The sequence below is a fragment of the Marinifilum sp. RC60d5 genome (assembly GCF_052400665.1).
Taxonomy (GTDB): Bacteria; Bacteroidota; Bacteroidia; order Bacteroidales; family Marinifilaceae; genus JBQTGK01.
The window spans coordinates 57672-173014 of record NZ_JBQTGK010000005.1; the positions used below are offsets into that span (position 1 = coordinate 57672).

At 34.7% G+C, this 115343-nt stretch carries 111 protein-coding genes, 1 tRNA gene and 1 riboswitch (2 of these 113 cut by a window edge); of the genes, 52 read left to right on the forward strand and 60 right to left on the reverse strand.

Going from position 1 to position 115343, the window contains the following annotated elements; genetic code table 11:
* From ACT3CE_RS12945 to atpG, 11 genes are all read left to right on the forward strand, one after another.
* A protein-coding gene (locus ACT3CE_RS12945) for a YceD family protein (protein ID WP_444710189.1) crosses the window boundary here: on the forward strand, nucleotides 1–383 show its 3' portion. The gene continues 145 nt to the left of window position 1, outside the view; 383 of the gene's 528 nt are visible here — the last part of the coding sequence; its start codon lies off the left edge, out of view; its stop codon occupies nucleotides 381–383.
* 17 nt (nucleotides 384–400) lie between these two features.
* On the forward strand, nucleotides 401–586 hold the full coding sequence (gene rpmF, locus ACT3CE_RS12950; RefSeq protein ID WP_127343203.1) for a 50S ribosomal protein L32: 186 nt from the start codon (nucleotides 401–403) through the stop codon (nucleotides 584–586).
* Nucleotides 587–758: 172 nt separating this feature from the next.
* Nucleotides 759–1757, forward strand: coding sequence for a beta-ketoacyl-ACP synthase III (locus ACT3CE_RS12955; protein ID WP_444710190.1), 999 nt, complete (start codon nucleotides 759–761; stop codon nucleotides 1755–1757).
* Between the two features lie 360 nt (nucleotides 1758–2117).
* Nucleotides 2118–2489 (forward strand): bactofilin family protein, encoded by a 372-nt coding sequence (locus tag ACT3CE_RS12960; protein WP_444710191.1) that lies wholly within the window; start codon nucleotides 2118–2120, stop codon nucleotides 2487–2489.
* Complete coding sequence (locus ACT3CE_RS12965; RefSeq protein WP_444710192.1) at nucleotides 2473–2709, forward strand: AtpZ/AtpI family protein; 237 nt, start codon at nucleotides 2473–2475, stop codon at nucleotides 2707–2709. Before ACT3CE_RS12960 ends, ACT3CE_RS12965 begins: the two co-directional genes overlap by 17 nt.
* A gap of 601 nt (nucleotides 2710–3310) precedes the next feature.
* A complete protein-coding gene (atpB, locus tag ACT3CE_RS12970) occupies nucleotides 3311–4390 on the forward strand; it encodes a F0F1 ATP synthase subunit A (protein WP_444710193.1) in 1080 nt (359 codons plus the stop codon).
* Between the two features lie 63 nt (nucleotides 4391–4453).
* Nucleotides 4454–4711, forward strand: a complete 258-nt coding sequence (gene atpE, locus ACT3CE_RS12975; RefSeq protein WP_444710194.1) for an ATP synthase F0 subunit C — start codon at nucleotides 4454–4456, stop codon at nucleotides 4709–4711.
* Nucleotides 4712–4876: 165 nt separating this feature from the next.
* A complete protein-coding gene (locus ACT3CE_RS12980) occupies nucleotides 4877–5371 on the forward strand; it encodes a F0F1 ATP synthase subunit B (protein ID WP_444710195.1) in 495 nt (164 codons plus the stop codon).
* A gap of 87 nt (nucleotides 5372–5458) precedes the next feature.
* A complete protein-coding gene (atpH, locus tag ACT3CE_RS12985; RefSeq protein WP_444710196.1) occupies nucleotides 5459–6007 on the forward strand; it encodes an ATP synthase F1 subunit delta in 549 nt (182 codons plus the stop codon).
* Between the two features lie 80 nt (nucleotides 6008–6087).
* Nucleotides 6088–7695 carry a F0F1 ATP synthase subunit alpha gene (atpA, locus tag ACT3CE_RS12990; protein ID WP_444710197.1) on the forward strand — a complete coding sequence of 536 codons (1608 nt, stop codon included), beginning with the start codon at nucleotides 6088–6090 and terminating at the stop codon, nucleotides 7693–7695.
* Between the two features lie 88 nt (nucleotides 7696–7783).
* Nucleotides 7784–8656, forward strand: a complete 873-nt coding sequence (gene atpG / locus ACT3CE_RS12995; RefSeq protein WP_444710198.1) for an ATP synthase F1 subunit gamma — start codon at nucleotides 7784–7786, stop codon at nucleotides 8654–8656.
* A gap of 187 nt (nucleotides 8657–8843) precedes the next feature.
* Here atpG and ACT3CE_RS13000 read toward each other — a convergent pair whose 3' ends face one another.
* Nucleotides 8844–10538, reverse strand: a complete 1695-nt coding sequence (locus tag ACT3CE_RS13000; RefSeq protein WP_444710199.1) for a Na/Pi cotransporter family protein — start codon at nucleotides 10536–10538, stop codon at nucleotides 8844–8846.
* A 434-nt stretch (nucleotides 10539–10972) separates the two neighbouring features.
* On the opposite strand from ACT3CE_RS13000, the gene ACT3CE_RS13005 reads away from it, so the two are divergent.
* From ACT3CE_RS13005 to ACT3CE_RS13030, 6 genes are all read left to right on the forward strand, one after another.
* On the forward strand, nucleotides 10973–13393 hold the full coding sequence (locus ACT3CE_RS13005) for an efflux RND transporter permease subunit (RefSeq protein WP_444710200.1): 2421 nt from the start codon (nucleotides 10973–10975) through the stop codon (nucleotides 13391–13393).
* 183 nt (nucleotides 13394–13576) lie between these two features.
* Nucleotides 13577–14551, forward strand: coding sequence for a polyprenyl synthetase family protein (locus tag ACT3CE_RS13010; protein WP_444710201.1), 975 nt, complete (start codon nucleotides 13577–13579; stop codon nucleotides 14549–14551).
* A gap of 92 nt (nucleotides 14552–14643) precedes the next feature.
* Nucleotides 14644–16155 (forward strand): F0F1 ATP synthase subunit beta, encoded by a 1512-nt coding sequence (gene atpD / locus ACT3CE_RS13015; protein ID WP_444710202.1) that lies wholly within the window; start codon nucleotides 14644–14646, stop codon nucleotides 16153–16155.
* A 59-nt stretch (nucleotides 16156–16214) separates the two neighbouring features.
* Nucleotides 16215–16454, forward strand: coding sequence for an ATP synthase F1 subunit epsilon (atpC, locus tag ACT3CE_RS13020; protein WP_444710203.1), 240 nt, complete (start codon nucleotides 16215–16217; stop codon nucleotides 16452–16454).
* Nucleotides 16455–16629: 175 nt separating this feature from the next.
* The gene (locus ACT3CE_RS13025) at nucleotides 16630–17667 is read left to right on the forward strand and encodes a glycosyltransferase family 9 protein (protein ID WP_444710204.1); all 1038 of its coding nucleotides are present in this window, start codon (nucleotides 16630–16632) and stop codon (nucleotides 17665–17667) included.
* Between the two features lie 151 nt (nucleotides 17668–17818).
* Nucleotides 17819–18451 carry a glutathione peroxidase gene (locus ACT3CE_RS13030; RefSeq protein WP_444710205.1) on the forward strand — a complete coding sequence of 211 codons (633 nt, stop codon included), beginning with the start codon at nucleotides 17819–17821 and terminating at the stop codon, nucleotides 18449–18451.
* A 28-nt stretch (nucleotides 18452–18479) separates the two neighbouring features.
* Here the strand turns inward: ACT3CE_RS13030 and ACT3CE_RS13035 are convergent, their stop codons facing one another.
* The 8 genes from ACT3CE_RS13035 to ACT3CE_RS13070 form a co-directional block, all read right to left on the reverse strand.
* Complete coding sequence (locus ACT3CE_RS13035) at nucleotides 18480–19376, reverse strand: diacylglycerol/lipid kinase family protein (RefSeq protein WP_444710206.1); 897 nt, start codon at nucleotides 19374–19376, stop codon at nucleotides 18480–18482.
* Nucleotides 19377–19425: 49 nt separating this feature from the next.
* The gene (locus ACT3CE_RS13040) at nucleotides 19426–20910 is read right to left on the reverse strand and encodes an LTA synthase family protein (RefSeq protein ID WP_444710207.1); all 1485 of its coding nucleotides are present in this window, start codon (nucleotides 20908–20910) and stop codon (nucleotides 19426–19428) included.
* A 485-nt stretch (nucleotides 20911–21395) separates the two neighbouring features.
* The gene (locus ACT3CE_RS13045; protein ID WP_444710208.1) at nucleotides 21396–22400 is read right to left on the reverse strand and encodes a GDP-mannose 4,6-dehydratase; all 1005 of its coding nucleotides are present in this window, start codon (nucleotides 22398–22400) and stop codon (nucleotides 21396–21398) included.
* Nucleotides 22401–22413: 13 nt separating this feature from the next.
* A complete protein-coding gene (locus ACT3CE_RS13050; RefSeq protein ID WP_444710209.1) occupies nucleotides 22414–23994 on the reverse strand; it encodes an ArnT family glycosyltransferase in 1581 nt (526 codons plus the stop codon).
* Nucleotides 23995–24094: 100 nt separating this feature from the next.
* A complete protein-coding gene (locus tag ACT3CE_RS13055; RefSeq protein WP_444710210.1) occupies nucleotides 24095–24751 on the reverse strand; it encodes a lipid-A-disaccharide synthase N-terminal domain-containing protein in 657 nt (218 codons plus the stop codon).
* Nucleotides 24751–25479: a glycosyltransferase gene (locus ACT3CE_RS13060; protein ID WP_444710211.1), complete on the reverse strand. Its 729-nt coding sequence runs from the start codon at nucleotides 25477–25479 to the stop codon at nucleotides 24751–24753. The genes ACT3CE_RS13055 and ACT3CE_RS13060 overlap by 1 nt, the downstream gene beginning before the upstream one ends.
* A gap of 72 nt (nucleotides 25480–25551) precedes the next feature.
* The gene (locus ACT3CE_RS13065) at nucleotides 25552–26808 is read right to left on the reverse strand and encodes a sensor histidine kinase (protein ID WP_444710212.1); all 1257 of its coding nucleotides are present in this window, start codon (nucleotides 26806–26808) and stop codon (nucleotides 25552–25554) included.
* A 1-nt stretch (nucleotide 26809) separates the two neighbouring features.
* Nucleotides 26810–27493 (reverse strand): response regulator transcription factor, encoded by a 684-nt coding sequence (locus ACT3CE_RS13070; RefSeq protein WP_444710213.1) that lies wholly within the window; start codon nucleotides 27491–27493, stop codon nucleotides 26810–26812.
* 128 nt (nucleotides 27494–27621) lie between these two features.
* Between ACT3CE_RS13070 and ACT3CE_RS13075 the strand changes: the two genes are divergently transcribed.
* Together ACT3CE_RS13075 and ACT3CE_RS13080 are read left to right on the forward strand one after the other, a co-directional pair.
* Entirely contained in the window at nucleotides 27622–28959 is a 1338-nt protein-coding gene (locus tag ACT3CE_RS13075) for a YihY/virulence factor BrkB family protein (RefSeq protein ID WP_444710214.1), read from the forward strand.
* A gap of 79 nt (nucleotides 28960–29038) precedes the next feature.
* Nucleotides 29039–29272 carry a zinc-ribbon domain-containing protein gene (locus tag ACT3CE_RS13080; protein WP_320117847.1) on the forward strand — a complete coding sequence of 78 codons (234 nt, stop codon included), beginning with the start codon at nucleotides 29039–29041 and terminating at the stop codon, nucleotides 29270–29272.
* Nucleotides 29273–29521: 249 nt separating this feature from the next.
* Here the strand turns inward: ACT3CE_RS13080 and ACT3CE_RS13085 are convergent, their stop codons facing one another.
* Nucleotides 29522–30796, reverse strand: a complete 1275-nt coding sequence (locus tag ACT3CE_RS13085; protein WP_444710215.1) for a KamA family radical SAM protein — start codon at nucleotides 30794–30796, stop codon at nucleotides 29522–29524.
* 484 nt (nucleotides 30797–31280) lie between these two features.
* Between ACT3CE_RS13085 and ACT3CE_RS13090 the strand changes: the two genes are divergently transcribed.
* The 4 genes from ACT3CE_RS13090 to ACT3CE_RS13105 all read left to right on the forward strand — a co-directional run bounded on the left by ACT3CE_RS13090 (nucleotide 31281) and on the right by ACT3CE_RS13105 (nucleotide 35017).
* Entirely contained in the window at nucleotides 31281–32537 is a 1257-nt protein-coding gene (locus ACT3CE_RS13090; RefSeq protein ID WP_444710216.1) for a peptidase U32 family protein, read from the forward strand.
* A gap of 45 nt (nucleotides 32538–32582) precedes the next feature.
* On the forward strand, nucleotides 32583–33086 hold the full coding sequence (locus ACT3CE_RS13095; protein WP_444710217.1) for a TlpA disulfide reductase family protein: 504 nt from the start codon (nucleotides 32583–32585) through the stop codon (nucleotides 33084–33086).
* Nucleotides 33087–33096: 10 nt separating this feature from the next.
* On the forward strand, nucleotides 33097–33891 hold the full coding sequence (locus tag ACT3CE_RS13100; RefSeq protein ID WP_444710218.1) for a DUF2797 domain-containing protein: 795 nt from the start codon (nucleotides 33097–33099) through the stop codon (nucleotides 33889–33891).
* A gap of 109 nt (nucleotides 33892–34000) precedes the next feature.
* A complete protein-coding gene (locus ACT3CE_RS13105) occupies nucleotides 34001–35017 on the forward strand; it encodes a branched-chain amino acid aminotransferase (protein ID WP_444710219.1) in 1017 nt (338 codons plus the stop codon).
* A gap of 119 nt (nucleotides 35018–35136) precedes the next feature.
* On the opposite strand, the gene ahpF is transcribed toward ACT3CE_RS13105, so the two are convergent.
* From ahpF to ACT3CE_RS13125, 4 genes are all read right to left on the reverse strand, one after another.
* Nucleotides 35137–36696, reverse strand: coding sequence for an alkyl hydroperoxide reductase subunit F (gene ahpF, locus ACT3CE_RS13110; protein ID WP_444710220.1), 1560 nt, complete (start codon nucleotides 36694–36696; stop codon nucleotides 35137–35139).
* A 65-nt stretch (nucleotides 36697–36761) separates the two neighbouring features.
* A complete protein-coding gene (ahpC, locus tag ACT3CE_RS13115; RefSeq protein WP_444710221.1) occupies nucleotides 36762–37325 on the reverse strand; it encodes an alkyl hydroperoxide reductase subunit C in 564 nt (187 codons plus the stop codon).
* 279 nt (nucleotides 37326–37604) lie between these two features.
* Nucleotides 37605–38828, reverse strand: coding sequence for an aminotransferase-like domain-containing protein (locus tag ACT3CE_RS13120; protein ID WP_444710222.1), 1224 nt, complete (start codon nucleotides 38826–38828; stop codon nucleotides 37605–37607).
* Nucleotides 38829–38984: 156 nt separating this feature from the next.
* On the reverse strand, nucleotides 38985–40478 hold the full coding sequence (locus ACT3CE_RS13125; RefSeq protein ID WP_444710223.1) for an adenylate/guanylate cyclase domain-containing protein: 1494 nt from the start codon (nucleotides 40476–40478) through the stop codon (nucleotides 38985–38987).
* 193 nt (nucleotides 40479–40671) lie between these two features.
* Between ACT3CE_RS13125 and ACT3CE_RS13130 the strand changes: the two genes are divergently transcribed.
* The 9 genes from ACT3CE_RS13130 to ACT3CE_RS13170 all read left to right on the forward strand — a co-directional run bounded on the left by ACT3CE_RS13130 (nucleotide 40672) and on the right by ACT3CE_RS13170 (nucleotide 49420).
* Nucleotides 40672–41499 carry a universal stress protein gene (locus tag ACT3CE_RS13130; RefSeq protein WP_444710224.1) on the forward strand — a complete coding sequence of 276 codons (828 nt, stop codon included), beginning with the start codon at nucleotides 40672–40674 and terminating at the stop codon, nucleotides 41497–41499.
* 83 nt (nucleotides 41500–41582) lie between these two features.
* Complete coding sequence (locus ACT3CE_RS13135; RefSeq protein ID WP_444710225.1) at nucleotides 41583–42164, forward strand: non-canonical purine NTP diphosphatase; 582 nt, start codon at nucleotides 41583–41585, stop codon at nucleotides 42162–42164.
* A 16-nt stretch (nucleotides 42165–42180) separates the two neighbouring features.
* Nucleotides 42181–44451: a type IX secretion system anionic LPS delivery protein PorZ gene (porZ, locus tag ACT3CE_RS13140; RefSeq protein WP_444710226.1), complete on the forward strand. Its 2271-nt coding sequence runs from the start codon at nucleotides 42181–42183 to the stop codon at nucleotides 44449–44451.
* Between the two features lie 2 nt (nucleotides 44452–44453).
* Nucleotides 44454–45182: a DNA repair protein RecO gene (recO, locus tag ACT3CE_RS13145; RefSeq protein WP_444710227.1), complete on the forward strand. Its 729-nt coding sequence runs from the start codon at nucleotides 44454–44456 to the stop codon at nucleotides 45180–45182.
* Nucleotides 45183–45271: 89 nt separating this feature from the next.
* Nucleotides 45272–45343 (forward strand) — tRNA-Arg (locus ACT3CE_RS13150).
* 249 nt (nucleotides 45344–45592) lie between these two features.
* Nucleotides 45593–46102: a MarR family winged helix-turn-helix transcriptional regulator gene (locus ACT3CE_RS13155; RefSeq protein WP_444710228.1), complete on the forward strand. Its 510-nt coding sequence runs from the start codon at nucleotides 45593–45595 to the stop codon at nucleotides 46100–46102.
* A gap of 591 nt (nucleotides 46103–46693) precedes the next feature.
* On the forward strand, nucleotides 46694–46828 hold the full coding sequence (locus ACT3CE_RS13160) for a BCCT family transporter (protein WP_444710322.1): 135 nt from the start codon (nucleotides 46694–46696) through the stop codon (nucleotides 46826–46828).
* Between the two features lie 149 nt (nucleotides 46829–46977).
* Nucleotides 46978–47163 (forward strand): BCCT family transporter, encoded by a 186-nt coding sequence (locus ACT3CE_RS13165; protein ID WP_444710229.1) that lies wholly within the window; start codon nucleotides 46978–46980, stop codon nucleotides 47161–47163.
* 466 nt (nucleotides 47164–47629) lie between these two features.
* Nucleotides 47630–49420 (forward strand): ATP-binding protein, encoded by a 1791-nt coding sequence (locus ACT3CE_RS13170; protein ID WP_444710230.1) that lies wholly within the window; start codon nucleotides 47630–47632, stop codon nucleotides 49418–49420.
* A gap of 24 nt (nucleotides 49421–49444) precedes the next feature.
* Here the strand turns inward: ACT3CE_RS13170 and ACT3CE_RS13175 are convergent, their stop codons facing one another.
* From ACT3CE_RS13175 to ACT3CE_RS13240, 14 genes are all read right to left on the reverse strand, one after another.
* On the reverse strand, nucleotides 49445–50533 hold the full coding sequence (locus ACT3CE_RS13175; RefSeq protein ID WP_444710231.1) for a PAS domain-containing sensor histidine kinase: 1089 nt from the start codon (nucleotides 50531–50533) through the stop codon (nucleotides 49445–49447).
* A 149-nt stretch (nucleotides 50534–50682) separates the two neighbouring features.
* Nucleotides 50683–51591: a helix-turn-helix domain-containing protein gene (locus ACT3CE_RS13180; RefSeq protein ID WP_444710232.1), complete on the reverse strand. Its 909-nt coding sequence runs from the start codon at nucleotides 51589–51591 to the stop codon at nucleotides 50683–50685.
* Nucleotides 51592–51639: 48 nt separating this feature from the next.
* Nucleotides 51640–52194: an EFR1 family ferrodoxin gene (locus tag ACT3CE_RS13185; RefSeq protein ID WP_444710233.1), complete on the reverse strand. Its 555-nt coding sequence runs from the start codon at nucleotides 52192–52194 to the stop codon at nucleotides 51640–51642.
* Nucleotides 52195–52212: 18 nt separating this feature from the next.
* On the reverse strand, nucleotides 52213–52410 hold the full coding sequence (locus ACT3CE_RS13190; protein ID WP_444710234.1) for a hypothetical protein: 198 nt from the start codon (nucleotides 52408–52410) through the stop codon (nucleotides 52213–52215).
* 141 nt (nucleotides 52411–52551) lie between these two features.
* The gene (locus ACT3CE_RS13195; RefSeq protein WP_444710235.1) at nucleotides 52552–52998 is read right to left on the reverse strand and encodes a nuclear transport factor 2 family protein; all 447 of its coding nucleotides are present in this window, start codon (nucleotides 52996–52998) and stop codon (nucleotides 52552–52554) included.
* Nucleotides 52999–53013: 15 nt separating this feature from the next.
* The gene (locus ACT3CE_RS13200; protein WP_444710236.1) at nucleotides 53014–53802 is read right to left on the reverse strand and encodes an EFR1 family ferrodoxin; all 789 of its coding nucleotides are present in this window, start codon (nucleotides 53800–53802) and stop codon (nucleotides 53014–53016) included.
* A 19-nt stretch (nucleotides 53803–53821) separates the two neighbouring features.
* Nucleotides 53822–54733, reverse strand: a complete 912-nt coding sequence (locus tag ACT3CE_RS13205) for an oxidoreductase (RefSeq protein ID WP_444710237.1) — start codon at nucleotides 54731–54733, stop codon at nucleotides 53822–53824.
* A gap of 45 nt (nucleotides 54734–54778) precedes the next feature.
* Entirely contained in the window at nucleotides 54779–55426 is a 648-nt protein-coding gene (locus ACT3CE_RS13210; RefSeq protein ID WP_444710238.1) for an SDR family oxidoreductase, read from the reverse strand.
* 9 nt (nucleotides 55427–55435) lie between these two features.
* Nucleotides 55436–56173 (reverse strand): SDR family oxidoreductase, encoded by a 738-nt coding sequence (locus tag ACT3CE_RS13215; protein ID WP_444710239.1) that lies wholly within the window; start codon nucleotides 56171–56173, stop codon nucleotides 55436–55438.
* A 131-nt stretch (nucleotides 56174–56304) separates the two neighbouring features.
* Entirely contained in the window at nucleotides 56305–57141 is an 837-nt protein-coding gene (locus ACT3CE_RS13220; RefSeq protein WP_444710240.1) for a nitroreductase family protein, read from the reverse strand.
* Nucleotides 57142–57447: 306 nt separating this feature from the next.
* Complete coding sequence (locus tag ACT3CE_RS13225; protein ID WP_444710241.1) at nucleotides 57448–58575, reverse strand: NADH:flavin oxidoreductase; 1128 nt, start codon at nucleotides 58573–58575, stop codon at nucleotides 57448–57450.
* Between the two features lie 11 nt (nucleotides 58576–58586).
* Nucleotides 58587–59402 (reverse strand): SDR family oxidoreductase, encoded by an 816-nt coding sequence (locus ACT3CE_RS13230; RefSeq protein ID WP_444710242.1) that lies wholly within the window; start codon nucleotides 59400–59402, stop codon nucleotides 58587–58589.
* Nucleotides 59403–59612: 210 nt separating this feature from the next.
* Nucleotides 59613–60023 (reverse strand): hypothetical protein, encoded by a 411-nt coding sequence (locus tag ACT3CE_RS13235; RefSeq protein WP_444710243.1) that lies wholly within the window; start codon nucleotides 60021–60023, stop codon nucleotides 59613–59615.
* A gap of 163 nt (nucleotides 60024–60186) precedes the next feature.
* Nucleotides 60187–61344, reverse strand: a complete 1158-nt coding sequence (locus ACT3CE_RS13240; RefSeq protein ID WP_444710244.1) for a metallophosphoesterase — start codon at nucleotides 61342–61344, stop codon at nucleotides 60187–60189.
* Nucleotides 61345–61609: 265 nt separating this feature from the next.
* On the opposite strand from ACT3CE_RS13240, the gene ACT3CE_RS13245 reads away from it, so the two are divergent.
* The 3 genes from ACT3CE_RS13245 (at nucleotide 61610) to ACT3CE_RS13255 (ending at nucleotide 67470) form a co-directional block, all read left to right on the forward strand.
* Complete coding sequence (locus ACT3CE_RS13245; RefSeq protein WP_444710245.1) at nucleotides 61610–62608, forward strand: LacI family DNA-binding transcriptional regulator; 999 nt, start codon at nucleotides 61610–61612, stop codon at nucleotides 62606–62608.
* Nucleotides 62609–62874: 266 nt separating this feature from the next.
* Nucleotides 62875–65061 (forward strand): glycoside hydrolase family 36 protein, encoded by a 2187-nt coding sequence (locus tag ACT3CE_RS13250; RefSeq protein WP_444710246.1) that lies wholly within the window; start codon nucleotides 62875–62877, stop codon nucleotides 65059–65061.
* 3 nt (nucleotides 65062–65064) lie between these two features.
* Nucleotides 65065–67470, forward strand: coding sequence for a glycoside hydrolase family 2 TIM barrel-domain containing protein (locus tag ACT3CE_RS13255; RefSeq protein ID WP_444710247.1), 2406 nt, complete (start codon nucleotides 65065–65067; stop codon nucleotides 67468–67470).
* Nucleotides 67471–67622: 152 nt separating this feature from the next.
* Here ACT3CE_RS13255 and ACT3CE_RS13260 read toward each other — a convergent pair whose 3' ends face one another.
* From ACT3CE_RS13260 to ACT3CE_RS13285, 6 genes are all read right to left on the reverse strand, one after another.
* Entirely contained in the window at nucleotides 67623–67808 is a 186-nt protein-coding gene (locus ACT3CE_RS13260) for a hypothetical protein (RefSeq protein WP_444710248.1), read from the reverse strand.
* Between the two features lie 53 nt (nucleotides 67809–67861).
* The gene (locus ACT3CE_RS13265) at nucleotides 67862–68302 is read right to left on the reverse strand and encodes a DUF3795 domain-containing protein (protein ID WP_444710249.1); all 441 of its coding nucleotides are present in this window, start codon (nucleotides 68300–68302) and stop codon (nucleotides 67862–67864) included.
* 9 nt (nucleotides 68303–68311) lie between these two features.
* Nucleotides 68312–68644 carry a DsrE family protein gene (locus tag ACT3CE_RS13270; RefSeq protein ID WP_444710250.1) on the reverse strand — a complete coding sequence of 111 codons (333 nt, stop codon included), beginning with the start codon at nucleotides 68642–68644 and terminating at the stop codon, nucleotides 68312–68314.
* 4 nt (nucleotides 68645–68648) lie between these two features.
* Entirely contained in the window at nucleotides 68649–68984 is a 336-nt protein-coding gene (locus tag ACT3CE_RS13275) for a TfoX/Sxy family protein (RefSeq protein WP_444710251.1), read from the reverse strand.
* A gap of 80 nt (nucleotides 68985–69064) precedes the next feature.
* Nucleotides 69065–69511, reverse strand: coding sequence for a hypothetical protein (locus tag ACT3CE_RS13280; RefSeq protein WP_444710252.1), 447 nt, complete (start codon nucleotides 69509–69511; stop codon nucleotides 69065–69067).
* 161 nt (nucleotides 69512–69672) lie between these two features.
* A complete protein-coding gene (locus ACT3CE_RS13285; protein WP_444710253.1) occupies nucleotides 69673–70479 on the reverse strand; it encodes an RNA polymerase sigma factor in 807 nt (268 codons plus the stop codon).
* Between the two features lie 322 nt (nucleotides 70480–70801).
* Between ACT3CE_RS13285 and ACT3CE_RS13290 the strand changes: the two genes are divergently transcribed.
* A complete protein-coding gene (locus ACT3CE_RS13290; RefSeq protein ID WP_444710254.1) occupies nucleotides 70802–71818 on the forward strand; it encodes a zinc-binding alcohol dehydrogenase family protein in 1017 nt (338 codons plus the stop codon).
* 106 nt (nucleotides 71819–71924) lie between these two features.
* Here ACT3CE_RS13290 and ACT3CE_RS13295 read toward each other — a convergent pair whose 3' ends face one another.
* Nucleotides 71925–72782, reverse strand: a complete 858-nt coding sequence (locus tag ACT3CE_RS13295; protein WP_444710255.1) for an AraC family transcriptional regulator — start codon at nucleotides 72780–72782, stop codon at nucleotides 71925–71927.
* Nucleotides 72783–72995: 213 nt separating this feature from the next.
* Here ACT3CE_RS13295 and ACT3CE_RS13300 point away from each other — a divergent pair, with 213 nt between their 5' ends.
* The 4 genes from ACT3CE_RS13300 (at nucleotide 72996) to ACT3CE_RS13315 (ending at nucleotide 75716) form a co-directional block, all read left to right on the forward strand.
* Complete coding sequence (locus ACT3CE_RS13300) at nucleotides 72996–73292, forward strand: putative quinol monooxygenase (protein ID WP_444710256.1); 297 nt, start codon at nucleotides 72996–72998, stop codon at nucleotides 73290–73292.
* A 34-nt stretch (nucleotides 73293–73326) separates the two neighbouring features.
* Nucleotides 73327–73887, forward strand: coding sequence for a nitroreductase family protein (locus ACT3CE_RS13305; RefSeq protein ID WP_444710257.1), 561 nt, complete (start codon nucleotides 73327–73329; stop codon nucleotides 73885–73887).
* Between the two features lie 56 nt (nucleotides 73888–73943).
* Nucleotides 73944–74741, forward strand: a complete 798-nt coding sequence (locus ACT3CE_RS13310; protein ID WP_444710258.1) for an SDR family NAD(P)-dependent oxidoreductase — start codon at nucleotides 73944–73946, stop codon at nucleotides 74739–74741.
* Between the two features lie 99 nt (nucleotides 74742–74840).
* On the forward strand, nucleotides 74841–75716 hold the full coding sequence (locus tag ACT3CE_RS13315) for a radical SAM protein (protein ID WP_444710259.1): 876 nt from the start codon (nucleotides 74841–74843) through the stop codon (nucleotides 75714–75716).
* A 200-nt stretch (nucleotides 75717–75916) separates the two neighbouring features.
* Here the strand turns inward: ACT3CE_RS13315 and ACT3CE_RS13320 are convergent, their stop codons facing one another.
* Nucleotides 75917–77125, reverse strand: a complete 1209-nt coding sequence (locus ACT3CE_RS13320) for a flavin reductase (RefSeq protein ID WP_444710260.1) — start codon at nucleotides 77123–77125, stop codon at nucleotides 75917–75919.
* A gap of 46 nt (nucleotides 77126–77171) precedes the next feature.
* A complete protein-coding gene (locus ACT3CE_RS13325) occupies nucleotides 77172–78344 on the reverse strand; it encodes a 4Fe-4S binding protein (protein ID WP_444710261.1) in 1173 nt (390 codons plus the stop codon).
* Between the two features lie 709 nt (nucleotides 78345–79053).
* A riboswitch (cobalamin riboswitch) is annotated at nucleotides 79054–79264 on the forward strand.
* A 136-nt stretch (nucleotides 79265–79400) separates the two neighbouring features.
* Here ACT3CE_RS13325 and ACT3CE_RS13330 point away from each other — a divergent pair.
* From ACT3CE_RS13330 to ACT3CE_RS13360, 7 genes are all read left to right on the forward strand, one after another.
* Nucleotides 79401–81608, forward strand: coding sequence for a TonB-dependent receptor (locus ACT3CE_RS13330; RefSeq protein WP_444710262.1), 2208 nt, complete (start codon nucleotides 79401–79403; stop codon nucleotides 81606–81608).
* Between the two features lie 98 nt (nucleotides 81609–81706).
* Nucleotides 81707–83197, forward strand: coding sequence for a PepSY domain-containing protein (locus ACT3CE_RS13335; RefSeq protein WP_444710263.1), 1491 nt, complete (start codon nucleotides 81707–81709; stop codon nucleotides 83195–83197).
* 5 nt (nucleotides 83198–83202) lie between these two features.
* Complete coding sequence (locus ACT3CE_RS13340; protein WP_444710264.1) at nucleotides 83203–84105, forward strand: sirohydrochlorin cobaltochelatase; 903 nt, start codon at nucleotides 83203–83205, stop codon at nucleotides 84103–84105.
* Between the two features lie 2 nt (nucleotides 84106–84107).
* Nucleotides 84108–84812: a hypothetical protein gene (locus ACT3CE_RS13345; protein ID WP_444710265.1), complete on the forward strand. Its 705-nt coding sequence runs from the start codon at nucleotides 84108–84110 to the stop codon at nucleotides 84810–84812.
* An 11-nt stretch (nucleotides 84813–84823) separates the two neighbouring features.
* Nucleotides 84824–85939: an ABC transporter substrate-binding protein gene (locus ACT3CE_RS13350; protein WP_444710266.1), complete on the forward strand. Its 1116-nt coding sequence runs from the start codon at nucleotides 84824–84826 to the stop codon at nucleotides 85937–85939.
* Between the two features lie 2 nt (nucleotides 85940–85941).
* Nucleotides 85942–86982, forward strand: coding sequence for a FecCD family ABC transporter permease (locus ACT3CE_RS13355; protein ID WP_444710267.1), 1041 nt, complete (start codon nucleotides 85942–85944; stop codon nucleotides 86980–86982).
* Nucleotides 86983–86991: 9 nt separating this feature from the next.
* Nucleotides 86992–88044, forward strand: a complete 1053-nt coding sequence (locus tag ACT3CE_RS13360) for an ABC transporter ATP-binding protein (protein ID WP_444710268.1) — start codon at nucleotides 86992–86994, stop codon at nucleotides 88042–88044.
* 3 nt (nucleotides 88045–88047) lie between these two features.
* Here ACT3CE_RS13360 and ACT3CE_RS13365 read toward each other — a convergent pair whose 3' ends face one another.
* A complete protein-coding gene (locus tag ACT3CE_RS13365) occupies nucleotides 88048–89286 on the reverse strand; it encodes a hypothetical protein (RefSeq protein ID WP_444710269.1) in 1239 nt (412 codons plus the stop codon).
* A 202-nt stretch (nucleotides 89287–89488) separates the two neighbouring features.
* Here ACT3CE_RS13365 and ACT3CE_RS13370 point away from each other — a divergent pair, with 202 nt between their 5' ends.
* Nucleotides 89489–90433 carry an NAD(P)-dependent oxidoreductase gene (locus ACT3CE_RS13370; RefSeq protein WP_444710270.1) on the forward strand — a complete coding sequence of 315 codons (945 nt, stop codon included), beginning with the start codon at nucleotides 89489–89491 and terminating at the stop codon, nucleotides 90431–90433.
* Between the two features lie 78 nt (nucleotides 90434–90511).
* Here the strand turns inward: ACT3CE_RS13370 and ACT3CE_RS13375 are convergent, their stop codons facing one another.
* The 6 genes from ACT3CE_RS13375 to ACT3CE_RS13400 all read right to left on the reverse strand — a co-directional run bounded on the left by ACT3CE_RS13375 (nucleotide 90512) and on the right by ACT3CE_RS13400 (nucleotide 94270).
* On the reverse strand, nucleotides 90512–91201 hold the full coding sequence (locus ACT3CE_RS13375) for a TapB family protein (protein ID WP_444710271.1): 690 nt from the start codon (nucleotides 91199–91201) through the stop codon (nucleotides 90512–90514).
* A 211-nt stretch (nucleotides 91202–91412) separates the two neighbouring features.
* Nucleotides 91413–91877 (reverse strand): DUF1847 domain-containing protein, encoded by a 465-nt coding sequence (locus tag ACT3CE_RS13380; RefSeq protein ID WP_444710272.1) that lies wholly within the window; start codon nucleotides 91875–91877, stop codon nucleotides 91413–91415.
* A 64-nt stretch (nucleotides 91878–91941) separates the two neighbouring features.
* Entirely contained in the window at nucleotides 91942–92445 is a 504-nt protein-coding gene (locus ACT3CE_RS13385; RefSeq protein ID WP_444710273.1) for a DUF302 domain-containing protein, read from the reverse strand.
* A gap of 11 nt (nucleotides 92446–92456) precedes the next feature.
* Nucleotides 92457–93407 (reverse strand): SLAC1 anion channel family protein, encoded by a 951-nt coding sequence (locus ACT3CE_RS13390; RefSeq protein WP_444710274.1) that lies wholly within the window; start codon nucleotides 93405–93407, stop codon nucleotides 92457–92459.
* 39 nt (nucleotides 93408–93446) lie between these two features.
* On the reverse strand, nucleotides 93447–93809 hold the full coding sequence (locus tag ACT3CE_RS13395; protein WP_444710275.1) for a CoA-binding protein: 363 nt from the start codon (nucleotides 93807–93809) through the stop codon (nucleotides 93447–93449).
* Between the two features lie 23 nt (nucleotides 93810–93832).
* A complete protein-coding gene (locus tag ACT3CE_RS13400; RefSeq protein ID WP_444710276.1) occupies nucleotides 93833–94270 on the reverse strand; it encodes a NifB/NifX family molybdenum-iron cluster-binding protein in 438 nt (145 codons plus the stop codon).
* A gap of 225 nt (nucleotides 94271–94495) precedes the next feature.
* On the opposite strand from ACT3CE_RS13400, the gene ACT3CE_RS13405 reads away from it, so the two are divergent.
* Nucleotides 94496–95185 carry a Crp/Fnr family transcriptional regulator gene (locus ACT3CE_RS13405; protein WP_444710277.1) on the forward strand — a complete coding sequence of 230 codons (690 nt, stop codon included), beginning with the start codon at nucleotides 94496–94498 and terminating at the stop codon, nucleotides 95183–95185.
* 120 nt (nucleotides 95186–95305) lie between these two features.
* Entirely contained in the window at nucleotides 95306–95737 is a 432-nt protein-coding gene (locus tag ACT3CE_RS13410) for a globin domain-containing protein (protein ID WP_444710278.1), read from the forward strand.
* A 99-nt stretch (nucleotides 95738–95836) separates the two neighbouring features.
* Here ACT3CE_RS13410 and ACT3CE_RS13415 read toward each other — a convergent pair whose 3' ends face one another.
* The 6 genes from ACT3CE_RS13415 to ACT3CE_RS13440 form a co-directional block, all read right to left on the reverse strand.
* Nucleotides 95837–96061, reverse strand: coding sequence for a TM2 domain-containing protein (locus ACT3CE_RS13415; RefSeq protein ID WP_444710279.1), 225 nt, complete (start codon nucleotides 96059–96061; stop codon nucleotides 95837–95839).
* A gap of 127 nt (nucleotides 96062–96188) precedes the next feature.
* On the reverse strand, nucleotides 96189–97238 hold the full coding sequence (queA, locus tag ACT3CE_RS13420; protein ID WP_444710280.1) for a tRNA preQ1(34) S-adenosylmethionine ribosyltransferase-isomerase QueA: 1050 nt from the start codon (nucleotides 97236–97238) through the stop codon (nucleotides 96189–96191).
* A gap of 82 nt (nucleotides 97239–97320) precedes the next feature.
* Nucleotides 97321–98025 (reverse strand): tRNA pseudouridine(55) synthase TruB, encoded by a 705-nt coding sequence (truB, locus tag ACT3CE_RS13425; protein WP_444710281.1) that lies wholly within the window; start codon nucleotides 98023–98025, stop codon nucleotides 97321–97323.
* Between the two features lie 39 nt (nucleotides 98026–98064).
* Entirely contained in the window at nucleotides 98065–98853 is a 789-nt protein-coding gene (locus ACT3CE_RS13430) for an undecaprenyl-diphosphate phosphatase (RefSeq protein WP_444710282.1), read from the reverse strand.
* 107 nt (nucleotides 98854–98960) lie between these two features.
* On the reverse strand, nucleotides 98961–99206 hold the full coding sequence (locus ACT3CE_RS13435) for a DUF3098 domain-containing protein (RefSeq protein ID WP_444710283.1): 246 nt from the start codon (nucleotides 99204–99206) through the stop codon (nucleotides 98961–98963).
* Between the two features lie 128 nt (nucleotides 99207–99334).
* Complete coding sequence (locus ACT3CE_RS13440) at nucleotides 99335–100207, reverse strand: cell division protein FtsX (RefSeq protein ID WP_444710284.1); 873 nt, start codon at nucleotides 100205–100207, stop codon at nucleotides 99335–99337.
* A gap of 197 nt (nucleotides 100208–100404) precedes the next feature.
* Here ACT3CE_RS13440 and ACT3CE_RS13445 point away from each other — a divergent pair, with 197 nt between their 5' ends.
* Nucleotides 100405–101904, forward strand: coding sequence for a lipopolysaccharide biosynthesis protein (locus tag ACT3CE_RS13445; protein WP_444710285.1), 1500 nt, complete (start codon nucleotides 100405–100407; stop codon nucleotides 101902–101904).
* A gap of 74 nt (nucleotides 101905–101978) precedes the next feature.
* Here ACT3CE_RS13445 and ACT3CE_RS13450 read toward each other — a convergent pair whose 3' ends face one another.
* The 10 genes from ACT3CE_RS13450 to ACT3CE_RS13495 all read right to left on the reverse strand — a co-directional run bounded on the left by ACT3CE_RS13450 (nucleotide 101979) and on the right by ACT3CE_RS13495 (nucleotide 114898).
* Entirely contained in the window at nucleotides 101979–102944 is a 966-nt protein-coding gene (locus tag ACT3CE_RS13450) for a polysaccharide pyruvyl transferase family protein (RefSeq protein ID WP_444710286.1), read from the reverse strand.
* Nucleotides 102945–102963: 19 nt separating this feature from the next.
* Nucleotides 102964–104343 (reverse strand): D-ribitol-5-phosphate cytidylyltransferase, encoded by a 1380-nt coding sequence (locus ACT3CE_RS13455; RefSeq protein ID WP_444710287.1) that lies wholly within the window; start codon nucleotides 104341–104343, stop codon nucleotides 102964–102966.
* A gap of 101 nt (nucleotides 104344–104444) precedes the next feature.
* Nucleotides 104445–105665 carry a CDP-glycerol glycerophosphotransferase family protein gene (locus tag ACT3CE_RS13460; RefSeq protein ID WP_444710288.1) on the reverse strand — a complete coding sequence of 407 codons (1221 nt, stop codon included), beginning with the start codon at nucleotides 105663–105665 and terminating at the stop codon, nucleotides 104445–104447.
* On the reverse strand, nucleotides 105662–106885 hold the full coding sequence (locus tag ACT3CE_RS13465) for a CDP-glycerol glycerophosphotransferase family protein (RefSeq protein WP_444710289.1): 1224 nt from the start codon (nucleotides 106883–106885) through the stop codon (nucleotides 105662–105664). The genes ACT3CE_RS13460 and ACT3CE_RS13465 overlap by 4 nt, the downstream gene beginning before the upstream one ends.
* Nucleotide 106886: 1 nt before the next feature.
* Nucleotides 106887–109496: a YfhO family protein gene (locus ACT3CE_RS13470; RefSeq protein ID WP_444710290.1), complete on the reverse strand. Its 2610-nt coding sequence runs from the start codon at nucleotides 109494–109496 to the stop codon at nucleotides 106887–106889.
* Nucleotides 109497–109700: 204 nt separating this feature from the next.
* Complete coding sequence (locus ACT3CE_RS13475; protein WP_444710291.1) at nucleotides 109701–110930, reverse strand: hypothetical protein; 1230 nt, start codon at nucleotides 110928–110930, stop codon at nucleotides 109701–109703.
* Between the two features lie 110 nt (nucleotides 110931–111040).
* Entirely contained in the window at nucleotides 111041–112432 is a 1392-nt protein-coding gene (locus tag ACT3CE_RS13480; protein WP_444710292.1) for a PQQ-dependent sugar dehydrogenase, read from the reverse strand.
* 145 nt (nucleotides 112433–112577) lie between these two features.
* Nucleotides 112578–112913, reverse strand: coding sequence for a hypothetical protein (locus tag ACT3CE_RS13485; protein WP_444710293.1), 336 nt, complete (start codon nucleotides 112911–112913; stop codon nucleotides 112578–112580).
* A gap of 21 nt (nucleotides 112914–112934) precedes the next feature.
* Nucleotides 112935–114488: a glycine--tRNA ligase gene (locus ACT3CE_RS13490; protein ID WP_444710294.1), complete on the reverse strand. Its 1554-nt coding sequence runs from the start codon at nucleotides 114486–114488 to the stop codon at nucleotides 112935–112937.
* 164 nt (nucleotides 114489–114652) lie between these two features.
* Complete coding sequence (locus ACT3CE_RS13495) at nucleotides 114653–114898, reverse strand: hypothetical protein (RefSeq protein WP_444710295.1); 246 nt, start codon at nucleotides 114896–114898, stop codon at nucleotides 114653–114655.
* 316 nt (nucleotides 114899–115214) lie between these two features.
* On the opposite strand from ACT3CE_RS13495, the gene ACT3CE_RS13500 reads away from it, so the two are divergent.
* Nucleotides 115215–115343 carry the beginning of a hypothetical protein gene (locus ACT3CE_RS13500; protein WP_444710296.1) on the forward strand. 882 nt of this gene lie beyond the right edge of the window, so 129 of the gene's 1011 nt are visible here — the first part of the coding sequence; the start codon lies at nucleotides 115215–115217; its stop codon lies beyond the right edge, outside the window.

The window sequence follows — 115343 nt, forward strand, 5'->3', positions numbered from 1 at the left end:
TCGAAAAAAAGACCTTGGTAACAAGCTTACGGTTCGAGTTGAAAGGAAAATTAACAGTGGCCTGCGACAGATGTCTCGAAGAGCTTATTCTTGATGTGGAAGGTGAAAACTTTCTATATCTTAAGTTTGGAGAAGAACATGAAGATTTGGCTGAAGATGTTATTGTGTTGGCAGAATCTGAAAATGAGATTAACGTGGCACAATACATTTATGAGTTGTTTACCTTAAGCTTACCATTAAGCTTTGTTCATCCTGATGATGAAGAGGGAAACAGCACTTGTAACGAGGAAATGATTCAAAAATTGAATGACCTCTCGGTAAATGAAGAAGATAAAATTGACCCGAGATGGAATGATTTAAGAAAATTGATTGATAATAACTAGTTAAATAGGTTAGAAAAATGGCACATCCAAAACACAGAACGTCGAAGCAGAGAAGAAATAAGAGAAGAACTCATCTTAAAACAACTCCTGCTACTTTAGCATCTTGCTCAAATTGTGGAGCAACTGTTAAATATCATACTGTTTGCCCTGAGTGCGGTTATTACAGAGGCAAATTAGCAATCGAAAAAGAAGTTACAGCATAATCTGAGTAAATTAATTCAGATTTGAAGCTATACAATTTGCTCCTTAGATATTTCTCAGGGGCAAATTTTGGTTATACATGACTGAGCAAAGATTATTTTTAAAAATAATCTTGTTTGGAATATACATAATTGTATAGGCTTTAATCTGAAATAAACAAAGTAAGATTAAACAATGTCAAAAATTAATGCAGTTATAACAGGAGTTGGGTCTTATGTTCCCGACTATATTCTTACCAATGATGAATTGAGTACCATGGTTGACACTAACGATGAGTGGATCATGACTCGTATTGGTATCAAGGAAAGAAGAATATTAAAAGGTGAAGGAAAAGGATCTTCCGATTTGGGAGCAAAAGCTGTTCAACAGCTTTTAGAAAAAACTGGTACATCGCCTGATGAAGTTGATTTGTTGATTTGTGCAACAGTAACTCCAGATATGCAATTCCCAGCTACAGCTAATATTATTAGTGATAAAGTAGGAATTAATAGTGCATTTAGTTTTGATATAAATGCTGGATGTTCAGGGTTTTTATTTTCCCTGGCAACGGGTGCAAAATACATTCAATCGGGAATGTATAAAAAGGTAATTGTTGTAGGAGCAGAAAAAATGTCTTCTATTGTTGATTATAGCGATCGTTCAACATGTCCTATTTTTGGTGATGGTTCGGCAGCAGTTCTTCTTGAGCCAACAAACGAAAATGTTGGTATTATTGATGAGATGCTGCATACTGCAGGTTTCGGTCGTAAGCACTTACATCAAAAAGCTGGTGGTTCTTGTAAACCTGCAAGTCACGAAACAGTGGATGCAAAAGAACATTTCATTTACCAGGAAGGAAATCATGTATTTAAACATGCAGTTTCGAATATGGCAGATGTTTCTGTTGAAATGATGGAGAAACACAACATTACATCAGAAGATTTGGCATGGCTGGTTCCACATCAGGCAAACAATCGTATTATCGAAGCTACCGCCAAACGTATGGGCTTAGTGAAAGAAAAAGTAATGATTAACATTGAAAAATATGGTAACACTACGTCAGCAACTATTCCTTTGTGTTTATGCGAGTGGGAAAATCAATTAAGAAAAGGTGATGATTTAATCTTATCAGGTTTTGGTGCCGGGTTTACCTGGGGAGCCATTCTGGTAAAATGGGGTTACGATCCAAAATAAGAATTAGATCTTAAGATATTTAAAGAGGCTTCCGAATGGTAGCCTCTTTTTTGTTCTGAATCATTTCGTTTATGTGGGTATTATATGAGCAATTTTTTATATTTGTAGTGTTCCCTAATTAAAAAGGTAAGTGAGGATTAATTAAATGTGAAGATCTGGATAATTTTTTTAAAAATTATAAGTTGATTTAGAGGATTGATTCATAATTTTAGGAAATAATAAACATATAGAATATTAATAATTTAGCAGGATAAATTTATCCTGCCATTTATCATTCTAATTGCAATTCCGATTTTATTCCTTTAAATCAGATTTGTAATCATCAATACGATTTCAAACATGTTTAGTAAAAAAAATAAAATGAGCAGAAACAACGAAGTACAGCCAACAGCAGTAAACCTTATTTGTGATGGAACCTCAATTAAAGGGGACGTTCAGGCATCCAGAGATATTCGTATTGATGGATATTTGAATGGGAAAATGCAGGTTAATGGTAAAGTTGTAGTTGGTAATACAGGAAAAATTGAAGGAGATGTGAATTGTAAAACTATTGATGTTTCTGGTAAAGTAGAAGGAAATATAGTTGCTTCAGAAATGGTGAATCTGAAATCAACGGCATTGATATTGGGAAACATTGCAACAGAAAAAATCTCTGTTGAGCCTGGTGCCAAATTTACCGGAACCTGCAAAATGGGTGAAGCAGCCCCTAAAAAGGATGAAAAGAAAAAATAATCCCAATAAAAAAAAGGCCAAGAAGCAAGTTGACGGAATTATAAAATATTCCGGTTTGGCCTTTCAAATGATTGTAATTATTCTCATGGTTTTATATGCAGGTTTTAAACTAGATGAGTATTTGCAAAATGAATTTCCGTTATTTACAATTATTGGTGCTTTTTTAGGCGTAATATTATCTTTATACTTCGCTTTAAAGGATCTAATTCGTATGAAGTAATAATCTTACAAAAGATATGGAAAAAAAATACAAGAACTATATATATAAGTTAGGCTTACTCTCATTTATCTTGCTGGCTATTTCAGTAATTTTATTTTTAACAGCTTTTAAACCGTGGTTTAATTATATTTTTCCTTTCGTAATATTATATTTCTTTCTTATTAATTCCTTTCAGCACTTTAAATTGTTAAAATCAGCAGAAGGAAAACCTCAAACTTTCCTTACAAATTACATGGCTTGGTTTGGAATTAAGTTATTTCTAAATTTAAGTTTTGTGATTGTTTACGTACTTCTTAATAGAGCGCAGGCACTGAGTTTTGTCTTGTTTTTTGCAGTCTGTTATTTAGTATATACCACCTTTGAAGTAATGGCTCTAACCAAGACATTAAGGTCGGGGAATGTTAAATGATCTTAAAAAGTTCTGCAGAGTACTTTTTTTATTAAATTTGAGTGACCAAATCAGAATTTAATATTTGAAAAAATAATAGATTCTTAGAAATTAATGACCGATAAACAGAAGTAGAATTCGGTTAAAAAAAATAAACAAATAGAACAAGTCAAATATAAATTTGAACAACTATTTAAAGCATGTGATTTACGTATGAAAAACATTCATCGATTACTGTTAATTTTCTTCTTATTAGCAGCCGTAACACCGGCTATTGCTTCCGACGAACATGATACTCATGCTCAGGATACACACAAGCAGGAAAAATTTGCCCCCGGAAACTTTATCATGGATCATATTGCCGATGCTTACGATTGGCATGTGTTTTCTATTGGAGAATTTCATGCAACAGTTCCGCTTCCGGTAATTGTTATTTCAGAGCAAACAGGTTTTCACATGTTTATGTCTAGTAAATTTCATCATGGACATTCTTCCTATAAAGGATTTTCAATAGCTAGCGAAGGCGACTATAGAGGAAAAGTTGTTGAAATGATAGACGGACATCAGGTTCGTCCTTTTGATATATCAATGACAAAGAATGTGGTTGCAATGCTTATAAGTATGGCTTTTTTGCTTTGGATATTTATATCCGTAGCGAGAGCATATACTCATAGAAAAGGGCAGGCACCTAAGGGAATACAGTCGGCAATGGAACCTCTAATACTTTTTGTACGCGATGAGATTGCAAAGCCTGCCATTGGAGAAAAAAAATACGAAAAATACATGCCCTTTCTTTTAACCATCTTTTTCTTTATCTGGTTAAACAATTTAATGGGATTGGTACCATTTATTCCCGGAGGAGCTAACGTAACTGGAAATATAACCATTACAATGGTATTGGCTGTATTTACCTTTATTATTACAACATTTAGTGGTAATAAAAATTACTGGCTTCATATTTTTAACACCCCAGGTGTACCTTGGTGGCTAAAATTTCCTGTGCCATTAATGCCTTTGGTTGAACTAATGGGAGTATTTACAAAACCATTTGTTCTTATGGTCCGACTTTTTGCTAATATAACAGCAGGTCACATGATTGTACTGGCATTTGTAAGTTTGATTTTTATTTTTGGACAAATTAGTCCAATGTTAGGATACGGAACCTCTGTGGTTTCGGTTTTATTCGTAATTTTCATGGATATGCTTGAGCTTTTGGTTGCATTAATTCAAGCTTATGTATTTACACTTCTTTCGGCGCTGTATTTTGGTATGGCAACAGAAGAACATCATTAAGAATTTATCAACTCCCCAAAAGGGAGCTATAATAGTTTTTATTCATATTTAACTAAAAACGCTATGATTACATTATCAATTATTCTTCAGGCTGCAGCTAGTATGGCAGTTGCTAAAATGGGTGCTGCTTTTGGAGCTGGTTTAGCTGCTATCGGTGCTGGTATCGGTATTGGTAAAATTGGTGGTTCTGCTCTTGAGAGTATTGCTCGCCAGCCAGAAGCATCTGGAGATATTCGTTCAAACATGATTGTTGCTGCTGCACTTATCGAGGGTGCTGCTTTCTTTGCAATTATTATTTGTTTGTTGGCGATCGTACTGTAACACCTGCACGATTAAATTTAATCGTATTGGTGTTATACTGGTGCATATAAATTATGCATTGGTATGTAGCATTATCCACAATTTGCCATAAGAGGTTGTCTGCGGCAAATTGTGGACACTATTAAATGTAAAATCTCACCTTAGGTGAAATAAAATAAGAATACTATGGGCTTGGTAACACCTGAATTAGGAACCTTTATATGGATGTTTTTTTCTTTCTTGGTTGTATTGCTTATTCTTGCAAAATATGCTTGGAAACCAATACTTAACGCATTAAAAGAAAGAGAAGATTCAATCGAGGATGCGCTTAATTCTGCCGAACGTGCAAAAGAAGAAATGGCCAAATTACAGGCCGATAATGAAAAAATTCTTCAGGAGGCTAGAAAAGAGCGTGAAGCGATGTTAAAGGAAGCAAAAGAAATGGGAGCTAAGTTGGTTAACGAAGCGAAGCAAAAAGCAACTATTGAGGCTGATAAAGTTATAGAATCCGCTCGTATTAATATTGAAGGTGAAAAAGCAGCTGCTTTAGGTGAAATTAAAGCTCAGGTTGCAAACCTTTCGGTCGATATTGCCGAGAAAGTTCTTCGTCAGCAATTTGCCGATGATCAACAACAGAAAGATTACTTTAAAAAGTTGATGGACGAAGTAAAACTTAATTAGTGAATAGTAAATGAGTAAATGAGTGAATGAGGATTTCGCTGTAAATCATATTGATACTTACTACTCATATCTAATATCTAGAGAAATATGAACGAAAGTAAAATCTCGGTTCGATATGCGAAAGCTCTTTTCGAATTAGGAAAAGAGAAAAAACTAATTGATACTGTAATTAAAGATATTCAGCTGATTGATGAAGTTTGCAAAAATATTGCAGATTTTTGGCTAATGGTCGAAAGTCCGGTGGTTAAAACTTCGCAAAAGCGTGCTTCGGTAAAGCAAATATTTGAAGATAGAATCAATGAAATGACTCTTAATTTTTTAGATTTAGTTGTAAAAAATAGAAGAGAAATTTACCTGAAAGATATTGCACGAAATTTTTTAGCCTTGTGTCGCAAAGATCAGGGAATTTTATCAGCTACTTTAACTTCAGCTTCGGCTATGGAAGAAAGTAGTAAGAAAAATTTGAGTCAGCTTTTATCAAAATCTTTCGATTCAAAAATTGATTTGGAAGAAGTTGTTGATAAAGATATAATTGGAGGTTTTGTACTTCGAATTGAAGATCAGCAATTGGATGCAAGTGTGAGTACACAGTTGAATCAAATTAAAAGAGAATTGCTCTCAAATCAGCTAAAATAAAGTTTTTACTGGTAATTTTCTTTAATCATAATAAAATAGATATTACTTAAGGCACTATAAATTGTTTAAATAGTATAAATATGGCAAGTATAAAACCTGCAGAAGTTTCGGAAATCCTAAAGCAGCAACTAGAAGGATTAAAAACCGAAGCAGAACTGGAAGAAGTCGGAACCGTATTACAAGTAGGGGATGGTATCGCCCGAATTTACGGTTTATCACACGTTGAGTCCAACGAGTTAATTGAATTTCAAAATGGCGTTTTAGGTATTGTATTGAACCTCGAAGAGGACAATGTGGGTGCCGTTCTTTTGGGTGAATCTCAGGGAATAAAAGAAGGTGACGTTGTAAAACGTACCAAGCGTATTGCTTCCATTAATGTTGGTGAAGGTATGTTAGGACGTGTAATCAACACCATTGGTGAGCCAATTGATGGGAAAGGTGAAATTACAGGTATTACTTACGAAATGCCATTGGAACGCAAAGCACCAGGAGTGCTTTATCGTCAGCCAGTAAATGAACCTTTACAAACAGGTTTAAAATCGGTTGATGCAATGATTCCTATTGGTCGTGGACAGCGTGAGTTGATCATTGGTGACCGTCAGACTGGTAAAACAGCAATTGCTATTGATACAATTATCAATCAGAAAGAATTTTACGATAATGGGGAACCTGTTTACTGTATCTATGTTGCAATAGGGCAGAAAGGATCTACCGTTGCAAATATTGCCAGAACTCTCGAAGAACATGGAGCTATGGCTTATACAACTATTGTATCTGCTACTGCAGCCGATCCTGCAGCATTGCAATTTTATGCACCATTTGCGGGAGCATCCATTGGAGAGTTTTTCCGCGATACAGGACGTCCAGCATTGATTATTTTTGATGATTTATCGAAGCAGGCAGTTTCTTACCGTGAGGTTTCTCTTCTACTTCGTCGTCCACCAGGACGTGAGGCTTACCCAGGTGATGTATTTTACTTGCATTCAAGATTATTAGAGCGTGCTGCTAAGATAATTAACTCCGATGAAATTGCTCGTCAGATGAATGATTTACCTGAAAGTTTGAAGAATGTGAAGGATGAAAATGGAGAATCAATTATTAAAGGAGGTGGTTCATTAACTGCACTTCCAATTATTGAAACTCAGGCAGGTGATGTATCTGCTTACATTCCAACCAATGTAATTTCAATTACTGATGGTCAGATTTTCCTCGAATCAGATCTTTTTAATGCTGGTATTCGTCCTGCAATTAACGTAGGTATCTCGGTATCTCGTGTGGGTGGTAATGCTCAGATTAAGCCAATGAAAAAAGTGGCAGGTACATTGAAATTAGATCAGGCTCAATATCGTGAATTGGAGGCATTTGCTAAGTTCGGGTCGGATATGGATGCAGCTACTCTTTCTGTATTGAATAAAGGTGCTAAAAACGTTGAGATTTTAAAGCAAGGTCAGTATTCTCCTGTAACTGTTGATAAGCAAGTTGCTATTCTTTACTGTGGTTCCCAAGGTTTATTAAAAGATGTTCCTGTAGACAAAGTAAAAGAATTTGAGACAGATTTTCTTGACTTTATGGATTTGAAACACAAAGATGTTTTGAAGGAAATAGGATCAGGAAAGTATACGAAGGAAGCACAGGATGTAATGAAATCTGTTGCTGCTGAAGTATCTGCAAAATATAAAAATAATTAACAGTTAGTAGTTAATAATGAGTAATTTTGATAATGCTTAATTGCTCATTAATTATTAATTGATTATTGCTAATTATTAATAAAAGTAAATGGCTAATTTAAAAGAAATTCGTACTCGTATTTCGTCGGTTCAGAAAACCAAACAGGTTACTGCAGCGATGAAAATGGTTTCTGCTGCTAAATTAAAAAAGGCGCAGGATGCTATTGTGCAAATTCGACCTTTTGCCGATAAATTACATGAGATATTGTCGAACTTAACGGCAAGTTTGAATGATGTTGATGATAATTTATATGGAAAAGAAAGAAAGCCTGAGAAGGTTTTGCTGGTGGCAATTACTTCGAATAAAGGCTTATGTGGAGCTTTTAATGCGAATGTAATTAAGCAGGTTACTGTTTTGGCAGGGACAAGCTATGCCGAACAAAATCAAAAAGGTTCATTGCATATATTAGCAATTGGTAAACAAGGATATGAAATTCTTCGCAAAAGCTATAATGTGATTGGAGAATACAATCATGTTTACAACGAGTTGAATTTTGAAAATGTATCTGCAATAGCATCTTCGGTAATGGCTGAATTTGTGGCAGGGAAGTACGATAAAGTAGAATTGGTTTACAATCAATTTAAAAATGCTGGTGTTCAGATCTTAACAACAGAGCAATTTTTACCAATAATTCAGTCTGAGGAGGAAAATAAGATACAAACAGAGTATATTTTTGAACCGAATCAGGAAGATATTCTAGAAGATTTAATTCCTAAATCCTTACGAACACAGTTCTTTAAAGCAATGTTAGATTCGTTTGCTTCGGAACATGGAGCACGTATGACCGCAATGCATAAAGCTACCGACAATGCTTCGGATTTGATTCAGGACCTTAATTTAACTTATAACAAGGCTCGTCAGTCTGCAATTACTAACGAAATATTGGAGATTGTGTCTGGAGCGAATGCTTTGGCTCAATAGAGCGTGTTTTTAAGACCATATTTAAACAAATAATATTGCTGCAAAGCTCACCTTCGGGTGGGTTTTTTTTATAATCCGATTTTAAGTTCTTGTATTTTAAAAATACTGAGTAGATAAAAAATCCCCATCTGTAAGGATGAGGATTTTTTTATACCTGAAAGCTATCGGCTTCTAGCCGATAGCTAATCTATTCTTTTATCTCGTTGATTGCTTCACTTACATTGATACAGTAATCACCAATTTTTTCGCATTCTGAGAACATGTCGTTGTAGATAATACCAGCTTGATACTTGTATTTATTTTCTTCAACATTAGCTAAATGCTCTGTTTTAAGAGCAGTACGGTAATCGTTAATTTCACGCTCAATTTCGTATGCTTTTTTAATGCGAACTTCAGAGAATTCCAGTTTGGTATTTTCCAGCATTACATCGAGGGCATCGTCAACATATTCGAACATTTTATTGATATTGTCTCTTAGTTCCTGAGGGAACCAGGCCTTTTGTTCGCGCTTTCTTTTCATTGCTTTGGCAAGATTTAAGGTCGAATCACCAACACTCTCGATATCACTTACCATTTTAAAATAGGCACGTACACGAGCCGAATTTTCAGTACTTAAGCGAGTTTCAGAAACAGAGGTAAGGAAATTTGCAATTTCTATTTCCATATCATCACTTTCATCTTCGCGCTGAGAAATTTTATCGAATAGTTTATTGAAAGATTTATCGTTGGTTTCGTTGAAGGCTTTCTTGGTATAGCCAAACATCTTTTTGGTACTTTTTACGTATGTACTAATTTCTTGTTTAGCAAGAAAAAGAGAAGCTTCAGGAGTAGAAAGAGTTCCCGTTTTAATATGCTGAAGTTTAAATTCTTCTTCGGCATCTTCTCTAACAGGTACCAATTTGGTTACAACTTTAACGATAAGTTTCGCAAACCAAATCATAAATAGTACATTAAGAATATTAAATCCTGTGTGGAATAAAGATAGAGTTACCGGTACAGCGGCTGCATCAGTAAATGCATCTCCTTGTCCAAAAAAGTGCTGACTTACCCAAGCTGTTGATTCTAAGAAATAAGGCAATACCAAGAGCATCCAAATTACACCTATCGAGTTAAAAATAAGGTGAGCACGTGCAGCACGTTTTGCCGATGTATTGGCAATCATTGCAGCAAGGTTAGCTGTTATGGTTGTCCCGATATTTTCTCCTAAAACCATCGCTGCAGCAATTTCAAAGCTAACCCAGCCCGAGTTACACATTACTAAAGTAAGTGCCATGGTTGCCGATGACGATTGAATTAAAATGGTTAATAAAGTTCCAATTCCCATAAAAAGAAGGGTAGAACCAAATCCCATATCAGTATAGTTGGCTAAGAAGTTAAGAATTTCATGATTATTTTTAATATCAGGCATCGATGTTTTCAGGAATTGTAATCCGATAAACAATAATGCAAATCCCATGATTAGTTCACCCCAGTTTTTCTTGCTTCTGTTTTGCGAGAACAGGAATGGTAATCCAAGACCAATTAAGGGCAGAGAGATAGCACTCATACTTACTTTAAATCCCAAAATTGAGATTAACCAGGCGGTAACAGTAGTTCCAACATTAGCACCCATAATAACACCTACCGATTCAACCAGCGAAAGCAATCCTGCATTCACGAAGCTTACTACCATTACAGTAGTTGCCGATGATGATTGAATTAAAGCTGTAATTAAGACTCCAGTCATAACACCTTTTACTCTGTTAGATGTCATTGCTGCCAGAATAGAGCGCATTTTGTCTCCTGCAACTTTCTGAAGAGCCTCACTCATTAGTTTCATTCCGTAAAGAAATAAACCTAAAGAGCCAATAAGCCTTAAAATATCGGCTATCCCATAATCCATAATTGACTAATTTAGTTTGTTTTCAATCGATTAGTTTGATTGGTGGCAAAAATAGAATTTTTTAAATGTAAATTCAATGTTAATAGAAATAAAAGTAAATCTTAATGTCTTAATTAGATTCTTTCGTTTTAATGATTTTTAACACTGTATTTACAGGTTGAAAATCAGTAGATTAAAACAACTTAAAATTATAAAATACAATTGAAAATTCGTTTAATTTAACCATAAAATGGAATAAAATTATATTTACAGGAATTATTTTATTAAAAGTCAGATGCTTTGACTGTTTTTCCGTATTTTTAATATTCGGTGTAATTCATTTAGGATAAAGAATCAAGTAGCTAGTCTTGTATCCTTTGAAAAAAAGATTTTAAGTCGTATTTTCGCCGGAATCTAGATAAAAACGATACCTATCTTTAGCAGGAAAATAAAATATGTGGAACAGGATTGCAGGATTAATTCTTAGAAATAGAATTTTACTTTTAATTATAATTGGACTGGTTACAGCTTTTATGGGGTATAAGGCGCAATTTGTAGAAATGTCGTACCAGTATGCCGCTCTTCTTCCCGACGATGATCCAGCTTCAATTGAATATGAGAAATTTAGAAGTACTTTCGGACAAGAGGGAAATGTAATGTTCTTTGCTGTTCAGGATTCTGATTTCTATGAACTTGAAAAGTTTAACGATTGGATTGCCTTAGGAAATGACCTTCATGATTTGGATGGTATTGATGCTGTTGTTTCTTTGGCGCATACTTGGAATATTAAAAAGAATAAAACAGCTAAAAAGTTCGAGTTTGAACCTATATTTCCACAGAAGCTTAGTTCTCAGCATCAGCTTGATAGTTTAGCAAGAATAGCGGAATCTTTGCCATTTTATCACGGAAGTTTAATTAATCAGGAAACAAACACCTTTTTAATGGCTATTACCGTGAATGCCAAAATTATTAACTCTAAGGCACGTGAGCCAATGGTGGCTAAAGTGCGCGAAATTACCGATAAATTTACAGCAAAGCATAGTCTGGATATGCGATACTCAGGCTTACCATACATACGTGTTGTAACAGCACAAATGATAAAAGGAGAGATGAACATGTTCATTTACCTTTCTCTTTTGGTTACAGCAATTATTCTTTTTATGTTTTTCCGATCATTCAAGGTGGTATTTTTTAGCATGCTTGTAGTGGGATTAAGTGTGATATGGGCCGTAGGTTCTATGGTGCTGTTCGATTATAAAATTACTTTGCTTACAGCCATGCTGCCGCCTTTACTAGTTGTAATAGGAATTCCCAATTCGGTGTTTCTAATTAATAAATATCATGGAGAATATATTCGCCACAATAATAAAATAAAGGCATTACAACGTGTTGTGGCAAAAATTGGAAATGCAACTTTCCTCACCAATTTAACCACAGCATCGGGTTTCGCTACTTTTATTGTGACTTCAAGTCAGATTTTGAAAGAGTTTGGTGTAATTGCATCTTTAAATATTATGGTGGTATTTATGCTTTCGCTTCTTTTAATCCCAATTATATTTAGTTTTTTAAATCCGCCAGATCAGCATGCAACTAAGCATTTAGATAATAAGCTCACGGTGTGGTTCGTTGGCCGATTAGAAAAAATAGTGTTGAATCATCGTAGTATAGTTTACGGTGTAGCTATTTCTCTGGTTGTTTTAGGTGGTTTTGGTATTTGTAAAATGAAAAGTACTGGTTACATGGTGGATGATCTTCCACATGACAATGTGATTTTTCAAGATTTAAAGTTTTTCGAGAAAAATATGGATGGAATTATGCCATTGGAAGTAATGGTAGAAACCAAAAAGAAAGCTTCGGTTCTAAAATCATCAACTTTAAAGCGCTTAAATAAGCTAAACGATTCATTGAGTGCTTATCCCGAAATTTCATCTTCTGTCTCGGTTGTCGAAGCCGCAAAATTTGCCAATCAGGCTTATTTTAATGGAAAAGAAAAATATTATAAACTACCAAGTAGTCAAACTCAAAATGTAATTCTATCCTATCTGGCTAAAGCCGATACAGGTGAGGATTCAAAAGTTATTGAAACTTTTGTTGATTCTACTCAAAGTTTAACTCGTATGAGTTTTAGAATGAAGGATATTGGAACAACACGGATGGCAGAAATGGAGCAAACAATTTTAGATCATGTTCACAATATTTTTCCCGAAAACAAATACAATGTTCATGTAACAGGATCGAGTATTGTCTTTTTTAAAGGAACTCAATACCTAATTAAAAATCTGTTTTTAAGTTTAGCTCTGGCCATTTTTCTAATTGCCTCTTTCATGGCCTGGATGTTTTCATCGAAACGAATGGTTATGGTAGCCCTTATTCCAAACTTATTGCCATTAATAGTTACAGCAGCGCTAATGGGATACTTCGGAATTCCAATTAAAGCCTCAACCATTTTGGTTTTTAGTATTGCATTTGGTATTTCGGTTGATGATACTATTCACTATTTGGCAAAATACCGACAGGAACTAAAAGTTACCAATTGGAGTATTCGATCTTCGGTTGTGCTGGCTCTTCGCGAAACAGGCCAAAGTATGATGTACACTTCTATTATTCTGTTCTTTGGGTTCAGTATTTTTGCATTGTCAGAGTTTGGAGGAACTGTTTCCCTCGGAGTTCTGGTTTCTATAACCCTTTTATCAGCAATGCTTTCAAATCTTGTTTTACTACCATCTTTACTGCTTACTCTCGAAAAATTAATTACCAATCGTTCGTTTAAAGAACCATTGTTGCAAATATTTGACGAAGAGGAAGATATAGAAATTGATGATTTGAAAATTGCAAGGATTGAAAAAGATGGGGAAAAGGAAACTTCTGCAAGCTAATTTTTTATAATTTAGTGAGCTGTTTCGAGAAGCTATTAAATACTGGAATTCGTAAATTGCAATGTTCAATGTGTATTATAAAGTATCGGAATGTATTTTGAGATTTATTTTAAGTTCATACAAATAAGTGTCAGATTTATTGTCTCATCCCGATACTATCGGGACTAAAATTTAAAATAGAACATGTATAGTTTTAAAGAACTTCAGGAAATAGTTCAAAAGGAAATTGAAGGATTAGAGTTTTCTACACCACCCGAAGGGCTTTTTGAACCCATGAAATATATTTTGGGAATTGGAGGCAAGCGACTTCGTCCTATTTTGGTACTTTTAAGTGCCAATTTATTTAAAGAAGATTTAGCAAAAATTTATTTGCCGGCAATTGGAATAGAGGTTTTTCATAACTTTACATTATTGCACGATGATGTTATGGACAATGCTCCAATCAGGCGAACAAAAGCAACTGTCCACGAAAAATGGAATAGTAATGTTGCCATTCTTTCTGGTGATGCCATGTCTATTAAAGCTTATCAGTACATTGGTAGTTGCGAAGATCATCACTTACGAGATGTGCTAACTGTATTTAATCAAACAGCATTAGAAGTTTGTGAAGGTCAGCAATACGACATGGAATTCGAAGATCGAAAGAATGTACAAGTAGAAGAGTATCTGGAGATGATTCGCTTAAAAACAGCTGTGCTTTTAGCAGGAAGTCTTAAGATGGGTGCCATTATGGGCGATGCCAATTCAAAAGATGCTGATTTATTATATTACTTTGGAGTGAATTTAGGAATGGCATTTCAATTACAAGACGATTTATTGGATGTGTTTGGTGATGAGGCAATCTTCGGAAAGAAAATTGGTGGAGATATCATATCTAACAAAAAAACATTCTTGTTAATAAAAGCTTTAGAGTTAGCTACAGGAAAAGAAAAAGAAGAATTAAATTCCTGGATTGAAGCAGAGAATTTTGATCCCAAAGAAAAAATTGAGAGAGTAAAAGCTATTTATAAGAAACTAGATGTTCAAAACTATTCTCAAAAAATGATTGACGACTATTTCTCTTTGTGTCTTGAATATCTCGATAAAGTGAACGTTCAGGCAGAAAAAAAGAAAGAACTTTACTCTTTGGTAAAGGGCTTGGTAAATCGATCTGTTTAAGAATGTTAAAATTAATGATAAGATATCCTTTATTGACAAAAAATTTTAAATTTGTCTTTACGCTATATTAATGATCCAAAAAATTAATGTAAATGTCACAAAATACAGGCAAAATAGTACAGGTTATCGGACCTGTGATCGACGTAAGTTTTGAGAAGGAAGGTTCTAAACTTCCAGAGATTTACGATTCTCTAGAGGTCGTGATGGAAAACGGTAAAAATTTGGTGGTTGAGTGTCAGCAGCACATTGGTGAGAATACAGTTCGTGCCATTGCTATGGATTCTACCGACGGATTGCGCCGTGGTATGGATGTAATATCAACCGGATCTCCTATCATTATGCCTGCCGGCGATAAAATTAAAGGTAGACTTTTGAATGTGGTGGGTGAAACTATCGATGGAATTGGATCTGTGGAAAAAGAGGGAGGATATCCTATTCACAGAACTCCACCAGCCTTTGATCAGTTAAGAACAGAATCGGAAGTGTTTTTTACGGGTATTAAAGTAATCGACCTTATTGAACCTTATGCAAAAGGTGGTAAAATTGGTTTGTTTGGTGGTGCCGGAGTAGGTAAAACAGTACTAATTCAGGAGTTAATCAATAATATTGCAATTGGTCAGGACGGATTGTCGGTATTTGCCGGCGTAGGTGAGCGTACTCGTGAGGGGAACGATTTACTTCGTGAAATGATCGAATCGAAAGTTATTCGTTACGGCGATGAGTTTGAAGAAGACATGGAAAAAGGTGGATGGGATCTTTCTAAAGTAGACAAAGATGCTTTAGATAAATCGCAGGTATCACTGGTTTTTGGTCAGATGAATGAACCACCAGGAGCACGTGCTCGTGTGGCATTATCAGGATTAACAGTAGCAGAAAGTTTACGCGATGGAGATGAGAAATCGGGCGGTCGTGACATTCTTTTCTTTGTAGATAATATTTTCCGTTTTACACAAGCGGGATCGGAGGTATCGGCACTATTAGGTCGTATGCCATCGGCAGTAGGTTATCAGCCAACCCTATCAACCGAGATGGGAACCATGCAGGAGCGTATTACCTCAACAAAACGAGGTTCTATTACATCGGTACAGGCTGTTTATGTACCAGCCGATGACTTAACAGACCCTGCGCCGGCAACAACATTTGCTCACCTGGATGCAACAACTGTACTAAACCGTAAAATTGCAGAGTTAGGTATTTATCCTGCGGTAGATCCATTGGATTCTACTTCTCGTATTCTAACTCCGGATGTAGTTGGAGATGCACACTACAAATGTGCACAGGATGTAAAAGAGATTCTTCAGCGTTATAAAGAATTGCAGGATATTATTGCAATTTTGGGTATGGAAGAACTTTCTGAGGAAGATAAGTTGGTTGTGCACCGCGCACGTCGTGTTCAGCGTTTCTTATCTCAGCCTTTCCACGTAGCAGAGCAGTTTACCGGATTAAAAGGATGTTTAGTTTCTATTGAAGATACCATTAAAGGATTTAATATGATTATGGATGGCGAAGTGGATAAATATCCCGAAGCTGCCTTTAACCTTGTTGGAACCATTGAAGAAGCTATTGAGAAAGGTGAAAAATTATTGGCTGAATCTGAAGCTTAATCAAGTATAAAGATGTAGGTTAAAAAGTAAAAGGTATTTTTTACTGATAATTGATAAATATGCATTTAGAAATAGTAACACCGGAAAAGAAACTTTATTCAGGAGAAGTTGTATTGGTTCAATTACCTGGTAAAGATGGATCTTTTGAAATACTGAAAAATCACGCTCCTATAGTTTCAGCTTTACAAAAAGGAACAATAAAAGTAAAATCAGAAAGTGGCGAAGAGATTCTTTTTGAAGTCAACGGAGGTGTTGTTGAATGTAAGAAAAATGTAATTTCGGTATTAGCAGATAGCTAAAAAATAAGTTTGATTTAAAATTAATATAGGAGAGCCTGGAATATTAATTCCGGGCTTTTTTATTCTGGATTTGAGACCTTAGATCCATGAAGTTGCCTGAATTAATTATTTTTGTGAATTGTTTAAGTAAATATTATCTCAAATCTAGTATTTAACATCTTATATCTAAAAAGAAATGCCTAAAAAATTCCTAATCATACGTTTTAGTTCCATTGGTGATATAATTCAATGCATGACTACTATTGATGGTATCCTAAATCATTATCCTGATGCTGAGATACATTGGATTGCGAGAAAAGATATGTCTTCGTTTCTGGCCATGGATCAGCGAATTCATAAAGTGTGGGGATTTGATCGTAAAAAAGGATTTAAAGGTTTACTGGCACAGGCAAAACAGCTTAAAGCAGAAAGGTTTGATTATGTGTATGATGCTCATAGTAATATCCGATCTATTGTTTTAAAATCCGTATTGGTGCCACGATGGAAGCGCTGGTTTGGCATTGGACCAAAATTTACCATGCGTAGCAAAGATCGTATCAAAAGAATATTACTTTTTAAATTTGGAATCGATCGTTTTCCAATGCCATTTAAAGGAATGTTATCTTTCCGAAAACCACTCGAAAAGTGGGGAATAACTGACTATTCTAAAGTAAACACAAACTGGTACTTTCCTGCCGATTTAAAAGATAAAATGAATGACAATGTATTTTCTAAGATTAAGGGAGATGCATCTAAATTGGTAACATTGGTGCCATCGGCAGCCTGGCAAATGAAACGCTGGCCGGTTTCACACTGGCAAAAACTGGTAAGCATTTTGCCGGAGTATAATTTTATGATTTTGGCCGGACCAGATGATGTGTTCTGCAAAGAAATTGAAGCCGAAGCAGCTCATAGAATATTAAATTTATCGGGTAAAACCAATCTTTTGGAATCCTGTTATCTGGTTCAGAAATCGAATCTTGTGATATCTGGGGATACAGGATTTTTACATGCTGCCGATAAGTTTAATGTTAAAGCTTTGTCTTTAATGGGACCTACTGCATTTGGTTTCACTACGGGGAATCATATCAAGACATTAGAGGTGGATATGAAATGTCGTCCTTGTACGAAAGATGGATCTGGTAAATGCAAAATGAGTATTTATCAGCAATGTATGATCGATATAACTCCTGAATGGGTGGCCCGGGAAGTAAAAATGGTAATGAATTCGTAAAAAAGACTATTAAGTATTTTATTTCTTCATTCTTTATCATTTTTATGATATCTTAGATAGGTTTTAAGTTAGAGACATAAGATTCGAGAATTTTTTAGATTTTATATTTTCAATCTGGTAGCTAACATTTCATATCTAAAAATTAAAAAGGATGAAAAAATTAGCATTGCTACTAATTGTTTTAGTAGGATTTTATACCGGTCAGTCAATTGCTCAGAATAAAGAAAAGAAATGTTGCAGTAAAAGCTTATATAGCTATAAAATGAGCTCGTTACAAGGCGATGAGGTAAATTTGGACCAGTATAAGGGAAAAGTAGTTTTAGTGGTTAATACGGCCAGTAAATGTGGTTTAACGCCACAATACAAAGGTTTGGAAGCCATGTATAAAAAATATAAAGATCAGGGATTTGTAATTTTAGGTTTCCCAAGTAATCAATTTGCGAAACAGGAACCTGGTTCATCGAAGGAAATTGCAGATTTTTGCCAAAAAAATTATGGTGTAAGCTTTCCAATGTTCGAAAAAATTGAGGTGAGAGGGGAGAATGCTCATCCGCTTTATAAAATGCTAACAAGTGAAAAACCATTTTTAGGTTTCGATAATTCGGAATCGGGACAAAAATTTAAGGGTTTTATAAGCAAAAAATTTCCGGAGATATATGAAGGAGAAGGAATTAAATGGAACTTTACAAAATTCCTGATTGATAGAAATGGGAAAGTGGTTCAGCGAATTGAACCCAATATAACTCCTGAGAGTTTTGAGGAAGATGTAAAGAAATTATTGTAATTAAAAAGAGCTCCTTATGGAGCTTTTTTTATGAATTAAATTGGGTAAATATTTTCAAACTTTTAGGATCTATCTTTAGGTTAATTGTATTTCCAAAGATTACTGGTTCTCCATCAACATGTCCTAAGTCTGATTTTTGATAGATTTTTATATGATCAACAATAAGTTCTTTAAAAAGCGATGATGAATTTATCCGTTTCGAAAATAAATTCATCACTAAAGCAGGAACTTGATACCATTTAGGTTTTTTAAGAAGACAAAGATTTATTTTTCCGTCATCAATTTTTGCTTTTGGAGCAATGAATGCATTATTGCCAAACTGTGAGGAGTTACAAAAGCTCAGCATCATACCTTTTTCTATTCTTGCAATAGAATTGTTTTTAAGCTCAAACTCCTGTGTTTTAAAGGTCCTGAAACACTTTAAACTCGCTCTTATATAAGTAATCAAGCCTCTGGAATTCATTTTCTCAAATTCATGAGAAATTTTTGCATCAAAACCAATACCTGCAACATTTACAAGTCTATATTCGTTAGCTGAGATTGTATCCATTTCCTGGATATTAGCTTTGTTTATCCATTGAATAGCCTTTTTGGGATTCATAGGAATTCCAAGATGACGAGCCAAGCCATTTCCCGATCCACAAGGGATTATACCTAATGCAGTAGCAGAAAAAGCAAGAGCTCTCGAAATTTCATTTATTGTTCCATCTCCGCCAACTGCTATTATTGCCTTATATCCATTTTTAACAGCATCTTTAGCCAGTTCATATCCATGTCCGGCATATTTAGTTAGTTTGTAATCTGCCTTAAATTTTTTTTGGTTCAGATATTTTTTTAAAACAGAGGTAATCTGTTTTTGTTTTCCTGTTCCTGAAACGGGATTAATGATAATGAGTGTTTTATAAGCTTTATCCATTGTATGCATAAGGTAAGATATTCAGGAATATGGATCATTCATATTCCTGAAAATTCAATTATTGAGCAAAATTCAATTTCTTATTCTGAAATAGATAACTTGCTGTTTGATAGTAGGTAATAGCATCGTAAAGTTCTGTCTTATCTACCAGGGAAGCTTCTTGTTCCATATCAGATACTTTAAATGCTTCGGTTCGTTTGGTTGGCAGTTGAACGGTTAATTTATGGTTTTCTAATAAACCAATTTTTTGATATGTCCCAATTAAGGCTCTGTTTGGATTATTTAGTAATATGTCCTTTCCAAAGAATTTTGAGGTATAATCCATATTTAAGAGTCCCATAATAGTAGGAGCAAAATCAATTTGAGAACACAAAGTATTAATCTCTTTAGGCTCAATAATAGTAGGAGCATAAATTAGTAAAGGAATATGATATTTTTTAACTGGCAGTGATGTTTTACCAGCGCTAGAAGCGCAATGATCTGCAACTATTACAAAAAGGGTATTATCGAACCATTCGTGTTTTTTTGCCTCACGTAAAAATTTTGCAATGGCAAAATCGGTATATTTTACAGCTCCTTTTCTTCCAGTATGCGAAGGAATATCAATTTTACCTTTAGGATAAGTATAAGGGCGATGGTTAGAAGTAGTCATGATGAAATTATGAAATGCTTTGCCTTCAGAATAAGCCTTGTCGGCAACTTGTGCTGCTATTGCAAATAAATCTTCATCACAAACACCCCAGGCATTTTCAAAGGTGATTTCATTCTTTTCAAAATTCTTCTTATCAACAATATTATAACCACTATTACCAAAAAAGTAATTCATATTGTCGAAATAACCATTACCGGCATATATGAAATTGGTATTGTAACCTTTAGATTTTAAGATACTTCCCAATGTAAACATATTTTCATTGTTGGGACGTTTTACAATTGAATATCCAGGTGTTGGTGGTAAAGAAAGGCTTAAGGCTTCCATAGCACGAACCGTTCTGGTTCCGGTTGCATAGAAATTGGTAAAAAACATAGATTGCTGAGCAATGGTATCCAAATTGGGAGTAATCTTATCCTTAGAACCAAATTTAGTGAAAAATGAACCACTCAGACTTTCTACTGTAATCATCATTACATTATACTTTTTGGCATTTCCATCATAGGTAATTTTTCTTTTTATATCGAAAATGTCATCGCTAATAAATTCGCTATTGGATGTTTTAAGAAGCTTTCGCAGATTGGTAAAAGCTTTTTTATCATCAATAGATTGATAAAACGATTTATAGTCTAATTCGTTATTTCTAAAAGCAGAGAAAATTTGGTAAATACCATTGTGAGCCAATTCATTTGAGTAGGTATTATCTTGAATTTCAGCCGTTGTTTTATCTATGGTAAAAAAGGCCAGCATGGGCAGTGTCAAAAGAATTATACTGGTTGTAAATCGGGATACAAAGCGCGATTTAGAGTTGATACTTGTATCGAAATGCTTTTTTACAAGAGTAAATATTCCTGCTGATAGAAGGAGCATTCCCATAATTATAATTGGCATTGGATACGATTCTTTAATATTTGAGATTACCTCGTGGGTATAAACCAGATAATCAACTGCAATAAAATTGTAGCGGGCACAACAAGTAAGTATAAGACAAATGGAATGATAAAATAGGAGATGGCAACTAAATCGTAAAATAAACCAAATGTGTATATCTGTATAAATCGAACAAAATTCAAATCAACATTTTGAATTTCAGTAACAAGAAGAATGGTTCGTACTAAAAAAGAAAGGGCTAGGAAAATAAAACTAAACAGTACCAGACCTCCATAGCGACTTTGTAGGATGCTTTTAAATTTCATATTTTTTTAATTGTTGGCTTTGATAAATGCCTCAAAGAAAGGAGTGAGTTCTAACAAAAACCTAACAATTAGATTCATTGCACGTTAATTGAAGTTAAAAGAATAAAAAGTCCATAAAATGGGTTTTAGTTGCGCAATTGAAAAAGAAATACAATATGCCTGATCCTATCTTTCCATTTATTAATTATGCAATACTACGAGTTGATTTTTCTGAGTAAACCATTTTACAAATCTTACAATTCCTTCATCAAAGGAAACTTTTGGATTGTAGCCAATTAAACCTCTAGCTTTGGATATATCAGCATAAGTCTGCTCAACATCACCAGCTTGCATTGGCAATTGTTTAATGATCGGAATAACAGCACAATTTTTTGCAATTACCTCAATCATTGTGCTCAGTTTAATTGGATAACTGTTGCCAAGATTAATGGTGTTAAATACTGAATGATTTGCAAATAGATATTCACAAGTTTTTACAATTCCATCAACAGTATCATCTACAAAGGTGTAATCTCGAGCGGTTGAACCATCTCCAAACATTGGAATCGGTTCGTTGTTATAAATGAGTTTTACGAATTTATTAATCGCCAAATCGGGACGTTGACGAGGACCAAAAACAGTAAAAAATCTCATGTTAATTATATCCAAATCGTAGAGGTGATGATAACTGTGATTCAAAATTTCACAAGATTTTTTTGAAAAGGCATAAGGGGAAATAACATTGTCTACATTTTGATCTTCGGTAAAAGGTACAATAGGATTGTTGCCATATACTGATGAGGAAGAGGCGAATGCAAGTTTCTGTATTCCTTTTTTCTGCATAAAATCAAGAATGTTTCTAGTTGCACTAATATTACTATCAATATAACTTTGCGGATCTAGAATGGAAGGACGAACACCAGCCTTTCCAGCCAAATGTGCTATTAAAGAAATTTCTTCTTGTATTAGATTTAAACTACCACTTTGACATAGATCTAATTGGTAGAATTTAAAAGCTTTGTTTCTTTTAAAACCCTCCATATTTTCCATTTTTAAATCAATGGAATAGAAGGGATCAAAATTATCAACCCCAATAACCTTGTATCCTAAACTTAAAAGTTTTTCACTAAGATGCGAACCAATAAAACCAGCACATCCTGTAACTAAAATTGTCTTACCCTTCATGTCATTCAGTTCAACTTTCATAAGGCTATGTTTTTTATTTTGAGGCGATGTTTTGATCATTATTAAGCGGTGTTACAATGCTGACATACTTTTTGAAATGCTCTTTATTTCTTCTTTTTCCAGTTCTTTGTTTATTGTTATCAAAATGATCGATAATTGTAAGCTTCATATTTTTTTTTTGATCTTCTGAGAATAAATCTTCAGGATTTTCTGTCGAAATCACGACAAAGGAATTTTCCTCAGGAAAGTTTTTCTGGGTTTTCAGATTCCATTCACGAACTTCTTTACCTATTTCATAAATCAGTTCGATTCGCAATTCATACGCTCCAATTGTATAATAATTTAAACTTGAAATTTCAGGATGATTTTGAACTTCGGCTATGTTTTTAAAATTTGAATTTCTATTCAGAATTCCTCCAGTATGTGGAATTATAAACACAACAACGACAAGTAAAAGTGTTGTTGTTCCTAAAAGCATTCCTTTGATACTTTTATTCATCCAACAAAGCATTAGAGAAACGGAAATAAGCTCGGCAAATATGGAGAAAAGAGCAAAAGCTCGAACCGACATTAATTTGTGTTGATGGAACATTAAAAAGACTGCAATTGGCAAAGCAAATGCGACTAAAGCAACGGTCCAGATATTAATTCCAAAGAGAATACGATCTATTTTTTTAGAATTGTTGTTTTTAAAAACCAGGTATAAATGATGAAAGAAATGTCCTGCTAATATTGCACTTGGTATTAAAACGGGTAATAAGTAACGATCTTTTTTCTCAGGTAAAAGGGAAAGTAATACAACCGATGAGATGGTCCAAATTAACGCAAATTTGTATTCCTTTTTTGCTTGAAAATTTTTCAATGCATAAGGAACCAGAAGGCTTGTGAATATTGCAAGAGTCCAAATTCCAGATTGAATGGGGAAATTCCAATAATAGTAAAATGGCCGCACATGTCGGTTCATCCAAGAACCTGATTCTAATTTAGCAACAGCCGCTGCTTCAGGAGCATGGGCAATGGCAATATAAATTGGCCACCAAAAACTAATTCCAGCAAAAATTACTAAAGAAAGAAGTAAAGGCTGCCATTTTTTAAAAATAATTTTACCTCCGTAAATCCAGCAATAGGCTATTAAAAAGGGAATAAGTAAGGCAAAAAAGGCAACGGGCCCTTTGCTTAAAAAAGAGAGGCCCAGTAAAATTCCTGCACCGATGAAAAAACCATAAGCTTTTGTATTCTTGCTCCATGCTTTATGCAAAAGCCAAATGGCTCCTAGCATAAAACTATGGCAATAGATATCCCATGTTCCAGTTCGGCTCATGTATAGAACATAGAAGCTAGTGGTAAGAATTAAGCTATTAATTAATGCTTTGTTTTTGTTTCCATTTAAGCTAATGGTAAACCGATACATGAACAGAACCAAAAGAGAGCCCATTAACCCTGCTGGAAATCGCAACAAACTAAGGTTTTCCATTCCAAACCATGTACCAAATAATGCTGTAATCCATGTTGGTAAAGGAGGTTTCGCTAATCGTAATTCTCCATTCATAGTTGGTACTAACCAGTTCCCTTTCTCAATAATTTCACGAGCAGTAACAAAATTTCGTGCCTCCATGATATTTACGAAGAATTCGCTATTGAAAAGAAAAAAAGAGATGTAACAGGCTACAATAAGAATAAATGCATGGCTGTATCGATTGTTATCTAAAATTGAATCAAGCTTCATTTTGATTCCCTCCAACTTCTAGTTTCATATTGTGTTTTCTAATGAGCATGATGTTGCGGATATAAACCAGTAAACCAAATCCTTGCCCAATTAATAGAACAGGATCGCTACGATAAATTGCATAAGATAAGATCATACAAGATCCTACAATACTAATGAGCCAAAATCCCATTGGAAGGCAAGATTCTCCCTTACGTTCGGAGTAAATCCATTGATAAATGAACCGGAATGTGAATGTAATTTGTCCAGCAATTCCCCAAAATACAAGCCAAAGGGGAATGTATTTGTTCTGAAACAACTGTTGGTAATAATGATCCCAATGATGTAATATGCTTACAACAGCAATAAAAGGCGTTGTTAGGGCGATTATGCGAGTTGCCAAAGGAAGTTTTTTCCACTGATTTTGCAGCTGAAGGTTCCTAATGTAGATAGTGTAGGCAATAATTTGTCCGAGAATAATGGCAAAATCATCCCTTAATAAACCGTAAATAAAAAGTAGCCAGGATGCAAGGATACTCAATTGCCAAAAGATTGTTGGCGAAAGGGAATCACCAGCTTTTTCAGACTTAATCCACTGCATAATTAAACGTGCTGAAAACAAAGCCTGAGAAAGGAATCCGATTAAGTAAATGTATAGGTTCTCCATTATCCCTGATTTGTAATTTCGTAATTGATGTAACGTTTTTTCATCCATCGGTAAGCAAAACAATCTTTAAAAGGACCAATCATTCGGTTGAACAAATGGTATTTTGCTTCACCAGCAATTCGCGGAAAATGTTGAACGGGAACTTGCTTTATCGCTCCATCTTGTAGCATAATCAATGCAGGGATAAATCGGTGCATTCCTGTGAAAAATGGGATTTTTTTTGCGTATTCACTTTTCATTATTTTAAGTGGGCAACCAGTATCTTCGGCAGTATCTTTGGTCATGTATCGGCGAAAACCGTTGGCAATTTTAGAACTCATGTTTTTTACAAAACTGTCTTTTCGGTTTTGGCGAACACCAGTAACTAAGGCATAATCGTGACGGTATTCCATTAATAAATCAAAATCGAAAGGAGTGGTCTGTAAATCAGAATCGATATAGCCAATAAAAGGAGTGTCGGAAGCATCAATTCCAGCCTTTATTGCGGCACTTAAGCCCATGTTTTTGCTAAGTTGTAAATAGTTGTATTGCTTGGAATACTTGCAAATAGATTCAATTAGCATCTGACTGCAATCCGAGGAACCATCGTTAACAAATAAAACTTTTGATTGATATGAAGATTTGGATAAGTAGGAGTCAAATTCTTGTTTTACTCGTTCTAAATTTTCTTCCTCGTTAAAAACAGGGACAATAATCGTTAATTCAAATGTGGAGGCGTTGCTGTTCATTTTTAGATCAGTTAAATACTCTATTCCAATAAAAATCATGGAACAAAGCAAAATAACAGATCTAACAAAAAGCTAACAAATGGGCAATTTGAAAGTGAATAAGTGTTTAAAATTCTTAAAAGAATAGTGAATGGTCATGCCATAATGGTCGGCAATCTTTTTAACGAGAGCGAGGCCTATTCCAGTAGATTTACTGCTTTCACTTTCTTTGTAAAATCGATTGAATATTGATTCGGGGTTTTTTATTGGACTTTCTCCAAAATTAGAAATGCTGAATTGATTTTGAGTTATTTTTATTTCAATAATCTTACTACTCGGACTGTAATTTATAGCATTGGTTGTAATGTTCTGAATTAGAAGGTTTGCCAATCGCATGTCCATTTTTACCAAGCAATCTTGTGGAGCATTAATATCTACAATTAGGTTGCGATCGTAAAGAATATCTTCCAGATTTTCAATTCGCAATTTAATGAGCTGATGTAGAGATACTTCCTCCGTTTCGTTGAATTGTCCATGATCTATTTTTGCCAAAAGTAGTAGTGCTTTTGTAATTCCTGATAATCGATCGGCGGAAAGGTAAATTTCTCGGATGGATTGAATTGTTTCAATTTTTAAATCTTTCTCAGAAAAGAGATTTTCGCATTTATTTCTAATAATTGCAAGTGGTGTTTGTAATTCATGAGCTGCATTGGCTGAGAATTCTTTTGAGGCATGATAATCTTTTTCCAATCGATTAGACATGTTGGTGACAACTTGATTCAGATCATCAAATTCATCTATGCCAGTTGTATTCAATTGTAATTTTTCATTAGAACGGAACGAATAATTCTTTAATAAATCCACATTTTTATTAAATGTTTCCCAAAGAATTGCATTCATTTTATGAGTAAACAATAGAACTAATACAAATATTAATCCTAATACTGTTGAAATTAAAGCGGTATACAAGGAAAAAATATCATCAAACTCCATTAGCATTTGCCGGGTAATGATCTTATAATGTTTCCCATTAATTGTTTTGTAAGCAGTGAATTCTCTATAGGGAAGTAGTTCGTCTTCATTTGCTTCGTAGATTAATGTATCTTTGGACGATTCAATTCCTATTTCAGAATACAAAATTTCTTTGGCAATGTCTGTTGGATAAGCACTGTGAAAATTGCCTTCTCTTGCTATTGTTTCAGCAATTACCTCTGTTTCCAGTTTTAATTGTTGATCCATTTCATCTTTTAAAATGTAGTTGCTCATTAGAATGATAACTACATCAGCTATTAAAAAAATGAATATTCCATATTTGAAATAGGTTCTGTTTATTTTAGAGAGTAGCTTCATTTTAATGGATTTCTAGTTTATAGCCAAAGCCATGAACTGTTTTAATGTAATTTTCGCCAGTATGTGTTTTAATTTTTTTTCTTAGTCGGTTAATGTGAGTGTAAATAAAATCAGAATTATCCATAAAAACAGAATTTTCGCCCCAAACATGTTCAAATAAACTTTCTTTCGTTAAAACGCGACTTTCATTTTCTATAAAATAAAGTATTAAATCATATTCTTTTTTACTAAAATCCACATGTTCTCCCGATATTTTTACCGTTCGGTCTGTAGTTTCAATCTCAATTTCTTCGTACCTAACATTGGTTTTATCAGTATGGAAATTTCTACGTAGGAGAGCATTAATTCGAGCAATTAATTCGGATAAATGAAATGGTTTTACCAAATAATCATCAGCACCTAAGTTTAAACCATCAATACGGTCTTCCAATTTTTCACGTGCCGAAATAATAATCACACCAGTGTTTTCCCAAATAGATTTTATAAAAGAGATACAATCTAAGCCATCGCCATCGGGTAGGCCCAAATCGAGCAGAATTATAGGATAAAATTTTTTATCAAAAATTTTTTTTGCCTTAGTAATTGTGGTTGCTTGGGTACAATTAAAACCAGATTTTTCAAGAAATTCAACAATGGTTTTCAATAAACTTATATCATCTTCAATTATTAAGATTTCTTTTTTCATATCTTATTTTCCATTTCAGATTGCACTTAACAAACTTACGAAAAGCAAAGAATATTTTAGGTATGGAGAATTATTTTCCAATTTTCTTTAAATTTACCTTGAGAAACCAATCATAAAAACCTTTACGGATGAATAAAATTCGCTATTATTTTGATTTTATAATGAACTTCTTAAGTAGGGGTGTTTGGAATATGCGTTTGAAAGAATTATCGGGACACCGGTATTTTCTTATACGTCAATTGCGAATTTACCTGTTGGCTATTAAAGGGTTTTACGAGGATAAATGTCAGTTAAGAGCTTCGGCATTAACCTTTTACTCTGTATTGTCGGTGGTTCCTGTTTTAGCAATGGCATTTGGTATTGCTAAAGGTTTTGGCTTGGGCGAAAAGCTCGAGAAGGAATTGGTAACCAATTTATCAGGGCAGCAAGAAGTCTTAAGGTTTTTAATGGATTTTGCCAATAAAATGCTGGTAAATACCGAAGGTTCGTTAATTGCTGGATTGGGATTTGTGATTTTATTTTGGTCGGTTATTAAAATGTTGAGCAATATCGAAGAATCGTTTAACGATGTTTGGCAAATTAAAAAAGCTCGAACCTGGGGACGAAGATTTAGCGATTATACGGCGATTATGATATTTGCACCCATTCTTTTAATTGGTTCGAGTGCAGGAACAGTAGTTCTTAAAACAATGATTCAGGAGTTTACTAAGGGAAATACACTATTAGAAGCTGTTGGTCCTTACCTTACCTTTCTTATTAATTTGGCACCTTTCTTTCTGGTTTGGGTTTTGTTTACTTTGCTATACACTTTTATGCCCAATACACATGTTAAATTTAAGTCGGGCTTGATAGCAGGAATTATAGCCGGAACAATTTATCAGGTTTTTCAGGTTTTGTACATCGAATTTCAGGGAATGGTAACTACCTACAATGCTGTTTATGGTAGTTTCGCAGCTTTACCATTGTTTTTAATGTGGTTGCAATTAAGTTGGTTAATTGTTCTTTTTGGGGCCGAAATATCATTTGCAGAACAAAATGTTGAAAATTATGAATATGAAGCTGAATCGACCGAAATATCTTATGACTATAAACGCTTGCTAAGTTTATATGTATTACATATTATTGTTAATAATTTTGAGAGAAATGAATCTCCTTTGCTTTCGCAAGATATATCGCATAAGTTGGAAATGCCTATTCGTTTGGTGCGTGAAATTCTCTTTGATTTAAATAATTCGGGTTTAATTTCAGAACTAGTTACCGATACCGACAAGCAAATGGCTTATCAGCCGGCATTCGATATTAATAAAATGACAATAAATAAAGTAACTGATGTTTTAGAAAAAGCAGGTTCAGATAATATACCCGTATTAGAAACAGATAGTTATTCTCAGCTTAAAAATTTAATGGACGAATATCGACAATCGGTTTCACTCGATCAAAAAGAGACTTTATTGAAGGATATATAAATAATTAGCAATTAAGAATGATTAATTAGTAATTTCTTTATTTTCAAATTTTATATCTCACATTTCATATCTAGTTAACATGATTTTTATTTTTGGAGCAAACGATAAAGTCCTTGAAAGACAACAGCAATACGCACAAGAGCATTGTAGTAATTGCAACAATACCACCAATTGGATATTGGAAAAGAATGCAACTTATGCAAGTCTTTTTTTTATCTCGGTTTTACCGATAAAAACACGTTATATTTACTATTGCCCGATTTGTAAAAATGGACGCAAACTCGAAAAAGAGGAGTATGAAAGAATGAGGTAAGATTAATTTAAATAGTTCATTAATAATACTTCAAATCGAGTGTAAGGTTTCGGTAATGAATAGATTAGTAATATGATAATAATTAACGTACCTTACCTTGTTTTTCGTGTTTAACAATTTAGTATAATCAGTTTATACCTACTTAATGTAGGATCTTTCTACAGAAAATATCTTCAGATTAAAAAATACCTGTCAGTTTTTTTTAATCTGACAGGTCTAATTATAATATTTTAATTCTGCATAAACAGATTACTCTTCGTAGAAAAATTTATCAGCGAAAGCTGGTTTTAAATCATCTAACCAAAGCGCTTTAGCATCGTATTTTGCAAAGAATGGTTTGCCTACCCAGTCGGAGTTTCTTCCCTGAATAAAGTTAAGGACAAATACCTTTTCACCATTAATTTCGGTAACACCAGCAACTTGTACTTTACCAGGATGAGCCGACATACTTGGTCCGCGAACGGTACGGCAGACTCCGCTAACCTGAGTGTAAGCTTTTCGGTAAATATTATAAGCTTCCTCAAGACTTACAGCAAAATATTCCTGAGCACCTGTTTCGCGCGCAATAAACATGTAATAAGGAATCATTCCCCAGTCTACCTGTTTTCTCCACATGCGGGCCCACATATCACCATCGTTGTTAATGTGTTTCATTATTGGCGACTGAGTACGGATAACAGCACCAGTAGCACGAATTTTTTTAACCGCTTCGGCAACTGCTTCGGTACTCATTTCGTTAATGTGATTAAAATGTGCCATTATAGACAAATTCAATCCATTATCGCTAATTTTTTTGAATACATCTAGTAATTGCTGTGCATCCTCGTCGGTAGTATATCGGTATGGCCAGTATCCCAGAGTTTTTGTTCCAATTCTTATGGTTCTAAGGTTTGGAATATCGGCTGCAAGAATCGAATCGATATAATTCTCAAACATTTTCGATTTCATTATCATAGGATCTCCTCCGGTAAATAGTAAATCGGTTATTTGAGGATTTGTCCGTAGGTATTCGATAACCAAATCAACCTGTTTCATGGCAAATTTAAGCTCATCAATACCGGTGAATTGTGGCCAGCGAAAACAAAAAGTACAGTAGGCATGACATGTTTGTCCCTGCGAAGGAAAAAACAACATGGTTTCCTGATATTTGTGCTGAATACCAACTAGTTTAACACCATTTAATTCTGGAACATTATGAACCTGTCCGGCAGGATTAGGGTTCAGCTCCATTCTTATTTGATTGGCTGCTTTTGTAATCTCGGGCCGAGAAGCACCACTTCTAATTAATTCGGCCATACGATTATAATGTTTGGCCGATAACATATCTTTCTGAGGAAAAGTAAGGATGAAAATAGGATCTTTTTCGAAATTATTCCAATCAATTAATTCATCAATTACATAGTTATTTACTTTAAATGGAAGAACCTCTCCAACCACCTCAATATCAAAAATCTGTTCTTCACTCAAATTACAAATCTGAGGAATTTTCTTAAAGGTCTTCAGTGTGAAAGCTCTATACTTCATAGGCTAATATCCGGTTTTGATGTTTTAACAAGCAATCGTGTTGTGAAACGATTGCATTAGCTGCAATATGTAATTCAAAATCAAGCTATTGGGATATGGTAGCGCCGTAATGTCGTTAACTCAAATAGAGTTAATGGCTGCAATTGAGATTCCCAAATCATTAAGATAGGGAAAAATGAGATATATTCCATGTAAACTGTTCACCATCAGCCGTAATAGGAAGACTATAACCTCAGTGTATCAAATAGCTGTGGCACAAAAGTATATTAATTAAAAGTCTTAAACAAGTGCGTTTTGTTCTTCTAAAGTTAGCAAACTTAAGGATTTAACTTTTTTTGCAGGCTTTAATTTGTTTTGCAGGAATCACTCATAAAGATTACTTTTGCTGAGAATCAGGAGGAAGGTGCATGAATTTAGAAATGCTTATTTAACAGGCGATTCGTGTATTCTAAATAGTAATTTTCTGATAATAGATATAATTTTAATGAAAAGAAGCGAAATAGAGTTAATGGCACCAGTAGGTTCGTACGAATCTTTAATGGCTGCTATTCAAGGGGGAGCCAATTCGATATATTTTGGCATTGAGCAATTAAATATGCGGGCACGATCTTCAAATAATTTTACAATTGAGGATTTGCACAAAATTGCCGCATTGTGTACCGAAAAAGGACTTAAATCATATCTTACGGTAAATACAGTTTTATTCGATCATGATATCAGGTTAATGTATAAGATTGTAGATGCCGCTAAAGAAGCTGGTATTACCGCAATTATTGCATCAGATGTGTCGGCCATTATGTATGCACGATCAATTGATGTGGAAGTTCATATTTCTACTCAGTGCAATATAACCAATACAGAGGCAGTTAAATTTTATTCTCAATTTGCCGATGTAGTTGTTTTGGCTCGCGAATTAAACCTGAATCAGGTAAAAGGAATTTATGAGCAAATTATAGCTCAGGATATACGCGGACCCAAAGGTGAATTAATTCAAATTGAGATGTTTGCTCACGGGGCACTTTGTATGGCTGTTTCTGGGAAGTGCTATTTAAGTTTGCACGAGAAAAATTCCTCGGCAAACAGGGGAGCCTGCATGCAAACCTGTCGAAAAGCCTATACCGTTACCGAAAAGGAATCGGGAAATCAGCTCGAAATAGATAATGAGTACATTATGTCGCCAAAAGATTTGTGTACCATTGGTTTTATAAATAAAATGCTTGATGCAGGAGTTCGAGTTCTTAAATTTGAAGGTAGAGCCCGATCTCCCGAATATGTAAAAACAGTTGTTAGCTGCTATAACGAAGCTGTTGATGCTTATTTGGATAAATCGTACGGAACAGAGAAAATTAATGAGTGGATGGAGCGTTTATCTACTGTTTTTAATCGTGGATTCTGGAATGGTTACTATTTAGGACAAAAGCTGGGCGAGTGGAGTAATGAATATGGTAATCGGGCAACTAAACGTAAAATGTTAATTGGTAAGGGAACCAACTATTTTACCAAGATTAAGGTTGCTGAGTTTTTGCTTGAATCGAACGAACTTAAAGTAGGAGATGAGATCCTGATTACCGGACCAACAACAGGAGTAGTGGAAACTACAATTAAAGAAATTCGTGTAGATCTAAAATCGGTAGAAAAAGCTGTAAAAGGTGACAGTTTTTCAATTGCTTTGGATACAATGATTCGACGTTCGGATAAGCTATACAAAGTAGTTGAAGTTACTAATGATTTGATTCAGTAAAGAAATGTATAGACGCACGGTTGTGAGTCTCTAGCACAAATAAATATGAAAAAATTACTTTTTACATTCGTTGCACTGCTTGCAGTATCAACTTTATTTGCCGATAATTATCAGGGCTCATTGCTAAAAAAAGGAGATCGGGTTCCTGATTTTACAATTAGCACGATTAATGGAAAAAAAATTGCCATAAGTGAATTAAAAGGCAAAGTTGTGTTACTTAACTTTTTTGCAACCTGGTGTGGACCGTGCATGAAAGAGTTACCCGAGGTGGAAAAACAATTGTATCCTAAATTTAAAAATGAAAATTTTGCCATGATTTCTATTGGCAGAGAGCATACAAAAGCAGAGCTTTTAAGCTGGAACAAGAAGAAAGGTTTTAGTTTTCCCATCGCAGCAGATCCAAAACGAGAGGTTTATGCAAAATTTGCAAGTCAATACATTCCTCGTAACTTTATTGTCGATAAAAAAGGTAAAATTATTTGGCAGGGAGTAGGCTTTAGCCAGAAGGAATTAGACCAGATGATAAAAATCATTAAGAATAACTTGTAAAAAAGTAAACATGCAAGGGAATATAAGAAAAATGCATACCAAATTAGGAGAGACAGTTAGTTATAAATTACCAATTGGTAATGAGTTGATTGATATGAACTCTTTAATTGGTAAAAAAATAAGCTTAAGCTATTTGGGTCAGATAAACTGTATTCATTGTGGAAAGAGAACAAAAACCTCCTTTGCACAGGGATATTGTTATTCTTGTTTTACCACATTGCCACAAACCGATCCGAGTATTGTTCGTCCCGAGCTGGATTTATCATATCTGGGAATATCCAGAGATATGGAATGGGCAAAAGAGAATTCCCTTAAGCCTCATTACGTATATTTGGCTTATTCCGGAAACTTAAAAGTAGGAGTAACCCGCGAGAGTCAGGTACCTACCCGATGGATGGATCAGGGAGCTACCAAAGCCATAAAATTGGCAAAAACACCCAACAGGCATATTGCCGGAGTAATAGAGGTAGCTTTAAAGGAGCATTTTTCTGATAAAACCAACTGGCGTAAAATGTTAAAGCAGGAAAATTATACTGATATAGATTTACTTGCCGAGAAGAAAAAAGCAGCAGGTTTTCTTCATGCTGAACTAAAACAATATGTTTGCAACGAGGATGAAATATATGATATCGCATATCCGGTAAGAGAAACTCCTGATAAAATTACAAGTATTGGTTTTGAGAAACTTAAAGATTATTCGGGAATTCTGAAAGGAATTAAAGGACAGTATCTTATTTTTGAAACTGGTAAAGTTATAAATATTCGTAAACACAACGGTTATCTTGTCGAATTGAAAGTAGAATAGTTATAAATGTAAGAAATTGTAGGTAAAAAGATGAAATTTCTTAATACATTTGCATAACAAATAATACTTAAATATTACAAAACAATAATCGCAAAATTCATATCTCAAAATGGAAAACATAAACTGGAAAGAATTTGGTTTTGGATATACTAAAACCGACTACAATGTTCGTTGTAACTACCGCGATGGAAAATGGGGAGAACTGGAAGTTTCATCTTCAGATCAGGTTAACGTGCACATTGCTGCTACCGGATTACATTACGGACAGCAAGCATTCGAAGGTTTAAAAGCATTTAAAGGTCCTGATGGAAAAGTTAGAGTATTCCGTATCGAAGAAAATGCAAAACGAATGCAATCTTCTTCTCATGGAATTATGATGGCCGAAATGCCTATTGATTTGTTCGAAGAGGCAGTTATTAAGACTATTAAACTAAACGAAAGATGGATTCCTCCTTATGAGTCGGGGGCATCTCTTTATATTCGTCCTGTTCTTTTTGGTAATGGCGCTCAGGTGGGAGTTAACCCTGCACCAGAGTATACATTTGCAGTATTTGTAATGCCGGTAGGTCCTTATTTTAAAGAAGGATTTAAACCAACCGATTACGTAATTTATCGCGAATACGATCGTGCAGCTCCTCAGGGGACAGGTACAATTAAAGTGGGTGGTAACTATGCTTCTTCATTGCGTGGAGGTACTCGTGCTCACGAAGAGGGATTTTCGGCAGTATTATTCTTAGATGCAAAAGAAAAAAAATACATCGACGAATGTGGTCCTGCTAACTTCTTTGGAATTAAAGGAAACTCATACGTAACACCAAAATCGAACTCAATTTTGCCTTCTATCACAAACAAAAGTTTGTGTCAGATTGCCAAAGATATGGGTATGACTGTTGAGCGTAGAAAAATCGAAGTTGAAGAATTAGCTGATTTTACCGAGGCAGGAGCTTGTGGTACTGCAGCTGTTATTTCTCCTATTCGTAAAATTGTTGATGCCGATAAAAAAGTAGATTACGTTTATGGCGATGAGGCTGGTAAAACTAGTTTTAAACTATACGAAACACTTCGTGGTATCCAGTATGGAACTGTTGAAGATAAGCACAACTGGAATACAATTATTGAGTTTTAATCGATAAAAGTATCATTCCATTAGTAAGATAAAGAAAGAGCATCTGGAGTTTCCTGATGCTCTTTTTGCTTGTTGTTTTTATGCTGTAGTGCCTAAAGGCGAAAAGATTTTTTAAGTTATTAGTTTGCCAATAGTAAGCCTTTTATTTTGTCATCGAAAGCAGAAAGAGCAGCTTTTGAACCTTCTCCCATTGCAATTACAATTTGCTTGTAAGGAACAACTGATACATCGCCAGCAGCATATATTCCTGCCTGATTAGTTCTGCAATGAGCATCAATTTCAATTTCACCAATTCGGTTGGTTTTTACAGTATCTGCGAATACTTTACTATTGGCAGTTAATCCTATCTGAACAAAAACACCATCGGTTGATACAATTTCTACTTTTCCTGATTCTCTGTCTTTGTAGGTAAGAGAAGTTACTTTGTTCCCATCACCATCAATACTTAAAGTTTCGGCATTAGGAGTGATACTTACATTCGATAATTCTTTAATCTTATCCTGAAGAACTTGGTCGCCTTTTACTTCATTCATAAACTCAAGGACTTGTACTTCTGTGGCGATTGCCGATAGATCAATTGCAGCTTCTAAACCAGAGTTTCCTCCACCAATAACGACAACTTTTTTTCCTTTGTAGAAAGGACCATCGCAATGGGTACAAAAAGCGACTCCAGCACCAATGTAATCACTCTCCCCAGGAATATTTAATTTTCTCCAACTTGCACCAGTTGCAATAATAAGAGCAGGTGTTGTAAGTGTTTCGTTTAAAGATGTTGTGAGTATTTTTACACCGTCTACGACTTCTAAATTTTCTACCATACGATTGTCTAAAATATCAATAGGGTAGTCGTTAAGGTGCTTCATTAGGTTGCCAGACAGTTCAGAACCTGTTGTTTTAGGAATAGAAATCATATTTTCGATAGAAACCGTTTCGGTTACCTGTCCGCCAATTTTTTCAGCTACAATAGCAACCGAAAAACCTTTACGTGCAGAGTATATTGCCGCAGAAACACCAGCTGGTCCGCCACCGGCAACAATTACGTCATATTCTTTATTTTCCTGTGCTTGTGGATTGTAGTCACTTCCAAATTCTTCTTCAATTTTCCCCAATAGTTCTCCTAAAGATGAACGGCCAACATGTAGTTGTTTGCCGTTGGCATACACACTAGGTACTGCCTGAATATTTAATTCATCAGCTTCTTGCTGGTTAATTGCTCCATCGATAATTTCGTGAGAAATATTTTTATTGAGGAATGCCATAATGTTTAATGCTTGAACAACATCAGGACAATTGGTGCAGGAGAGTGAAATAAAACTTTTTATTTCAATTTTTTGTGAAATACCTTGAATTCTTTTGGTAAGCATTTCATCAGGTAGGTTTTTGCCAATTCCATCCAAATTTAAAACAGCTAAAAGTAAGGTGGTAAATTCGTGTCCGTTAGGAACTGCTTTGAATGTTACATTGGTGTTTTTGTTGTTTTTTAAGATGGAAAAAGAGAGTCCTGATTCTTCTTGTACATCTAAATTTACTTTGTCTGTACAAGATGCAACATCGGTTAAAAGGGATATCAGTTCTTCTCTATTGGGATGAGAAGAAGCTACTTTTATTTGAAAAATATATTGATTTTTGAGGGATGCAAATAAATCAGTAACCTGAGTTTTTATGGATTGTTCGAGCATTGTTTTTTGATTTTGAAAAAACTGCCTCTAAAAATAAAGATTAGAGGCAGTTTTAAAGGTTATTCTTATATTTTACCAACAAGGTCAATATTAGGCTTTAAAGTTTCATTTCCTTCTTTCCATTTTGCAGGACATACTTCCGAAGGATTTTTAGCAACAAATTGTAGTGCTTTTAGTCTTCTAAGTAACTCTTCAGCATTTCTACCAACATTACCTGCAACAACTTCGTAAGCAACAATTTCCCCTTCAGGATTTACAATGAAAGTACCTCGCTCGGCCAATCCAGCTTCTTCAATCATTACATCGAATCCACGAGAAAGAACTCCTGTTGGGTCTGCAAGCATAGGATACTGAATTTTTTTAATGGTATCAGAAGTATCGTGCCATGCTTTATGAACAAAGTGAGTATCCGTTGATACAGAGTAAATTTCGGTACCTGTAGCCTTAAATTCGGGATAAAGATTAGCAAGATCTTCTAATTCAGTAGGACATACGAAAGTAAAATCTGCAGGATAAAAGAAAAATACGGACCATTTACCTAGTAAATCTGATTTTTTAACGCTTTTAAAATCGTTGTTTGCAAATGCTTGAACTTCAAAATCTACGACTTGTTTTCCAATTTGTGACATGCTATTATTTTTTTAATATGATTATTTACTGTTTTTATTTGTAACAAATGTACAAGGATTTGCCATATAAATCAAATAGATAATAAATACAAAACGATAGATAATATCAATAACATACAACCAAAGGTCTAATTGTCAAGACAATGTGGCTATTTAAAATTTGAAATGGCTGTAAAAATAAACGGGCACAAAGTAAATTGTGCCCGTTTCTCTCATTGTAAGGTGAGAATTAGGATTTATAAAAAATGTTTGTGATTCGATTGGTATCGAAAACAAACGTTAAACTTCAACATTGTTTTGCAATAGCAATTTAATAGATTCTGCAATACGTTGTACTCCAATTCTGTTATTTTTTTCATCCATAAATGAGAAATTTATTCTCATGGTATTTTTTCCGCTGCCATCGCAATGGAAAACAGATCCTAATACAAAAGCTACTTTTTTTTCAATTGCAATTTTAAAAAGATCTTCGGCATCCATATCTTTAGGTAAACTAAGGAACAAAAACAAACCACCTTCGGGATGAGTCCAGCTAACACCATCAGGCATAAAATCTTTAAAAGCCTGAATCATTACGTCTCTTTTTTTACGATACATGTCGATTATAAGTTTTAGATTTTTATCAAAGTATCCTTTCTCGATGTATTTAGCGGTAATTTTTTGAGTGAAGGATGCAGTACACAAATCGGTACTTTGTTTTGCTTTTACAAATTTATCAATCACCTTCTGATGAGCCATAAGCCAACCAATTCTAAAGCCTGGGACGAATATTTTCGAGAAAGTTCCAAGTGTAATAACATGTCCGGTAGTATCAAGGTCGTACATCATTTTTTGCGGTTCTCCTTCGAAACGAAGCTCCCGATACGGGCTGTCTTCAACAATTAGGACATTGTATTTTTTTGCGATCTCTATAATTTCCAGTCGGCGAAATTCGGGCATGGTAATACCTGCGGGGTTTTGGAAATCGGGAATAACATATATGAACTTGGCTGTTTCCTGCTTGTTTTGCATTTCTATTAAACTTTTTTCCAGCAAATCGGAACGCATTCCATATTTATCGAACTCTATTCCAACAGGAATTCCTCCATAGCTCGAAAAAGCACTTAAACCACCTAAATAGCTTGGGAGTCCGCAAATAAATTTATCGCCTCTGTTTAATAATATTTTACCAGTAAGATCAAGTCCCTGTTGCGACGAGCTAAGAATAATTAAGTTGTCGCTTGTAATTTCTAATCCTTGCTGCACATATCTTTCGGTTAGTATTTCGCGAAGTTTATGATCTCCTTCTGTAGCGCCATATTGCAAAGCACATTTTCCATCTTCATCTAAAACTTCGCAGGAAATTTCTTTTAATTCCTCAATTGGAAAAGAGTCAGGAGCAGGTAAGCCTCCGGCAAAAGAGATGATGTCTTCGCGTTGTGTAAGTTTTAGTAATTCTCTGATTACTGATCGTTTCATTCCTTTGGCGCTATCGGAAATGCTTTCTTCGAAATTTGTAATCATTGTTTCCCCCTTTTTTCGTTAGTGTGGTGATATTAAACTAAAAATGTGGTAATTCCAGTAGTAATAAATTTACGATTTAGATCTGTAAAAACCATAAATTTGTAAACAAAATACTTTAGGGAAAGGGATTTAAAATGAAATGCCTGTATGTTTATCTTAAATAAGTTCTCTTAGTTTATCGAGTTGCTTAAATTTATTTACATCGCGCATGTTTTGAGCCGTTTGAGTAAAATAAGTATGGTTCTCGATAAATTTAATCTGTAGCTGATTCCACTCGTCGATACTCTTAATTTTACCATTTTCCTTTAACTCACGATACAAGTTGCCGGATACAGGAATAAAATCTGTTCTTCCCAGGTAATCCAAATCGGCATCACACATAATTTTTTCAAGCAGTTTTTTGGGTTTAGGAGGATGCTTTGTGTGCATAATTAGGTTTGCAATTTCATTAATCTGATTTTCGCTGTATTTGAACTGGGGAAGAATATGGCGTGCTAATTTTACGCTGTATTCCTCATGATCACTATACGAAAGAATAAAACCAGAGTCGTGAAATAGGGCAGCCGTTTTTAATAGTAACATTTCGGCTTCAGTAATTCCTTCTTTGCGGCCAATAATTTCTACTTCGGTAATTACATCTATGGTATGTTTTAAATTGTGGTAGTAAAGATTTTTAGGCAATTCATTTTCCATTTTCGTAAGAATTTCTTCTTCTAAATCATCATAACGAAGCATCTGAAATTTAGTAATGAAATATTCATTGGGAAGCAGTCCTTTTAAATCGGTCGACATATTGGGCAAAAATCCTTTTACAAAGTACATGTCGATATTGCCTTTGTATTTTACCGGCATTCTGCCTCGGTATTCGCATAGGAAAAATTCACGTACCAGCATATAAGTCATTCCCGAAATATTAATTTCTCCAACGGCACCAGACGATTCCATTCTGCTAGCAGTGTTTACAGTATCTCCCCAAATATCGTAACTGATTTTTTTTGAACCTACAACACCCGCAATTACAGGTCCGGTATGTACACCAACTCTTAATCCCCAAATTGCTTTTCGTTCATCTATCGAGTTGTTTTTCATTTCGTTCATGTAATGCTGTATTTCCATGGCGGCCAGAATTACTTCAATAGGGTTGGTTCGATTTTTATTGGGAATACCACCAGCGCACATATATGCATCACCAACGGTTTTTATCTTCTCGATATTAAATTTTTCTACAATCGAATCGAAATGCATGAAGAATTTGTCGAGTTCATCAATTAAATCTTCAGGATTCATTTGTTCAACAATTTTAGTAAAACCATGAATATCAGAAAATAACACAGTTACCATTCTAAAACGCTTCGATCTTACTTTTCCTCTTTGTTGTAATTCTTCTGCAGTTTGTTTTGGCAAAAGATTAGCGAGTAGCTTTTCAGCTTTTTCTTTTTGATAAATTAAGGCCTGATTTTTTTCGTAATAATCTTTTTCGAGATCACTGCGTTGCTTCCTTAGTTCTATCCTAAACCATAAAAACATAAACACAATAAGAATCATCAAAATTAATCCGAACAGAAGAATGTTTCGAGAAACAAAACCTATTTCGAACTGATTAAGAAGCCCTAGTTGAAAGGTATAGGTAAAGGAATATAAAAATATCATTATTAAACTGATAAACTAAAATTGAACAACGATTATAAAAATAAGCAAGATATTTTAATTATTAGACTTAAAATAAATTTAATACTAAATGATTACATGTAGACATTAAATTTGTTACTTTAATTAAAATTAGTTAAATTGAACTCCAGTTATGTTAATATGATAATAGCCAGGTCCTTTTTTAATCAAAACTATGGAAAATACTAAAAGATCAATACTTGTTGCATGGGATTTTTCAACAGTTGCAGAATATGCATTGGAGCATGCTTTAATTTTTGCAGAGAATGTTGATGCTGTTGTAACTCTTGCTCATATTGTTAAGAAAGAATCTCAAATGGAAGAGGCCAAGGCAAAAATGGCCGTTAAACTTCAGGAAATTGAGAAGGAGAGAAATGTTCTTTTGGAATCAGTCGTTCGGGAGGGAAGTATTTTTACATCGATAAACGATATTGCCAAAGAATTTAATGCAATGTTGGTTATTATGGGGACACATGGTATTAAAGGAATGCAGAAACTTACAGGAAGCTGGGCCTTAAAAGTAATTGTTGGTTCACGAGTTCCGTTTATAGTGGTGCAGGCTCCACCAATTAAGAAAAAATATTCTTCGGTGGTTTTACCAGTCGACTTTAAAAAAGAAAACAAAGAGAAATTAAGCTGGGCTGAGTTTTTAGGTAAGTTTTTTAAAGCAAAAATGCGTGTTATAACACCTAAAATGCCCGAAGGACAGATGTTACAGAGAACGAAGGCAAATTTGGTATTTGCAAAAAAATATATGGAAAACAGGGGGATCGACTATGAAATTGATACTGCCGATGGAGGAAATGATTTTGCTATGGAAACAGTTGATTTTGCTAAGAAAATTGATGCTGACATCATACTGATTATGACCACTAAAAACATATCTTTCCAGGATTATATGTTAGGTGCACATGAGCAATTTGTAATTGCAAATTCGGCTCATATTCCGGTGATGTGTGTAAATCCAAGAACAGATCTTTCCAAATACGGAAGTTTTTACTAGACCTTATTTTATTAATATCTATATTTGAACAACGGCTAAAAACCGTTGTTTTTTTGTTTGATAAACTTGATAAAAAACTAAGTATGAAACTAGTATTTGCAACGAATAACCAAAATAAACTTAAGGAACTTCAAAACTTATTAGGAGATGATATTGAATTATTAAGCTTGGCTGATATTAATTGTCAGGATGAGATTCCAGAAGATCATGATACTCTGGAAGAAAATGCAAGACAGAAAGCTGAATATATTCATACTAAGTACAAGCTAAATTGTTTTGCCGATGATACAGGTTTAGAGATTAAAGCTTTAAATAATGAACCTGGTGTTTACTCGGCACGATATGCAGGCGAAGATAAAGATGCAAAAGCCAATATGAATAAGGTTTTAAAAAATCTGAAAGATGAATCGAATCGTAGTGCACAGTTTAGAACGGTAATTTCTTTAATACTAAATGGTAAAGAGTATCAGTTTGAAGGAATAGTTAAAGGTAATATTCTGGAAAGTGAGCGAGGAAAAGATGGGTTTGGTTATGATCCTATTTTTGAACCAGCCGGCTATTCCGTTTCATTTGCAGAAATGGAAATGGGAGAGAAAAATTTAATTAGCCATCGTGGACTGGCAGTTCAAAAATTAGTTAAATTTTTACTCGAACATAAATTTTAATTATTTATAAATTCTTATGCGACAGTTGTTAATAGCTTGTTTGTTGATTTTAAACTTCAATCATTTGTGGGCGCAGGAATTTTCGGCCTGGAGCGAGCATTTGCCCTATCGAAAAGCAAAGCAATTGCTTGCATCCGATGAAAATATTTATTGTTTAACGGAATCGGGTCTGTTTTATTACTCGTTGGTAGATAATGATATCGTATCCTTTTCCAAAACTAAAGGTTTGTCAGATACGGATATTTCCTGTATAGCCTGGGCTGCCAATACTGAGGTTTTGCTTGTGGGCTACCAAAATGGGAACTTGGATTTAATTTTTAAGGACGAGATTATTAATGTTTCTGATATTAAACGATATTCGGCAGTTGCAGAGAAAACTATAAATTCTATTTCGGTGTATGAGAATTGGGCTTATCTGGGAACTGATTTTGGAATTGTTGTTGTAAATCTGGATAAGAATGAAATTGCAGACACCTATATTATTGGTGACAAGGGAAGTAAGGTAAAGGTTAATGATGTTGTGCTAAATGGTGAAATGATATGGGCTGCAAGTGATGAAGGAATATATCAGGCAGAATTGAGCTCTACTAACCTGGCTGATTTTAACAACTGGAAGCGTGATATTTCTATTCCCAATTATGAAAGAGCATGCAGCGATTTGCAATTTGTTGATAATAGCTTGTATGTATTGCGATCAGCTTCGTTATCTTCAAGTGAAATTTACAAGTATCAGAATAATAACTGGACTATTTTTATAACAAGTACTACTATTATTAATACGTTAAGTGAGAGCGGTAATAAGTTGTGGTTGAGTAAGTCGGGATCTGTTGAAGTATATGATTCTAGTGGGCGTAATACATCTAATATAGAATTTGGTGCAGATGATGATTTTAGAGATGCTCTGGAAGTTAAAGGGAGAATATTTATTGCCGATTACGAAAAATCTCTACTGGAAATTCAGGGAAATTCTTTTGTGAGCATAAAACCCGATGGACCCATGAGATCTGATATTAGCTCCATACATTCGATTGGAGATAAAACCTGGGCAGTTGCAGGGAATCACGATAATCTATATAACAATTCAAATATTGATGCGGAATTATTTTTATACAAATCTAATAACTGGAATAATTTTACCAGTGAGAATCTTGCTGAACTAAGCGGAAAGAAGGACTTGCTTACGATTACCAACAATGCTTTAAATGAATCTCTAGTGTATGTTGGCTCTTGGGGAGATGGGCTTTTTGTGTTCGAAAATGACAAGCTGCAAACAATCTGGAATTCCGATAATTCGCCTTTACAAATAACAGGTATAATTTCTATGTCGTCCGATTTGGAGGGGAATTTATGGGTTTTAGATGCAAATTCAAGCAAGCCTGTAAAAGTACTGACTTATGCTAAGGAATGGATTTCACTAAATTATAACGGTTTAAGTACTCAACTTGATATGCAAAAGATTCTTGCTTTATCCAATGGTGATAAGTGGGTTTTGAGAAAGCCGGGTAATTCACTTTATGCATTTAACGAAAATAATAGCATTGCCAATGGTGACGATGATGTAGTAAAGTCTTTCATGGTGAAGGGTGAAAATAACTCCGCCCTCAGTTCATATATCTACGATATGGCCGAAGATGAAGACGGTAGTTTATGGTTGGCAAGCTCTAGTGGAGTAGTAGTTTATGCCGATCCAGGGGCAATTTTTCGAAACGGCGATTTTTATGCTTATCGTCCTGTAATTACTATCGATGGATCTACTCAATACCTTTTGTCTACCGAAAATGTGCAATGCATAGCTATTAATGGAGCCAATCAAAAATGGTTTGGCACAGAGAGTTCCGGCGCTTTTTTAGTGTCAGAAAATGGAGAAGAGCAGCTTGCTTATTTTAATACATCTAATAGTCCATTGCCTTCCAATAAAATTGAAAAAATATCGGTAAATCCAGGAACCGGAGAGGTGTTTTTTGTGACCGATAAGGGCATGGTTTCCTACAAAGGAAAAGTTACCGAGGGGACTGATGATTTTAAAGAATTATATGTATATCCCAATCCCGTTAGAGAAAACTACGATGGAGATATTACCGTGAGTGGATTAATTACGAATTCTATTGTAAAAATTACCGATGTTAGCGGTAATTTGGTTTGGGAAGGAGAATCGGAAGGTGGGCAATTTATTTGGGATGGAAAGAATTTTAATGGTTCGCGTGTTCATACAGGTGTTTATCTGATATTTTGCTCGAACTCTGATGGTTCAGAATCAAAAGTGATTAAACTCTTGTTTATACATTAATCATGATTTATCAGACAAAAGGCATAGTTTTAAACAGGGTGCAGTATGGCGAAACCAGCTTAATTGTAAATGTTTATACCGAGAAATTTGGTCGACAAGCCTATATTGTAAAAGGAGGCAGATCGAAAAAATCAGTCAGTAAAAGCAACCTGTTTCGTCCGTTTTTTCTCCTCGAAATGGAAGTCTATCATCGCGAAGGAAAAAATATTCAGTCCTTAAAAGAGGTGCGTATCACCGAAGCTCTTAATAATCTTATTTTTGATGTTCGAAAAAGTAGTATTGCTTTGTTTTTAACCGAAGTAGTTTCTAAGGTTTTACGTGAAGAAGAGGCCAATCCCGACTTGTTCCTATTTTTATACAATAGCATACGTTACCTTGATTTATGTGAAGATTCGGTACAAAATTTTCATTTGTATTTTCTTACTAAGTTGACCCGTTTTTTAGGCTTTTATCCTCAAATGAATTGGTCGCCCGAACAAGCTTTTTTCGATATGGATAATGGCAGATTTGTGAGTGCAGCAAATTCTCATGCTCATTGTCTGAATAAGGCAGAGAGTCGTATGCTTATTTCTTTATTTAATACTTCAATTGATGAAATTAATAACCTAATAATGAATGCTAAAAATAGAGATGATATTTTAAGGGCTATTTTGAATTTTTATGCTTTGCAAAGTCAGGGTTTTACTTCTTTAAAGTCCTTGGCCGTTATTCGCGAGTTGTTCGATGATTAAGAAAGTTTTTGTTCTGCCTAATTTTCTTTACATAGTTTTAACTATTTCTTTTGATGGTAAACAGGAATTTGTATTTTTGCATGTCTTTTGGCCCCATAGTTCAAGGGATAGAACAAGTGTTTCCTAAACACTAGATACAGGTTCGAGTCCTGTTGGGGCTACTTAATCTCTTATTAATATACTGATAATAAGAGACTTAATCACTCTATTTTTGAATACATTCACAAACTGTCCCCATAATAAATCATCTTTTTAAGTTTGTATTTACTTTTTTGGTTTATTTGTTTTTAGTGTTGTATGTAATTTATTTTCTTTATTAAATAAATATTTCTGTACCATCAAAAGCCGTATAGGTATAATCGCTATTTTTGTAATTACAAACACAAGGGATTTGAAAGAAATTAAATAAAATGGATTATAAAAATATCATTATTAAAATAAGGCGAATTGTTCGTTCCATAAATTTAGAATCGAAGAAAATGCAAAAAAATTATGGGGTTAGTATTCCTCAAATTTTGTGTTTAGAGTATCTAAAGAATTCGCCTAATTATCAGGCTACTCAAAAGTGTATTCGTGATCATTTAAATCTTAATTCGAGCACAGTTACGGGAATTATAAGCAGGCTTGAGAATAAAGGTATGTTGGCACGATTACCTAAAATAGGTGATAGAAGAACGACCGTAATTGCATTAACATCATTGGGAGATAAGCTTTTGAATAATACGCCTGATTTATTGCAGAAGCGTTTGGATTTAAAACTTAAAAAGGTATCAGATAAAGATTTAAAAAAAATAGAAGATACTTTAGAAATGCTTGTTAATATGCTTGAAATTGAGGATTTGGAGGCTTCTCCCTTACTCACTGCAGAGGATGTTATTAAAGAGGAAATAAGTGCCGACGATAAAGCTACCGAAATGTAATATTTCGTTCGGCGTCTAATTTTATAAATTTGTCATGTATTTGGCAAATATTTTTTGCACTATTTTAACGAATTCCTGTATTTTATTTTTTTGTTACAGATAAATCTTTTGTGCAATAAAATAAGTTTGTGTGCGACTTGTTTTGAGCTGTGTTTTTAAAATATATCCTGTTGCATAGAGTTAAAATTCAATCTAGTTTTGTCGCTCTGAAACAATATTGAATTATTCATGCTTCATTCTTAGGTCACCCATTAGATAGTTATTATTGAATGCAATAAATTATTTAAATGCCGCAGATTTTCTGTCGAACTTTCAAATTATTATTTCTTTTTTACTAGTAATACCTTATTAACTCAGGAAAAAGTCTAAATCTTGGAGGAGCTCTTCGATTTAATTATCATGGCAGCTTATAATTACATTTACGATATTGCGCGAGGCAATTATTGTTTGCGGAGGCTTAATCTATCCACTTTTTTAAAAATCGTTTGTGTAAAATCTTGGGTATTCCCTTAGCAACTTTATGAAACTAAGTTTTTCGGTCGAATCGTATAAAAAGATTAATGAAACCAAGTACTGGCAAATTCATGAACAATTTTTTATTGGGTTTGGTGGATTGCATGGTCGCCATTTGTGGGTATTTTTATTGCTCGTATATTAAGAGGCAGAACCAGATGTGAATTTGTATTGGGTGTTCTTTTGGTGCATGCTTTGCTAACTTTTTTATGAATTTCAGTTATCAGAGGAAGTGCTATTTATCTGGAGTTATTAGGTAATACACAAATTTCCGAAGTGGTGAATGCAAATATTGCAACACTTATCTATCATTTGTTAGAACAGTATTCGTTACCATTTATATCTTTTTTGTAACGGCTGTTTTGCTTGCATGTTTTTTTGTAACATCTTCCGCTAGTAGATTGATGGTTGTAGATACGCTTACATCAGGAGGGAAGCTTGATGCTCCTGTTGGGCTAAAAGTATTTTGGGCTCCGATGGAAGGAATTATTACTATTGTATTGCTCATAGGAGGCGGTTTAACCGCCATACAAACCGCTACCATATAAAAGGCTTGCTTTTTGCAATTATTCTTTTGCAGTGATGTATCCTGATTTAATACAAAGAAAAATCCCGAACTTCGTTAAGTTCGGGATTTTCTCTAACCACTATTCACTAACCTAAATCTAATCTATGAAAAAACTTTTTTGTTTTTGTATGATACAAATATAAAGTAAACATGTGCTAAAAGGCTTAAATAAAAGTTAATGAAACTTAAAAGTGATTTTTTACATACAAGTGCTTTCCTAATAGCTGCATTGGTTCGTATATCAAATTTAATTTATTAAGCATACATATTTTATAGATGAGGAAATTTTAGAAAAACATTAAAATATCATAATTATTAAATTATCCATGTCTATCTACCTAAATATAACTTGAGTTAACTTTTTTAGTATTTTGTCGTAAGTAATGCTGGATAATACTGACTATTATTCATTGTTAAACATAGGTAAAATTCAACAGCAATAATACGTGGGAATTGAGAAAATGGAATATAATAAGATAACATTGTCGTTTTCAGCTAAAACTGAAGCTGCATTTAGGAAAAGATATTTCGAAGACTCTATTTTACAAATTAGAATTGCCTTGTTTCTTGTGATGATGCTGTATGGAATTTTTGCATTTTTAGATTTGCTAATGTTCCCTACTTATTCTGATTATTTTTTTAAAATTCGCTTTCTTATTGTTATTCCTTTTACAAGCCTTGTAATTCTCTCATCTTTTTCTAAAATTTTTATAAAAATATGGCAGGTGCTATTGCCTGTTAATTTTATAGTGGGCGGATTAGGTATAATAACAATGACAATGTTCGAACCTGAAAATTATGCCTACTATTCGGGTATGATGCTTATCTTTTTTTCAGGTTATTTATTTCTTCGAATCCGTTTTATTTACGCTACAATAGCTGGTTGGATTATATTATTAATTTATAATTTACTTGCTGTATTTTATGCCGAAGCTTCATCTACGGTTGTAATCAGTAATAATTTCTTTTTTATAAGCGCAAACCTTATTGGAATGTTTGCTGCTTACTATATGGAACTGCAAAGCCGACGAAATTTTTATCTAAATCAAAAGTTAGATAAGGAAAAAGAATTTGTTGAAGACTTAAATGTGAATTTGGAACAAACGGTTCAGGAGCGTACAGCAGAATTAATAAAAGAAAAAAATATTACTGAGGCCGTCAATGCTAACCTTACGGCTATTATTGAAGGTACCAGCGAAAGTATATGGGCTTTCGATAATAACTATCAAATACTTTATTTAAACGATGTTTTTAGAGATGAGTTTTACGAGGCTTTTGGTGTTTTTCTAAAACCGGGGGTAAGTATAGTTAATTCAATTCCGGAAGGTATTCGCGATTTATGGAAATCAAGATACGATAAGGTATTGAGTAATCAGCAGTATATGATTGATGATAAGGTAGATACTGGAAAAGGATCTGTCTATATACAGGTTACTTTTAATCCCATAATTAAAAAAGGAAAAGTTGTGGGAGGTTCCTGTTTTGGTAGTGATATTACATATAGAAAACTTGCCGAAATAGAAATTCTAAAAGCAAAGGAGCGTGCCGAAGAGAGTGACAGGTTAAAATCGGCTTTTCTGGCAAATATGAGCCATGAAATTCGTACTCCAATGAATGGTATTTTAGGTTTTGCCGAATTGTTGAAAGATCCTGATCTTACTGGTGATAAACAAGTAGAATATATCGATATTATTGAGGAAAGCGGAGTTCGTATGCTAAACCTTATTAATGATATTGTTGATATATCTAAAATAGAGGCTGGTTTAATAGAGGTTTTTAAGACAAATATAAATATAAATGAATCGATCGATTATATATATTCTTTTTTTAAGCCAGAGGCGGAAGCTAAAGATTTGGAGTTTATCCTTAATGTGCCAGAAAAATCAGACTTAATATTTATAAATACCGATAAAGAAAAATTATATGCCATTCTTACAAATTTGGTGAAGAATGCAATTAAATATACCAATAAGGGTTCAATAGAAATTGGCTTTATTAATAAAAGTAAAAATATAGAGTTTTATATAAAAGATACAGGTATTGGAATTCCTGAAGAAAGACAAAAATCGGTATTCGATAGATTTATACAGGCAGATACTAGCAATAAAATAATGCAGGAAGGGGCAGGATTGGGATTAGCCATAACAAAATCGTTTGTAGAGGTGTTGGATGGAGCAATTTGGTTGGAGAGCAAAGAGGGGGAGGGAACTACTTTTTATTTTAGCCTGCCAAATTAACTGAGCAATAAGTTGTGTCTTATTTTATTTGTCGGGCAATGTGGGAAGAAAGAAGCTAAATATACTCCCATGATTAGGAGTACTTTCCACTTTAACCCAGCCATCTAATTTTGTAACCATCTTATTTACAATTGATAAACCAAGGCCATGACCTTTTATAAAGTTTTCACCTAGTTTTTCCGGATCAGTAAATATAAATTCACATTCTTTGTCGCTAAGGCCTTTGCCATTATCTTTTACCCAAAATTTATTGTAACCATCTTTCCATTGGGAACTTCCTATTTCAATAACAGCTGGGGTTTTTCCATATTTAATTGCATTTGTAATGTAGTTGTACCATACTTCTTCAATCCAGGGACCATAGCCTATGCTAACTGCAAAATTATTCGGTATAATAATTTCAGTATTCATTTTTTCTTTTGCAGGTATCCTTTTTAAGACTTCAGTAATAATATGAGTCATAGAAAGTGGTGTTTTTACAATTTCCTCTTTTTTAGCACTTGCGAAAAGAAGTATTTCCCGAATAATACTATTCATTTTAAAGCCGCTTGCTACAATCATTTCAAGGAATGATGTTTTCTTTGCGGAGCTTAATTCATTATTGTTAAGAAGTAACTGGCTAAATCCGATTACGCTGTTTAATTGTGAGTGCAATTCGTGAGCAATAGTATGTGCAAAGGCATCAAGTTCCAGGTTACGTTTTTTTAGCTCATTTTCAGCTTTTATTCTAGCCGAAATATCCATAATAAATGCAACACTAAAAGGTTCCTCCTCCGATTTTATATGGCTCAAACTTATTTCAACAGGAAATTCATTTCCATCTTTTTTAAGTCCCGATAATTTAGAGTTTAAATTCCCCATAGGTCTTGTTTTAGGCGATTTAAAATATTCCTGTATATGTTTATGATGGGAATGTTTGTATTTGTTTGGAATAAGTTTTTCGATTATTTCGCCAAAAAGTTCATTGTGCGTATAGCCAAAAAGTTCGCAGGCATTATTGTTGGCAAGTACTATTTTACCTTCTTTATTTATAAATATAACTCCTTCCGATAAGGAATCGATAAGTGTATTTACCGACATATTATTTTGAAAAACATCTGAAAAATCTACCATTCTCTTTCTATTTATTTTTTCAAATTATCCTGTAAGTTACCAAAATGAAGGGAATCCGCAAGAATGTTTGGATCAAAAATTAATAGAAATAAGAATATAGCATCTTTTTATACCTATATTGATAAAAAATATTTTTTAACCAATTAAAATCAGTTAAATTGTCGATATTGATTTGGAGTTAGGCCCGTTTTCTTTTTAAACAATCGAGAAAAGTATTGAGGATATTCGAAGCCTAAACTGTAAGCTATTTGACTGATGGTTTCATCCGAGTTCAACAATTTTGTTTTCGCTTTATCAATAACAAAATACTGAATGTATTCCTGAGCATTTCGTCCGGTTTCCTTTTTCAACAAATCACTCAAATAATTAGCCGACATATTTAATTCGGCACCACAAAACTTAACGGTTGGAATACCAAGCTCTATAGCTTTTCCAGAAGCATAATAAGCTTTCATTAGATTCTCGAATTTACTCACAATATCTACATTAAGATTCTCACGGGTATAAAATTGACGATCGTAGAAACGGGTGCAATAATCTAGCATCAACTCAATATTTGAAATAATCAGTTTCTGGCTGTGCTTGTCTATATTCAGACTGTATTCTTTTTCTATTATATCGCGCAAATCAGCCAAGGTTTTCTTTTCAGCATCCGATAAATGTAATGCTTCGTTAACATCGTAAGAGAAAAATGAATATTCATCGATGTGCTTTCCAAGTTGCGATTTTCGAATAAAATCGGGATGGAAAAGTAAGGACCAACCTCCATTAGAGTTGTTAAACTCCCAGTCTGGTAATGTCATTACCTGTCCTGGTTTAAGAAATAACATTGTTCCTTCCTGAAAATCATAGCTGTTACGTCCGTACCCAAAAGAAGATGCTGGATTCATCTTAAATACGACTTGGTAAAAGTTGGATGTAATTGTTTGACCTGTTAAATCTTTATTCGAGTGCATTTTTTCATGATAAAAAACACTTACCAAAGGGTGTTTGGGTTTATCAAGACCCATAAAGTCAAAAGCCTGACTGATGGTTTCTAATCTATGTATATTTTTCATCTTTTACCTCTATTTTTTATACCGATATAACTGAAATAAAAACCTTAACTACAATGATAAGCTTCTTTTTGCAATATCCTTAAGTTTTACCTCAGGATTACGATATTGTTGTTCCTTTCGAACCTTTCTTTTTTTATAATGTATTGCAACTTGCGGACACCAGTGCAAACAAGTTGTGCATTGTTCACACTTATCTTCAATAAACGCCTTCCCATCTTTTACCGAAATATTATTCACAGGACAAACACTTTGGCAAATACCACAATTGGTGCATAAATCAGAATGTATCTGAGGAGTAAAGTATTTTCTTACTACCGAACTTGTGACCAAATTACTCATCACAGCAGTTAAATGCTTTTTCCTGATTTTTTTAGTATTCTGAACTTTATTTTTTATATCCTCTACTATAGCATCCGTTTTAACTTTTGACTCTCTAATTCTTTCTTCTATTTTATCAGTGAGCATTCCGTACATAATCCTGCTATTAACAGGCATCAAAACATCGCTATGATAATGCAAATTGCAAGCTTTTTTATGCAGTTCGTTTTGCAAAGATAAAATAGCATTACCTTTATCCCCACCATGGGTAATTACTCCAAACACATAAGAAGGCGATAAAAACTAAAGACACTGAATGGCTTCTTTCATTACATTTGGCATATCATAATTATACACCGGAAAAACAAAGCCAACAACATCATCGGTAATTGCCTTCCGTTTTTTAGCCTTGTTTATGTGTACAACTGCTTCTCCTAATTTAGAAGCTATATCTTTCGCAATAGTTAAAGAATTACCTGTTCCCGAAAAATATATTATCATGTTTCTATTTTTTATTTATACAAGGTAAAATAAACGAAATGTCGATTTGTATATCAATTACCTTAAGTTGTATACCAATTACAGACAATCAAAGAAAAGGGCAAATGTAATGCTAACTTACTCTTTTCTCAAGTCTACTTGTTAGCCTTTAGGCATATAAGCAGGAATCAGCCTTAAAACTTTAATTCGCCATCCTTCAGGTGTTCGTACGTATTCATTATTATAACTAGCCAACATATTTTGCAGTTCTCCACCATCTAACTTCATGGGTGAAATTAACCTCCATGTAGCCGTAGCCTTATCTTCTTGTAAATCAATAATAGGATTTGAGAAACTATGAATGAATAATTCAGATCTGGCATCCATCATTTTGAACAATTCTGCAATCTGTTGAATCCCTTGAACCGACATATCTTGTTCCTTAGATTCCCAGATCGCATCTTCAGTAAATACTTCCTCTAGTCTATCTGTAATCATTTCTTTTTCATCCCATCCTTTGTCGACAAAATGGCCATAGGTGGATTGAAGCGTTTTTATGGCTTCCAAATCTTCTAATCGTTGTATTCTTTGTTCTAATGTAGGTTTCATAGGGTGTTCGTTTTTTCAAATAAAAATTTGGGGTTCTTTATCTTTCTGTTTCGACATAGCAAATGCTAATATGGATACCAGCGGATGTTTTAATTCTCTGGCTTCGTGTGGACAGGATTTAACACATGCAAAACAGGTAATGCATTTCTCGGCATCGCAACTTAAATCGTCGGCAATGGCTCCAACCGGACAAACACTGATACAAACTTTGCAATTCTCACAATCTTCTGTCGGTTTCGATACCATTTTGGGCATACTTCCTGCAGGTTTTGTTGGGACTTTACCCGGGATTTGACTTTCAACCCTTAGTTTTTTAACATCCTTATCCCGGGCTCCTGCCAGCTTTTCTTTTATTTGAACTCCGAAATCTTTCGCAGTTTGTAAATCCTTAAGATTAGGTCTGCCCACGGCAATCTTTCTTTTTTTGTTGGCGAAAGAATGTTCCCCAATAAAGCTTGTTGCTCCAATAGTAACAAAACCATTCTTTTCCATTAAGCTACTTAATTCTGCCAAAGCATTTCCAAAGGCTCTGTTTCCAAACATCGAAACACATACCACCGGCTGTCCTGAACCTTGAATTCCTTTTATTCGTTCCATAGCAACAGTTGGAATTCTACCACCATGAGCAGGAGCTCCTACTATAAGCAAATCACCATCCTTCGCTTTAAACTCATCTTGTTCTTTGGTCAAGTCAATTTCTATAGTGGCTTCCATTTTAAACCCCGAAGCAATAGCTCTTACCACCTTTTGCCCTGTATGGGTTGGCGAAAAATAAACTGCAATTACCCTTTTAAATTCAATCATGTTTTTGAGATTTATAATTTTAGAATCTGTAGCTAAAACCGGTTAGTTTTTCCGCCATATCGAAAAGTCTCTTACTAACATCTTCATTATAAGCATGAGGTTTGGCCTTCACCTTTCCGGGCTTGCCTTTCATATCTGCAAAACCGGTTGGTCCAAAATAATCACCACCTTGTACATTGGTATTCAGTGCAGCCATCAACTGAGGCAATACCGCATTTTCAGGTTTGTGTGTAACTAGAGGTAAAAGTGGGTACAGAATGTAATAAAGCGCTTTAGGTATATGTCGAGCCAAATCGGTATTGGATCCTCCTGGATGTGCTGCAACGGCAATCACTTTTGAGCCTGCTGCCGAAAGACGACGATTGAGTTCTTGTGCATGCATTAAACATGCCAGTTTACTCTGATTATAAGCACCCATTCTTGAATAGGATTTTTCTGCATTCAAATTGTCAAAATCAATTTTTCCGCTTTCATGTGCTTTGCTGCTAAGCATTACAATTCTAGCTCCATTGGTTTTGTTTAAAACATCTAAAAGCAAGCCTGTCAGAACAAAGTGCCCAAAATAATTCGCACCCATTTGTAATTCAAAATTGTCTTCTGTTCTTGAAAAAGGAGGAGTCATTATACCGGCATTATTCATTAATACATCCAGGCGTTTATGCTCAATTAAAAATGCATTGGCAAAAGCATGAACCGATTTCAGACTGCTTAAATCCAAGCTCATAATCTCTAGTTTTGCTTTGGGAATTTTTTGCAAGATAGCTTGTTTCGCTTTTACCGCTTTTTCTACATTTCGACAAGCCATAACTACAGTAGCATCTTTTTTAGCCAAGGCAAGTGTTGTTTCATAACCCAAACCAGCGTTTGCACCTGTAACTATTATTGTTTTGTCGGATAAGGATCCAACACTATTCATTGACCAATTTTCCATCTGACTAAAATTTTAATATTTATTATGTGACTTTGGCATTTGCTCTTAAGCATCCATCTTAAACACGGAATCTATGTGTTCATTTCCACTAAAAAGTTCGTAAATGTTGCCTTTTGTATCTTCGTTTGCTAAACAATATTCAATTACCTTGGCAACATCCTCCCGAGGAATAATCAATTCATTAAAATTTGCTGGTCGCGAGATTCTTATCAAACCTGTTCCTTGCTGATTAATTAAAGCACCTGGTCGTAGAATTGTGTAATTCAAACCACTATCTAATAAATAATTATCGGCAAAATGTTTGGCTACCAGATATGGTTTTATGTCGCTTACAAATTCATCGGGATTAGCCGCACCTAAACCACTTACCATTACAAAATGCTGAATGTTGTTCTTTATAGCGTAATCCACTGCTTTTCGTGCTGCCCATAAATCAATCAATAGTGTTTTATCGTAGCCTGTAGAACCTCCTGAGCCTGCAGTAAAAACCACTTTATTGCAATCTTTAAAAGCATGTTCAAAGCCCCCCTCCAAATCTGCAAGTACCGTTTCGACACCAAGCTTAACTAGCTCCTGAGCTTTGTTTTCGTTACGTACTAAGGCAACTACCGGCTTTTTATCTTCCTGTAAAAGGTCGACTACAATTTTTCCAATTTGTCCGCCGGCTCCAATTATTAATGTTTTTGTCTTCATTATTTACTTTTAAGCCTCCTGAGAAGTAGGACGAATTACAAGCTCGTTTATGTCTACATCGGCTGGTTGTTCAATCGCATAAGCTACCGCTTTTGCAATGTTTATGGCCGGAATAGCATCTTTATATACTTGCTGAATAAACTGTGAAGATGCTTCATCTGAACTCCCAAATTGTAACTCTGATTCTATTAAACCTGGAGTAATAGTAGTGGTGCGTATATCCTTGCCAACCTCCATTCTTAAACCTTCGCTAATGGCTCTTACAGCAAACTTAGATGCGCTATAAACAGTTATTCCAGGGCTTACTTTTAGTCCTGCTATAGACGAAAGATTGATAAAATGCCCCGATTTTTGACTTTGGAATATGGGTAATGCCGCTGCAATACCATTTAGTACTCCTTTAATGTTTACATCAATAGTTTTATTCCACTCATCAGTTTTCAGAGCAGCCAAAGGAGCCAATGGCATTACGCCTGCGTTATTGACAAGTACATCAATTTTCCCAAAGGATGTTATCCCCTCATTAACAAGTGCTTTAACATCTTCAACATTTGTTACATCGGTCTTTAGAATTACTGCTTTACCACCTTTGGAACGAATATCGCTTGCAATGGTTTCTAGTTTTTCCAAACGACGCGCACCTAAAACAACTGCTGCACCTTTCTCTGCCAAATAGCGTGCTGTTTCTTCTCCTAAACCGCCACTTGCTCCTGTAATTACTACTACTTTTCCTTTAATATTATCCATGTCTTTTAAGTTTTATAAATTTTTATGATATATAATATACATCTGGTCGAGAGTTTATATTTATACGAATTGCTCATTGATAAACTTTAGCTCCAAGTCTTTTCCTAAATCACCAGATTTGAACACTGATGTTAGAACGATTCCAAAAGATTTATTTTCGAAGGGACGCGTTGTACTGTACGCTGATATTGCACAGCCGGTAGACCAAAGCACATGCAGTATCCAATTTCATGGTCTTCTGGTATGCCGAGTTGCACTGCTAAATCGGGAAAAAAATCGGTGAGTGCCCAAGTAAGAAATCCATTCCATACAGTACCAACACCCATAGATTGAGCCATTAACTCAAAATTAGTCAAAGCAATTACACTATCGACTTTGCCCTCAGGCGCTGTTTTTGGGGCACTGGCAATAAGAATATGCGGTGCACCTCGTAGCATGAAGTCCGCAGGATTCTCCCAATATGGTTTAATTGCTTGACGCGTATATGCTATTTTTGGATTCTCCGTTGTTGGGTCCGACTCATTCAGCATGTTTTTTACTCTGGCGAATAGTTCCTTGCTAAATGCATCAGTAACTTCATCATTCATCGTTGCTGTAAAATGAACACTTTGGCTGTTTCCTCCGGTAGGCGCATGACTGGCAATTTCCAATAGGTTCCGAATGGTTTTGGTATCTACGGATTTTTTAGAGTAGTTACGCGTTGAGCGATGACCTTTGATAAGGGTTTCCATTGAATGCGCAGTAGGCATTTCAAATTTCATGTCTATGCTTTTATCAGGATTGACTCCCATAATAGAAATTGCACCAGTTGGGCAAACAGCCAAACAGTGTTGGCAGCGAAGGCACGTATCCTCATTAATAATCGTAGGAAATTCCCCTTTTTCCATAGATATGCATTGTGAAGGACAATCCTTAACACATTTTCCGCACTGAATGCATTTCTCTTCATTTACTTTAAAATTCAGCATAGTTTTTTTTTATATCGACAATAAGTTATTCTCTAATTTACTCTTTCAATTTTTTCATCATTCTTCGAAGCGAAAACACAAAACTCACAAGAGTATATTCTTGCGTAAAGTGTCCTGCTTCAGGAAGTAATTGCACTGGTGTATTACCGAAAAATATGCGCCGTTTTTGAATATCCTGACACGCTACTACATCTTCCTTTCAGCCGAAAATAAGCTCAACAGCTTTACAAGGCAACCTATCTAGTATGAATTCAATTTTAAAATACCCCCGTACTTTTTGTTAGTTTTATTAATGAAGGATTTAACTTAACTCTTCGCTTGCATCGTTTTCATCATCTCTTTAAATTCTTGCTGTTTTTCTTCGCTAAGATTAAAGAAACACTCTATTCCATTGGGATTAAAACAACTGTTGCAGGCAACACATTTTGCTTTCGTTCTATCACCGCTCATCCATCGTTTAACCAAATCCGATTCTCTTACCAATGCTCGACTCATAGAAAACGCTTCAATTTTTGTTTCGGAAAGAATCTTATCAATCTCATCAACATCTCTTAATCCGCCAACAAGTATAATCGGAGTATCCACTTTTTCACTTAGTTTTTTAGTTGCATCAAGATGATAGGCTGCATAATTTTTAGGACGCGCTGAACCGTGAACTCCTGCCATTGAACCACCGCTAACTTCTATGGCGTCGATTCCATTTTCTGCAAGTTGCTCACCAATTACTAGAAAATCTTCTTCGCTTAAACCTTTATAGTCTTTATCGAAATCGGTACTGCTCAGCTTTATCCAAACTGGATAATCTTCGCCACAGATGTTTTTAATTTCACTTAAGACATCAAGTACAATTTTCATTCTGCCATATACATCTCCGCCATACTCATCGGTACGTTTATTGTACAAAGGACTCATAAATTTGTTGAGCATATAACCATGTGCGCCATGAATTTGCACAGCATCAAATCCAGCTTCTTTTGCATAAACTGCCGCCTGTCCAAATTCTTTTATGAAATCCTGAATCTGTTCTTTTGAAAAGGCAGTGGCTTGAATACCTGACATCGGGTCGGTGTACTCGGATGGTCCATAGACAATTCCTTCTGGCTGAAAAAACAACTGTGTGCTTGTATGGTTAATCTGAGCTACCATTTTTGTACCATAAGCATGTGCCATGTCGGTTACTTTCTTAAACTCAGCTACTGTATCAACACCCAATTCAAGGGAGTTTCCGGCATAATGGTCTGACTTTGAAAATACCAAATACCCCATTACAATAACGCCTACTTCTCCCTTGCATAAATCTTCATATTTATCAAAAATTGCCTGATTAGGCATGAAATTTTCCGCATTCGGGTCATTTGTAGCCGATCGTACAAATCTGTTTTTTACTTCTATTTTACCGAGAATGGCAGGTTTAAATGCTTCTTTTGTATTCATTTCTTTATCTTTTAATATCCAAATTGTTGTTTGATTCCTGCAATAAATAGTTCATCGTTTAACTTTTTACGATTGGCAAGCAAGTCTACAGCATCGGCTCCAGCTTCATACCTTAGAGTGTTTGTTCCATCAGTAATCGCAGCATATATTTGTTCGGTCACAACTATTGGTTGCGACGCAACTTCATTAAAATTGTTATGGAATTTCATCAACTTTTCAACCGAAGCTTGGTATTCTGTCATGTTTTCGTCGTTATTAAAATCTAATGAACGTCCACCAAAATCCGTTGCAATAATGCCCGGCTCAATAATTTTTACTTTAATGCCGATAGGCTCCAACTCAAAGTGCAGAGATTCTGAAATACCTTCAATAGCGAATTTCGTTCCATGGTAAAGAGAGCCCAATGGGAAAGTTGTTTTACCTCCAATAGATGAGATATTCACAATAACACCGTCTTTATTGGCTCTGAAATGCGGAAGAATTGCACGAGTAACATCCAACACTCCAATAACATTTGTATTGAACTGTTGAATCATTTTTTCTCTAGGAAAGGCTTCCAAAGGCCCAAAGGCACCATAACCTGCGTTGTTTAGCAATGCATCTATTTTGCCAAACTGCTCAATCCCTTTTTGTACAGCATTATCGATTGACTCCAGATCTGTAACATCTAATCTTGTTACCAATATATTCGCTAGTTTAGTCAGCTCTTCTTCCTTTTCAGGAGTTCGCATGGTAGCGATTACATTCCATCCTTTTTCATGGAAATACTTTGCTGTTGTTTTCCCAATTCCGCTACTTGCACCTGTAATTAATATTGTCTTTTTCATTTTGTATCGTTTTATTGATACAAAACTACTCCTGACACACTTAGCGAATGTATATGAATTCCTGATTGTTGTATACTAATTACCGAAGAAGAGAAAAAGAAGAACTAATAAGGCTCTTGCTCCACTAGAAAAGAATATTCCACTTTAACACAATAAAAAAGAGGATATCCAAAAATGAATACCTTCTTTCTTATTATATCACGTCATTTATTATTTATAGACCTGTATGTTTTTTGCCAATAGTAGATTGATAAATGAGATACCTGTAATTTTCACACTTCCAATAATATAGATTAGGAACAATAAGAAGTCCAAGCCTGTAACCACAAGTTGTTCGGTAGGAACAATTCCTATTGTTGTGGTATAAACAACACTCAGCACTCCAATGCCTCTAACCAAACCGTTCCACACAACAATAGAAGCCCTTGTTTGTAAATCCTTTGTAGACCAGATTAAAGTGGTACCTGCGAACATCATAAAGGCGCCCACTACAACTGTGGTAATTAAGGTTTCCGGATTAGGTTTTAATAAAGCTGGTACGATCATCATTAGACCAATTGGAAAATTTAGAATGCCAGTGATTAAAACTATTTTTTGAAATATGCTATTTGATTTTTTCATATCAATTGGTGATTTAATAATTACTGTTAAAAGAATACTCTTCTTTTTCAATTCGTTTCTTAACTACATTTTCTATGTATTAGACTAAGAGATTGTACAAGGTGTGACATCGAAACGAAATAAAAAAGCCAACATTGCTGTTGGCTTTTACCTTTTTGTATTACTAATTATTTTTTAGAGAAAGATTAAATACGACCAATTCCGGTCTATTTCCTGTGCGTACTGGTGGTCCCCATGTTCCATAACCCGATGAGGTATAAAACCAGGTATTTGCTTTTTTCATCAAACCAAAATCATTTTCGTACACCAAATTTGTAACAAATGAGAGAGGCCATAATTGTCCTTTGTGTGTATGTCCCGACATCATTAAATCTACACCATTTTCCGAGGCTTTATCATATTCAACGGGTTGATGATCCACAAGCAATAAGGGTAGGTTGGCATTGCTATTATTCATGATCTCATCCATGTTTTTTCGATTCTCTTGAGTGAATTGACTTTTGTCTTTATCGTCGCGACCTAAAATTTGTACAATGCCATCGATATCTACTATTGAATCTCGAATATAAGTAATACCATGTTTCGTAAAATAATCGATAGTAACATCTGGTTTCCCCATAAACTCATGGTTTCCGGTAACTGCATATACACCAAGCGGCGCATTAATTTTCTCGATATAAGTACCCATATCGTATTTCATTACAGGGCTCGGATTGTGGTCCACTAAATCACCTCCAAATAGCACAATGTCTGGCTTTTGAGCATTTATTTGGCGCACTAATTTTTGAGCATGATTTTTGCCTAACATTACCCCTAAATGAACATCTGTTGCCAGAAGTACTTTAAGAGAATCTCGTTTAGAGTTCTTTTTACTAATTTCTAGATCAATTTCTTTTACAATCGGATTGTGAGCATTTATAAAACCTCCAATTGTGATTATTGTACTTAGTGAAATACCATAAATAAAGAGCATTTTACCCGATAGGATTCCTGAAGTAAGTGAAGTGGGAATAAAGTGGAAATAGTGTTGAAACACCCGCACAAAATCTACAAATAAAACGAATAGAAGCATATACAAAAAGAAGGCTAAGCCCACCGAACCTGTTCGACTTATTAGGGTAGCCATTACGCCTGGCTCGCCACGTTCCAGTATCTGACCTACAAAAAATGTGGCTATTAGAAACCAAAATGCCCATGTAAAAACAGATAGCATACGATTACCCTCCAGCGCTAAAGCACACCTACTGTATATATACCAGGCAACTGTTCCAAAAACTAGGATTATAATTGCCATAAAAATTATCATCATCGATTGTTTCATATTTAACTTTTGCTACAAAATTACATTGCTTTAGTTCTAAAATCTTATACTAATCAAGGATAGACTTATACATTTTACAGAAAATGAAAAAAATAATTATAAAAGCTTAATTGTAATACTAATTTCTTATTAATTCAAGTTTCGATGCAATTCCATCTCTTTAAATAGAATTCATTTAAAATATCACGAAGATCTGGCTTGTAAAAAAAATTATCTTACATTTGCAATGGGAACGTTCCCATAAGCGCATTAAGGAAAAGTTTAAATGGCTAACATAAAGGATATCGCTAAATTAGCAGGAGTTTCAAAATCTACAGTTTCGAGAGTCGTTAGTAATAATGGTTTTGTGAAAGAAGAGACTCGCTCTAAGATTATGAAAGTTATGGATGATTTAAATTATCGTCCAAATATGTTTGCTAAAGGCATGCGTACAAATCGTTCCTTTTCCATTGGAATTCTTTTCCCCGATTTAAAGAATCCTTTTTTCACAGAATGGTATAGTATTGTTGATACAATTTCTAGAGAAAGAGGATATCTAAATTACATCTGTGTAACTGATCCTAATGGAGAATCGGAAGAAAAAAGGATTGATGATTTATTGGCTAGGAGTATCGATGGTATCATACTTTTTTCTTATCGTAAAGATGATGCATTTATTAAGAAGCTTCGAAAGATTAATAAACTTACGCCTATTTTATGCTGTGACTCTATGTTTCTAGATTCAGGACTTTCATGCATTTGTGCTAATGGTAAAAAAGGAACCTATAAGGCAACACAAAAGCTTATAGAATCAGGAAGTAGACATATTGCATATATTAAAGGGAAAGAAGAACTTATGGTCGTCAATAATCGTTTTGATGGCTACCTAAAATGCCTAGCGGATAATAATTTAAAAATAAATGATGCACATATCATAAATGCTAAATTCACTCGAGATTGTGGCTATAAAGCTGCCGAAGAACTGATGGCGTTGACTAACCCACCAGATGCAATTATGGCCGCAACCGATCTTATGGCAATGGGAGTATTAGATTACCTGAATAATAATAGCTACCATATTCCTGATGATGTTTCAGTGTTTGGCTATGATAACCTTGTGGTTGCTAAAAATACGTCTCCTCCTTTGAGTACTATAGCACTACCTTTTAATGAGATTGCAGAGAAGTCTATAAATACTCTTATAAAATTAATTGAGGAAGATAAGACAGATATTGTTGTTGAAATGTTTGACTGTGAACTAAAAATGAGAAATACTACGAAGTGAATTAAAAGATGGTTAACGTGAATTTCGAAATTAGATTGTTAAGTTTTGTTGATGTACTATGTGCATCTATAATCTCTAATTATTCGTCCTTTTTCTGGCTTTTATTATAGCTTCAATTTATTTTTTCACATCAGCCAATGGGAACGATCCCATTATTGTCATTATAGTTGTTTATACGCTAAGTAAAGCAAACTAAGTTTCTTTACTATTGAGATATTGATAAACAAGAGAAAATTATTAATCATTGGAATCAAAAAAAATGCTATATGGAAACATATCAAATAAATAAAGTGAATAGAAAATGTTTATTATTATTTCTGACTTTAATTTGTCTTATAGGTGAGAGTGTAATTGTTAATGCTCAGGTAACAACTACGTTTAAAAATAATTTATTGGTATTGGATAATGGTGTTATTCATAGAGAAATTAACCTAAGTGAAGACGGTAAGTTTACAACTTCAACTTACAAATTGCTTAAAGAAGATGAAGAGTTTATTCAATCTTTTAAAAACTTTAATAAAAAAGATGCGGATAAATTCTCTGTAACGAATTCTGATGAATTTGCATTTAAATTGAATGATAAAGAGCTTACAGGTTTAAGTGGTTGGGAATACGAGAAATATGAGAAAGTGGAAAATGGGATTAAACTTTTTCTTAATTCAACGAAGGCAGATTTACAAGTGGGTATTACTTACTTGATTTATCCCGAACTACCAATCATTCGTAAAAAAATTGAATTCACGAATACGGGAGACTCAACAATTAAAATAGAATCGCTTGATGTTGAGCGTTTCAAAACTTCTATTGGAGGTGTAGGAACCACAACTTGGATTATGCATGATTATGGCAGACAGATGCATCGCGGTCAGTTTGTTGGTAACTGGTATGATCCAACAGTGGTCATTCATAATCACAAATACCGTAAAGGTTTGGTGTTAGGAAATGAAGCTCCTGGTGTAATGAAACGTACATCGGCTTTTGAAACTCCTAGTTTATTGAGTATTGGCTTAACGCATATTGAGCAAAATTTCGGATTTAGAAAATGGATAGAACCAAATCAAACTTGGGAAAGTACTTGGGTTTTCTCTGCAGCCTATGCAAACACCGATGATCCCTATGCTGCTTTAAATACTTCGGTTAACGATTTTGTGCGTAAGTATATGGGCTGTCAAATATATAAGGTAGAAGAGATGCCTGTATTTGTATATAATACTTGGGCGCCTTTTAAACACAATATCAATGAGAAAATGATTATGGAATTGGCTGATGCAGCAGCCGAATGCGGGATTCAAGAATTTGTTATCGATGATGGATGGCAAGAGTCGTATGGTGATTGGGGCGTAAATAAAGAAAAATTCCCTAATGGTTTAAAACCAGTCTTCGACTATATTAAATCTAAAGGCATGAAGCCTGGCGTTTGGATTAGTTTGTGCTCGGCTGAAACAAAAAGCGAAGTGTATAAAAATCATCCCGAGTGGACGGTTAAAAAAGCGAATGGTGATGACATCAATCTTCATTCAGACAAAGACAATCTTTACGGTTGGGAGTCACGCTCCATGTGTATGACTACGGGCTGGAAAGATTATATTCGTGATATCATTCTTGGTATGGTAGATGATTATGGTTTGGAGTACATCAAAGGTGATTTTGCCGCGGTAACAGGTGCTTATACTTCTGATAAAACGCGTTCAGGTTGTCATGCATTAAATCATAGTCACAAAGATCGCAATGAATCGATGTTGCAAATGTATCAAGCTACTTGGGAACTTTTTGATGAACTTCATGAAGCCGCTCCAAGCTTGTTTATAGATTGTACTTTTGAAACCATGGGAGCTTTGCACTTAATTGATTATGATATGTGTAAACATGCAGATGGCAACTGGATTTCAAACTATTTTGATCCTTCTCCACTTGGAGCTTTAAAAGTTCGTGACTTAGGATGGTCGCGCACCCCAAGTATTCCAGCAGCCTCTATGGTTATTGGAAATCAAGGTTTGGATGATCCTAATTTTATGTATTCTATGAAATCTTTAGCGGGTACTCTACCTATCGTATTGGGTGATCCTCGAGAATTGAGTCGTGAAAAGCGTCAAGAGATTAAGGAGATGGCCGATTGGTTAAAACAGATGCAAAAAGAACATGATTTTATGCGCTATCGTCAAGATTTACCAGGATTTGGCAGACCACAAGATGGTCATTGGGATGGATTTCAGCGTATTAATACCGATACCCAATCAGGTGGTATTGTTGGAGTATTTAAGCAGAAATCACACCAAGGCGAAATGTGGGTAACCGTTGATTATCTAGATCCTACTGCTAAATATGAAGTTACTCTTGCACCCAATGGTAAGAAAATGTTTGAAGGAACAGGTGAAGAGTTAAGAACTAAAGGTTTTAAGGTGGCATTTGGAGAAGCATTTCAGGGAGAATTGTACGAAGTTAAAAGGAAATAAGACATGAAATTGAGACGATATTTAGCTTTAGCGTTTGGGGGAATATTATTTTTAAATCCTCTTTTAGCACAGAAAAATTCAAATAAAAGTTCTTTCAATAGTAATTGGAAATTTTATCTAACAAAGGAGAATGATAAACTTCAAGAAGAAAGTGCCAATTTTTATTTGGTTGATTTTGATGATTCTAACTGGCGAACTTTAAATGTTCCTCATGATTGGAGCATTGAACAAGAGTTCAGCAAAGAAAATGCCCATGAGAATGCATGGCTTCCAGGAGGAGTAGGCTGGTATCGGAAACAATTCAAACTTAAACAAGAAGATAAGGACAAACATTTTGAAATTCAATTTGATGGTGTTTATCGTCATGCTCAAATTTGGGTGAATGAAAAATATGTTGGTGTGCAGTATGATGGTTACACCAGTTTTTACTTTGATATTACATCATTCCTAAAATTTAATGAGCCCAATACGATTGCCCTTCGTGTCGATAACTCCATTCAGCCCAATTGCCGTTGGTACACCGGCTCTGGAATTTTTCGTAATGTATGGCTGAGAATTAGCAATCCACTGCATGTGAAAAATTGGGGTACGGCCATTACAACGCCTATCGTTACCCAATCTGAAGCTAAAGTTGTCGTTAATACAGAACTTGAATACACAGGAACGAGTTGGAAAAATTGCTTACTAGAAACCACCGTGTATGATGCTGAGGGAAAACAAGTGGTACAACAAGAGACCAAATTTATATTAGGGTCAAAACAAGGCACCGAAGTGAAGCAGGAATTTAGCATTTTTTCACCGGCCTTATGGTCACTTGATTCTCCTACGATGTATACTGCAGTGAGTCAGATTAAAGAAAAAGGCAAAATCATTGATGAGTATAAGACTCGTTTTGGGATACGTGATATCAAGTTTGATGCTCAAACCGGATTTTACCTTAATGGTGAAAATATGAAATTTAAGGGCGTTTGTCTTCATAGTTCAGCAGGCGTTTTTGGTATAGCCGTTCCCAAAGAAGTATGGGTGCGTCGTCTGGAAGAATTAAAGGCTATTGGTTGTAATGCCATTCGTACAGCGCATAACTCTATGGCGCCAGAGTTTATGGATATATGCGATAGTTTAGGGTTTTTAGTAATGGATGAGTTTGTAGATAAGTGGGATGATAAAACCTACGCCAACCCATTTTTCCATAATGAGTGGAAACATAATTTTGGAGAAATAGTACGTCGTGATCGCAATCATCCATCTGTAGTTATTTGGAGTGTGGGAAACGAAAACCACAACCCTGGAACAGAGGAACAAACAGAAGGATTAAAGAACTATTGTAATTATGTACGTTCTATAGACATGAGTAGACCTGTTGTTTCTGGAATGCCTCGTCCACAATTTGGCGATCCTGAAAAGATTGTAGATGGTATCATAGAATCCTCACAACACATGGATGTAATCGGGATGAACTACGGTGAACAGTGGGTACCAAGAATAATGCATCGTAACCCTGGAAAACCATTTGTTAGCACAGAGAGTTATACCTATTACAGCAGTACAGAGAATGAACGTTGGTGTTATAATGAGTGTGCGCCTTGGTTAGATGTGATTGAGAACGATCAAAATATGGGACTTTTCTTATGGTCCGGGATCAAGTACTTAGGTGAAATTCCAGCAAAAGGTAAGAACAGTTGGCCAAAGGTATATTGTTGGCCTGCAGCATTCCTAAATTCAGCAGGTTTCAGAACCCCTACCTCTTATTTTTATGAGTCACTATGGTCAAACAAGCCAATGGTTCACATTGCAGTTTATGAAAAAGACAGCTGGTTCAATAAAAAATGGGGTGTCCCTCCTGCCAACGAAATATGGAATTACAAATCTGGTAAAGTGCTGGATTTGATTACTTACACCAACTGTGACAAAGTAGAACTCTATCTTAATAACAAAAAAATTGGGACTCAATATCTTGATGATTGTGCTAACCGATTGATGAAATGGAGAGAGATACCATACGCTAAAGGACAATTAAAAGCGATAGCTTATAAAGATGGCGAAAAAGCATCAGAATTTGTTCTAATAACTGCTGAAAATCCCAATAAAGTTCAGGTTTCATTTTACAAAAATCAAGTGAATAAAGATGGTGTTGCTCAGGTAGAAATTCAATTGTTGGATAAAAAAGGGATCTCTGTTAAACATCAGGAAGTTGAATTAAACTTCGAAGTTATAGGTGGAAAAATAATTGGCTTGGATAATGGAGGATTAACAGCCTTAGATAATTTTAAAGCCACAGATTCACGCAAAACTTACCAAGGAAAATGTCTGGTCTATATTCAAGCTAATACTAATGTTAAAGAAGTGCAATTAAATGTGTCAGGGAAACAAATCGAAAGTAATTCAGCAAGAATTAGCATTAACAAATAAACCATATATAATGAAAGAACTAAAGCTGAGTTATGGGCGTTTTTTCAGTTGTGAAATATCTAGTTTTGTGATTTATGCAAAACAGTTTTACTTGTAAATTTTACAGAAAATGAAAAAACCAACATTTCTGTTGGTTTTACATTCTTTATTTCCTATTTCGCAACAAGTTCATATTTAATCGTCAGTTCATTTTTCTTTTCCTCATCCAATGATTTTACATAGCCTTTCCATCCCGGACAAAAGTTAATATGCCATCGCCAAAATCGTCCAATTAATGATTTTGGAGCTCGATCGTATTTAGCACGCATAGGACACTTTTCACAATTGTGTTTTTTCATGATATTGGGTTTTAAGGATTAGAAAATTATTTCACAGTCTGATTTTTGCGAATTTAAGATAGGGATGGGTCCTGTCCGTAAACAAACTTGCCTTTAAAATACTTCTGCTGAATCATAGGTGCTTCTTTGGCCCATTCTTCTAAACCAATTAGCTTAATTCTACTTAAGTTATAAATTTTTGTATTATGAGGAACCATGTCAGCACTATCCGCAACAGGCATCAAATAATTGCAAGGAAACTCATTGCATTCCGAACAATTATGTAATCCTTTACTTGCAACACACGCTTTCGTTTTACATCCCTTACCTTGAGTCATTGGAACCGATACTGAACAACCCTTTTCACTTCTACAGCCATAGCAAGCAACTTCATCAACAGGCATATTTAATCTTTCTGCAGTCAAATGGGCGATCTCATCAGTAATATTGTCCTTATAAATTCCACAGGCCCAGCAAGCTAATCCACAAGGAGCTGTTAATTGTTTCGTATTCATTTCCATATCTTAAATCGTTATCATCTTATCGTCACCTTTAATATAACCAGTTAATTTGCTCATGTATTTTACCTCAACACCTAATTCTTTCAATTTAGCCGAAGCTTTGTATTTATCTGCGCAGGCCTTACAGGCTTCTATTGTTACTCCGCTGGCAATCATTTTCTGAAGTTCTTTTTGAACTTCTTCATCTGCTCCTGCCAATTTCGAAGAACCTCCCCAAATAATGATATTAACAGCATCCCACCATCCATTTTTTATAGAATTAATTGAATACATTGATATCATATTTTTAAAAGTATCCTTGTCATTACTTGTCCATAAAATGTGCAGTTTTTCCATTGTTTTATTGGTTTTTATTTTTTTTTACTTGGATTTCAAACGATTCTTTTGCCCATAGAATAAATTCATCTGGATCTTCGAATACATCAGGAGGAACATTATAAAAGGACTTTACAATTCCATCACTCTTAAAGGGTTTTAATGGTACAGATCCTTGTTCAATAAATTTACTGATATTACTTTCATCTACTTTCAAATAAACCACATCGTAAGCGATTAATGCAAATGTCAAACCATCCTGATAAAGAGCTACTCCACCAAACATTCTTTTGGTATATATTCCTTCCCATGAAGACAATTGATCGAGAACATAATTCAGAAAATCTTTACTTACTGGCATAATCTTATATTTAAATATTTCAGGTAAGGCTAACTACAATCACTTTTAACTCTAGGTATTCAGAAATACTTTAGGCATTATTAATTTAGTCCTCTTTTAGCATAAAGCTTAGACGCAATCCAAGCGCCAATTATAAGTTCAATCCATGCAAAAGGGAAGATTGTGAATGCAGTACTCCATTCTCCAAGTCCTGAGTTTACAAATGCAATCCAGAACATACCGAGTGTTGCTAGGGCAGAAGTGGTACCTGAAATAATAATTGACTTTTTGTTGTTACCGAAGGCTACCGAACAAAGCCAAAACATGAATACTGTGACTGCTGTTAACATTGTATCCCACAGCCCCCAAATTAAAGCGTGTCCTAATTGTACTTGCTCTAATCCAATTATTTGAATCTTATCTTCAAAAAATGATGCCATTCTAGGGAATGCTACAAAATATGCTCTAGCGATTTCCCCAATATGAATCCAGATACTGGTTATTAATGTAATAACAATGAATTGTTTTGATTCAAATTTTTTATTCATTTCAATTGATTTTTTTCTTGTTATAATTTGACTTATCTATTCACAAGTGTTTATAAATTAGACAATATGTAGATGTCAAGTGTGACAAATTAATTGAGAAAAATTATCAAACAAAGATTTAGATAACTGATTTGAGACTTAGTAAGCTATTTTATAAAAAGTTAGTTCAAGCGTAAAGCCTTTTTGATTTCTTTCAAGATTGTATCTGGGGCAGGCATTTTAGGTGCAGTTCGATAAATGGCAATTGTTTTCTGAAGATCACCAATTTGATCACTAAAATCGATAGTACGATGATAGTATTTCTCTTCCATCAAATCATTAGGATTCATAATCTGATTATCGACTAAAAAGTCAATTTTCTTTTTGCAACGACAAGGATTGTCTGCATTTACCAAGCCACATTTATTATTCAAGAAATTTCTGATTTTAGTTTTTGATCGTGACAATTTTTTACGGAAATTTTCTGGAGTAATACCAAGAATTTGCGAAGCTTCAGTGCTATTAAATTCTAAAGTGACAGACATAATATAAATCATTCTGTCTTCCTCGTTTAAGCACAAGAGAAGACCTTGAGTACAACCAAACATCACTTCTTTTTCCAAAAGTGCAATTTCACCTTCATTTTGAGAATATCGAACTTCATCAGATTGTCCAATGTCAATCTGATCTCCATACTCATCGAATGACATGGCAAATTCCCTAGATTTTTTCCCCTTTTGAGTGATTAAGTAGTTTGTAGCTATTCTGTAGACCCAAGTTTTAAATTGACTTTGATGATTAAAAGTACTTAAGTGTGTAACGATTTTAATTAAGATTTCCTGAGTAGCATCATTCGCATCTTCACGAAAAAGCAACATTTTAAATGAAAGATTATAAACCAGATCTTGAATTTCTACAAGTACTTTCTCAAGTGCTTTCTTATCTCCCGAATTGGCTTTAACAACCAGAACTTCTAATGTTTCACTCATAATGACTCTCTATATTTATAATTAAAATCAATTCCCTCTTATAACTTAGACAAGATGAAGATACGAAGTGTGACAAATTTTGTGTAATAAATGAATTTTTAGACTGCATTTTCAAATGTTTAGAGATTTAATTAAAAAAATAAAATTTGTAATTATAACCATCATTTATACAATTTTAAAGGATTATTGTACAATGTATCTGATTTATAAAATATATAACTTTGTTATTGTTGATAATTTAGAATGATCGAGTATGTATATAAAATGTTGTAAATTAGCTGTATACGGGTTATGATGACAGTTATTAATCAAATTTATTAAGATGAAAGCAATTGGATACAAGAAAGCAGGCGCAATTACAGCACCTGATGCATTAATAGAGTTTGAAGCAGCTAAACCGGAATTGGGAGAGCTTGATCTTTTGGTAGAAGTAAAAGGGGTTTCGGTTAATCCGGTAGATGTTAAAGTGCGCACAAGGCCACATATGGGACCAGAGGAAGGTCAGATTAAAGTAATTGGTTGGGATGCGGCTGGCATTGTTCGCGAAGTGGGAAGCGGGGTAAGCAAGTATAAGCCAGGCGATGAGGTTTTTTATGCGGGTGAACTAACTCGACCAGGATCGAATGCCCACTTTCAGGCTGTTGATGAACGCATTGTTGGTAAAAAACCAAAATCTCTTGACTTTGCCGAAGCAGCAGGATTACCTTTAACTTCGATTACTGCCTGGGAGATTCTGTTCGATTGTTTTGCCCTTAAAGAAGGAGAAGGAAAAGAAGAAAGTATTTTAATTGTAGGAGCCGCTGGTGGAGTCGGTTCTATTTTAATTCAACTGGCTAAGAATCTGACAGGTTTAACTGTGGTGGCTACGGCATCTCGTCCGGAAACAATCGAGTGGGTAAAGAAAATGGGAGCCGATCATGTAATTAATCACAGAGAATCTTTGGTGGATCAGGTGAGAGAATTGGGATTAAGGCCGAAATATGTGGCTTCTTTAAATGGAACAGAGCAGCACTTTTCTGCCATTGTTGAATTGATTCAGCCGCGAGGTCATATTGCTTTAATCGATGATCCTGAGACTTTGGATATTGCATCTATTAAACCAAAAGCTTTAAGCTTTAGTTGGGAGTTCATGTTCGCCCGTTCTTTGTTTAAAACTGAAGATATGGATGCTCAATATGAGTTATTGAATCGAGTTTCGGAATTAATTGATAAGGGAATTTTAATTTCTACCGTAACCAATAATTTGGGTATTATGAGTGCAGAAACCATGATAGAAGCTCATGTTCAGCAGGAAAGTGGACGCGTTATTGGTAAGAATGTTCTGAATGGCTTTTGCTAATTGTTCAATTTAACGATTTCTAGTATTTAAACTAAAAATGCAGATTCAACTGAATCTGCATTTGTGTAAATATTTAGGACCAAAGAAACTCACATAATATTTCTTATTATACACAACAAACTTGCCCGCTCGTGCTCTTAAATTGCTTCACGGTCATGCCATAAACCTTCTTAAACGATCTGGCCAGGTGACTACTATCAGTAAAATTCAATTGATAGGCTATTTCTTTTAAAGAAAGGTCGGTATGTAATGCTTTCGTCTCAACTATTTTAAGCTTAGATTTTATGATGTAATCGGCCAGACTGATTCCCGCCTGTTTCTTAAAATATTCTGAAAAATAGGACTTAGAAATACCAAATTTTTCAGCCAATTTAGGGACTCTAAGATTTTCGCTATTGAATATATTCGTATTGATGTATCGTAATATTTCTCCAAAACGATTGTCAATTTCATTGGCCTGATCGACATATCTTTTTTCAATACTTCGCGCCAGAACATTAAGGATTGAGGCAATGGATCCCGCAATAATTGAATCGGAGTAGCTATCGGCAGATAAGTATTCCTGATAGATTGATTTTATATTATCGATGATAAATTTTCTTTCCCTTTCGGTTGGAACAATATCGCCAGGTACCTTATTATAGTTGGCCAATATGTAGGCAATCTTATCAAACCAATCCTTATAGCTAGTTAGTCCATCATTTTTTAAGAAGTAATGGTCGGTAAAGCGGATAAAATAAAATAGCGATTCCTCCTCAATCTTAAAAGAATGACAATCTAAAGGAGGAAGCAAAAAGATATTTCCTTTGTGATATTCAAATTCATGATTATTAATACACTGATATCCGGAACCTTTTTCGACATAAACAATTTCGAAGAAATTATGTTTGTGCGGACGCTTTCCCCATGATGATAATTCTTCAATATGAATTTCAAATAGCTTATTTGTTCTTTCTATATGCATTGTATTCTAATTGGTTTGTTTTCAGCAAATATAGAAAATAACTGCTGATACATCATGTTAATGAAAGGTTAAAGTGCTTGTTTTATAGGTATATCCAATAATTGTACAATTTTACCCATTCCTTTTACAATGCTTCCCCTTGCTATCCCTACTAAATTTGTAGCATCAATTTTAATAAAATCATTTACAGAAAGATATTAATTGGAAGAAGTCATGAGTAATCAAAAAATAAGCATTGTAGCAAAGATTTTAGCGAAAGAAGGAAAGAGAGAATTCGTTAAAAATGAATTAATTAAGCTTTCTGGTCTTTCAAAATCAGATGAAGGGTGCATCAATTACGATTTACATCAGGATAATGAAAATCCAAAGCTATTTGTGGTGTATGAAAACTGGGAAAATAAAGATGCTTTGCAGAAACATGCATCTAGTAAGCATTTCGTAAATTACATAGAACTTACAAAAGAAGCTGTTGAAGAATTTATTGTACACGAAATGACCACAATAGCCTAATTCGAAACTTAAAATCTTAAAAAAAACAAACAAGATGGACGCAATAAATATGATTGAAGAACGCAGAAGCGTTAGAAAGTTTAAAAATGAAGTCGTGGATCAAGAAACAATGAAAGAAATCATTTCAATTGCTCGTTGGGCTCCGTCGTGGGGAAACTACCAAATAGCAAGATATACAATGGTTAATGATCCGAATACTATTGCAAAATTAAAGCACGATGGTGTTAATGATTTTGTGTACAATGTTGGAACTTTAACAAATGCTAAAAATGTTGCCATATTAAGTTTTGTAAAGGGTAAAAGTGGAAAGATTGAAAAACTTGAGTTGGAGGAAGGTGAATTTAACTACGATGGAACTTCAAGCTCTTGGGAGGTGTTTGATGCAGGAATAGCATGTCAAACATTTTGCTTAGCTGCGCATGCTAAGGGAATTGGCACTACAATTATGGGTGTTATAAATGACAAAGCCATTTCTGAAATTCTGTCTTTGCCAGAGGAAGAAACTGTGGCTGCAATGATTGTTTATGGGTATCCGGATGAAACGCCCAAAGCTACTCCTAGAAAAGATGTTAATGAGATTTTACGATTTGTATAATCGTTTTAATTTATCACTATTGGAGATTAATATCGAACAAGGAAAAAAACACTAACATGAAAAAAAACATATTAATCACTGGAAGTACCGACGGAATAGGCAAGTTAGTGGCTATTAAATTAGCGAAAGATGGACACAGAATCTATATTCATGGTAGAAATCAGGATAAAATAGATGCGGTAATCTCTGAAATAAAAGAAGAGTCTAAAAACGAAAGTATATCTGGTTTTATGTCTGACCTTTCCGATTTACAGGCAGTACAGAAATTGGCTCAGCAGGTGAATGCAGAAGTCTCGCATATCGATGTTTTGATTAACAATGCGGGTCTGTTTAAAACACCAATTCTTTTAAACAAGGAGGGCATGGATTTGCGCTTTGTGGTGAACTATTTAGCTCCTTACCTACTTACCAAAGAGCTATTGCCTGTACTCAAAAAAGGGAATGAAGCACGCATTATTAATCTGAGCTCGGCGGCACAATCTCCCGTTTCCTGCGATGTGATGTTAGGCAAAAGCAATGTTTCATTAAATGAATCGTATGCTCAAAGTAAGCTAGCTTTAACCATGTGGAGTTTCAATTTAGCAAAACAGCTTAATGATATGACCGTTATTGCCGTAAACCCAGGCTCGCTCTTAAATACAAAAATGGCTAACGAAGCTTACGGTCAACATTGGTCTTCGGCCGATAAAGGTGCCAATATTTTATACGATTTGGTCATTTCGGAACAGCATAAAACAATGACAGGAAAATATTTCGATAATGATAATGGTGTTTATGCCCAAGCGCATCCCGATGCGTATAATCAAACCGCTATCAAGCAACTTATGGAACAAACAGAGAAGATTATTGCTTAAAAATGAAGACACAAGTAGATAAAACTTCACGAACGAAAATTTGACACAATATATACTTCGAATTATTGCCTTGATACTTGTTTTGAATGAATAAAAAAAATGAATTATACAGGACCCGTTTACAGACCTCCCTACGAGGCAAATACACTCTTACTGCAAGTAACAGTAGGCTGTGCACACAACAAATGTACCTTTTGCACCATGTATCGCGATGTGAAATTTTCGGTCGATAAAATGGATCAGGTAGAAAAAGATTTGCAAGAAGCACAAGCTAATTATCCTAGCGTAAAACGAATTTTCTTGGTGAATGGAGATGCATTCGTTCTATCAGGGAATCGCCTAAAGGCAGTCGCCGAAATGATACACAAATACCTACCAGAGGTTGAAATAATTAGCATGTATGCCTCCATTAATAATATTATGGGCAAGACCGATGAAGAGCTGGCTGAGTTGAAAAATCTGGGAATTGGTGATTTGTGGGTTGGTGTTGAGACAGGATTAGGTGATGCGCTTGACTACCTTAACAAAGGCGCTTCTCTTGCCGATGCTTACGAACAATTGGAACGTCTAAATAAGGCAGGCATCACATTCTTCTACGGATTTATGTTTGGTGCTGCTGGCAAAGGACGCGGAATTGAAAATGCGGAGGCAAATGCAAAACTCATTAATCAAGTTAAGCCGCTTGGTATTGTTCCTACAACACTAAATGCAAATTCAGGAACACAACTTGCCAAAGATATTGAAAATAGTGCTTTTGAAATGGCTACCGAAGGTGAAGTACTCGAAGAACAAAAAAAGACATTAGAATTGGTTGAAGTAGATACTTATTATATGGGTATTCATATTATCAATTCGGTTAGTTTCGATGCAAAACTACCCAAAGAAAAACAGGCTGCTATAGATAGAATTGACTCTATTATTTCTGACATGGATGAAGCTCTTCTAAACTCTGTGCCCGAACGTCATACAATTTAAACCTGCAAACAACAAACAATTAGATAAGCAACAAAAGGACTACCTAAAGGCAGTCCTTTTGTTGTTTATAAGGTAGGCTGGATAAATTTCGGTCAATTCTTATAAATCAAACAAATTCATATCGTAAATAAGTTCGATTCAAAGATGCATAAAAGTCAATAAATGTAAGCCTTTGCTTGCTTAAAAAACACGATTATATCCTATTTCCAAATGACATATTCAGGTTTCCACTTATCTTTAGGCTGATCCACCCCTGTTGGATAGCCAATAGGAATCACATTCAAAGGGATATGTTTCTTAGGCAAATCCAACTCATTGATCACTGCTACTGTTCTATCATCATAAGGATACGAAGCCGTCCAAACGGCACCTAAACCAATACTCTCTGCTGCCAGCAGAATATTTTCTGTTGCTGCAGCGCAATCATGCACCCAATAGCCTTTATCCTTCAGGTTTCCTGCACGATCCATATCACCACATACCACAATAGCTGCTTGGGCCTGTGCTAACATTTTGGCATAGGGCAATTGCTCACTAAGTCTGTTGAGAACTTCCTTATCTCTTACAACATAAAAAGCCCAAGGTTGGCGATTAACAGCTGTGGGCGCAGCCATTCCAGCTTTTATTAATAACGCTAACTGTGCTTTAGAAACAGGTGCATCGGTAAAATGTCGCACACTTTTTCTATTATGAATTGTCTTCAATGTTTCGTTGGCATAGGTAGGTTCAATGGAAGGGACAAATGGTTTTCCGTCTACTTGTTTGTACATATCGCCTTGCATACCTATAAAACCACCCATTTTGTAGTAGCCTCCATTAGCATAAATAATCGGTTTAAATAGATTCATATCAATAGAGCCATTCGCACCTAAAACAGCTTTATCTGCCTTCACATCAATCACCTTACCTATAAATTGTCTGTGGGAACCTAAATCGTGGTATTCCGTTAGTTCACACTCAATCACAATAGGAAATTCTTTGATATAAGGCGCATCCACAAATTCGCCTCTAACAGGAGTAAGTCCCGTTTCTTTGAACTTATCCATGTCTTTCCCCGAATATTTCCCCACAAAAGAGACGTATTTTGTTAACTCTTCGGATGGAATGTTTACCGTAAAAAATTTTTTATCAGTCAGATTATGATACGAATAGGTTGCTGGACGCATAGAAACCGAGATACTTAGAGGCCTTGAATTACAAATACCAACCCAGGCTGCTGTCATCATATTGGGCTTCCCATCTTTATCGTAAGAGCCAATAACTAAAGCTGGTTTGGGATGAATGGCAGATACAATTCCCAATGATTGTTTCTCAAAATCAGTAGCAGAAGAATCTCTTTCTACTTTATCAGTAGAAACAGAAGCTGGAAGAGATCTTGTACCCTTCACCTCTTCTTTTTGTGTCAACATAACAGACAACACTAATATAATAATAGCTAAGCCAATATTTAAAATCTTACTTTTTTGCATCTTTTTTATTATTTATAGCTTGTTTTTTATACGAAATAGTATCCATGAAGCATCCTGTAGGGCAAAGAGAACACCATGGTTTGGTAAAAAATAGAGATAAGATTACGATTGCTCCACCAGCAAGGAAAAACCCATAACTAGCTATTTTGAACGAAAATGCCATAAAGGGTTCAAAATAATTTAATTCAGGAACAAAACCGAACAAGAGCATAGCTGCAATAAAGAATAAATAAGCCTCTTTTATCGATACGTTTTGCCATTTGCTAGGTAACTGCCTTTTTTTGAATGGCGAAAACTTATTTACCAACTCTTGTAATGCACCCATAGGGCAAAGATAATTGCAGTAAAACTTTCGTTTCCCAATAAATGATACGCCTATTGCAAGAATAAACAAGAGCACCGATTGCCAATTTAAAACCCAAGGTATACCATCTATTAGCCAACTGTACAACAAAAACTGAGATAGCGCTTTATTGAGTATAATGCCAATAACGACCACAACTAAAATCAGATATAATGGACGTAGTTTCTTATTTACTTTTCCAAAGGCCAATAGTAGAGATAGCAAAACAACAGCTAAGAATAAAACGTCTCCAACTATGCTTTTAACCGATATTTTCTCGCTATTCTCAATGGACAAATGATGAAATACGGCCGATGTTTGCTTCATTCCTTTTATAATAGCCTTACTACTCATTGTAGCGCCAGAAGCAATATCAACATCCTGTTCTTTAACTTGACGTAATGCCAATTTATCCCATTGGTGTAAAAAATCGGACTTGGTAACATACTCTAAATAATCGTAGGTCTCTCCACTTTTGAGTAATTCAACGCCTACAACATGATGATTCTTATCAAGACCAATAAGCAAAGGCACGACGCCTCCATACCCATAATTATCGGTCACAAAATCGGTAGATACAAGCGCCTTACCTATATCGTTAAGGCCCGATTTAATCTCTATTATATTGAGCTTGTTTTTGTGAAAAGAACTTGCCTCAGGAAAGAGATTTTGTACAGACTCTATACTAACAGTGACTTCGATTTGATCTGATTTAGTAAAAAAATGTGTACGACCACCTCTATAAGCTATTGCCACAAGCAATAGAATTACTAAGCTGTAAGTATATATTGTTTCAACTATCTGTTTTTTTGACATGCTTATCAACCTCTACTTTTATTAGATGGCTAAGATATTCAAATAGTACATATCAACCAAAGTTGAACAATTTTTATCTGACAATACGCTTCCTTTATTTTATGCAAGAAACAAACACTTCTCAACTAATAAATTTTAATAACTGTCAATAAGTTAATCTCAATAAATGTACTGTTTACTTCTTGTTTTTTTTGCAGGTCTAATAAATATAAAAACGTACTATTTTCTATTGAAAAGGTATAAGAGTACTACCTTTTTAATAGATATTTAAGAAATTACAGCCATAGTTTTAGTCTACATACTTTACCGGTAATTTTCCACATATAGAACCTCTAAAGCAGATTTCGAATAGATTATATGATCTTTTAATAGGGAAGTAGAATTAAGAAATATGGTAAAGTAAAAAAAATAGAAAATAATGAGGAAATTAAAGGACAACGATTACTAATTTGAATGGAGAATTGGGAAATGTCGAATACAATAAGAGCACGAATTCCAAAGTTAAGAAGACTTATTAAGTGTAGAATATCAAAAATTACTTATGCTGGATATCTTGATAGTTTAATCTAAATAAATATTTATTTTACTTATCTGATATTTATCAGATTAATATCAAATACTAAACATAGTATTTATAAGTGTATTAACAATCTGCTTTACAACAGTTTGATTTAAGTTTATTCCTTAGCGGATATTTCTAAAAATATAATACTTTTGCATCGATTTTGGTGTTCTACTCAGGTTATCATCTGAGGGAATGAAAAGGGAATCCGGTGAAAATCCGGGACAGTACCCGCTACTGTAATTCTCATTTTGCAATTTGCAAAACAGAATTTTTATGCTGCATGCCACTCTCGTAAGGGGGGAAGGCCGTAAAAATTGAGAAAAGTCAGGAGACCTGCCAAGTCGTAACTATTAAATATTTTGCTTCCGGGAATCGAAGTATAGTATTGAACTTACAAGCATGTTCAGTATTTGTCTTTATTAATTCGGTGTTTGTGTAAACGCCAGGCAGCAAGATGTGATGTTTAAAATTTTATTAAAAACAACTCTATCATGCAGTTTAGAAATTACATTCTAATTAGTGTTTTGTTATTACTTAGCCAGAATTTATTGGCACAAGTCGGATCTTTATCGGGAACAGTGAACTCCAAACTTGGACAGGAAGCATTAATTGGTGCCAATGTTTATTTTCATGGAACCACCATTGGAACAGCTACCAACGGAGAAGGTACTTATACCTTAAGAAATTTAAAAGTTGGGAAGTACGATGTTTTTGTTTCTTACTCGGGTTACGCAAGAAAAAAGCAGACCATAGAAATTAAAGAAGGTGCAAACACTCTTAATGTTCAGTTAGAGAAATCGAAAAGACAATTGGGCGAAGTGGTTGTTACCGGAACAGGAACTCCTCACCATTTAAAAAGTGCTCCCGTGCAAACCGAGTTAATTGGTAAGAAATTGGTAAAAGCAGTATCGGCATCGGGATTTGCTGATTTAATGTCGGGCATTAGTCCTTCTTTCGACTTTAACCCTGGTAATATGGGATCCTTTATTCAATTGAATGGTTTGGGTAACGATTATATTCTTATTCTTGTAGATGGAAAAAGAATGTATGGAGATGTTGGTGGTCAAAATGATGTGAACCGAATTAACCCCGATGATATTGAGAAAATTGAAGTGGTAAAAGGAGCTTCCTCTTCATTGTATGGTTCAGAAGCCATTGCAGGAGTTGTTAATATTATCACGAAAAAGTCGAATCGGAAGATTTATGCCGAAAGCAATACACGTGTAAGCGAATATGGAACACGACAATATCACAATAAAGTCGGTATAAATTCAGGTCGTTTTTCTTCTCTTACTTCTTATTCAAGAAAAGAATCTGACGGCTGGCAGTTAAGTAAATTCGAAATCGATGAGGACAATGATAACGATGATCCTTCTGATGATGTATTGGTGGAGACCGATGCTAAACAAGTAAATGCGTATAACGATTACACCATAAGTCAGCGATTTGATTACGATGTAAGTAAGAAGTTGAGTTTTTATGTTTTGGGGTCGATGTATGAGAAAGACGTAGAGTTACCAACCACAGTAAGAAACTATGGATACCATTACAAGGATAATTCGTATTCTGCTGGAGCGAAATTTAGAACAAATAAAACCGATTATTTAACTGTTGATTTTAATTCCGATCAGTTTAAATATTACTACAAATACAATCAAGATTACAAAGATTATACTACTGGAGAGAAGGTTCTAAACACAACGCAGAAACGTGAAGATGTGAATTTGAAATATATTTTCCGATTGAATAAAGCAAATCAGTTTACTGTAGGTAGTGAATATGTGAATGAAGAAATAGAATCGGAAGGTAGAATTACTGGCGATAAAGCAGATGCTTATACGCTATCTGTTTTTGCTCAAGATGAAATTAAACTAATAGAAAACCTTTCCTTAGTTGCGGGCATTCGTTACGTAAAACACAAAGAGTATGGTAACGATTTTACGCCAAAAGTATCTGCTTTGTACAAAATGAATAACTTTAATTTCAGAGCAACTTATGCAAAAGGATTTAAAGCTCCAACTTTAAAAGAATTGTATTATCGTTATCAAAAAGGGAGTAGTCTTTACCTAGGGAATTCAGATTTAGATCCTCAAAAATCGGACTACTATTCTTTTTCTGTAGAATATATCGTTTCAAAACTATCTCTTAGTGTTTCGGCATATCAAAATAAGATTAATGATATGATTGCCTACGAAACAATAACAACAAGTGATGCTGATGAAGCTGAAGGAGTTAAGAAAACACGTAGACACATTAATATTGGAGAAACCCAATCAACAGGAATCGATTTTATTTTTAATTATAAAATTGGTGCTGGCTTTACTTTTGGTGGTGGATATTCTTTCGTAGATGCGAAGAATGAAACGGATGATATCGATTTAGAAGGAGTGGCTCAAAATTACGCGAATATTCGTTTGTTATATGATAGAAGTTGGAAGGATTATTCTTTAAATGTAAGTTTAACAGGTCGTATTCAAGATGATAAATTTTATGATGGTGAGCCAGATGCTGAAGGATATAATCTTTGGAAACTAACAACATCGCATCGTTTTAAAGGTGCAGGAACATCATTTGAAGTTACTGCCGGTATCGATAATATTTTCGATTACGTTGACAATAGTTCTTACGGATCTCATTACGGAACTGTAAATCCGGGGAGAACCGTGTTTATTGGTTGTAATATTAAATTCGCAAAATAAATACACATTTATCTACAAAGGCAAATTCCCTAAGCTGTTTAAAAATTAGAACTATTCAAATCAGGGGATTTGCTTTTTCATAAGCTCAAAATTAAACTATGGGTAGCTTAAAGAAATTAATAATTCAAATTCACAATCTATCGGGCACTGTGCTTAGTCTGATGTTTGTAGTTTGGTTTTTATCGGGTTTTGTTCTGATATATGCAGGATTTCCTCACGCATCGCGTGAAGAGAGGTTCCTGCATTTGTCGTATTTAACTAAATCCGATTTTGACTCTATACAGGTTCCTGAGCATTTATCCGGGAAAGTAGAGTTGGAGAAAATGAACGGTCAGCCTGTTTATAGAGCTTACAAAGGTAAAAAAGCACAAAAAGTATATAAGGCAGTTTCTTTAAAAGCTTACGGAAAAACAAGCCAGGAAGAAGCTGTTGCTCTTGCCGAGGATTTTGTGGAAGCTAATCTTGCCACCGTTGAAAAAATTGAAGAGCTGGATCAATGGATGCCCTGGTCGTATTACAAACCCTTATTGCCCATTTACAAGTGTATTATGGATGATAAGGAGCACACACGAATCTATATCTCCGAGAAATCGGGTAGTATTGTGCAGGAAACAACAAGAGCTAGCCGTTGGGCTGGACGTTTAGGTGCCATTCCTCACTGGATTTATTTTCGCTCGTTACGTTTGCAAAAAGACTTGTGGGCAAAAATAGTTATGAGTATTGCTTTTATTGGTGTACTGGTTAGTTTGTCAGGCTTGCTTGCAGGATTTATCCGTTTAAGAAAAAGAAAAAAGAAGGAAAAATTATTAGGTTTTACTCCCTATAAGAAATTCTGGCACAAGTGGCATCACATTACAGGATTTGTATTCGGACTATTTGTATTCACTTTTATTTTAAGTGGTTTGGTGTCGGTAAGCAATATTCCTAAATGGATGGTGCCGGTGCATTCTAAAATATCGCCCAAAAAAGCCTGGAACCAGTCCTGCGATATGAGCCAGTTTCCTAAGACTTCCTTCACAGATTTATGGAATGCATTGGAAAATAAAAGTGAGATCCGTAAAGTGGCTTTTAAAACAGTTATGAATCAGCCTTATTTTTGGGTGTATCGTAATAATTACGAGAAAGCCGATGTGTATGCTGCAGGATACAGCGGGGTTCATAGGAAAGCGAACTATTCTAAAAGTGAGTTAGAAAGCTGGTGCAAAAATATATTTCCAGATCTTGACTACAATTTACAGGAGCAGAAAGATTTCGATGCCTACTATCAGCCCTCGGGAATGTCGGCGCGACCTTTGCCTGTATGGCAATTAAATTTGGAGGATGAAGACAATACCCGAATGTATATTGATGCGAAAACCGGCGAAGTACTTAAAAGCTACAATAATAACGATCGCTGGCGCCGTTGGTCGTACCGATCTTTACATGCTTTCGATTTTCCATTTCTAAAAAAGCACGACTGGTTAAGAAAACTGATACTGATTTTTCTTTCGATTGGAGGAACGGCAGTCAGTATTTCTGGTTTTGCTTTGGGAATTAAATGGATTAAACGAAAGTCAAAAAAGAAAAAATCACAAAGAATGTACTCCTAAAAAATATGAACTCAATGATAGGAAAATATAAGTTCTTTAGCTTAACAAAAATTGCTTTATTACTGATTTTAGTAACATCTTCATTTATGGTTGTATCGAAAACAAAAGATACCGATAAAACAGGAATTTTGCTGGTTGCGTTTGGTTCCAGTTATGCTGAAACAAGAGCAACATTTAAACATATTGAAGAGGAAGTACAAATAGCTTTTCCCGATAAGGAAATTCGGTGGGCTTTTACCTCTAAAATTATACGAAAAAAACTAAGAAAAAGAGGAGAAAAAATAGATTCACCAACCGAAGCATTGGCAAAAATGGGTGAGGATGGTTTCAAAAAAGTAGCTGTTCAGTCTTTGCATGTTATTCCGGGAGAAGAATACGAGAATTTGAAAAAAACTGTCGATGCTTTCTCTGGAATCCCCAAAGGTTTAGAAGAAGTAAAACTAGGTGATCCTTTGCTATATCATCATGCTGATATTAAGCATTTAACAGATGCTTTATTGCACAATTTACCCAAACAAATTGCTGCGAAAGATGCCGTAGTTTTTATGGGACATGGAACACGTCACTTTGCTAATGTTTATTATCCTGCCATGCAATATTATTTTTGGCAGAGAAGTAGCAATTTTTATCTGGCTACAGTTGAGGGATATCCTGAATTGAGCGAGGTAATAAAGAAACTAGAAGAAAATAAAAGCAGAAAAGTATGGCTCTTGCCGTTTATGACCATTGCCGGCGATCATGCCCGAAACGATATGGCAGGAGAAGAAAACGATAGCTGGAAATCGCAGTTGGAAAATAAAGGATACAAAGTAGAAGCTGTGCTTACCGGAATGGCAGACCATAAAGAGGTAATTCAAATTTGGATTGAGCATTTACAGAGAATATTGTTAGAACTTAAATACAAGTAACGATGAAAAATTTATTGATTCTGGTATTGATTTTTATTTCACTACAGGTAAAAGCCGATAATTATCAGCTTGTTGGGAAAAGACAATATATTTATAATGAGAAGGGATTACGAACTCAAAAAATAAGTTTTGATAGTGAAGGCAGAACAGAGAAAAAAGTCCTTTATTTTTACGACTCGAAAGGAAATAAAATCAGAACAGAGAAGTATTTGGGTAATGATACTTTATTAGCTGTTTACAATTATCGATTTAACGATAAGAATGAGAAGATAAATAGTTTTAAAACGGATTGGGCCAAAAATAAAAAAAGTAGTAAACTTTATTTTTATAACGATAAAGAACAGAATTTTAAATCGGAATATTATACTGGTGCTAACTTGATAAAAAAGGTAGAATATGAATTCGATAAGTTTGGAAATCAGACTAAATATGCGACTTATAATGCAAAAGGAGAACAAACTTCTTTATTTTATACCGAGAATAAGTACGATAATAAAGGTAGATTAAGCAAGAAGTACAAACGCAACAATAAGGGAGTTTTAGAGAAAGAGTATCAGTATAATTACAATAATAAATCACAAGTTACCAGTAGCATTACCATTTATCACGATGGAAAAAGAGCCAATTCAAAACGTGTTTACACTTTCGATAGCAAAGGAAGAAAAACAGGATTTGATAATTTTGTATCGGCAATAGCCAAAAAGTAATATCATTTTTCATGAGCAGAACGTTTTATTTAAAGAGTGTAATTGGAATTTTTGCCATTGTTTTTTCTTCTTGCCAGATAAAAACAGAGAAACAAAGTGTGAATATTTTAGATTCTTATCAGCAAAAAGAATTGAAACACGCCAAAGGTTTCGAGCTTTTTACTTCTGGGAATGATAAAGTTCTGAGAATATACAATTCGAAAAGTACCGATTCTACTTATCAGGATTTTAAGTTGGTGAAAAAGAAAACCGCAGCAAACGAAATTCAAGTGCCTTGCAAAAAAATCATCTGTTTATCGTCAACGCAATTAACTTACTTTTTTGCCTTAAACGATATCGACAAAATTGCAGCAACAAATAGTAGCCGACATCTGTTTCACAAAGGGCTAAACGAGAGAATTAAGCAGGGGAAAGTTAAAAGAGTAGGTAAGGAAGGGCATTTTAATACCGAATTAATTGCCGGCATAAATCCTGATTTAATTTTTGTGTCTCCATACAAAACAGGAGGCTACGATGCTCTAAAAAACCTGGACATACCTTTGGTTCCTATGGCTGCCTACGATGAAAAAACACCATTGGGAAGAGCCGAATGGGTAAAAATGATTGCCGCTTTTATTGGAAAGGAAAATGAGGCCGACTCTTTGTTCGAAAAACTATCGGTTCGTTACGATTCTCTTAAAAATCTAAGCAAGAGTGTTAAAAAAAGGCCAACAGTATTTTCTGGTAAAATGCGATCGGGAATTTGGTATGTACCTGGAGGGAAGAGTTTTTATGCTAATTATTTTCGCGATGCAGGAGCAAAATATATTATTGAGGACGATAAGCAGGGAGCTTATCCGCTCGATTATGAAACCATGTACACAAAAGCTGCAGATTGCGACTATTGGCGAATTTTAGTGCCTGAACCAGTTGGTTTTGGTCGCAAAGCGCTTATTGAACAAGATGGACGTTATGGCGATTTTAAAGCCTATAAAACGGGAAATGTGATTATGTGTAACATTCGCGAAAAACCGTATTATGAGCAAAATGCCATGAAACCAGATGTAATATTGGCCGATTATATTCATTATTTTCATCCTAACTTATTGCCAGATTATAAACCTCAGTTTTACGAAGTTTTAAAATAAATATGCATTCTTTTTTATTAAAAAAATCGATTTTAATTCCTGTTTCCCTGTTTGTATTACTGCTGTTGGCAGCTTTAAATTTAGCATTGGGATCGGTAAAAATTCCCATGGATGAGGTCGTTCAAATTGTGTTGGGAAATGGATCATCGAATATTATTTGGGAGAATATTTTGTTGCGAACCCGTTTGCCACAAACCATTGTTGCTTTAGGTGCAGGAATGGCGCTGGGAGTAGCCGGATTACTCATGCAAACCCTGTTTCGAAATCCTTTGGCTGGGCCTTCGGTTTTAGGAATTTCTTCTGGCTCGAGTTTGGGAGTTGGCTTTGTTTTGCTGGTAGCCGGACAGGTTTGGGGATTTTCATTTTCCCGTATTGGAATTTGGGGTGATTTGGCCGTTATTATGGCTTCGCTGGGTGGTGCATTTGCGGTACTGGCTTTAATTCTATTTATCTCGCATAAAATTGGAGGCACACTTAGTGTTCTGATTATTGGGGTAATGATTGGCTATTTGTCCAATTCAATTTTGAGTGTGCTTAAATTTTATAGCATGGAGGAAGATGTTCATAACTATGTGATTTGGGGTTTGGGAAGTTTTTCGCGTTTGTCGGTAGAGCGAGCATACTTGTTTGCGGCAATTACGATAATTCCTTCCATATTTGCACTTCTACTAAGTAAATCTTTAAATTTAATGGCTCTTGGCGATCGGTATGCCAGTAATTTAGGTCTTAAAATTAAGCGAGCACGTTTACTCATTATTTTGTGTGCGGGAACTTTAACGGCAATTGTTACAGCTTTTTGCGGGCCCATTATTTTTATAGGAATGGCAGTTCCACATTTAGCAAAGCTGGTTTCACGTACCAGTAATCATCTGTATTTAATTTGCAATGCCTGCATACTTGGTGCAGCAACTGCATTATTGTGTAATTTGCTGGCTCGTCTTCCGGGAATGGAGAGTGAATTGCCTATTAATTCGGTAACAGCATTTATTGGTGCACCGGTAGTGATATCGGTAATTTGGAAAAAACGAAAAGAAAATTTTTAGTAGCGAAGTATGAGTTCAAGTTTATTGCAGTTGAAAGATCTTTCGGTTGGCTATGGCAGCAAGCTTGTAGCCAATAAGCTCTCGGCAGATATTCCTTCTGGAGAGTTAATTTGTCTGCTGGGCTCCAACGGAACCGGTAAAAGTACATTAATACGCAGTATTTGTGGCTTTCAGCCAGTTTTATCGGGTAGTGTTATTGTCGATAAACTGGATGTTCAAGAGTTGGGAGCACGAGAATTATCAAAATCGATTGCCGTGGTTTTAACCGATAGGGTTGTAGTGCCAAATGCCACAGTAAGCGAATTGGTAGGGTATGGGCGAAGTCCGTATACCGGAATGCTGGGTCGATTAAATGCCAACGATAAGTCAATTGTTTCCAATGCCATAAATGAATGTGGTATTGCTCATAAAAAGGACAGTGCGCTTTCCTCTTTAAGCGATGGTGAGCGACAAAAAGCCTTTATTGCCAAAGCTCTGGCTCAGGATACGCCATTAATCATTCTCGATGAACCAACTGCTTTTCTCGATCTTCCTGCTCGGGTAGAAATTATGCAATTGCTTCGAAATATTGCCAATTCGTCGGGCAAATCGATATTAATGTCTACCCACGATTTAGATTTGGCTTTGCAATTGTCCGATCGTTTGTGGTTGTTGCAACAAGGTGGCCCTTTGGTTACCGGTAGTCCCGAAGATTTACTTCTCAAAAATGCTTTCCAGTCTATGTTTCAGCATAAAGGAGTAATATTCGATAACAAAACCGGATTGTTTAAGGTAAAACATGCTCAAAATACCAAAGTAGCGGTAAAAGGTCATGGTTTTGAATACGTATTGTTGCGCAGGGCTTTATCGCGCAATGGCGTTAAAGTTGTAAGGGCAAAGGCCGAAGATGATAATCGATTGGAAGTGGTAGGTACATCAGATAAACCTTTTCAAATTTATTTGGATGGCGAATGTATCCAAAGTGAAGAATCGCTTGAAGCTTTTGTAAATCAGGTTAAACTAATGTTGGATTTTCTGGATCTTAAAAAGCAGAATTGTTCTAAATCACAAAAAATACTGTAAACGTTAATCTTTGTAATTATTATAATAAATATCTGATTTTTTCCACTCTGAAAATTTTGCTTCCATTAAACCTTTAAAAACAGATAGGTTCTTTTTCTGTTTATTGGCAAAAGAGAAGCGAAAAGGAGAGTGTTTCTCGGCTAAAATAACAAAATTGTGGCTAAAATTTTCGGGTTCTGCTATAATCGCCGAAGCAAAAAGCAGTGCAAAACTGTGTTGAATTAATCCCTGAAAAGGAATGTTTTCGGGATAATATTGTTGAACAGTTTCAACAAACATTTTGCCTAAATAATAAGTTTTACACAGCATGTTGTCTAGTTTTTTATGGGGTAACAAGCGTGAGAAGCTTGTGTAAACTCCTTCATTGTAATCCTCGCTGGCATCTTGTAAATCATCAATAATTTGAAGATAAGCACCATATTCATATAAAAAATGCAATTGTTCTTTGCTTAAATTTCCCATTACCAGATATCCATCAGCAATTACCGAAGTGGCACCTTTGTTTACCGCTATGCTAAAGCAATCTTTATCTGTTAAGCTTAAATTTTTATTGCAAAGTTCTATGCTTCGGGTTTGTGCATGATGTATATCGAGCAGACTTTCATATACTTTGGGGAATTTTTTTCGATCATATTCACTTTCTATCATGGCAACCAACTGGAATATTTTGTTTTCATTTTCGTTTATTGGCACAATACAATTTCCGGAAAGGCGATTGGCAAATCGTTTCGAGAAATTTAATTTTTCACTTCTACTGATATTAGCATTATCGATATAGTTATCGGTATAAGGATAAAGTAAACTATAGGCAAGAGTAGATGGTGTAATGCAAATTTGATGCCCCCAGAGTGATTGCAAACCCATAACAATCCACATGTTTCGTAAAGCCTGAAAAAGATCCTTGCTATTAATTTTACTATCGAATAGGATAGATTTTTGAACAAACTCTTTGGTGGCAGATATCATATCTTTTGAAAAAATCATTTCCAACTGATCGGCAGAGTAGGATAATCCTTCCCGAAAGAAATTTCGGCTTGCATTAATAATGTCGTCACTATTAGTATGCTTATGATTTTTTTGTTCGCTTATCGAATTTATAAACCGATCGCACTTTAATTCCCACAGGTATTTTTCTATGGCAGAGAATCGACGTTTGGGACATGGAAATTCTTTAGAACAATTTGCCCATTTGGCTGAGAATTGTTGCAGGAATGTGGCGTAAAGTTCTGAATTATTAATCATGATAAATTATTTTTTAAGCTTTGTGATCTTAATTTCAATAAAAATTGGGATACAGAAAATTTAAATCGTTCAAAAGAACTTATGAGCAGCTAAAATGCTTTTTTGCACCGATGTTGTTTGTATAGCAGGTTGAATGTGTTTGTGCTTCACCTGCAATTTTATACATTTATCACTTTCATAGAAATACAATAAAATATATAAGATGAAATTTAGCATACTAGAACCAATTGGGATAATAAAAGAAAAATACGAACAGCTAAAACAGGAGTTCGAAGGTATGGGACACGAGCTTGTCTTTTTTTCCGATAGAAATGAAGACGAACAGGAGTTGATAAAACGAGCTCAGGGAGCCGATGCGATTGTTGTGAGTAATATTCCTATTCGCAAGACTTTTATCGATGCCTGTCCTGATCTTTCGATGATTTCGGTTGCATTTACAGGTGTAGATCATATCGACATGGAAGCTTGTAACGAGCGAAACATATTGGTTTCGAATGCTGCCGGATTTTCGAACGAATCGGTTGCCGAACTTGCCATAGGCATGATTCTTTCGGTTTACAGAAAAATTGTTGGCGGCGATGCATCTACTCGTTTTGGAGGTAGTAGAGGTACATTTTTAGGAAACGAACTAAATGGAAAAACATTAGGGATAATTGGAGCTGGAGAAATAGGTCTTAGAGTGGCCGAGATTGCAAAAGTATTCAATTGTAAGGTTCTTGCATACAGTCGAACTCAAAAGAGCGTAGAGGGCGTTAAATTCGTTAGCAAGGAGGATTTATTGAAGGAATCGGATATTGTTTCTTTACATGTTCCGTTAACCGATGCAACAAAAGGTTTAATTGGCAAAGAGGAATTCAAATTAATGAAGGAATCGGCCATTTTAATTAATACTGCCCGCGGTCCCGTTGTTGATAGTAATGCTTTGTGTGCTGCTTTAGAGAATGGCGAAATTGCTGGTGCTGCAGTTGATGTTTATGAAAAAGAACCACCATTAGAGAAAGATCATGTTTTATTTGCTGCGCCTAATTTAATTATGCTTCCGCATGTGGCTTTTGCAACTCACGAGTCTTTCGATAAACGTATTGATATTGTAATGGAAAATATTCGTTTGTGGCTGCAGGGAAAGCCAAGAAATGTAATGAATTAGAGGGTTTAAAGTAAAAAAGGAATATAAAGTAAAAAGGAGAAAGTTAAAAAGAATTTTCTCCTTTTTGTTTTTAGCCAATTACTTTACAATTTTAATAAGTTCGGTAGTACTGTCTAATTTACCTTTTTTGTTGTACGATTCGCTGCGTATGGTTCCAATATTTTTAACTATCCAGCTTACATTGTGTAATTGTACGGTAATAAAACCCATTTTACTTTTTACATCTTCGGAAATTTTATAGCATTTAAATGTGCCCGCCGCGGTAGTAATATTTTCGTGAGCTTCTACCTTTCGATTAATAATATTGGTAGTCATATTCATAATTCCCGACCCAACTTGCAGACTAATTGAACCATCGTTAAGAGCCATGCCAGGAGAAAGATTAGATGGATAAATCAGGTCGTTGGTGGTTATCTTTACTTCCATACCTTTAAAACCTTCCATTTGTTTTTGGTTCAGATATTTTTCCATGTCAATATAAAAAACATTGCCTTTGCAACGAAAACTAATGGTGTCTTGAATGATTATTTTTTCCTGATTTTTCGGATCTCTATGAGTCTGAAGCAGATCATAATGGGTTTCGCCTCCAATATTTTTTACTGAGATTACCTTTTGGGAATAAATACCCTGAATTTTTCCTTTTGCATTGCTTGTTTGAAAGTGAAGTTCAGTGCCAATATCACTGGGGATATAAATGGTGCAATCTTGCGAAATGGCTAGTAAACATGCTGAGAACATCAGCAATATCATACTAAATAATTTTTTCATAAATAGAATATTTTGGCCACAAGCAGGTGTTGAGCCTTGGTTTTAAAGTGAATAGTATTGTATTGCATTAAAGCAATTAAGAGGATAATGTATCTTTTCGATAATTAAATTTAAGCATTAAGGAAGAAATGGAAAAATATTTTTAGCACCCGAGCATGGAAAGTTTGTATTGATGTACAAGAGTGCTAACTTTTTGCCTGCTAAATAAGTATTATTCGTAATTGTTCAATAAATTTATTGTGCTATGTTTTAGCTTTCTATCTTTTACAATTAAAGTTGTAACCGGAGCTTTCGATTTGCTGTTAAAAATCATGTCATGCCCCAAACATAAGCCTAATACGATATTAAGCTCGGTTTTTTTGTCTTCTAAATATTTTGCTTGTCCCGCCGGATTACAACTTATTCCCTCGTAGTTGGGAATTAAATCCGAAAAGGGAATTTTTCCAATTTTACAATTCACCTGTTCAACTGTAAAACCTTCTTTGTTAAGAATTTGACTAAGAATATTTGCTTGTTTGGAAAGAGAGGTGCAATGTGCAATTCCTATGCTTTTAATTTTCGATATTTTTGCATATTCAATGATTTCCTGAATTCTATCATTTTTACGATTAAGCGAGTCTTCTGCATCTTTCATTATAGTAATATCACTAGTCGTATATATATCTTTAATATCCATATTAAATTGCTTTAAGGAATTACACATTGCTTTTACAAACTATAATTTTTTACTCTGTATGATTTTAAAACAGAGTATATTTTAAATTGATAAAGCGCATTATATCTTCAACTTCTAAAGATACTTCTTCAATTATTTCTTCAATTTCTCCACCAAATATTTTTCCCATAATGGCTCCATTCATGGTTGATACAAATACTTGGCCATCTGATTTTTCATAAACGGCGAACGATTTTGGCATCATATTACCAATTTTCTTTCTTTTATCGGAAGCAAGCATTTTAGCTGAAAATCCTGCATGACAATACTTAATAATTTTATATTTTCCAATTCCTTTTCCACCATTTATTAATATTTCTCTGTTCTGATCGATAACAGTGCTAACATGCCAACCTGCTTTTGAATTAATACGCTGGTTTATTACTTCAACCGTTTTATCGAAAGGATAGGGGCTTTTTAATTCTTTAATCATCATCTCACCCGAAGATATGCTTAAGGTGATTCCGGAAAATATAATGCCTGCAAAAAATCCCAGGATAACTGATGCTATTATAAGTATATGTTTCATTTTTTAATTTATTAGTCTTCGTTTACACATATTTCGCCTTTTCTTATTTTGCCAATAGTTTTCCAGGCCACAAAGCTTATTGTTGCAATGGCTATTGTTATGAAAAAGAAAGACAGGTATTTATAAATATTTTCGTGAGTAATTTGAAAGGCTACAACCGATGCAATGGTAATGGCCATTAGTGGAAAAGTAAATGCCCACCATGAAATAAAAAATTCAAGTTTTTCGAAGCTTTTATGCAATACCAATAGTAAGGCCACAAAAAAGTAGGCTATAAACAATAGAAAAACTGCAAAAGTATCCCAGCTTTGCATTATTCTTATGTAGGATATAAATCCTATGGCAGGAGGTGCAATTAGAATAAATAAGGTTGGAACAAATTTTTGTGGTAGCTGATTGTGAAAAATTGCTCTGTTTAAAAATATGGTGAACAGAATCATCCAAAAGAATAAGCCGAGTGCAAAATAGAAAAACGAAAATGCTTTTGGCATGTACTCAACTCCTGCAATTGGAATGAGCATATTACCAACAATTGGAATAAACCAGGCTGGATTCATAAATTTAATTTCGATATTATTTTGTATCCAGTAAGCTATTGTGTACATCATAAATAAGGTATGTACAATGGTTCCTGTCCACCAAAACACCATCGATAAAAAGGGCCAAAAATTCATGAATGCTATCGATAGTAGTAGAATTGAAATTGAAAAAGCTGAGAAAAAGTTTATCCTGATTCTGTGATTAAAATCTATTTTCACCTGTTCGAAATGCTTTACAGCTTTTAATCCATAGAGAAAGGATATTCCTAAAAAAAGAACAAAGCTTGTGAATAGTAAAACTTCGTAAAATATTTTAGGCAGCCATTGCATGTGGTAAAACTTTGCAAAAACAATGCTTAAACCAGCAAGTCCCATTATTATAGCAAAAGCGGTAATGGGGAAATATTTTAATTTTTCTTTCATTTGTAAGTTATTGATATAAAATGATTTCTGCTTGGTTTATCAGTAAACATTTGTGGCAAGAAGGACTAAAGTGCAGGCTCTTTCAGCTTTAATGTTTAAAGTAGTTAGCTTCTCTTCAAAATCAGGGTTTTCCGTTCCCGGATTAAAAATTACTCTGCGAGGATGTAAGTCGATAATGTACTGGTAATATTTGTCCTGATTTTTTGCCGATACGTAAAGAGTAACTGTATCAACATCGGTATAAGCCACTTGCTGTTTTGTTATTTCATGATTAAAAAGTGTGCCGGCACGATTTCCCAGCATATAAATTTCATGATTGTTAGCCAGTAATTTTTCAGCTGCTTTATAAGAGTATCGCTCAGGTTTTAGGCTGGCGCCAATTATTAATGTTTTATTGTTCATCTATTTAAAAATTTTATAGTTTTCTATTTAATCGGAATTTTTGCTATTCCGGTATTTATCGAAAAAAGCCTGTATTCTGTCGGATTAATCTCTAGTTCATCAATAATCCATTTCATATTTGCCAATAGCATTTCAAATGCATTTTCTGTTTTGCAATTGTGTAAGGCAACAGGAATAAAATATTTGTTAATCATTTTAATATTCAGACCAAATTGAGGCGATACCAGTACCTGAACTTTATTTTTCTTAAGGAGCTTAATAATTGATTTTCCTTTTTCTTTAGAACCATGAATGTTTTTCTCATCCAGATTTTTAAAAGTATTTATCTGATGCGAAATCAGTGAAAACTGACCATTACAATATTCATAAATCAGATATTTATCAACATCGCCAAAGTGTTGTTTTGCAAACTCATTTGCGTTGTTTACAGCAAATGCAAATATTATTTTGGAATTAATCATACTACAGCTTTTGTTATTTGTTTTTAATCCAGATAAGAATACTGATGCAAAAATATTTAGTGTGACCTGTTAAGGCAAGAAAATGGGAGTGGGGTATTTCGCTATTGCAATTGTAATTTGATAGTTATTTTATGACGATATAATAATTCTCTTTCGTGAAATAGTGTTTGATTTTATGAAACGATAATTACATTTGTACAAGTTGAACCCTAAAAATCAAGTATATTGAATTCAAAAAACGACAATATAGAAGATGCTGCAACAAGTTTCGATTGTTTTAAAAATCTGAATGTTGATGATTTAAAGATGATAAACGAAAAGAAAAAACAGCTTACTTTTTTTAGAGAGGAAACGGTGTTTAAGCAGGGTGCTTTTGCTTCGCATGTATTATTTGTGAATAAAGGTCTGGTTCGTATTTATTTGCAAACCAGTAGCAACAAGCAAATTAATATTCGTATAGCCAGGCAGGGCGATTTAATGGCTTTCTCGTCTATTTTCGGAATTGAAACTTATCTTTATTCGGCAATGGCATTAAAAGATTCTCAAATTTGTATGGTCGATAAGGAAGCTTTAAAAAATTTATTGCTCAGAAATCCTGATTTTGCACTGCAAATTAATTCTAAGAATTGTGCCAACGAAAATAGGTATATCAATATTATTCAGAATATTTCCTATAAACAAATGCGGGGAAAACTGGCTTCGGCTTTACTGTATTTATCTTCCGATGAGTTTAAGGATGAGGATGTTTATGAGTACCTAAGCCGACAGAACATTGCTGATTTTGCATCGATTAGTGTGGAAAGTGCAGTGAAATTTATTAAGGAATTTGAAAAGGAAAATATTATTTCGCTTAACGGGAAACGAATTGTAATTGAGGATAGAAAAACATTGGAGGAAATTAATCTTAGAGGTTAGCATCTAAATTATTTTTCGGTAATTGTATATAATTTACAAGTAAGTGGTTTTTTTATTCGTGAGAAGTTTATAATTTGAATAAAATTTAAGTTCCTATAGGATAAGATAAAATTGGAAAAAATGGAATTAAAAATAAACGATTATCAGTTTGGAGAAAGACCTGAGGTTACAAGACCTAAGCCCGAGATTTTAACAATTTTGGGAGAAAGTGGCATAAGAAAATTGGTTGATGATCATTATAATCTGCTAAAAAAGAGTGATTATAGTCCACTTTTTCCGCAAGAAGAAGAGGAATTTGAAGCTGCGAAATTGCGCTCATCAGATTTTTTTATTCAGATATTAGGTGGTCCTGAATATTTTAACCAAAACAGAGGACAACCAAAACTAATTTATCGTCATTCTAATTTTAAAATCACTAAAAAGGCAAGAATAGTTTGGCTGGAATGTTACCAGCAGCTGTTGCCAAAACTAAATTTATCAGAAGAATTAATTCTTTCTTACTGGAATTATTTGAATATTTTTTCTGCCTGGATGGTAAATTCAAAGGAGTAAAAATAAAATTAAAAGAAACCTAAGAAAAGACTTTTTAACCTAATAGTAGAAACTCAAATTAAAAAAGAGATCGCTAATGCAGATCTCTTTTTTAATATTTTAGTTTTTAATATATAGCCCTTCTTTATCTTTAAAGCTGCCAACAGCTATAATAATAAAGTCGATAAGAGTCCAGATTCCAAATCCTCCAAGAGTTAATAGCATTAAAACTCCGGTTCCTATTTTGCCAGCATAAAAGCGGTGAACTCCAAGAGAACCCAGAAAGAAGCATAATAATAGCATTGCTACGAAGTTTTTTTCGCTTTTTTGATTTACGATTTCCATAATTTAAAATTTGTATGTGTTAAACAATAATTAAAAATAGTAAAAAATATAATTAATTATATTATAAGTAGATAAAAAAAGCTACTGATAATTATCAGTAGCTTTTTGTTTTCAAAAGAAATATCTTTTAGATGATTAGCATTGCATCACCATAAGTTCCAAATCTGTATTTTTCTTTAATTGCTTCTTCATAAGCAGCCATTACATTATCGTATCCACCAAAAGCACAGGCCATCATCATTAAAGTAGAAAGTGGCAAGTGGAAATTGGTAACCATTCTATTGGGTACATGAAAATCATAAGGAGGGAAAATAAATTTATTTGTCCATCCTTCGAAAGGTTTTAAAGTACCCATTGTAGATACTGAGCTTTCCAAAGTTCTCATTACGGTAGTTCCTACTGCACAAACATTTTTCTTCTTTTTCTTTGCAGTATTTACTTTTTCAACAGCTTCATCTTCAATAAAGATTTGCTCCGAATCCATTTTGTGTTTGGTTAAATCTTCAACATCAACATTTCTAAAGTTACCCAAACCAACATGTAAGGTTACTTCTGCAAAGTCGACTCCTTTAATTTCCAAACGCTTCATTAGTTCGCGGCTAAAATGCATTCCTGCAGTTGGAGCAGCAACAGCACCTTCGTGCTTGGCAAAAATGGTTTGGTAACGTTCTGCATCTTCTGGTTCTACCGAGCGATCGATAAATTTAGGAAGAGGAGTTTCTCCCAATCCGAAAAGTGTATTTTTAAAATCCTCGTAAGGACCATCGTAAAGAAAACGTAATGTTCTACCTCTTGAGGTGGTATTATCGATTACTTCGGCAACCAACAAATCGTCTTCACCAAAATAAAGTTTATTACCAATTCTGATTTTACGAGCAGGATCAACCAAAACGTCCCATAATCGTTGTTCACGATTTAATTCTCTCAATAAAAATACTTCAATTTCTGCTCCGGTTTTTTCTTTATTTCCGTATAAACGAGCAGGAAATACTTTGGTATTGTTAAACACCATCACATCTTCATCGTCGAAATATTCGATTAAATCTTTAAAGATTTTGTGTTCAATTTCTCCTGTATCTTTGTGAAGTACCATTAAGCGAGACTCATCTCTGTTATAGGCTGGATGTAAAGCAATAAGTTCTGTAGGTAATTTATACTTAAACTTAGATAACTTCATAAGGCTGACTGACTTTTATGTTATATTTTTTGATAATCGGAAAATGCAAAGCTCTCCTTTTTACGAAAAAGTTGCAAGATAGTTATAAATTTTCTAAGAATTTTATAAAATCTTCAATTTCAATAGCATCGTCGATCTTAAAATCGCCGATTTGAGTGCGCTGCAGTGCTGTTAAATGTGCACCACTTTTTAATGCCTTCCCAATATCACGGGCTAAGGCTCTTATATAAGTTCCTTTGCTACAGACTACTCTTATTTTTAAAATGTTTTTTTCAAATTCTAAAATTTCGATATCATCTATAACAAGTGTCTTTTTTTTAATCTCAACTTCCTGACCTTTTCGGGCATATTCGTAGGCACGTTTTCCATTTACTTTTACTGCCGAATAATCTGGAGGACGTTGTTCTATGGTTCCAATAAATCCTTTTAGGACTTCGCTAATCAATTCTTGATTAATGTGTTGAGTTGGGTGTTCTTGATCTATTTCTGTTTCAAGATCGAATGATGGCGTTGTTGCTCCTAATTGAAGTGTAGCAATGTACTCTTTTACTTGTGACTGATATGTTTCGATTTGTTTGGTATATTTTCCAACACAAACAATCATTAAGCCAGTTGCTAAAGGATCTAAAGTTCCGGCATGTCCAACCTTAATTTTTTTCACACGGAGTTTATGCTTGATTTTGTGCTTTATTTTGTTCACCAAATCAAACGAAGTCCATTCGTAAGGTTTGTTCAGAAGAATAAAAGCTCCTTGTTGAAAATCATTATCGGTTTCGAATCGAATCATCTACAGTCAAATTTTAAAAAGAAAAGGCCTTTTTTTTAATTAGCCTGCAAAAATAGCAAATACTCCGATAATCAGGCAATAAATTGCAAAATAGATTAGTTTCCCTTTTTTTACCAGTTTTATCATCCAGCTACAAGCGAGTAATCCCGACAGAAAAGCAGCAAGGAAACCAACAATTAAAGGAGTTGTTTCCAAAGATCCAGTTGATGTAAATTCACCACTTAAAAGGCTTAAAATATTTTCGCCGATAATGGGTACTAAAACCATTAGGAATGAGAATTTAGCGATATCGGCTTTTTTATTGCCCAGTAACAGACCTGTTGCAATTGTTGCGCCCGAACGAGAAATACCCGGAAGAATGGCACAGGTTTGAGCCAAACCTATTATAAAAGCATCCTTAAAAGAGATTTCTTTATCTTTCTGTTTTGCGTAATAGGTAAAGCCTAGTAATGTTGCGGTAATTAAAAGCATAATACCAACGAGTAGTAAAATTCTTTCGGTATTAAAAAGTGTTTCTACTTCATCCTTAAAAAAGACTCCAACAATTCCGATCGGAATCATAGAAAGAGCAATTTTAGCGATATATTGTGTTGATTCGTTCCATTCAAAACTTAGAACATCGGTGAACAGAGCCAGAATATCTTTTCGAAATACAAGTATAGTACTTAGTACTGTAGCGCCATGAACAATTACCGTAAATGCAAGGTTATTTTCGGCATTTACTCCCAAAAGGGCTTTTCCTAATTCAAGGTGACCACTACTACTAACGGGTAAAAATTCAGTAAGTCCCTGGAGTATTCCAAGGATTAGGGCTTCTATCCAAGTCATATTAAGTAAATGAGTAAATTTGTGATTTTGTGTGTTTGTACTTCAGAAAATGGGTGAATTCGTAATTGAAAAATGACATTTGGATACCTTCCAAATTCACATATTTACTAGTTTACATCTTTTGGCTTTTTCATGATGGCATAAATTTCGAAAGCAAAACCGAAAAGAACCACCATAGGCGCAAGAGTAATCCGTCTAAAACTAAAAATACTTTCGTCAAACACGTTTGGATCATCGGAACCACCGCCCATCATCAATAAAAATCCGATAATGATGATTGCAAATCCTATTACAATAAGTTTGTAGTTCTCTTTTCCAAGAGCAAAACCAGGTTTATTATCTTGTTTATTCATGTTTTCAAATTTTTCAAAAGCAAGGTCAAAAGTACAATAAAGTATTTGTAATGCCTAGTTTATTAGTTAGTACTTATGTCCTTTAAAAAAGTATTAAGTTTTAATATTTACTTTACAGGTTATAACTTTTAGTAAAGCGATCGGGATTCAAGATTTAGATATTTGTTAACTGCAAAAAGTGTGGATATCCATGTAATAAGTAACCCTAAGAAAATGATTAACAGAAATAAAACTCCCAGCATTTCTATATTACTAAACGTGATTACCTGGCTTAATTCTTTTTGCGATAGGTAGATAACTCCTGAGAGCATTGCGTTTGCAATTAGGGCTCCTAAAATTCCGTGAAGCAGGCTTTTCCCCATAAATGGTTTTCGAATAAATCCTCTTGTTGCACCAACCAGTTGCATGGTGTTAATAATAAATCGCTGCGAGTAAATCGATAATCGTATGGTATTGTTAATTAAAGTAAATGAAATTAGAAAAAGCAATCCGCTAAAAGCGAGAATAATTAAGCTGATTCGTTTTACATTTTCGTTTACTAAATTAACCAGTGATTTTTGGTAATAAATTTCTTGAACCTGAGAATATCGGGTAAAATCTTTTTCGATAAAAGCGATACTATCGGGATTGGCATATTGTGCATATAGTTTTACATCGATCGTTGCTTTTAGAGGGTTGTAACCCAGAAAGGAAATAAAATCTTCGCCCAATTCTTTTTGAAGTTCTTTGGCGGCAGTTTGCTTGTCTACAAATTCGGTTGCTTTTACATATTCGGTAGCATCCAGAGTTTTTTGTAATTTTCTTATTTCAACTTCTTTAACATTATCTTTTAAAATAATTGAGACTCCAATATTTTCTTTAACGTAATTCGATAGCTGATTTGCATTTAAAATCAGTAAGCCCATAAGTCCCAACATGAATAATACCAGCGAGATACTGATAACCGAAGTGATGTATGAGGAGCGAAGCCTGCGTTTTGTTCCTTTTTCTTTTTGAGCCATATTGCAAATTTTAAATCGATTAGAATATGTAAATTAATGCACACATGCGAAAATACAATTTTTTGCTGAAAAGCTTCGGGTTAAGACTTACAAGTTTTGCGTGTTAGTATTGGTTGGTTCAATTTACAATTCAAAGTTTCTAAATCACAAAATTACTCATTCACACATTGGCACATTCCTTTTTTGTTAAATTTGCTTTGAATTCACCTCTAAACAAACAAAATACATTGGGAATTATTCGTCAACAAACCATTAAAGGATCATTTATATCTTATTTGGGAGCCATTTTAGGATTTGTAAATACTGGCATTCTTTTACCCAGATTTTTTGGGGCCGATCAAATTGGTTTACTAAACTGGATTGGACCCATGGCTACCATTGTGGCCCAGTTTTCTTCTTTAGGATTTAATAATGTTACTGCGCGTTTATTTCCATATTTCCGAAATGAGAATAAAAATCATAACGGTTATCTTTTTATTTTGTTTTGGGTGGGAATGGCAGGTTTTGCTTTGGCTCTGATTAGTTATTTTATACTACAGCCTGTTGCTGTAAATGCGTATCACGACGAATCGCCAATGTATCTGGATTATTTGATTTACCTTATTCCGCTGGTGTTTTTTACCTTGTTTTACAATTTATTCGATAGCTACAACCGGGTTTTATACGATGCGATTTCGGGAACTTTTTTTAGAGATATTGTATTTAAAATTCTTAATCTTACCATTATAGTTTTGTTTTGGCAGGATGTAATTGATTTTTCTCAGTTTGTGCTTTTTTATGTGATTGCCTATTGTTTGCCTACCGTATTTTTATTTCTTCTTTTATGGTTTCGTGGAAAAATTTCTTTCGCATCCAATTTAAAATTCATACGTCCGAATCTTAAAAAATCGATGATTAGTGTTTCCTTGTTTGGAATTATAAACGGATTAAGCGATAAGCTGGCAAATCATATCGATAAAATTATGATTGTAAGTGCTGTTGGATTGGGTGCAAATGGTATTTATGCTACTATGGCAAACTTTGGGGTTTTGGTATCGATGCCAGCACGAACTCTGCGAAAAATTGCCAGCACGGTAATTGCTGAAGCCTGGAAAAAGAAAGATTTAAAGACCATTGCTCAAATTTATTCGCAAAGTGGATTGCACCAATTTATGCTTGGCTGTTTGCTATTTATTGGTATTTGGGTAAATATCGAGAATGTGCTTGAGCTGGTAACCTATAAATTTATTGATGGTAAATATGTTATCTTTTTTATAGGAATTGGCCATGTAATTCAGATGCTTTCGGGGGTTAGTGGAGTTATTCTTCAATCGTCGCCATACTATAAAATGCAAACGGTATTTATTAGTATTTACGGGGTTTTGGTTATTGTTACCAATATAATTATGATACCTTTATGGGGAATAAACGGAGCCGCAATAGCTTCCCTTACGGCAACTTTTGTGTTTAATCTGTTAAAATATCTGTTCCTGCTTAAAAAATATAAACTTCAACCTTTTAATTACAAATACCTATTAGTGATATTGATAGCAATCGGAGCTTACTATATCGGATATTTACTGCCAAAGCAAAATTGGTTTGTTATCGACATCATTTTTCGTTCGGCCTTGTCTGGTGCTATTTATTTGATATTTAGTTATTGGTTCAAAATTTCTCCTGATTTTAATTCGTTTGTGAAAAAAACAATTGGGATTTAAGGATTCAAAAAAAAACTGTGTTCATGAGCTTTGAACTGCTCGCTTACAGAAGTGAAATAAATAAAAGGAATCCCTTATTTTTCTATGAACTCCTTAACTCTTGCAATTAAATCGTTTCGGTATTTTAAATGAGCATCAGGGTTTCCCTGCGAATATTTATTTACCAGTTTATGTAGTTCTTGGGGCGATTTTTGTTGAATTTCCCGCATGCTAATTGTATTAAGCATCGAATCGGTATAACTACTCAATCTGCTGGAATCGAATTTACGGCTTAATTTTCCATCAATAAAAATAACCGGAGTACCAAAAGCCAGACACGGTAGAGCTGTATGTAAACGCGAAGTAACCACTAGTTTAGCATTGGCCAGTTGCTTTAAAAAATCTGTGGCAACATCGAATCGTTCTTCGTGAGTGTATTTTTTTAAGCTACGTTCCTGAATAATGTACTTTGCTTTTTGTCGAATATCTTCGGGGAATAGTTTTTTAATTAATTGTCTTTTCTTAATGGCCTGATAAATTACTTTTGGGGTTCTAAGAATACTACGAATAAGTGTTTTGGCTGTTATATTAGGATTATATCTTGCCATATTGTACAAAACATCGCTAAATATAATTTCATCGCGGTAATTTTTATCTACGTACAGATTCTTATCAAGCGTTAGCGTTAAACAACCTGAAAAATAGGCATTTATGCCTTTTGCGGTTAATAATTCAACAGTATCGTGATCGCGACAGCCAATGGGTTCATGTAATTTATAATACTCAATGGCTTTATCGCTAATTAATAATTCTTTAGTTTTTGGTGAAATATGAAATGCCACAAAAAGAGGAATAATTGATTTTGAAGGAGGCCAATGATTAGGTTCATGCATAAACCATCCATTCATAATTAACTTATGTTCTTCGTCCCAGAATTCAGAGAGAGCTTCTCGATTTATGAATGCATTGGTTTGAGGAAGAAATTGCCTGCTGGCTAAACTTTGGACATAATCACCAATATTCCTTACTTTATCCCAATAAACTAATAATCCGAATTTCATTTTTAGCAGTTTTATTGGTTTATTTTTTAACGTAAACAACCTGACCAGTAAGGTCAGACAAGAGGGTTTGTATCGAAATTCTTGCTACATCAACAGATTTCAGCAGCGTGTTTTCAGGCTCATTCCCAAAGTTTTTAACCCGCATAGGCGTTCTTGTTCTTTCTGGATTGATACAATTAACATTAATGCCAAAGTTCTTCCATTCTTCGGAGATTGCCTGTGTAAAGTTTACAGCAGCAGCCTTTGTTGAAGAATATAGGCTGTACGATGCTCTTCCACGGGTATAGGAGCTTGATGTAAACAAAAGCAAATGCCCTTGTGTTTCTTTAAGAAATTTAAACCCTTCTTTGGCTACGTTTATCATACCCAGGTAATTAACTGCAATAATTTCTTCTATAGTTTCCTGATCAACATTTATTAGTGCTTCCTTATTTAATATGGCAGCCGTATTTATGATATAATCGATTTTTCCTGTTTTTTGATGCACTTCTTCCAGGCTTCTTCTCACATCCTCAACCATTTTAACATTCACCTTATTTTCCGATCTGCTAAAGGAGAAAACTTGAGCACCTGCTTCTTTACAAATGTCATAGATATCTTTTCCAATGCCGTAACTACCACCAAAAATAACAATGCATTTGTTTTTAATCTGATCGATATTTTTAGATTCAAAATCAGAGGTTTTAAATTCCTGATTCTTAAGCTGGAATAATTTATCGGCAATAAACATATCCAAATCATAGGTGATTTTTATGTTTTCGGCCGAACCTTCTACTACAGTAATGGTTTCTTCGGGTAAATATTTTAGTACCACACCACAATCGTCGGTTGCTTTAAAATGCGGATCGGCAAGTGCTTTTTTGTAGGCTTTTTTTATGGTTTTTAAACGAAATGCCTGTGGTGTTTGTCCTTGTCGAAGATGATCGCGGTTGGGAACATTTACAATTTGATCCTTATCGCTAACCTCAATAATGGTATCGGTTGCTTTTATGGCAACATCAACTGCATTGCAAGTGCTTAGGCTATTAATTACTTCGTTTATAATGGTTCTGTTAATAAAAGGACGAACGGCATCGTGAAAAATGAGCTTTATTTCGTCGGCATTCACCTCATCCTGGTATGCATTAATAGCTGCCAGACTGGAATCGCTTCTCTCTTTGCCACCCAACAGTATTTTCTTTACTTTATTGTACTGATTGTTGTTTACAATGGATTCTATTTCGTTGGTAAAGCTTGGGTTTATTACAATGGCTACCTCATCTATACTCTCACATTTTTGAAAAACATCCAACGTGTGTTCAATAATTGTTTTGCCAGCTACCTTAATAAACTGTTTGGGGAGATTGCCTCCAAATCGGGAACCATTCCCTCCGGCTAAAATTACACCAATATTTCTCATATTGTTTTTACCTGATATAGATGAAAAGATTTATTCTTTGTTACGAGTGCGAATTTACTATTTATTTGGCTAGTAGTGAAGCCTAACAGATATATTAGGAACTATTTCATTAATATTTTCTCTATTTCGTTGCTGATACGCTCCGATGCTTTTCCATCCTTATAGGTAAAAGCAAGATCGCAAATCTCACTTCTTTTAGCTTGTTGTGTGTCCTTACCATCTATAAGTATATGAGTAATCCACTCCAAAAGCTCCTTTTGTGAGTAACACTTCTCACCTGCCGTAATCCATTCATAATCGAACTGAATAGCTCTATCTTTTTCGATATATTTTTCGTAATCGTAAGGGTAATATAATACTGGTTTATCAAGCAAAAGATAATCCATGTAAATGGAAGAATAATCTGTTATTAAAAGATCCATCATTTTAAGAGCAGGATAAATGTCCAACTCATTATCGTACCTTATAATATTCGAAAAAGTTTCCTGATTATCCGTTAAATCCGTGTAGGTGTGAAATTTAAATACAAATACTATACGATTCCTTTTTGCATATTTGTTTAAGTCTTTTAATTGAATGGCACCGCTCGAAATAGGATCTCCTCCTGTTTCACGATAGGTGGGCGCATATAGAATCAGCTTGTAATTCTCCTGTTTGAATAGACATATTTTATGGTAGGCTTTAAGATCACATTGATTTAAATCGATGTCCGTTATTTCTCTAAAAAACACATCGTTTCGGGGATATCCGGTTTCAATTATTTTGTTCGATTTAAAAGCTCTGCTAAAAAGTTGTTCGCTGTAAAATTTTGATGTTGATATTAAAACATCGTATTTAGGATACAAAGCATATAATTTAGCCTCCATGCGGGGAAAAAACTTTTTTTGATCGTCGATATAGGAAGGACTGTCCAATTGTATTCGTTTAAAGCCAACTCCATGCCACAGCTGTACTATTTTTGATCTGAAAAGTAGGAAATACCTGAAATCTTTAATCCATTCATAGATATCGACTACTGCTATTTTACAGCGCAGCAATAGAAAAACCGACTTAACACTTGGATAGCAAACAACATTATTGTAACATTTTTTAATTTCCTGATATTCGTTTTTGCTGTAGGTTAAAAAATATATGTTATCGTGCTTTTTTTCAAGATGTTGATATAGGAACTTAATGTTTCCCTGAAAAAGGCCTTCTTTTCTTCCGCCAATAAAAACAACAAGATCTTTCTTTTTAGGGAAAAGGTAAGTAAGTGGAAGTAAAATGCACCAACCAATAATGGCATAAATAATAATGCTTATTCTGCGTATTATAATTTTCATTTAGTAAGACTTACAATGTTTTTATAAATTCGTTCGCAATTGTTATTATCCCCATAGTAATGATAAGTTTTGCAAACATTATGTCGTTTTTCCTGATCTTGTTTTGGATTCTGAATGTAATCTTGTAAACCTACGGTAAGCTCTTTCATACTAGTGAACTTTTTGCCAGGAGTATTGCGTTCGTAATCCAGTAAAATACCCTGATAGCTCTTGTATTCCTCTAAATCGTAAGGAATAAAACACATTGGCTTATCTAAAAGAAGAAAGTCTACTAAAATAGATGAATAATCAGTAATTAGAATATCCACAAATGGCAGTAATTGAGTAACATCTGGGAATTGCAATTGTTCTGCCTTTTTTACTCTGTCGAGAGCAAATAGAGCCTTGTCTTTTTCAATACTTTTCCTTTTAACCGATTCTTTATGCCCACGAATTAAAAGGTAAGCATCGTTTTTTTCTAAAAAAGACTGTAATTGCTCAGGATTGTAATCTTCGAACGGGAAAAACCGGGTTAGTTTTCCATCTCTCCAGGTTGGAGCATATAAAATGACTTTTTTATTCAGGTAGGGATGCTGTTGAAGCAAGTCAGGATTTTTATTGTTCTTGCTAAGCAGATAATCGTATCTGGGCATTCCACTAATCCATATTTGATTTAGATTTACTCTAAAACCCGAAGCCAACATCAAGCTTTCAATATCAGAACAGGCAGTTAGGTAGGAATAGGATTGTAACTGATAGGATTTACCAAATTTATTCCATACCGGAGTTTGATAGCCAATTTGTTTTACCGGTGTTCCATGTCCTAAATAGATAATATTTTTGCATTTTTCGTGCAGATAATAAGGGAAAAACACCGCAGAACTGGTTCCGTAAGAAATTACAATATTCTTAGTTCGAAGAAATAATTTTAGCGATTTAAATGACCAGGCATAAGCAATTTCGCCAGGAAATTGCTTATTTAATTCTTCATATAAACTTTTATTGGCTGTAAAAAGAATACTATTCAGGTCGTTCTTTTTACGCATGTATTCGAAAAGGTATTTTGAATTGTCGTAGTAAAATTCTTCAGTCAGGAAAAATAATGCAACAGACTTATCTTTTCGGCTAAGTTTTTCGAGCAGGAAATAAAAATTTCGCATAAAAAAAACCACCAAATGCAAGAAAATAATTTTCTGAATAAAGTTGACCAGTTGCTGTATTCGTATGTACTGAGTATTCATTTTAATTCTTTTCTTTTCGGATTTCTTTTACTCCAAATACAATTCCACCAGCAACAAGCAAGAAGAAGAGAATCATACTTGCCAACGATATTTTCTCGCCTACAAAATAACCTTTAGGTTCAAATTTGAATTCTACTTTATGTTTTCCGGCCGGTAATTTCATAGCTCGAAGCACGTAATTCGCTCTAAAATGAGGACTTAACTTGCCATCGACATAAGCATTCCATCCTGGCTGGTAATACATTTCTGAAAAAACAGCAAGTTGCTCAGATTTAGACATGTAATTGTAGCTAATTGCATTGGGCGAGTATTTTACCATCTGAATGCTAGCGGTCGAATCAGCAGTAATATTGAGTCCTGCCAACTGATCTTTAAAGCGAACATCAACAATAGCTTCTTTTGCAGGATCAAAATCGTTTAACATCAGAATTTCTTCATTGGCATCTTTTACTAGTTTGTACGAATTAACCAACCACGCATTTCCCAAGGCATCGGGATTAACTACAGCCTCCAAGCCTTTTTCTCCCTGATTGATTATGTATCGGGTATTTAGCATGTTAAGAACTTTCGCATTGTCTTTTTCGATATAGTAATCGTACAATTCCTGTATGCGGCGTAGCTTGGCGCCATGGTATCCACCAATAGATTTGTGGAAATAGGAGGTTCGTGCATTCTGAAAAGGCGATCCGGCCTGCTCGTAAACCCTGTAATTGGTATTGTAAGTGATCGCCCACAATTGAGCAGCAACTTTTTCGTAATCGCTGGCTTTTCGATTTGCGCGGGTATAATTTGTTTGTGCTTGTTGAGCAATCTCTTTTAATTCCGGATGATTATTTAATTCGGTTTGCAGAATTTGATAATCGGCCATATTAGGCGAATAAGCAAGCTTTAAATCTTTTTTGTCAACAAAATTATCGTTAGTTGTAAAACGTTTGTTTATCGGATATAAATCTACTGCAACAAGAATAATTACTGCAGGAATTAGAAATTTCGTTTGTAAGTACTTTTTCGAATAAGCCAGAAGTAAAGCAATTCCAATGGCAATAAATAGAAGACTGCGCAGAGCATCAGCCTTAAAAATATCAATACGGGCATTTATTAAATCGTTTTGTATTTGCGTGATAAAAGCTAAAGCATTTGGGTTTGATGATTTGATCTGACTAAAGTAATTTTGCTCCATATCACTCAAGAAATCGAGTCCCATTGTAGGAACTAAATAGAGAAGTAATGCCAGTCCTGCAGTTAAAACCGAAGGTAATACCAGTACATTTATCTTGAAGGATGAAATAGAAATTTTCTTTTTCAGGATTTCCGGTTCATCGATAATTTTCTTGAGAGTTAATATGGCCAGTAAAGGAACGCAGAGTTCCACAATTATCAGGATAGAAGAAACTGCTCTAAATTTATTGTAAAGAGGAATATAGTCGAAAAATAATCCTGTTAAAGCCTGAAAATTATGTCCCCAGGCGAGCATAATAGCTAAAATGGTAGCTGTAAGTAATCCCCATTTTAATCTGCCGGCAAGAATAAATAATCCCAGTATAAATAGGAACAATATAAAAGCACCTACATAAACAGGACCAACGGTAAAAGGTTGATTTCCCCAATAATGATGATTGTCGACTTGTTTTAAACTATAGTAATCGGCTACACTTTTCATTTGTCCGTTGCCAATATAGTTTAGAATTTGCATTCCCTCTTGTGGGGAACCGCCTCCGCCTTTAACGTTAGGAATTAGCAGGCTTAATGTTTCCTGAATTCCATAACTCCACTGAGTTCCATAATCTTTATCAACACCAGTAGTTTGGTTGTTTTTATCGCCTAAAGAAAGTTCCGATTTACCACGAATAGTCGATTTTGTGTAGTCGTAAGCATTATATAAATTGGTAAAATTAACACCTAGCGCTATTATCGATGCAATTGCTAATATGCCAATAGATTTGAAAAAATGCTTTAGATTTTTCTGTTTTAGTTGATAGTAAAATTCAAATACAAGCAAGCAAATAACCATTATCACGAAATAATAAGTCATTTGTATGTGATTTGAGTACAGTTCCATAATGAGGAAGAATGTGGCTAATAAGCCGCCCCAAAGATATTTTCCTCTAAAAACCAGTAATATCCCGGCAAGGGCAGGAGGGATAAAGGCCAGTGCATTTACTTTCCACAAATGACCTGCGCCAATAATAATTACAAAGTAAGTGGAAAAAGCATAGGCAATTGCTCCGGCTATGGAAAGCCATGGATTTACCCGCAAACTAATTAAAAGTATGTAAAAGCCAATCATGTATAAAAAGAGATATTTTACAGGATCGGGCGTGTAAAGTTCCATCATTTTTTTGAAGGTAGACATGTCTTTTGCACGATAAGCTACATTAATGTGGTAAGATGGCATGCCTCCGAACATGGAGTTGGTCCACAGAGCATTATCGCCTGTTTTTGCCCGATAATCAATGATCTCTTTTTTTGCCCCCCAGGCATTTATCGAGTCTCCTTTTTTTAATACTTTCCCTTCCAGAGCTGGCTGAAAATATAGGAATCCAATAATTAGGAAGACAATGATAGAAACCAAATGTGGTAATGCAGACTTAAATATCGACTTAAAATTCATTTTTTAATTGTGAATTAGGAGTTACAAATTACGGTTTAGCACTTACAAAATTAACTTGTTCTCAATGGCTATTGAGATGGTTGTTCGTAATTTTCTAATTAAGGCTCTAAAATACAAAAAGCACAGAACAATTTTGCTCTGTGCTTCACTTAATATTTTTTTAGTGCCTTACGTACTTAAAGTGCCTAGGGTTTAAAGTTGGATTTACTTCAAGTATTTTTTCATATTTAACATGTTCTTGTAGGTTCGACCTGTGTATTGATCCAGCCAATTGTAGAATACTTCAATTTCTTTTTTATCAGCTTTAGCTTCACGCCATTTTTTAAGATGAATTTCTGTGTTTTTAAAGATTTTCTCTTCTGCTTTTTCCAGCTGTTGAATGATTCCAGTTTTTTCGGCATTAATTAATTCTGAAATTTTCAAATATTTGTATCCGGCAGAACGAGAGATAGGGTAGCACTTGCTTTTTAATTCTAAAGCCATTGCATTTAAAATGCAGTTCTTTTTTCCTTTTGCACTTAAAACTTTGGGTAAATTTTTTCCGCCTTTTACCCAAATGGGTAATGCTATTGAGGTATTTGGGAATCCAATCTGAGTCCAGATGGTAGACATATCCTTAGCTTCATCTTTTTTTACTCCTTCAATCATAATCATCGATGAGGAACCGTGGCGGGTTATTAAATCGCCGGAATTAACAAAGTTATCACCGTAAGGAACTGTTTCAAATTCTTTTCTAAAATCACGTTTTAAAACAGGGTGCTTTAAACATCTCGAGAAGTTTTGAATTACGGTTTTTGCACTCATATCGCCGCAAGCATCGGCCTGGTAAAAAATATCCTGTGCTGTCTGGAAACGGATAAATCCATAGCCAATGTCTTTTTTGCCTGTAAACGAATAGTTTGTTCTAAGAATATAACCATTTGGGGCCTGTGCCGGATTGTTGGCATCGAATTTTGTAAATGTTTGGTTGTTTACTTCGTAGAATGCAACGTTTCCATCGGCATCTAATACGCCAAAGTGTGCAGCTAAACCCATAGGTTTTTTCCGTTTTTTTAGCAATTGTTCAAATTCTTCTAGGTTTGCACATTTTTGAAGTGCTTCTTTCATGAATTTTCCTTCCTGATCTTTAAAAGAAGTGGTATCCTTCATGTTCACATTGAAAGATGCAGAATTCATAATGGCAAATCCTACCGAATTGGAACCACCCCAAACTTGTTCTCCTTTTTCATCATTGGAATTTATCATTCCGATGTATGGATATTTTCCATCGGTGAAGTATTTCATTTTGTTTTCGAAACTTTCGGTATCGCGAAGTTTCCAGATTATTGGACGACCATTTTTTGTGTATTTTCCCGAAATAACAGCAGTTGTGCAGGCATAGGATTGCCAGATAGATACTACCATTATTAGTAGCAGACTGAGTAGATTTTTCATTAGTTAGAGTGTGATTTAGTGTAATTGTTTTTAAGTGGCACTAATGTAATTATTAATTGTGAAAAGTAAATTAACTGCAGGAATGATTTACGAACGTTCATTTACTGTTTTTAATTATCAACAGGAATTAGTTTTAGTATTTTTCCCGGAAATTCAATCGCAACATAAATATAGCCATCAGGACTGACTTCTACATTTCTTATACGCCCTATGTTTTCCAATAATTGTTCTTGATGAATTATATTTTCTCCATCTACTACACTACGATTAAGATGTGAAAAACGGAGCGAGCCACTTAGAATGTTATTTTTCCATGCCGGATAACGATCGCTTTTTACGAAAGTCATACCACAAGGAGCAATAGATGGTGTCCAGTGTATTACGGGTTGTTCCATTCCTGCCATAATTGTATCACTTGTAATAATGGTTCCGTTGTAGTTAATACCATAAGAAACTCTTGGCCAGCCATAATTGGCACCTTTTCGAATAATATTTATTTCATCGCCACCTTTTGGCCCATGTTCGTGCGACCATATTTGTTTGGTTTCGGGATGCATTACCAATCCCTGCGGATTTCGGTTGCCATAAGTATAAATTGACGACATTGCATTTTTATTATTAACAAATGGATTTGTGCTTGGAATCCTGCCATCATCTAGAATTCGATGAATTTTTCCACAGTGATTGTCTAATTTTTGTGCATTGTTCCTATTTCCTCTGTCGCCCACCGAAAAGAAAAGGTAGCCATCTTTATCGAACTCTAATCTACATCCATAATGATGTTTGGTATTGAAATCTGGTTCTGCTTTAAAAATTATTTCTTGATTTGTTAATGTATTTCCAGATAATTTTGCTCGCATAATAGCAGTATTACTACCTTTATTTCCTTCCTTATTAGAATAAGCTGAATAGGAGAAGTAGATCCATCCGTTCTCTTTGTATTTGGGATGCAGTTCGATGTCCAATAATCCTCCCTGACCACCTGATTTTATTGGTGGTAATCCTTTTATTGGTGCTGATAGTTTTCCTCTCGAAAAGCGGTACAAATATCCCGAACGTTCTGTGATTAATAAATCTCCGTTAGGCAAAAATTCTAATCCCCAGGGAGATTCTAAACCGCTGACAATAGTATCAACTCTAAATTTTTGTACTTCAGACTCATGAATTTTAGAAGAAGAAGCAATTTGTTCTTTTAACTTTTCATCTTTAGATAATTCAATAACATAATCGGTTAGAGCATATAATTCTTTATCCGTAAATCCTTTTTCAAAAGCTGGCATTCCTAATTCGGGTTGTCCGAATTTTATACTTCTAAATATATCTTCGAGAGAATTACCAAATTGCCAATTCCGATTAACAAAAGAGGAGCGATTGTTATGATGGCATCCGGCACAATACTCTTCATATTGTGCTTTGGTGTCCTGTTTTTGAGGAAAAGCTTTTTTTACAAACAAAAATTGCGACAATCCTAAGAAAAGGAGGGATAGAAAAAATAATTTCATAATATCGTGTGTTAAACAAGTATTGATTAGTAGCAAGTTACAAAAAGTAATGCGCTAAAACGATATTTTTCAATCACTTTTCCAGATGAAATTTGGCTTGATTTTCGATAACAGATAATCTACATCATAAGCAAATCAATAATAATTATTTTCTGTCTTCTCTAAAACGATATTCTTCACGCACTTTCTGAATGATATCAGTATCAATTTCAGCAATAATTACATCTTCATGTTCCTTAAGAATAGTAGGAGAGATATTGTAATCAATCCAGAGCGGACAGAATATTGGATTGCCATATTCATTTCCTGCTCGGTTTAAACTCAGCATATAAATTTGATTATCGAGTGCACGAGTAATTACAAAATGTTGCCAGCTTGGAAAACTGTTATCCCTGTAAAAGGCAACCGGATGAAGTAAAAAATCGATATTATGCTGGAATGCTAATCCAAAAAAAAGGCCATCCTCAATGAGAATGGCCATTACTATATCTGTAAGAAAAGATTATTTCAATTGCTTGAATAATTTTTTCATGCTTACTTCATTTTCGATAATATCATGCAATTTAGAAATCTCAACACGTTCTTGAGCCATGGTATCGCGATGACGAATGGTAACCGTGTTGTCTTCTAAAGATTGATGATCGACAGTTACACAGAAAGGAGTACCAATAGCATCCTGACGACGGTAACGTTTACCAATTGAATCTTTCTCGTCGTACTGACAGTTGAAATCGAATTTCAAGTCGCTGATGATATCACGAGCTTTATCTGGAAGACCATCTTTTTTTGTTAATGGCATAACACAAAGCTTAACCGGCGCTAGAGCAAGAGGCAAACGAAGAACTACACGCTCATCTACCTTACCATCTTCTTTCTCGATTTTTTCTTCCTGATATGCTTCTGACATAATTTGTAAGAACATACGATCTACCCCAATCGAAGTCTCTACTACATAAGGAACGTAGCTTTTGTTTAGTTCTGGATCGAAATATTGAATTTTCTTACCTGAGAATTCCTGATGTTGTTTCAAATCGAAATCGGTACGAGAGTGAATTCCTTCAACCTCCTTAAACCCGAATGGAAATTTAAATTCCACATCGGTAGCCGCGTTGGCATAATGAGCCAATTTATCGTGATCGTGGAAACGGTACTTGCTATCTTCAAAACCCAAAGCCTTGTGCCAGCTCATACGAGTTTCTTTCCATTTGTCAAACCATTTCATTTCATCGCCCGGACGAACAAAAAATTGAAGCTCCATTTGCTCGAATTCACGCATACGGAAAATGAACTGACGAGCAACAATTTCGTTACGGAATGCTTTACCAATTTGTGCAATCCCGAAAGGAATTTTCATACGACCTGTTTTTTGAACATTCAGGTAGTTTACAAAAATACCCTGTGCAGTTTCCGGACGAAGATAGATTTTGCTACTTCCATCCGATGTAGAACCCATATCGGTAGAGAACATCAGGTTAAACTGACGAACATCGGTCCAATTTTTAGATCCTGAAATAGGACAAGCAATCTCATTATCAACAATGATCTGCTTCAACTCATCTAAATCATTTTTGTCCAAAGCATCAACAAAACGCTTGTGAACAGCATCCATCTTTTCTTTGTTAGCCAATACACGAGGATTGGTTTCGCGGAACTGAGCTTCGTCGAAACTCTCGCCAAACTTCTTTTTCGCTTTGGCAACTTCCTTGTCCATTTTTCCTTCGTACTTTGCCATTAAATCCTCAATTAAAACATCAGCACGGTAACGTTTCTTGGAATCTTTGTTATCAATCAATGGATCATTAAAAGCATCAACGTGGCCCGAAGCTTTCCAAATGGTTGGATGCATAAAAATTGCAGAATCAATACCCACTACATTTTCGTGTAGTTTTACCATTGAATCCCACCAGTATTTTTTAATGTTGTTTTTCAATTCAACGCCCAATTGTGCGTAATCGTAAACTGCACTTAAACCATCATAAATTTCTGATGATTGAAATACGAATCCGTATTCTTTACAATGAGCTACCAGTTTTTTGAAAACATCTTCCTGAGCCATAAATCTTATATTTTGAGTTTATTTAAAAATTTTGGATTGATATTTAGGCCTTTTCCGTTGAAAATCAATCTGCCCAAATAATAAATGAAAAGCAAAAATACAAAAAAATGCCAATTAACAATCTTGTAAATCGGCAAATTAATAATCTTATTAGATGAATTTATTTATTCATCTACCTCTTCAAAATCTACATAATCGCCAATATCTTTTTTGTTGGGATTGGTTTTCTTATCAAAGGACTTGTCGATTGTTACTTCGCCTTCTTTTTTTGTGTTTTGTTGCTGTTGTTTGGCTTGTTCCTGCATTTTGTCGAAGGTTTTTTTGACTAAAACAGGGAACAATGCTTTAAAAACTAGCTTGAGCAGATAATAAATGCCGACAACAATAATAATAAACTTTATAAATGCCATATTCTAATACTTTTGGAAAGCAAAGATAAGCATTTCATTTTTTTGGGGGCTGTTCTACAGCAATTGCTTTTGGGCGTTCCCTTCGGTCGGGCTTTTCGTTGCAAGTCCTTGCTCATTCTTCGCTGTGGGCTTTTCACTCCAATCTCTAAGTCAAGTTAAAGTTTTGTTAATTAAGCACAAACTTCTTTAAGTAGTAATAGTCTAAAGATAAATATTTTGAAGAGTTGTATAGTTTTCATAAATTTGAATCTCGTAAATTATGTTATAATGGAATGATCAATTAAACAAGAAGTTTTCCTAAAATCAAAATTTAGCCATGGATCATCAACTTTACAATACCATACAAGAACTCGGCAGAAGCATACAGTCGGCTCAGGAAGATGCAAAAAGACAGTGTACAAGTTCAAATGTAAACCCGCAAAATGCATTTCAATCGGCACTCAAC

Excerpts from the sequence above, each read along its gene's own strand:
- ACT3CE_RS13435 (WP_444710283.1), bottom strand. The coding sequence starts at position 99,206 with ATGAATAAACAAGATAATAAACCTGGTTTTGCTCTTGGAAAAGAGAAC.
- ACT3CE_RS13265 (WP_444710249.1), bottom strand. The coding sequence starts at position 68,302 with ATGAATACGAAACAATTAACAGCTCCTTGTGGATTAGCTTGCTGGGCC.
- atpD (WP_444710202.1), top strand. The coding sequence starts at position 14,644 with ATGTCACAAAATACAGGCAAAATAGTACAGGTTATCGGACCTGTGATC.
- ACT3CE_RS13025 (WP_444710204.1), top strand. The coding sequence starts at position 16,630 with ATGCCTAAAAAATTCCTAATCATACGTTTTAGTTCCATTGGTGATATA.
- ACT3CE_RS13270 (WP_444710250.1), bottom strand. The coding sequence starts at position 68,644 with ATGGAAAAACTGCACATTTTATGGACAAGTAATGACAAGGATACTTTT.
- ACT3CE_RS13465 (WP_444710289.1), bottom strand. The coding sequence starts at position 106,885 with ATGAATACTCAGTACATACGAATACAGCAACTGGTCAACTTTATTCAG.
- rpmF (WP_127343203.1), top strand. The coding sequence starts at position 401 with ATGGCACATCCAAAACACAGAACGTCGAAGCAGAGAAGAAATAAGAGA.
- porZ (WP_444710226.1), top strand. The coding sequence starts at position 42,181 with ATGCGACAGTTGTTAATAGCTTGTTTGTTGATTTTAAACTTCAATCAT.
- ACT3CE_RS13195 (WP_444710235.1), bottom strand. The coding sequence starts at position 52,998 with ATGAAACCTACATTAGAACAAAGAATACAACGATTAGAAGATTTGGAA.
- recO (WP_444710227.1), top strand. The coding sequence starts at position 44,454 with ATGATTTATCAGACAAAAGGCATAGTTTTAAACAGGGTGCAGTATGGC.
- ACT3CE_RS13205 (WP_444710237.1), bottom strand. The coding sequence starts at position 54,733 with ATGGAAAATTGGTCAATGAATAGTGTTGGATCCTTATCCGACAAAACA.
- ACT3CE_RS13035 (WP_444710206.1), bottom strand. The coding sequence starts at position 19,376 with ATGCATACAATGGATAAAGCTTATAAAACACTCATTATCATTAATCCC.
- atpB (WP_444710193.1), top strand. The coding sequence starts at position 3,311 with ATGAAAAACATTCATCGATTACTGTTAATTTTCTTCTTATTAGCAGCC.
- ACT3CE_RS13060 (WP_444710211.1), bottom strand. The coding sequence starts at position 25,479 with ATGAACAGCAACGCCTCCACATTTGAATTAACGATTATTGTCCCTGTT.
- ACT3CE_RS13210 (WP_444710238.1), bottom strand. The coding sequence starts at position 55,426 with ATGAAGACAAAAACATTAATAATTGGAGCCGGCGGACAAATTGGAAAA.
- ACT3CE_RS13440 (WP_444710284.1), bottom strand. The coding sequence starts at position 100,207 with ATGGCTCAAAAAGAAAAAGGAACAAAACGCAGGCTTCGCTCCTCATAC.
- ACT3CE_RS13070 (WP_444710213.1), bottom strand. The coding sequence starts at position 27,493 with ATGAAAAAAGAAATCTTAATAATTGAAGATGATATAAGTTTATTGAAA.
- ACT3CE_RS13235 (WP_444710243.1), bottom strand. The coding sequence starts at position 60,023 with ATGAAAAAATCAAATAGCATATTTCAAAAAATAGTTTTAATCACTGGC.
- ACT3CE_RS13040 (WP_444710207.1), bottom strand. The coding sequence starts at position 20,910 with ATGCCAATTATAATTATGGGAATGCTCCTTCTATCAGCAGGAATATTT.
- ACT3CE_RS13250 (WP_444710246.1), top strand. The coding sequence starts at position 62,875 with ATGGAAACATATCAAATAAATAAAGTGAATAGAAAATGTTTATTATTA.
- ACT3CE_RS13395 (WP_444710275.1), bottom strand. The coding sequence starts at position 93,809 with ATGAACAATAAAACATTAATAATTGGCGCCAGCCTAAAACCTGAGCGA.
- ACT3CE_RS13045 (WP_444710208.1), bottom strand. The coding sequence starts at position 22,400 with ATGAAAGTTGAACTGAATGACATGAAGGGTAAGACAATTTTAGTTACA.
- ACT3CE_RS13065 (WP_444710212.1), bottom strand. The coding sequence starts at position 26,808 with ATGAAGCTACTCTCTAAAATAAACAGAACCTATTTCAAATATGGAATA.
- ACT3CE_RS13320 (WP_444710260.1), bottom strand. The coding sequence starts at position 77,125 with ATGTTGACACAAAAAGAAGAGGTGAAGGGTACAAGATCTCTTCCAGCT.
- ACT3CE_RS13360 (WP_444710268.1), top strand. The coding sequence starts at position 86,992 with ATGAGTTCAAGTTTATTGCAGTTGAAAGATCTTTCGGTTGGCTATGGC.
- ACT3CE_RS13375 (WP_444710271.1), bottom strand. The coding sequence starts at position 91,201 with ATGAAAAAATTATTTAGTATGATATTGCTGATGTTCTCAGCATGTTTA.
- ACT3CE_RS13380 (WP_444710272.1), bottom strand. The coding sequence starts at position 91,877 with ATGGATATTAAAGATATATATACGACTAGTGATATTACTATAATGAAA.
- ACT3CE_RS13310 (WP_444710258.1), top strand. The coding sequence starts at position 73,944 with ATGAAAAAAAACATATTAATCACTGGAAGTACCGACGGAATAGGCAAG.
- ACT3CE_RS13155 (WP_444710228.1), top strand. The coding sequence starts at position 45,593 with ATGGATTATAAAAATATCATTATTAAAATAAGGCGAATTGTTCGTTCC.
- ACT3CE_RS13120 (WP_444710222.1), bottom strand. The coding sequence starts at position 38,828 with ATGATTACAAATTTCGAAGAAAGCATTTCCGATAGCGCCAAAGGAATG.
- ACT3CE_RS12955 (WP_444710190.1), top strand. The coding sequence starts at position 759 with ATGTCAAAAATTAATGCAGTTATAACAGGAGTTGGGTCTTATGTTCCC.
- ACT3CE_RS13085 (WP_444710215.1), bottom strand. The coding sequence starts at position 30,796 with ATGAAGTATAGAGCTTTCACACTGAAGACCTTTAAGAAAATTCCTCAG.
- ACT3CE_RS13475 (WP_444710291.1), bottom strand. The coding sequence starts at position 110,930 with ATGAAAAATCTACTCAGTCTGCTACTAATAATGGTAGTATCTATCTGG.
- ACT3CE_RS13330 (WP_444710262.1), top strand. The coding sequence starts at position 79,401 with ATGCAGTTTAGAAATTACATTCTAATTAGTGTTTTGTTATTACTTAGC.
- ACT3CE_RS13000 (WP_444710199.1), bottom strand. The coding sequence starts at position 10,538 with ATGGATTATGGGATAGCCGATATTTTAAGGCTTATTGGCTCTTTAGGT.
- ACT3CE_RS13340 (WP_444710264.1), top strand. The coding sequence starts at position 83,203 with ATGAACTCAATGATAGGAAAATATAAGTTCTTTAGCTTAACAAAAATT.
- truB (WP_444710281.1), bottom strand. The coding sequence starts at position 98,025 with ATGATTCGATTCGAAACCGATAATGATTTTCAACAAGGAGCTTTTATT.
- ACT3CE_RS13365 (WP_444710269.1), bottom strand. The coding sequence starts at position 89,286 with ATGATTAATAATTCAGAACTTTACGCCACATTCCTGCAACAATTCTCA.
- ACT3CE_RS13260 (WP_444710248.1), bottom strand. The coding sequence starts at position 67,808 with ATGAAAAAACACAATTGTGAAAAGTGTCCTATGCGTGCTAAATACGAT.
- ACT3CE_RS13055 (WP_444710210.1), bottom strand. The coding sequence starts at position 24,751 with ATGGAGAACCTATACATTTACTTAATCGGATTCCTTTCTCAGGCTTTG.
- ACT3CE_RS13370 (WP_444710270.1), top strand. The coding sequence starts at position 89,489 with ATGAAATTTAGCATACTAGAACCAATTGGGATAATAAAAGAAAAATAC.
- ACT3CE_RS13290 (WP_444710254.1), top strand. The coding sequence starts at position 70,802 with ATGAAAGCAATTGGATACAAGAAAGCAGGCGCAATTACAGCACCTGAT.
- ACT3CE_RS13255 (WP_444710247.1), top strand. The coding sequence starts at position 65,065 with ATGAAATTGAGACGATATTTAGCTTTAGCGTTTGGGGGAATATTATTT.
- ACT3CE_RS13280 (WP_444710252.1), bottom strand. The coding sequence starts at position 69,511 with ATGAATAAAAAATTTGAATCAAAACAATTCATTGTTATTACATTAATA.
- ACT3CE_RS13180 (WP_444710232.1), bottom strand. The coding sequence starts at position 51,591 with ATGAAAAATATACATAGATTAGAAACCATCAGTCAGGCTTTTGACTTT.
- ACT3CE_RS13125 (WP_444710223.1), bottom strand. The coding sequence starts at position 40,478 with ATGATATTTTTATATTCCTTTACCTATACCTTTCAACTAGGGCTTCTT.
- ACT3CE_RS13355 (WP_444710267.1), top strand. The coding sequence starts at position 85,942 with ATGCATTCTTTTTTATTAAAAAAATCGATTTTAATTCCTGTTTCCCTG.
- ACT3CE_RS13485 (WP_444710293.1), bottom strand. The coding sequence starts at position 112,913 with ATGGCCATTCTCATTGAGGATGGCCTTTTTTTTGGATTAGCATTCCAG.
- ACT3CE_RS13400 (WP_444710276.1), bottom strand. The coding sequence starts at position 94,270 with ATGATTAATTCCAAAATAATATTTGCATTTGCTGTAAACAACGCAAAT.
- ACT3CE_RS13480 (WP_444710292.1), bottom strand. The coding sequence starts at position 112,432 with ATGAAATTATTTTTTCTATCCCTCCTTTTCTTAGGATTGTCGCAATTT.
- ACT3CE_RS13095 (WP_444710217.1), top strand. The coding sequence starts at position 32,583 with ATGAAAAAATTACTTTTTACATTCGTTGCACTGCTTGCAGTATCAACT.
- ACT3CE_RS13010 (WP_444710201.1), top strand. The coding sequence starts at position 13,577 with ATGTATAGTTTTAAAGAACTTCAGGAAATAGTTCAAAAGGAAATTGAA.
- ACT3CE_RS13130 (WP_444710224.1), top strand. The coding sequence starts at position 40,672 with ATGGAAAATACTAAAAGATCAATACTTGTTGCATGGGATTTTTCAACA.
- ACT3CE_RS13240 (WP_444710244.1), bottom strand. The coding sequence starts at position 61,344 with ATGAAACAATCGATGATGATAATTTTTATGGCAATTATAATCCTAGTT.
- ACT3CE_RS13030 (WP_444710205.1), top strand. The coding sequence starts at position 17,819 with ATGAAAAAATTAGCATTGCTACTAATTGTTTTAGTAGGATTTTATACC.
- ACT3CE_RS13385 (WP_444710273.1), bottom strand. The coding sequence starts at position 92,445 with ATGAAACATATACTTATAATAGCATCAGTTATCCTGGGATTTTTTGCA.
- atpG (WP_444710198.1), top strand. The coding sequence starts at position 7,784 with ATGGCTAATTTAAAAGAAATTCGTACTCGTATTTCGTCGGTTCAGAAA.
- ACT3CE_RS13410 (WP_444710278.1), top strand. The coding sequence starts at position 95,306 with ATGGAATTAAAAATAAACGATTATCAGTTTGGAGAAAGACCTGAGGTT.
- atpA (WP_444710197.1), top strand. The coding sequence starts at position 6,088 with ATGGCAAGTATAAAACCTGCAGAAGTTTCGGAAATCCTAAAGCAGCAA.
- ACT3CE_RS12960 (WP_444710191.1), top strand. The coding sequence starts at position 2,118 with ATGAGCAGAAACAACGAAGTACAGCCAACAGCAGTAAACCTTATTTGT.
- ACT3CE_RS13220 (WP_444710240.1), bottom strand. The coding sequence starts at position 57,141 with ATGCTGAATTTTAAAGTAAATGAAGAGAAATGCATTCAGTGCGGAAAA.
- ACT3CE_RS13175 (WP_444710231.1), bottom strand. The coding sequence starts at position 50,533 with ATGGTAGATTTTTCAGATGTTTTTCAAAATAATATGTCGGTAAATACA.
- ACT3CE_RS13300 (WP_444710256.1), top strand. The coding sequence starts at position 72,996 with ATGAGTAATCAAAAAATAAGCATTGTAGCAAAGATTTTAGCGAAAGAA.
- ahpF (WP_444710220.1), bottom strand. The coding sequence starts at position 36,696 with ATGCTCGAACAATCCATAAAAACTCAGGTTACTGATTTATTTGCATCC.
- ACT3CE_RS13470 (WP_444710290.1), bottom strand. The coding sequence starts at position 109,496 with ATGAATTTTAAGTCGATATTTAAGTCTGCATTACCACATTTGGTTTCT.
- ACT3CE_RS13430 (WP_444710282.1), bottom strand. The coding sequence starts at position 98,853 with ATGACTTGGATAGAAGCCCTAATCCTTGGAATACTCCAGGGACTTACT.
- ahpC (WP_444710221.1), bottom strand. The coding sequence starts at position 37,325 with ATGTCACAAATTGGAAAACAAGTCGTAGATTTTGAAGTTCAAGCATTT.
- ACT3CE_RS13390 (WP_444710274.1), bottom strand. The coding sequence starts at position 93,407 with ATGAAAGAAAAATTAAAATATTTCCCCATTACCGCTTTTGCTATAATA.
- ACT3CE_RS13305 (WP_444710257.1), top strand. The coding sequence starts at position 73,327 with ATGGACGCAATAAATATGATTGAAGAACGCAGAAGCGTTAGAAAGTTT.
- ACT3CE_RS13350 (WP_444710266.1), top strand. The coding sequence starts at position 84,824 with ATGAGCAGAACGTTTTATTTAAAGAGTGTAATTGGAATTTTTGCCATT.
- ACT3CE_RS13090 (WP_444710216.1), top strand. The coding sequence starts at position 31,281 with ATGAAAAGAAGCGAAATAGAGTTAATGGCACCAGTAGGTTCGTACGAA.
- atpC (WP_444710203.1), top strand. The coding sequence starts at position 16,215 with ATGCATTTAGAAATAGTAACACCGGAAAAGAAACTTTATTCAGGAGAA.
- ACT3CE_RS13455 (WP_444710287.1), bottom strand. The coding sequence starts at position 104,343 with ATGAGAAATATTGGTGTAATTTTAGCCGGAGGGAATGGTTCCCGATTT.
- ACT3CE_RS13335 (WP_444710263.1), top strand. The coding sequence starts at position 81,707 with ATGGGTAGCTTAAAGAAATTAATAATTCAAATTCACAATCTATCGGGC.
- ACT3CE_RS12980 (WP_444710195.1), top strand. The coding sequence starts at position 4,877 with ATGGGCTTGGTAACACCTGAATTAGGAACCTTTATATGGATGTTTTTT.
- ACT3CE_RS13105 (WP_444710219.1), top strand. The coding sequence starts at position 34,001 with ATGGAAAACATAAACTGGAAAGAATTTGGTTTTGGATATACTAAAACC.
- ACT3CE_RS13230 (WP_444710242.1), bottom strand. The coding sequence starts at position 59,402 with ATGAAAAAGACAATATTAATTACAGGTGCAAGTAGCGGAATTGGGAAA.
- ACT3CE_RS13450 (WP_444710286.1), bottom strand. The coding sequence starts at position 102,944 with ATGAAATTCGGATTATTAGTTTATTGGGATAAAGTAAGGAATATTGGT.
- ACT3CE_RS13460 (WP_444710288.1), bottom strand. The coding sequence starts at position 105,665 with ATGAAAATTATAATACGCAGAATAAGCATTATTATTTATGCCATTATT.
- atpE (WP_444710194.1), top strand. The coding sequence starts at position 4,454 with ATGATTACATTATCAATTATTCTTCAGGCTGCAGCTAGTATGGCAGTT.
- ACT3CE_RS13100 (WP_444710218.1), top strand. The coding sequence starts at position 33,097 with ATGCAAGGGAATATAAGAAAAATGCATACCAAATTAGGAGAGACAGTT.
- ACT3CE_RS13050 (WP_444710209.1), bottom strand. The coding sequence starts at position 23,994 with ATGGAGGCACGAAATTTTGTTACTGCTCGTGAAATTATTGAGAAAGGG.
- ACT3CE_RS13225 (WP_444710241.1), bottom strand. The coding sequence starts at position 58,575 with ATGAATACAAAAGAAGCATTTAAACCTGCCATTCTCGGTAAAATAGAA.
- ACT3CE_RS13415 (WP_444710279.1), bottom strand. The coding sequence starts at position 96,061 with ATGGAAATCGTAAATCAAAAAAGCGAAAAAAACTTCGTAGCAATGCTA.
- ACT3CE_RS12965 (WP_444710192.1), top strand. The coding sequence starts at position 2,473 with ATGAAAAGAAAAAATAATCCCAATAAAAAAAAGGCCAAGAAGCAAGTT.
- ACT3CE_RS13215 (WP_444710239.1), bottom strand. The coding sequence starts at position 56,173 with ATGGATAATATTAAAGGAAAAGTAGTAGTAATTACAGGAGCAAGTGGC.
- ACT3CE_RS13135 (WP_444710225.1), top strand. The coding sequence starts at position 41,583 with ATGAAACTAGTATTTGCAACGAATAACCAAAATAAACTTAAGGAACTT.
- ACT3CE_RS13275 (WP_444710251.1), bottom strand. The coding sequence starts at position 68,984 with ATGCCAGTAAGTAAAGATTTTCTGAATTATGTTCTCGATCAATTGTCT.
- ACT3CE_RS13285 (WP_444710253.1), bottom strand. The coding sequence starts at position 70,479 with ATGAGTGAAACATTAGAAGTTCTGGTTGTTAAAGCCAATTCGGGAGAT.
- ACT3CE_RS13325 (WP_444710261.1), bottom strand. The coding sequence starts at position 78,344 with ATGTCAAAAAAACAGATAGTTGAAACAATATATACTTACAGCTTAGTA.
- ACT3CE_RS13315 (WP_444710259.1), top strand. The coding sequence starts at position 74,841 with ATGAATTATACAGGACCCGTTTACAGACCTCCCTACGAGGCAAATACA.
- ACT3CE_RS13345 (WP_444710265.1), top strand. The coding sequence starts at position 84,108 with ATGAAAAATTTATTGATTCTGGTATTGATTTTTATTTCACTACAGGTA.
- atpH (WP_444710196.1), top strand. The coding sequence starts at position 5,459 with ATGAACGAAAGTAAAATCTCGGTTCGATATGCGAAAGCTCTTTTCGAA.
- ACT3CE_RS13245 (WP_444710245.1), top strand. The coding sequence starts at position 61,610 with ATGGCTAACATAAAGGATATCGCTAAATTAGCAGGAGTTTCAAAATCT.
- ACT3CE_RS13005 (WP_444710200.1), top strand. The coding sequence starts at position 10,973 with ATGTGGAACAGGATTGCAGGATTAATTCTTAGAAATAGAATTTTACTT.
- ACT3CE_RS13295 (WP_444710255.1), bottom strand. The coding sequence starts at position 72,782 with ATGCATATAGAAAGAACAAATAAGCTATTTGAAATTCATATTGAAGAA.
- ACT3CE_RS13495 (WP_444710295.1), bottom strand. The coding sequence starts at position 114,898 with ATGGCATTTATAAAGTTTATTATTATTGTTGTCGGCATTTATTATCTG.
- queA (WP_444710280.1), bottom strand. The coding sequence starts at position 97,238 with ATGAAGTTATCTAAGTTTAAGTATAAATTACCTACAGAACTTATTGCT.
- ACT3CE_RS13080 (WP_320117847.1), top strand. The coding sequence starts at position 29,039 with ATGATTTTTATTTTTGGAGCAAACGATAAAGTCCTTGAAAGACAACAG.
- ACT3CE_RS13190 (WP_444710234.1), bottom strand. The coding sequence starts at position 52,410 with ATGATAATATATTTTTCGGGAACAGGTAATTCTTTAACTATTGCGAAA.
- ACT3CE_RS13200 (WP_444710236.1), bottom strand. The coding sequence starts at position 53,802 with ATGATTGAATTTAAAAGGGTAATTGCAGTTTATTTTTCGCCAACCCAT.
- ACT3CE_RS13075 (WP_444710214.1), top strand. The coding sequence starts at position 27,622 with ATGAATAAAATTCGCTATTATTTTGATTTTATAATGAACTTCTTAAGT.
- ACT3CE_RS13490 (WP_444710294.1), bottom strand. The coding sequence starts at position 114,488 with ATGGCTCAGGAAGATGTTTTCAAAAAACTGGTAGCTCATTGTAAAGAA.